General features: G+C 38.5%; 112 protein-coding genes and 1 pseudogene. 49 read left to right on the forward strand and 64 right to left on the reverse strand.

Annotation, left to right across the window (positions count from 1 at the left end; genetic code table 11):
- Positions 1 to 216 precede the first annotated feature (216 nt).
- The 6 genes from Q8M41_RS11220 to Q8M41_RS11245 form a co-directional block, all read right to left on the reverse strand.
- On the reverse strand, positions 217 to 2,637 hold the full coding sequence (locus tag Q8M41_RS11220; RefSeq protein WP_305365368.1) for a hypothetical protein: 2,421 nt from the start codon (positions 2,635 to 2,637) through the stop codon (positions 217 to 219).
- A gap of 25 nt (positions 2,638 to 2,662) precedes the next feature.
- Positions 2,663 to 3,808, reverse strand: coding sequence for a DUF4249 domain-containing protein (locus Q8M41_RS11225; protein ID WP_305365369.1), 1,146 nt, complete (start codon positions 3,806 to 3,808; stop codon positions 2,663 to 2,665).
- A gap of 1 nt (position 3,809) precedes the next feature.
- Complete coding sequence (locus Q8M41_RS11230) at positions 3,810 to 6,593, reverse strand: carboxypeptidase-like regulatory domain-containing protein (RefSeq protein WP_305365370.1); 2,784 nt, start codon at positions 6,591 to 6,593, stop codon at positions 3,810 to 3,812.
- Positions 6,590 to 7,330, reverse strand: coding sequence for a hypothetical protein (locus Q8M41_RS11235; protein ID WP_305365371.1), 741 nt, complete (start codon positions 7,328 to 7,330; stop codon positions 6,590 to 6,592). Before Q8M41_RS11235 ends, Q8M41_RS11230 begins: the two co-directional genes overlap by 4 nt.
- Positions 7,331 to 7,452: 122 nt before the next feature.
- Complete coding sequence (locus tag Q8M41_RS11240; protein WP_305365372.1) at positions 7,453 to 8,160, reverse strand: lysoplasmalogenase; 708 nt, start codon at positions 8,158 to 8,160, stop codon at positions 7,453 to 7,455.
- Position 8,161: 1 nt separating this feature from the next.
- Positions 8,162 to 9,367, reverse strand: coding sequence for a sterol desaturase family protein (locus tag Q8M41_RS11245; RefSeq protein ID WP_305365373.1), 1,206 nt, complete (start codon positions 9,365 to 9,367; stop codon positions 8,162 to 8,164).
- Between the two features lie 169 nt (positions 9,368 to 9,536).
- On the opposite strand from Q8M41_RS11245, the gene Q8M41_RS11250 reads away from it, so the two are divergent.
- Complete coding sequence (locus Q8M41_RS11250) at positions 9,537 to 10,220, forward strand: FKBP-type peptidyl-prolyl cis-trans isomerase (protein WP_305365374.1); 684 nt, start codon at positions 9,537 to 9,539, stop codon at positions 10,218 to 10,220.
- A gap of 249 nt (positions 10,221 to 10,469) precedes the next feature.
- Here the strand turns inward: Q8M41_RS11250 and Q8M41_RS11255 are convergent, their stop codons facing one another.
- From Q8M41_RS11255 to Q8M41_RS11265, 3 genes are read right to left on the reverse strand one after another with little or no spacing between them, the layout of a single operon-like run.
- Complete coding sequence (locus Q8M41_RS11255) at positions 10,470 to 11,621, reverse strand: S9 family peptidase (protein ID WP_305365375.1); 1,152 nt, start codon at positions 11,619 to 11,621, stop codon at positions 10,470 to 10,472.
- Positions 11,622 to 12,740 (reverse strand): dienelactone hydrolase family protein, encoded by a 1,119-nt coding sequence (locus Q8M41_RS11260; RefSeq protein WP_305365376.1) that lies wholly within the window; start codon positions 12,738 to 12,740, stop codon positions 11,622 to 11,624.
- A gap of 56 nt (positions 12,741 to 12,796) precedes the next feature.
- Positions 12,797 to 13,567, reverse strand: a complete 771-nt coding sequence (locus Q8M41_RS11265) for a queuosine precursor transporter (protein ID WP_305365377.1) — start codon at positions 13,565 to 13,567, stop codon at positions 12,797 to 12,799.
- 99 nt (positions 13,568 to 13,666) lie between these two features.
- On the opposite strand from Q8M41_RS11265, the gene Q8M41_RS11270 reads away from it, so the two are divergent.
- From Q8M41_RS11270 to Q8M41_RS11280, 3 genes are read left to right on the forward strand one after another with little or no spacing between them, the layout of a single operon-like run.
- Positions 13,667 to 14,809, forward strand: coding sequence for a methionine aminotransferase (locus Q8M41_RS11270; RefSeq protein ID WP_305365378.1), 1,143 nt, complete (start codon positions 13,667 to 13,669; stop codon positions 14,807 to 14,809).
- A gap of 40 nt (positions 14,810 to 14,849) precedes the next feature.
- Positions 14,850 to 15,632 carry an amidohydrolase gene (locus Q8M41_RS11275; protein WP_305365379.1) on the forward strand — a complete coding sequence of 261 codons (783 nt, stop codon included), beginning with the start codon at positions 14,850 to 14,852 and terminating at the stop codon, positions 15,630 to 15,632.
- 43 nt (positions 15,633 to 15,675) lie between these two features.
- The gene (locus tag Q8M41_RS11280; protein WP_305365380.1) at positions 15,676 to 15,972 is read left to right on the forward strand and encodes a GNAT family N-acetyltransferase; all 297 of its coding nucleotides are present in this window, start codon (positions 15,676 to 15,678) and stop codon (positions 15,970 to 15,972) included.
- Between the two features lie 12 nt (positions 15,973 to 15,984).
- Here Q8M41_RS11280 and Q8M41_RS11285 read toward each other — a convergent pair whose 3' ends face one another.
- Positions 15,985 to 16,866 carry a polyphosphate kinase 2 family protein gene (locus Q8M41_RS11285; protein WP_305365381.1) on the reverse strand — a complete coding sequence of 294 codons (882 nt, stop codon included), beginning with the start codon at positions 16,864 to 16,866 and terminating at the stop codon, positions 15,985 to 15,987.
- Between the two features lie 118 nt (positions 16,867 to 16,984).
- Here Q8M41_RS11285 and Q8M41_RS11290 point away from each other — a divergent pair, with 118 nt between their 5' ends.
- The 3 genes from Q8M41_RS11290 (at position 16,985) to msrB (ending at position 23,281) form a co-directional block, all read left to right on the forward strand.
- A complete protein-coding gene (locus Q8M41_RS11290; RefSeq protein ID WP_305365382.1) occupies positions 16,985 to 19,453 on the forward strand; it encodes a transglycosylase domain-containing protein in 2,469 nt (822 codons plus the stop codon).
- 90 nt (positions 19,454 to 19,543) lie between these two features.
- On the forward strand, positions 19,544 to 22,666 hold the full coding sequence (locus Q8M41_RS11295; RefSeq protein ID WP_305365383.1) for a basic secretory protein-like protein: 3,123 nt from the start codon (positions 19,544 to 19,546) through the stop codon (positions 22,664 to 22,666).
- A gap of 129 nt (positions 22,667 to 22,795) precedes the next feature.
- Positions 22,796 to 23,281: a peptide-methionine (R)-S-oxide reductase MsrB gene (gene msrB / locus Q8M41_RS11300; RefSeq protein ID WP_370870484.1), complete on the forward strand. Its 486-nt coding sequence runs from the start codon at positions 22,796 to 22,798 to the stop codon at positions 23,279 to 23,281.
- Here msrB and Q8M41_RS11305 read toward each other — a convergent pair whose 3' ends face one another.
- The gene (locus tag Q8M41_RS11305; RefSeq protein WP_305365385.1) at positions 23,282 to 23,632 is read right to left on the reverse strand and encodes a GIY-YIG nuclease family protein; all 351 of its coding nucleotides are present in this window, start codon (positions 23,630 to 23,632) and stop codon (positions 23,282 to 23,284) included.
- A gap of 118 nt (positions 23,633 to 23,750) precedes the next feature.
- On the opposite strand from Q8M41_RS11305, the gene Q8M41_RS11310 reads away from it, so the two are divergent.
- From Q8M41_RS11310 to bioD, 4 genes are all read left to right on the forward strand, one after another.
- Positions 23,751 to 24,527, forward strand: a complete 777-nt coding sequence (locus Q8M41_RS11310) for an XRE family transcriptional regulator (RefSeq protein ID WP_305365386.1) — start codon at positions 23,751 to 23,753, stop codon at positions 24,525 to 24,527.
- A gap of 73 nt (positions 24,528 to 24,600) precedes the next feature.
- Complete coding sequence (locus tag Q8M41_RS11315) at positions 24,601 to 25,044, forward strand: hypothetical protein (protein ID WP_305365387.1); 444 nt, start codon at positions 24,601 to 24,603, stop codon at positions 25,042 to 25,044.
- Between the two features lie 71 nt (positions 25,045 to 25,115).
- Complete coding sequence (locus Q8M41_RS11320) at positions 25,116 to 26,237, forward strand: 8-amino-7-oxononanoate synthase (protein ID WP_305365388.1); 1,122 nt, start codon at positions 25,116 to 25,118, stop codon at positions 26,235 to 26,237.
- The gene (gene bioD, locus Q8M41_RS11325; protein ID WP_305365389.1) at positions 26,234 to 26,845 is read left to right on the forward strand and encodes a dethiobiotin synthase; all 612 of its coding nucleotides are present in this window, start codon (positions 26,234 to 26,236) and stop codon (positions 26,843 to 26,845) included. Before Q8M41_RS11320 ends, bioD begins: the two co-directional genes overlap by 4 nt.
- 94 nt (positions 26,846 to 26,939) lie before the next feature.
- Here the strand turns inward: bioD and Q8M41_RS11330 are convergent, their stop codons facing one another.
- Both Q8M41_RS11330 and Q8M41_RS11335 read right to left on the reverse strand, forming a co-directional pair.
- Positions 26,940 to 28,340, reverse strand: a complete 1,401-nt coding sequence (locus Q8M41_RS11330; RefSeq protein WP_305365390.1) for a RagB/SusD family nutrient uptake outer membrane protein — start codon at positions 28,338 to 28,340, stop codon at positions 26,940 to 26,942.
- Positions 28,341 to 28,351: 11 nt separating this feature from the next.
- Positions 28,352 to 31,330, reverse strand: coding sequence for a TonB-dependent receptor (locus tag Q8M41_RS11335; protein ID WP_305365391.1), 2,979 nt, complete (start codon positions 31,328 to 31,330; stop codon positions 28,352 to 28,354).
- A gap of 390 nt (positions 31,331 to 31,720) precedes the next feature.
- On the opposite strand from Q8M41_RS11335, the gene Q8M41_RS11340 reads away from it, so the two are divergent.
- Positions 31,721 to 32,617 (forward strand): 3-hydroxybutyryl-CoA dehydrogenase, encoded by an 897-nt coding sequence (locus Q8M41_RS11340; protein ID WP_370870485.1) that lies wholly within the window; start codon positions 31,721 to 31,723, stop codon positions 32,615 to 32,617.
- A gap of 217 nt (positions 32,618 to 32,834) precedes the next feature.
- On the opposite strand, the gene argS is transcribed toward Q8M41_RS11340, so the two are convergent.
- Both argS and rocF read right to left on the reverse strand, forming a co-directional pair.
- Positions 32,835 to 34,613, reverse strand: coding sequence for an arginine--tRNA ligase (gene argS, locus Q8M41_RS11345; protein WP_305365393.1), 1,779 nt, complete (start codon positions 34,611 to 34,613; stop codon positions 32,835 to 32,837).
- A gap of 26 nt (positions 34,614 to 34,639) precedes the next feature.
- Entirely contained in the window at positions 34,640 to 35,587 is a 948-nt protein-coding gene (gene rocF / locus Q8M41_RS11350) for an arginase (protein WP_305365394.1), read from the reverse strand.
- Between the two features lie 109 nt (positions 35,588 to 35,696).
- On the opposite strand from rocF, the gene Q8M41_RS11355 reads away from it, so the two are divergent.
- Both Q8M41_RS11355 and Q8M41_RS11360 read left to right on the forward strand, forming a co-directional pair.
- Complete coding sequence (locus tag Q8M41_RS11355) at positions 35,697 to 37,079, forward strand: arginine decarboxylase (protein WP_305365395.1); 1,383 nt, start codon at positions 35,697 to 35,699, stop codon at positions 37,077 to 37,079.
- Between the two features lie 114 nt (positions 37,080 to 37,193).
- The gene (locus tag Q8M41_RS11360; RefSeq protein WP_305365396.1) at positions 37,194 to 37,730 is read left to right on the forward strand and encodes a DUF695 domain-containing protein; all 537 of its coding nucleotides are present in this window, start codon (positions 37,194 to 37,196) and stop codon (positions 37,728 to 37,730) included.
- Here the strand turns inward: Q8M41_RS11360 and Q8M41_RS11365 are convergent.
- The 4 genes from Q8M41_RS11365 to gatB all read right to left on the reverse strand — a co-directional run bounded on the left by Q8M41_RS11365 (position 37,727) and on the right by gatB (position 41,880).
- Positions 37,727 to 38,446 (reverse strand): RluA family pseudouridine synthase, encoded by a 720-nt coding sequence (locus Q8M41_RS11365; RefSeq protein ID WP_305365397.1) that lies wholly within the window; start codon positions 38,444 to 38,446, stop codon positions 37,727 to 37,729. The two genes, Q8M41_RS11360 and Q8M41_RS11365, sit on opposite strands and share 4 nt — an antisense overlap.
- Before the next feature lie 71 nt (positions 38,447 to 38,517).
- A complete protein-coding gene (locus Q8M41_RS11370; protein WP_305365398.1) occupies positions 38,518 to 39,207 on the reverse strand; it encodes a response regulator transcription factor in 690 nt (229 codons plus the stop codon).
- A gap of 103 nt (positions 39,208 to 39,310) precedes the next feature.
- The gene (locus Q8M41_RS11375; protein ID WP_305365399.1) at positions 39,311 to 40,411 is read right to left on the reverse strand and encodes a TlpA disulfide reductase family protein; all 1,101 of its coding nucleotides are present in this window, start codon (positions 40,409 to 40,411) and stop codon (positions 39,311 to 39,313) included.
- Positions 40,408 to 41,880, reverse strand: coding sequence for an Asp-tRNA(Asn)/Glu-tRNA(Gln) amidotransferase subunit GatB (gene gatB / locus Q8M41_RS11380; RefSeq protein ID WP_305365400.1), 1,473 nt, complete (start codon positions 41,878 to 41,880; stop codon positions 40,408 to 40,410). The genes Q8M41_RS11375 and gatB overlap by 4 nt, the downstream gene beginning before the upstream one ends.
- Before the next feature lie 194 nt (positions 41,881 to 42,074).
- Between gatB and Q8M41_RS11385 the strand changes: the two genes are divergently transcribed.
- Positions 42,075 to 42,539 carry a hypothetical protein gene (locus tag Q8M41_RS11385; protein ID WP_305365401.1) on the forward strand — a complete coding sequence of 155 codons (465 nt, stop codon included), beginning with the start codon at positions 42,075 to 42,077 and terminating at the stop codon, positions 42,537 to 42,539.
- 67 nt (positions 42,540 to 42,606) lie between these two features.
- On the opposite strand, the gene alaS is transcribed toward Q8M41_RS11385, so the two are convergent.
- The gene (alaS, locus tag Q8M41_RS11390) at positions 42,607 to 45,264 is read right to left on the reverse strand and encodes an alanine--tRNA ligase (protein ID WP_305365402.1); all 2,658 of its coding nucleotides are present in this window, start codon (positions 45,262 to 45,264) and stop codon (positions 42,607 to 42,609) included.
- Between the two features lie 174 nt (positions 45,265 to 45,438).
- Here alaS and Q8M41_RS11395 point away from each other — a divergent pair, with 174 nt between their 5' ends.
- The gene (locus tag Q8M41_RS11395) at positions 45,439 to 45,774 is read left to right on the forward strand and encodes a MerR family transcriptional regulator (RefSeq protein WP_305365403.1); all 336 of its coding nucleotides are present in this window, start codon (positions 45,439 to 45,441) and stop codon (positions 45,772 to 45,774) included.
- Between the two features lie 35 nt (positions 45,775 to 45,809).
- Positions 45,810 to 46,676, forward strand: coding sequence for a diacylglycerol kinase family protein (locus Q8M41_RS11400; RefSeq protein ID WP_305365404.1), 867 nt, complete (start codon positions 45,810 to 45,812; stop codon positions 46,674 to 46,676).
- Here the strand turns inward: Q8M41_RS11400 and Q8M41_RS11405 are convergent.
- Genes Q8M41_RS11405 through Q8M41_RS11425 form a run of 5 tightly spaced genes read right to left on the reverse strand, consistent with a single transcriptional unit; the run spans position 46,673 to position 53,509 of the window.
- Positions 46,673 to 47,728: a metallophosphoesterase gene (locus Q8M41_RS11405; protein WP_305365405.1), complete on the reverse strand. Its 1,056-nt coding sequence runs from the start codon at positions 47,726 to 47,728 to the stop codon at positions 46,673 to 46,675. The genes Q8M41_RS11400 and Q8M41_RS11405 overlap by 4 nt on opposite strands.
- A gap of 23 nt (positions 47,729 to 47,751) precedes the next feature.
- Positions 47,752 to 48,525 (reverse strand): enoyl-CoA hydratase/isomerase family protein, encoded by a 774-nt coding sequence (locus Q8M41_RS11410; RefSeq protein WP_305365406.1) that lies wholly within the window; start codon positions 48,523 to 48,525, stop codon positions 47,752 to 47,754.
- A gap of 55 nt (positions 48,526 to 48,580) precedes the next feature.
- Positions 48,581 to 50,677 carry a ComEC/Rec2 family competence protein gene (locus Q8M41_RS11415; RefSeq protein WP_305365407.1) on the reverse strand — a complete coding sequence of 699 codons (2,097 nt, stop codon included), beginning with the start codon at positions 50,675 to 50,677 and terminating at the stop codon, positions 48,581 to 48,583.
- A gap of 2 nt (positions 50,678 to 50,679) precedes the next feature.
- The gene (locus tag Q8M41_RS11420) at positions 50,680 to 52,725 is read right to left on the reverse strand and encodes a helix-hairpin-helix domain-containing protein (protein ID WP_305365408.1); all 2,046 of its coding nucleotides are present in this window, start codon (positions 52,723 to 52,725) and stop codon (positions 50,680 to 50,682) included.
- Positions 52,715 to 53,509 (reverse strand): hypothetical protein, encoded by a 795-nt coding sequence (locus tag Q8M41_RS11425; protein ID WP_305365409.1) that lies wholly within the window; start codon positions 53,507 to 53,509, stop codon positions 52,715 to 52,717. Before Q8M41_RS11425 ends, Q8M41_RS11420 begins: the two co-directional genes overlap by 11 nt.
- Before the next feature lie 108 nt (positions 53,510 to 53,617).
- Between Q8M41_RS11425 and Q8M41_RS11430 the strand changes: the two genes are divergently transcribed.
- A complete protein-coding gene (locus Q8M41_RS11430) occupies positions 53,618 to 54,283 on the forward strand; it encodes a hypothetical protein (RefSeq protein WP_305365410.1) in 666 nt (221 codons plus the stop codon).
- Positions 54,284 to 54,356: 73 nt separating this feature from the next.
- Positions 54,357 to 56,219, forward strand: coding sequence for an LTA synthase family protein (locus Q8M41_RS11435; RefSeq protein ID WP_305365411.1), 1,863 nt, complete (start codon positions 54,357 to 54,359; stop codon positions 56,217 to 56,219).
- A 4-nt stretch (positions 56,220 to 56,223) separates the two neighbouring features.
- Here Q8M41_RS11435 and bioA read toward each other — a convergent pair whose 3' ends face one another.
- Genes bioA through Q8M41_RS11450 form a run of 3 tightly spaced genes read right to left on the reverse strand, consistent with a single transcriptional unit; the run spans position 56,224 to position 58,908 of the window.
- On the reverse strand, positions 56,224 to 57,498 hold the full coding sequence (gene bioA / locus Q8M41_RS11440; RefSeq protein WP_305365412.1) for an adenosylmethionine--8-amino-7-oxononanoate transaminase: 1,275 nt from the start codon (positions 57,496 to 57,498) through the stop codon (positions 56,224 to 56,226).
- Positions 57,480 to 57,932, reverse strand: coding sequence for an NUDIX domain-containing protein (locus Q8M41_RS11445; RefSeq protein ID WP_305365413.1), 453 nt, complete (start codon positions 57,930 to 57,932; stop codon positions 57,480 to 57,482). Before Q8M41_RS11445 ends, bioA begins: the two co-directional genes overlap by 19 nt.
- Positions 57,925 to 58,908, reverse strand: coding sequence for a cation diffusion facilitator family transporter (locus tag Q8M41_RS11450; protein WP_305365414.1), 984 nt, complete (start codon positions 58,906 to 58,908; stop codon positions 57,925 to 57,927). Before Q8M41_RS11450 ends, Q8M41_RS11445 begins: the two co-directional genes overlap by 8 nt.
- Before the next feature lie 126 nt (positions 58,909 to 59,034).
- Between Q8M41_RS11450 and Q8M41_RS11455 the strand changes: the two genes are divergently transcribed.
- Together Q8M41_RS11455 and Q8M41_RS11460 are read left to right on the forward strand one after the other, a co-directional pair.
- Complete coding sequence (locus Q8M41_RS11455) at positions 59,035 to 60,231, forward strand: pyridoxal phosphate-dependent aminotransferase (RefSeq protein WP_305365415.1); 1,197 nt, start codon at positions 59,035 to 59,037, stop codon at positions 60,229 to 60,231.
- Between the two features lie 53 nt (positions 60,232 to 60,284).
- Positions 60,285 to 61,259: a bifunctional heptose 7-phosphate kinase/heptose 1-phosphate adenyltransferase gene (locus tag Q8M41_RS11460; protein ID WP_305365416.1), complete on the forward strand. Its 975-nt coding sequence runs from the start codon at positions 60,285 to 60,287 to the stop codon at positions 61,257 to 61,259.
- 161 nt (positions 61,260 to 61,420) lie between these two features.
- Here the strand turns inward: Q8M41_RS11460 and Q8M41_RS11465 are convergent, their stop codons facing one another.
- The gene (locus Q8M41_RS11465) at positions 61,421 to 62,668 is read right to left on the reverse strand and encodes an ABC transporter permease (RefSeq protein ID WP_305365417.1); all 1,248 of its coding nucleotides are present in this window, start codon (positions 62,666 to 62,668) and stop codon (positions 61,421 to 61,423) included.
- A gap of 152 nt (positions 62,669 to 62,820) precedes the next feature.
- Here Q8M41_RS11465 and queA point away from each other — a divergent pair, with 152 nt between their 5' ends.
- Both queA and Q8M41_RS11475 read left to right on the forward strand, forming a co-directional pair.
- Positions 62,821 to 63,870, forward strand: coding sequence for a tRNA preQ1(34) S-adenosylmethionine ribosyltransferase-isomerase QueA (gene queA, locus Q8M41_RS11470; protein WP_305365418.1), 1,050 nt, complete (start codon positions 62,821 to 62,823; stop codon positions 63,868 to 63,870).
- Positions 63,871 to 63,950: 80 nt separating this feature from the next.
- Positions 63,951 to 64,622: a 2-C-methyl-D-erythritol 4-phosphate cytidylyltransferase gene (locus Q8M41_RS11475; RefSeq protein ID WP_305365419.1), complete on the forward strand. Its 672-nt coding sequence runs from the start codon at positions 63,951 to 63,953 to the stop codon at positions 64,620 to 64,622.
- A 44-nt stretch (positions 64,623 to 64,666) separates the two neighbouring features.
- Here the strand turns inward: Q8M41_RS11475 and Q8M41_RS11480 are convergent, their stop codons facing one another.
- The 6 genes from Q8M41_RS11480 to Q8M41_RS11505 all read right to left on the reverse strand — a co-directional run bounded on the left by Q8M41_RS11480 (position 64,667) and on the right by Q8M41_RS11505 (position 67,860).
- Entirely contained in the window at positions 64,667 to 64,822 is a 156-nt protein-coding gene (locus Q8M41_RS11480; protein ID WP_305365420.1) for a lmo0937 family membrane protein, read from the reverse strand.
- Positions 64,823 to 64,955: 133 nt separating this feature from the next.
- On the reverse strand, positions 64,956 to 65,177 hold the full coding sequence (locus Q8M41_RS11485; RefSeq protein WP_002996718.1) for a DUF2795 domain-containing protein: 222 nt from the start codon (positions 65,175 to 65,177) through the stop codon (positions 64,956 to 64,958).
- A gap of 83 nt (positions 65,178 to 65,260) precedes the next feature.
- The gene (locus Q8M41_RS11490) at positions 65,261 to 65,809 is read right to left on the reverse strand and encodes a cob(I)yrinic acid a,c-diamide adenosyltransferase (protein ID WP_305365421.1); all 549 of its coding nucleotides are present in this window, start codon (positions 65,807 to 65,809) and stop codon (positions 65,261 to 65,263) included.
- Positions 65,810 to 65,963: 154 nt separating this feature from the next.
- Entirely contained in the window at positions 65,964 to 66,725 is a 762-nt protein-coding gene (locus Q8M41_RS11495; protein ID WP_305365422.1) for an ABC transporter ATP-binding protein, read from the reverse strand.
- Positions 66,726 to 66,777: 52 nt separating this feature from the next.
- Positions 66,778 to 67,071 (reverse strand): Asp-tRNA(Asn)/Glu-tRNA(Gln) amidotransferase subunit GatC, encoded by a 294-nt coding sequence (gene gatC, locus Q8M41_RS11500; RefSeq protein ID WP_305365423.1) that lies wholly within the window; start codon positions 67,069 to 67,071, stop codon positions 66,778 to 66,780.
- A 39-nt stretch (positions 67,072 to 67,110) separates the two neighbouring features.
- Entirely contained in the window at positions 67,111 to 67,860 is a 750-nt protein-coding gene (locus tag Q8M41_RS11505) for a 1-acyl-sn-glycerol-3-phosphate acyltransferase (protein ID WP_305365424.1), read from the reverse strand.
- Between the two features lie 98 nt (positions 67,861 to 67,958).
- On the opposite strand from Q8M41_RS11505, the gene trpS reads away from it, so the two are divergent.
- The 8 genes from trpS (at position 67,959) to Q8M41_RS11545 (ending at position 74,361) form a co-directional block, all read left to right on the forward strand.
- Positions 67,959 to 68,954, forward strand: a complete 996-nt coding sequence (trpS, locus tag Q8M41_RS11510) for a tryptophan--tRNA ligase (RefSeq protein WP_305365425.1) — start codon at positions 67,959 to 67,961, stop codon at positions 68,952 to 68,954.
- 78 nt (positions 68,955 to 69,032) lie between these two features.
- The gene (locus Q8M41_RS11515; RefSeq protein WP_305365426.1) at positions 69,033 to 69,647 is read left to right on the forward strand and encodes a deoxynucleoside kinase; all 615 of its coding nucleotides are present in this window, start codon (positions 69,033 to 69,035) and stop codon (positions 69,645 to 69,647) included.
- A 25-nt stretch (positions 69,648 to 69,672) separates the two neighbouring features.
- Complete coding sequence (kdsB, locus tag Q8M41_RS11520) at positions 69,673 to 70,413, forward strand: 3-deoxy-manno-octulosonate cytidylyltransferase (RefSeq protein ID WP_305365427.1); 741 nt, start codon at positions 69,673 to 69,675, stop codon at positions 70,411 to 70,413.
- A gap of 81 nt (positions 70,414 to 70,494) precedes the next feature.
- A complete protein-coding gene (locus tag Q8M41_RS11525; RefSeq protein WP_305365428.1) occupies positions 70,495 to 71,586 on the forward strand; it encodes a serine hydrolase in 1,092 nt (363 codons plus the stop codon).
- A 22-nt stretch (positions 71,587 to 71,608) separates the two neighbouring features.
- Positions 71,609 to 72,184 carry a pentapeptide repeat-containing protein gene (locus Q8M41_RS11530; protein WP_305365429.1) on the forward strand — a complete coding sequence of 192 codons (576 nt, stop codon included), beginning with the start codon at positions 71,609 to 71,611 and terminating at the stop codon, positions 72,182 to 72,184.
- Between the two features lie 95 nt (positions 72,185 to 72,279).
- The gene (gene epsC / locus Q8M41_RS11535) at positions 72,280 to 73,095 is read left to right on the forward strand and encodes a serine O-acetyltransferase EpsC (protein WP_305365430.1); all 816 of its coding nucleotides are present in this window, start codon (positions 72,280 to 72,282) and stop codon (positions 73,093 to 73,095) included.
- Positions 73,096 to 73,099: 4 nt separating this feature from the next.
- A complete protein-coding gene (cysM, locus tag Q8M41_RS11540) occupies positions 73,100 to 73,972 on the forward strand; it encodes a cysteine synthase CysM (protein WP_305365431.1) in 873 nt (290 codons plus the stop codon).
- Positions 73,973 to 73,989: 17 nt separating this feature from the next.
- A complete protein-coding gene (locus tag Q8M41_RS11545) occupies positions 73,990 to 74,361 on the forward strand; it encodes a VOC family protein (RefSeq protein WP_305365432.1) in 372 nt (123 codons plus the stop codon).
- A 27-nt stretch (positions 74,362 to 74,388) separates the two neighbouring features.
- Here the strand turns inward: Q8M41_RS11545 and Q8M41_RS11550 are convergent, their stop codons facing one another.
- Positions 74,389 to 75,411: a glycosyltransferase family protein gene (locus Q8M41_RS11550; RefSeq protein WP_305365433.1), complete on the reverse strand. Its 1,023-nt coding sequence runs from the start codon at positions 75,409 to 75,411 to the stop codon at positions 74,389 to 74,391.
- A gap of 190 nt (positions 75,412 to 75,601) precedes the next feature.
- Here Q8M41_RS11550 and Q8M41_RS11555 point away from each other — a divergent pair, with 190 nt between their 5' ends.
- Positions 75,602 to 75,883 (forward strand): pyrimidine/purine nucleoside phosphorylase, encoded by a 282-nt coding sequence (locus Q8M41_RS11555; protein ID WP_305365434.1) that lies wholly within the window; start codon positions 75,602 to 75,604, stop codon positions 75,881 to 75,883.
- A 94-nt stretch (positions 75,884 to 75,977) separates the two neighbouring features.
- Here Q8M41_RS11555 and Q8M41_RS11560 read toward each other — a convergent pair whose 3' ends face one another.
- The 6 genes and pseudogenes from Q8M41_RS11560 to Q8M41_RS18215 form a co-directional block, all read right to left on the reverse strand.
- The gene (locus Q8M41_RS11560; RefSeq protein ID WP_305365435.1) at positions 75,978 to 76,280 is read right to left on the reverse strand and encodes a hypothetical protein; all 303 of its coding nucleotides are present in this window, start codon (positions 76,278 to 76,280) and stop codon (positions 75,978 to 75,980) included.
- A gap of 169 nt (positions 76,281 to 76,449) precedes the next feature.
- On the reverse strand, positions 76,450 to 77,826 hold the full coding sequence (locus Q8M41_RS11565) for an exonuclease domain-containing protein (RefSeq protein ID WP_305365436.1): 1,377 nt from the start codon (positions 77,824 to 77,826) through the stop codon (positions 76,450 to 76,452).
- A gap of 94 nt (positions 77,827 to 77,920) precedes the next feature.
- Positions 77,921 to 78,130 carry a DUF3820 family protein gene (locus tag Q8M41_RS11570; RefSeq protein WP_305365437.1) on the reverse strand — a complete coding sequence of 70 codons (210 nt, stop codon included), beginning with the start codon at positions 78,128 to 78,130 and terminating at the stop codon, positions 77,921 to 77,923.
- Entirely contained in the window at positions 78,111 to 78,719 is a 609-nt protein-coding gene (locus tag Q8M41_RS18205) for an MFS transporter (RefSeq protein ID WP_370870486.1), read from the reverse strand. The genes Q8M41_RS11570 and Q8M41_RS18205 overlap by 20 nt, the downstream gene beginning before the upstream one ends.
- Positions 78,688 to 78,807, reverse strand: a complete 120-nt coding sequence (locus Q8M41_RS18210) for a CxxxxCH/CxxCH domain-containing protein (RefSeq protein ID WP_370870488.1) — start codon at positions 78,805 to 78,807, stop codon at positions 78,688 to 78,690. The genes Q8M41_RS18205 and Q8M41_RS18210 overlap by 32 nt, the downstream gene beginning before the upstream one ends.
- Positions 78,762 to 79,310, reverse strand: a pseudogene (locus Q8M41_RS18215) (MFS transporter); the annotation flags it as partial. The gene Q8M41_RS18210 and the pseudogene Q8M41_RS18215, both read right to left, overlap by 46 nt.
- A gap of 142 nt (positions 79,311 to 79,452) precedes the next feature.
- On the opposite strand from Q8M41_RS18215, the gene Q8M41_RS11580 reads away from it, so the two are divergent.
- Positions 79,453 to 80,727 carry a murein hydrolase activator EnvC gene (locus tag Q8M41_RS11580; protein ID WP_305365439.1) on the forward strand — a complete coding sequence of 425 codons (1,275 nt, stop codon included), beginning with the start codon at positions 79,453 to 79,455 and terminating at the stop codon, positions 80,725 to 80,727.
- A 163-nt stretch (positions 80,728 to 80,890) separates the two neighbouring features.
- The gene (locus Q8M41_RS11585) at positions 80,891 to 81,520 is read left to right on the forward strand and encodes a phosphatase PAP2-related protein (RefSeq protein WP_305365440.1); all 630 of its coding nucleotides are present in this window, start codon (positions 80,891 to 80,893) and stop codon (positions 81,518 to 81,520) included.
- A gap of 42 nt (positions 81,521 to 81,562) precedes the next feature.
- On the opposite strand, the gene Q8M41_RS11590 is transcribed toward Q8M41_RS11585, so the two are convergent.
- The 3 genes from Q8M41_RS11590 to Q8M41_RS11600 all read right to left on the reverse strand — a co-directional run bounded on the left by Q8M41_RS11590 (position 81,563) and on the right by Q8M41_RS11600 (position 85,238).
- Positions 81,563 to 82,444 carry an ethanolamine ammonia-lyase reactivating factor EutA gene (locus Q8M41_RS11590; RefSeq protein ID WP_305365441.1) on the reverse strand — a complete coding sequence of 294 codons (882 nt, stop codon included), beginning with the start codon at positions 82,442 to 82,444 and terminating at the stop codon, positions 81,563 to 81,565.
- Positions 82,445 to 82,448: 4 nt separating this feature from the next.
- The gene (gene ppk1 / locus Q8M41_RS11595; RefSeq protein WP_370870482.1) at positions 82,449 to 84,503 is read right to left on the reverse strand and encodes a polyphosphate kinase 1; all 2,055 of its coding nucleotides are present in this window, start codon (positions 84,501 to 84,503) and stop codon (positions 82,449 to 82,451) included.
- 108 nt (positions 84,504 to 84,611) lie between these two features.
- Positions 84,612 to 85,238: a hypothetical protein gene (locus Q8M41_RS11600; protein WP_305365443.1), complete on the reverse strand. Its 627-nt coding sequence runs from the start codon at positions 85,236 to 85,238 to the stop codon at positions 84,612 to 84,614.
- A gap of 83 nt (positions 85,239 to 85,321) precedes the next feature.
- On the opposite strand from Q8M41_RS11600, the gene Q8M41_RS11605 reads away from it, so the two are divergent.
- On the forward strand, positions 85,322 to 85,813 hold the full coding sequence (locus Q8M41_RS11605; protein WP_305365444.1) for a YajQ family cyclic di-GMP-binding protein: 492 nt from the start codon (positions 85,322 to 85,324) through the stop codon (positions 85,811 to 85,813).
- A 75-nt stretch (positions 85,814 to 85,888) separates the two neighbouring features.
- Here the strand turns inward: Q8M41_RS11605 and Q8M41_RS11610 are convergent, their stop codons facing one another.
- Both Q8M41_RS11610 and Q8M41_RS11615 read right to left on the reverse strand, forming a co-directional pair.
- Positions 85,889 to 87,199, reverse strand: coding sequence for a nicotinamide mononucleotide adenylyltransferase (locus tag Q8M41_RS11610; protein ID WP_305365445.1), 1,311 nt, complete (start codon positions 87,197 to 87,199; stop codon positions 85,889 to 85,891).
- Positions 87,200 to 87,294: 95 nt separating this feature from the next.
- Positions 87,295 to 87,744: an Hsp20/alpha crystallin family protein gene (locus Q8M41_RS11615; RefSeq protein WP_305365446.1), complete on the reverse strand. Its 450-nt coding sequence runs from the start codon at positions 87,742 to 87,744 to the stop codon at positions 87,295 to 87,297.
- A 50-nt stretch (positions 87,745 to 87,794) separates the two neighbouring features.
- On the opposite strand from Q8M41_RS11615, the gene Q8M41_RS11620 reads away from it, so the two are divergent.
- Complete coding sequence (locus Q8M41_RS11620; protein ID WP_305365447.1) at positions 87,795 to 88,313, forward strand: thioesterase family protein; 519 nt, start codon at positions 87,795 to 87,797, stop codon at positions 88,311 to 88,313.
- A gap of 26 nt (positions 88,314 to 88,339) precedes the next feature.
- Here Q8M41_RS11620 and Q8M41_RS11625 read toward each other — a convergent pair whose 3' ends face one another.
- Both Q8M41_RS11625 and folB read right to left on the reverse strand, forming a co-directional pair.
- Entirely contained in the window at positions 88,340 to 89,761 is a 1,422-nt protein-coding gene (locus Q8M41_RS11625) for an FAD-binding oxidoreductase (protein WP_305365448.1), read from the reverse strand.
- Positions 89,739 to 90,104: a dihydroneopterin aldolase gene (folB, locus tag Q8M41_RS11630; protein ID WP_305365449.1), complete on the reverse strand. Its 366-nt coding sequence runs from the start codon at positions 90,102 to 90,104 to the stop codon at positions 89,739 to 89,741. Before folB ends, Q8M41_RS11625 begins: the two co-directional genes overlap by 23 nt.
- Before the next feature lie 143 nt (positions 90,105 to 90,247).
- On the opposite strand from folB, the gene Q8M41_RS11635 reads away from it, so the two are divergent.
- From Q8M41_RS11635 to Q8M41_RS11650, 4 genes are all read left to right on the forward strand, one after another.
- Entirely contained in the window at positions 90,248 to 91,015 is a 768-nt protein-coding gene (locus Q8M41_RS11635) for a DUF1080 domain-containing protein (protein ID WP_305365450.1), read from the forward strand.
- Between the two features lie 173 nt (positions 91,016 to 91,188).
- A complete protein-coding gene (locus Q8M41_RS11640; protein WP_305365451.1) occupies positions 91,189 to 92,655 on the forward strand; it encodes a M48 family metalloprotease in 1,467 nt (488 codons plus the stop codon).
- A gap of 137 nt (positions 92,656 to 92,792) precedes the next feature.
- On the forward strand, positions 92,793 to 94,064 hold the full coding sequence (locus Q8M41_RS11645; protein WP_305365452.1) for a sensor histidine kinase KdpD: 1,272 nt from the start codon (positions 92,793 to 92,795) through the stop codon (positions 94,062 to 94,064).
- Between the two features lie 292 nt (positions 94,065 to 94,356).
- Positions 94,357 to 94,566, forward strand: a complete 210-nt coding sequence (locus Q8M41_RS11650; RefSeq protein WP_305365453.1) for a hypothetical protein — start codon at positions 94,357 to 94,359, stop codon at positions 94,564 to 94,566.
- Positions 94,567 to 94,611: 45 nt separating this feature from the next.
- Here the strand turns inward: Q8M41_RS11650 and Q8M41_RS11655 are convergent, their stop codons facing one another.
- Positions 94,612 to 94,797, reverse strand: a complete 186-nt coding sequence (locus Q8M41_RS11655) for a DUF551 domain-containing protein (protein ID WP_305365454.1) — start codon at positions 94,795 to 94,797, stop codon at positions 94,612 to 94,614.
- 182 nt (positions 94,798 to 94,979) lie between these two features.
- Here Q8M41_RS11655 and Q8M41_RS11660 point away from each other — a divergent pair, with 182 nt between their 5' ends.
- The gene (locus Q8M41_RS11660; RefSeq protein WP_305365455.1) at positions 94,980 to 95,399 is read left to right on the forward strand and encodes a hypothetical protein; all 420 of its coding nucleotides are present in this window, start codon (positions 94,980 to 94,982) and stop codon (positions 95,397 to 95,399) included.
- A gap of 116 nt (positions 95,400 to 95,515) precedes the next feature.
- Here the strand turns inward: Q8M41_RS11660 and Q8M41_RS11665 are convergent, their stop codons facing one another.
- Positions 95,516 to 95,848, reverse strand: coding sequence for a hypothetical protein (locus Q8M41_RS11665; RefSeq protein ID WP_305365456.1), 333 nt, complete (start codon positions 95,846 to 95,848; stop codon positions 95,516 to 95,518).
- A 187-nt stretch (positions 95,849 to 96,035) separates the two neighbouring features.
- Here Q8M41_RS11665 and Q8M41_RS11670 point away from each other — a divergent pair, with 187 nt between their 5' ends.
- On the forward strand, positions 96,036 to 97,256 hold the full coding sequence (locus tag Q8M41_RS11670; RefSeq protein WP_370870490.1) for an acyl-CoA dehydrogenase family protein: 1,221 nt from the start codon (positions 96,036 to 96,038) through the stop codon (positions 97,254 to 97,256).
- Between the two features lie 11 nt (positions 97,257 to 97,267).
- Here Q8M41_RS11670 and Q8M41_RS11675 read toward each other — a convergent pair whose 3' ends face one another.
- The 3 genes from Q8M41_RS11675 to Q8M41_RS11685 all read right to left on the reverse strand — a co-directional run bounded on the left by Q8M41_RS11675 (position 97,268) and on the right by Q8M41_RS11685 (position 101,020).
- Positions 97,268 to 98,401, reverse strand: coding sequence for a sialidase family protein (locus Q8M41_RS11675; RefSeq protein WP_305365457.1), 1,134 nt, complete (start codon positions 98,399 to 98,401; stop codon positions 97,268 to 97,270).
- A 123-nt stretch (positions 98,402 to 98,524) separates the two neighbouring features.
- Positions 98,525 to 99,676 (reverse strand): diaminopimelate decarboxylase, encoded by a 1,152-nt coding sequence (lysA, locus tag Q8M41_RS11680; protein ID WP_305365458.1) that lies wholly within the window; start codon positions 99,674 to 99,676, stop codon positions 98,525 to 98,527.
- A gap of 36 nt (positions 99,677 to 99,712) precedes the next feature.
- A complete protein-coding gene (locus Q8M41_RS11685; protein ID WP_305365459.1) occupies positions 99,713 to 101,020 on the reverse strand; it encodes an aspartate kinase in 1,308 nt (435 codons plus the stop codon).
- 166 nt (positions 101,021 to 101,186) lie between these two features.
- Here Q8M41_RS11685 and Q8M41_RS11690 point away from each other — a divergent pair, with 166 nt between their 5' ends.
- The 6 genes from Q8M41_RS11690 (at position 101,187) to nhaA (ending at position 107,636) form a co-directional block, all read left to right on the forward strand.
- Positions 101,187 to 102,923: a phospho-sugar mutase gene (locus Q8M41_RS11690; RefSeq protein WP_305365460.1), complete on the forward strand. Its 1,737-nt coding sequence runs from the start codon at positions 101,187 to 101,189 to the stop codon at positions 102,921 to 102,923.
- A 117-nt stretch (positions 102,924 to 103,040) separates the two neighbouring features.
- Positions 103,041 to 103,691, forward strand: a complete 651-nt coding sequence (locus Q8M41_RS11695) for an SCO family protein (RefSeq protein ID WP_305365461.1) — start codon at positions 103,041 to 103,043, stop codon at positions 103,689 to 103,691.
- Positions 103,692 to 103,722: 31 nt separating this feature from the next.
- Positions 103,723 to 104,106 carry a cytochrome c gene (locus Q8M41_RS11700; protein ID WP_305365462.1) on the forward strand — a complete coding sequence of 128 codons (384 nt, stop codon included), beginning with the start codon at positions 103,723 to 103,725 and terminating at the stop codon, positions 104,104 to 104,106.
- A gap of 78 nt (positions 104,107 to 104,184) precedes the next feature.
- Positions 104,185 to 105,633 carry an asparagine--tRNA ligase gene (asnS, locus tag Q8M41_RS11705; RefSeq protein WP_305365463.1) on the forward strand — a complete coding sequence of 483 codons (1,449 nt, stop codon included), beginning with the start codon at positions 104,185 to 104,187 and terminating at the stop codon, positions 105,631 to 105,633.
- A 76-nt stretch (positions 105,634 to 105,709) separates the two neighbouring features.
- Positions 105,710 to 106,330, forward strand: coding sequence for an L-threonylcarbamoyladenylate synthase (locus Q8M41_RS11710; RefSeq protein ID WP_305365464.1), 621 nt, complete (start codon positions 105,710 to 105,712; stop codon positions 106,328 to 106,330).
- Between the two features lie 94 nt (positions 106,331 to 106,424).
- A complete protein-coding gene (gene nhaA, locus Q8M41_RS11715; protein WP_305365465.1) occupies positions 106,425 to 107,636 on the forward strand; it encodes a Na+/H+ antiporter NhaA in 1,212 nt (403 codons plus the stop codon).
- On the opposite strand, the gene trpA is transcribed toward nhaA, so the two are convergent.
- From trpA to trpD, 4 genes are read right to left on the reverse strand one after another with little or no spacing between them, the layout of a single operon-like run.
- Entirely contained in the window at positions 107,617 to 108,387 is a 771-nt protein-coding gene (trpA, locus tag Q8M41_RS11720) for a tryptophan synthase subunit alpha (protein ID WP_305365466.1), read from the reverse strand. The two genes, nhaA and trpA, sit on opposite strands and share 20 nt — an antisense overlap.
- Before the next feature lie 59 nt (positions 108,388 to 108,446).
- Complete coding sequence (gene trpB, locus Q8M41_RS11725; protein ID WP_305365467.1) at positions 108,447 to 109,655, reverse strand: tryptophan synthase subunit beta; 1,209 nt, start codon at positions 109,653 to 109,655, stop codon at positions 108,447 to 108,449.
- Positions 109,656 to 109,674: 19 nt separating this feature from the next.
- The gene (locus Q8M41_RS11730; protein WP_305365468.1) at positions 109,675 to 110,331 is read right to left on the reverse strand and encodes a phosphoribosylanthranilate isomerase; all 657 of its coding nucleotides are present in this window, start codon (positions 110,329 to 110,331) and stop codon (positions 109,675 to 109,677) included.
- Entirely contained in the window at positions 110,328 to 111,314 is a 987-nt protein-coding gene (trpD, locus tag Q8M41_RS11735) for an anthranilate phosphoribosyltransferase (protein WP_305365469.1), read from the reverse strand. Before trpD ends, Q8M41_RS11730 begins: the two co-directional genes overlap by 4 nt.
- 278 nt (positions 111,315 to 111,592) lie before the next feature.
- Here trpD and Q8M41_RS11740 point away from each other — a divergent pair, with 278 nt between their 5' ends.
- Positions 111,593 to 112,480: a YitT family protein gene (locus Q8M41_RS11740; protein ID WP_305365470.1), complete on the forward strand. Its 888-nt coding sequence runs from the start codon at positions 111,593 to 111,595 to the stop codon at positions 112,478 to 112,480.
- Here the strand turns inward: Q8M41_RS11740 and Q8M41_RS11745 are convergent.
- The 6 genes from Q8M41_RS11745 to Q8M41_RS11770 all read right to left on the reverse strand — a co-directional run bounded on the left by Q8M41_RS11745 (position 112,477) and on the right by Q8M41_RS11770 (position 115,275).
- The gene (locus Q8M41_RS11745; RefSeq protein ID WP_305365471.1) at positions 112,477 to 112,842 is read right to left on the reverse strand and encodes an iron chaperone; all 366 of its coding nucleotides are present in this window, start codon (positions 112,840 to 112,842) and stop codon (positions 112,477 to 112,479) included. The two genes, Q8M41_RS11740 and Q8M41_RS11745, sit on opposite strands and share 4 nt — an antisense overlap.
- A 39-nt stretch (positions 112,843 to 112,881) precedes the next feature.
- Entirely contained in the window at positions 112,882 to 113,286 is a 405-nt protein-coding gene (locus tag Q8M41_RS11750) for a DUF1801 domain-containing protein (protein WP_305365472.1), read from the reverse strand.
- 11 nt (positions 113,287 to 113,297) lie between these two features.
- Entirely contained in the window at positions 113,298 to 113,759 is a 462-nt protein-coding gene (locus Q8M41_RS11755; RefSeq protein ID WP_305365473.1) for an SRPBCC family protein, read from the reverse strand.
- 60 nt (positions 113,760 to 113,819) lie between these two features.
- Positions 113,820 to 114,236 (reverse strand): c-type cytochrome, encoded by a 417-nt coding sequence (locus Q8M41_RS11760; protein ID WP_305365474.1) that lies wholly within the window; start codon positions 114,234 to 114,236, stop codon positions 113,820 to 113,822.
- A gap of 29 nt (positions 114,237 to 114,265) precedes the next feature.
- The gene (locus Q8M41_RS11765) at positions 114,266 to 114,691 is read right to left on the reverse strand and encodes a DUF1801 domain-containing protein (RefSeq protein ID WP_305365475.1); all 426 of its coding nucleotides are present in this window, start codon (positions 114,689 to 114,691) and stop codon (positions 114,266 to 114,268) included.
- Positions 114,692 to 114,768: 77 nt separating this feature from the next.
- Entirely contained in the window at positions 114,769 to 115,275 is a 507-nt protein-coding gene (locus tag Q8M41_RS11770) for a hypothetical protein (protein ID WP_305365476.1), read from the reverse strand.
- Positions 115,276 to 115,343: the final 68 nt, after the last annotated feature.

Here is a 115,343-nt window from a genome sequence, read left to right on the forward strand (position 1 = left end):
GGGGGAATTAAAGGGGGTGGAACCTCCCCGTAGCCCCTCCAAAGGGGCACAGCATAGCGCCTAAATCCCTACTTAATAATAAATTTTGATACTTTGACACCTGTTTAAAGATGTGTCCACACGATAGCTTCAGGGTCGGGAAATGGAATTTTATTGCGTTTCTATAAACATACGACCATCTTCTGGGTCGCTGATCTATTAATACATTATGTCAGCCTATTTCTTAACCTGTATGTTCAAACACGTAGAACCTGCTTTTCCCGAAGAACTAATTCCCTGAAGCATGATTGTATAATTATTCTCCTGATCAGAGGTATAGAAACTAATCGTTTTTTTACCGTCAGAATTGATCTTAATATCCGGCGACCAATACAATATATTTCTAAAATCAGGCAGTCTGCTTTCAGCCTGCCCGGTAGTCTCATAAACCGGTGAATAAAACTCTCTTTTTAGTTGTAAACCATCAAAGTCGGTTATAGTAGCTCTGGTATCCAACTGAAAATCAGGCAAATTGCCTTTATAGGTCGTAAAATTCAAGATACCTTCAAAGTTCAGGGCACCAAGAAAATATTTTTGAGCTACAACATCCAGTGAACGAACTTTTTTAGGGTCGTATTTTATGATCTTATTACCTGAATCAAAAATTGGGACACCATCCAAAATGATCAGTGGCTTAACACTTTTAGGAATATTTACAAGATGAGGTCTGACCGTGACCCATACTGAAAAATCATCCTTCTGACGTGTTACCGGCACCTCTGCGACATACTCTCTCAACACTTCTTCCATCGTATTGAACCGCACAAAATTATCAAGCAGATAAGTCTTATCCGGTTTCAGGTAAAATGCACTGCTGTCAATCAATGCCGGATAAAATGTCCTCAATTTATTTGATGAGTAAACATTCTGAACCTGACTGCTCAGACTTTGGGTGAACAATTGATTTCTTAGTTCTTCATTAAGGATTAGTTCAGTCGGTTTTGTACTTGAATATTCTTTCGAAAATGGACTCAGAATTTCGATTTTATATGTCGAATCCTGTTGGGTATCCGTTTGGGCCACAAGTTCTGATGGACCATAAATATCTCGGGTATGAAAGCTAACCAGTCCGGAATTATTACTTCTTGCACCATAGAGATGCAGTTTTTTGCCGGGTAATGATAAATAGGCAAGAATATTATTTGCAGGCCCATTAATCTTGGTGTCAATAATCCTTGCATGAATAATGTGTCCGTCGATTTCAGGTATAAACCCAAACACCGGCTTATTCCCGGTAATCACATTTTGCCATACAAATCTTCTCCAGCCATGAGTCAACATCAGGTTATCAAGAGCTTCATCGACTACCGCATCCTTGTTTTTAAGATAATAGCCCGGTGATTCTATATTTCCTTTTAAATCTGATTTCAACCACAAATAATTGAAAATATCAGCATCTTCTGAACCACCAGCACTTGAAGCAAATACTGAAACAGAGGCATCAGCATCAATATCAAAGCCCTTTTCATCTTTTGAAATCAATTCAAGGCTTACTTTGTTTCGGGTTGAATAAGCCGACTTATCGGCCTTAATACCCAGATTTAATTGACTGTAGGGACGGATAAAATACAAACGTTCTGCAAGTGCTTTACCCGAAGTATTGAATAGTGTAAAATGTGATATTCCTTCAGAAAGCTTATTCTTTTCAATCAGAAACTCCGATCTACCCCCATTTAGAGTGATGCTTTCATTGAGTTTTTTATCCTGCCTGGTATGTACAAACAAAACAAGCTGCTGATTTGAGGCCCCTTCATTGGCATGTACTTTAACCTTGATCCGTTCTGCACCTTCATTTTCAAGCTGCAATACATAACCAGTTTTAGCGGATGGTAATTCCTTAACTATTGTTTTCGATCCCGGAATTTCAATGAGCGCTCTGTAGGTTTTACCATTTTCTGGAGTAAAAGAAAAAGACCCAATGCCAAATTTGAGGGGTTTAAAGCTAAGAACGCTGTTATTATTTTCATCTACAAGAGTGCCCCGAAAATCTATACCCTTACCCTGACTATCTATCGCACGAAATGCAAGCTTTGCAGGCAAAGACTCAACCATATTTCCGCCTTCGGGAAAGAACTGTACATCAAATTTCCGGTCTTCTTTCTCCGCTAATTGTTTCTCAGGTTTTGTCAGGGCATTGACAAGTGTGATATTCTTTTCAAAATAAAAGTCCGGGCTAAAATTTTTCATCCAGCTTGTATAGGCTCTAAACTGATAATTCCCGCTGGATAGTGATACCGGCAAATATAAAGATCCACTGCCTGAGCCCTTATCAATTGAAATTTTGGCTTGCAAAACAGGCTTTAGATTTTTATCCATGATCTCAACGTAGGCAACTTTACTGAAATCAAGCGATTTATTTGAAACTGTATTTACATTGTACAATTTAAACCAGAGTATCTCTCCAGCCAGATATAGCTCCCGGTCGGTATGAACATAAATTTTTTCCTGAAGGTTCTGCTCTGAGTACTGGAAAAACTGCTTAGCAATTGAATCCTGGTTAAAAGACTGTGAAAATGCATCAGAAAAACATGCAACTAGTAAAAGCATCCCCAATGTTCTGAAGAGTTTTTTCTTAACTGTTTTTACTGATTTTTGCATTATTTAAGCTGTTTATTTATTGAGATTACCAAAATGAAGGTTTAACATTACTTCCTCCTCTTGTACGACAATCAAGGCATATTGCTGTATTTCCATTATATGATTCTATTGTACCGGCAGCACTTACATTGTAAGTTGTAATCAGGTTCTGGCCGGTAACAAAGGCAGCATACAAACTATCTTTATGATTCCGAACCACTATTGCACTACACGTAAGATCAAAATTCCATGCAGGCACCTGATTATTGCTAATAAAAATCCGCTTTTCAACGATCTGAGAAATATTTATAAATCCTATTACCCTCTCATCCGGGTTGCTGATACACTTAATGTTACCAACGATGTCTGAAGGTTGATTGTCAAAGAGAGAACCCTGCTGTTCAGAATTCCTTTTCATTAATGTGAGATAATCGAAAGCCTCTTTACCTATAGCATATTGTTTGACCAGAATACTGTAACGAATACCCAATCTCTCAGAACGATTCGGAATCAAAGCCAGTTGAAAATCATCAACTACATCAGAACTTAATTTCGCAGTTGAGCTAATCAGAATATTAGTCGATGCTTCGTTCTTCCAGCAGGTAAAAATTTTAAGTGATTCAAGAGGATCTCTGCTCTGAACTCTGGCATCTTTGTAAACGTAATCAGAAAACTCAACCGAGTGCTGTTCCCAGGTTTCTAAATAATCCCATTGATAATATTTAGTATTGTTATTGCTGTCATGAGCATCAATATAAAGACCAACACCATCTCTCTCCCTTCTCCAGTTTAGACTATCAATTGCAGGGGTGGTACGCACCGACATAAGGTCCGAAAGATATTCCTTACCGGCAATTGTCTTAATTCTAAGACGATATTGCAGAGTCGCATTAAATGTAGTAGCTGGCAAGGTATAGACACCCGCAGCACTTTCAGTCAAAGCCAGGATGGAATTATTAAGCCCTTCAACCTGAACCTTGGCACCTTTTTCCATTTGTACTACACTCTTATCAGAAAGTTTAAGCGTACGACTTAACATTATATTTGTCAGACCTCCCTGATTGATAGTCCCTTCAATGACCAGCAGTGTTGCAGAGTCACTTATTGCATCATGCTCAAACGGCTTTTTACACGATAATGAAAACAGCAGAACTGAGATACACAGAATTAATTTTAAAGTCCTTGTCTTCATATTAAAATCTGATATTATAGTTTACAAATGGAATAGCAGATCCAAAAATGGAAAGCTGATACCCTTTGATGAGTCCCTTTTCAGACACAAAATAGGTTGAATAAGCATTGTCCCTGCCAGTCACATTATAGATTCCTAATGTCCATGAATTATGTGTTCGCTGATTTACCTTATGATTTCCATCGATATTTAATGAAAAGTCAGTCCTGAAATAATCGGGTGCACGTAGCGCATTTCGATCAGAATAATTCGCCCTCAATGATCCAGCATAAAAATATTTGCCGATTGGGACTGTAATTGGCCTTCCGGTACTGTAAGCCGTATTAAATGATGCACTAAATCTATGTGAGAAACGATAATTAGCCACAAGGCTAAAATCATGTGGCTTATCATAATTAGCAGGATAATACTTCCCTCCATTAATGATCTGCCCGGCATTTGGATCATCCATTTTCAACAAAGTTCGTGAATAAGTGTATCCCATCCAGCCATTTAACTTGCCGCTTAGTTTCTTAACCAGGAACTCTACTCCATACGCTTTCCCCTTGGTATTAATTACATCAGTCTCAATATGATGGTTCAAAATCAAATTAGCACCACTTTTATAATCCAGATAGTCCTTTAAGTTCTTGAAGTAACCTTCAATGGAAGTTTCAATAGTATTTTCTTTAAAGTTCTTGTAGAAGCCAAGGGAGGTCTGATCGCCGTACTGAGGTCTGATATTCGGATCACTCAGTTTCCAGATATCAGTCGGAGAAATAGCGGTAGTATTGGTCAGGAGATGAATGTATTGCCTTAAGGTATTATAACCTGCTTTCACTGAGAAATCTTCACTAAGCTGATACCGGGCAGACATACGAAGTTCGGGTCCATGGTAAGTTTTGGCCATTTCCCCCTTTTTATAAGAAGCAGTACCTATGACATTACTTTCCGATTTTGGAAGATTTGGAGCATACAAATTAACACTTTGAGGTCCCATGTAATTATACATAGAATAACGAATACCAAGATCCATTGATAAATTTGAACTCAGGTCAAAACGATCTCCTACATAAATAGCACTCTCAAAGGCCTGTTCAGGTGCTAATACATCTAACTTGACAAGTGATTGGGAGCCAAGAGGTTGAAATGTTCCGGGATTGAGATCATACCTGATTGTACTGATCCCAAAATCAATGGTATGCTTTGAACTGAGATAATAATTAAAGTCTGATTTAAAATTGGCCTGCCGGATATCAAAGGCCATTTTGTATGCATTGGTTGGATTAACAATGCTATTATTATTGTATTGATACCTGGTTAATCCTCCTACAAAAATCCCTGTTAATTTATTACTGAAAAGATGCTTCCATTTCATAGACAAATTCTGATTGCCGTATGCGAAGGTGGTATCACTACCCAGATTTGAATTATCATCACTCAGATATCCTGATAAATACAAATTGTTCTTGCTATTAATTGCATGGCTGATTCTCAAATTCAGATCTGAAAAAGAAGCCTTAGCATCTTTATATCCGGAGTTTTCAGGCAGCATTTTGAGCAGCCAGTTGGAGTAGGTTGTTCTTCCGCCAAGAATAAAAGAAGTCTTGTCTTTAATAATTGGACCTTCAATATTCAATCTGCCCGTCAAAAGTCCTATTCCTGCAGTTCCACTCAGTTTTTTGGTGTTACCATCCCTGCTGTTTACATCAAGAACAGAAGATAAACGTCCTCCATAGCGGGATGGAATACTGCTTTTATACAATTCCACATCTTTGATCACATCCGGATTAAATGCTGAAAAGAATCCAAAAAAATGAGACGGATTATAGATTGTTAAATCATCAAACAAGATCAAATTCTGATCAACCGCCCCTCCCCTGACATTAAATCCATTACTTGCCTCTCCAACTGATTTTACACCCGGAAGAGTCAGCATTACCTTGACAATATCCGCCTCCCCAAAGGCAACTGGAACCTGTTTAATGGAACTTATACTTAGCTTTTCAACTCCCATCTGTACATTCCTGACATTGGCAGATTTCTCTGCAGAAATAACGACTTCCCTTAACGAAAGTACCTGTGTCTGGATCTCAATATCCAGCTTGCCGTCAGAATAGATCATTAAATTACGTTTGGTATCCTGAATACCCAATGCTTTAATATTGAGAATATGAGGTCCACGCGGTATAACCAGTGTATAATAGCCAAACTGATTGGTATAGGTGCTGATTCGGGGGCTCTCAACGAAGACAGCAGCTCCAATTTCAGGGACACCGGTCTTTGCATCCCTTACATAACCCACCAATGTGACATTTCCGGGTCTGAGCTGGGCAGTCTTATTCCCTATCTGAATCTGTTTATTTTCAAGAGCGGGGGACAGATTTCCTTGTTCGACAGTACCCATAAGTTCTGCAATAAGTTCCGGTTCCTTTTGCATCTGCCAGCTTAAAGAGTCCTTTTCGTTTTCAAATATTCCATAGGGTAGACTGGCCAGAATCTCAACTCCTTTTGTTAGAAATACATTATTATTCGGATCAATAGTATAACTGAAACTGGTATTTCTGAATGCCAATCTAAGAATAGCGGAAACAGATTCATTTTTCGCACTTAGTGTTACTCGTACACTGTCGAACTCAATGGGATTATAGTAAAAATGATACTTAGCTTTTGATTCAATCTCTTTTACAAAGTCCTGAATGCTTACATCTTTAAAGTCAACGCTAATCGAAACCGGCTTAACCTGTGCGGCAACATGCGATAAAGTAATCAATAAACAGATAAAAAGAACACTTGCTTTCTTCATTTTACTTCTGTTAAAAGATCATAATACTTTACCATTCGAACAATTGCATTCTCAGGATCTTTCCTGAATTTGACATTGCTCTTTTTCAGAAACTCCTGAATTTCTTTCTGCTTGCTTCCCAGAACTTTCAAAACTGATCCTGAGCTTTCAACCGGGTAGTAAACCCCTCCCTTTTTTAGAAAAAAGTTATTTTTTTGCTTGAGAATTGTAATAAAATTTCCTTCAACTGACACCTCCTTTAAAGTGCCCTTAGAGCGATTCACAAGGACGTCAATTCCTCCATCATAGAAATGATCGTAAAATCCCGGAGGTATATTGAGATTATCCACCTTTATATGGATAAAATGATGATTATGAACAGAGAAAAAATCTATTTTCTCATTATGAAGACTAATTCCCGAAACCTGATCAATATAACGTACAACTAATTGATCTTTAATAATATCCAACCTCATTGGGACATTTTCATAAAGAACACCATCATAGTAAACAGAACCATAGCTAATGTCTGTCGATTCAAAAAACTGATGACCTGACTTTAATCTATATGGAAATCCAGTATATTCCGTTCCTCTGTAAATTCCGGACTGTTCACCTAAAGATTGAAAATAAACTGAAGCGGCGTTACGAACAATCAATTGTTCAGCACTAATCTCATTTTTTATCTGAGCGATAGAAAAATTTAGAAACAGAAACTGAAATACCACCAAGAATGTAAATCCAGTGCTTCTGAGCATATTTAAAAGAAACATTCGGTTAAAAAATTTTTCAATTGCGTTTTATGAATCCTGGTGGAATTAATTCACCGAATATAGATTAATTATTCAAAGCAATTAAATAGAAACGAATAACTAGCATTCTAAACTTTTTGTACAGTTTGAGGTTTCTCCACTACCTTACGCTCGATAGTGCCCATTGTAATCAGGAACTGAGCAATCATATAAGTCGACATTATGAGTATTCCGGCAAACGAATAGGGTTCTACAAACTTCTTAAAGGCAAGGGCAGAATCGGAGATTACAAAGAATACTGCTCCTAAACAGATCAATCTGAAACTCAATAGATTTACCCTTCTATAACGGTAAGCTGCGAGAATTGCCATGATAGAGATCACGAAAATATAGGCGAGTACAGGAATTTTGAAGTTATTCAGATAATCCCTGATCCATGAATAATAGCTCATGGAAAACACTCCCATCAGAAAGAGCATCAGATGTCCGTAAACTTTTGATTCCTGGGGATTATTCTTAAAGTCACGAAAAAATGCCGATGAGTATACAATGTGTGCCATTAAAAATGAGACTAAACCGTATAAAAACAGATAGACATCAGAACCTGTGTACAGAAGCAGGACATCCCCTATCAGTGAGAAAATAAGTCCGGCAAAAATAAGCCTGTTAAACCCGGCCTTCATATTGCTTTCCTTGTACAAATAGAAAGCAAGTGATAAACAAATCAATGGCTTGATTAAAATGCTGTATCCTTCAAAAAAAGCAGACTGAACCATCAGATTCAAAATCATGATCATCAAAAAGATAAGCGAGAAAGTTCTGTGTTGTTTAAACATTTTAATTCCGTTTAAGGCGAGTGAACCAGGCGAATGAAAGCAATGCTGAGATGGTGTTTATAATGATCAGATTTGAAAAAAAAATGCTTCCATAGAATGTTAAAGGAACCAAAGTCCAAAATATGATCCTGATATTTTCAAACCAACCAGACCAGTTTCTTTGCTCCATCAATACACCACAGGACGTAAGACTTAGAATTGACAGCAGACTACAGGACACCAACTGTAAAGTACTTAATTCTGAATTGATAAAAATAAGTAAGCTTGATAGGATCAGTGTGAAAAGAAATGTAATCAGAATATACATTTTGAATCTCTTATCATATTCTGGACTATATTTTACATAAGTTTTAATCTCAATTTCTTTGGGATATTGCAATCCACCCAGATAATCCGGGAACCAGCCGGGAGCATTGATAAAAATTTTAATCTTATCAATAAAACTTCGGGCATTTTTTGAGCTTGAATATAAATCTGCCCAATAGTGAAAATTTGCCCAAACCGGATTCCAACTGGCCAGAGGTTTGGTAATACCATAAACTACCTCCTCTTCCTCATTCTGAAAGGTTCCAAACATTCTATCCCATATAATTAAAGTACCCGCATGATTCTTATCAATATATTTTGGATTTGAACCATGATGAACCCTGTGATGGGAAGGGGTATTTAAAAACCATTCCAGCGAACCCATTCTGCCGATTGCCCGGGTATGTATCCAGAACTGATAAATGGTATTAAAAGCACTAACGGTGAGGAACATAATCGGTTCAAAACCGGCTAAGGCCAGCGGAAGGTAAAAAACCCAGGCAAAACCCGATTGGAACCATGATTGCCGTAGAGCGACCGTTAAATTATACTCTTCAGACTGATGGTGAACAATATGAGCTGCCCATAAGGCGTTTATCTGATGACTTTTGCGATGGAACCAGTAATAAAAAAAATCCACACCAAAAAAAAGCAATATCCAGGTCAATAAAGTATTGGGAAATGTATAGAATCTCCAATGCTCATAGATAAATATATAGCCAAAAAAAGTAATAGTTTTTAGAAATATCCCTACCAGTTGTGATCCAATACCCTGACTCAAATTCGAAAGTGAATCATTCAGGCGATAATAATCGAGCTTTTTGTACAGGGCATAGCCGAGCTCTACAGCGATCAGGATAAAAAATACGGGGATAGAAAGGGCGATATAGTCAACTTTCATTATCACAATTTAGTATTTAATCATGAAACAAAAAATTAGATAGAATATTGTTTATTTATCTTAAGGCTGTCTATATTAGCGGCCCGGTACTGATACGGATCTAAAAAAATAAAATCAAAATAGATGAACCCATACCGCAAAGCGGAATAAAAAACCTTAAAACACTCAAATGAAACGTTATATATTACTTGTCGCAGCGGCGGCTATTTCAACTTTTAGTTCAGCACAGACCAAACCAACTGCGGCTCCATTATTTAAGACACAACTGGATTCAGCGAGCTATGCCTTTGGGGCAAGCATTGCTAATGACCTGAAGCAAAGGGGCGTGAGCACTCTGAACTATACATTGGTTTCCAAAGCAATGAGCGATGTTTTTTCAGGTGGGAATGTCATTTTCAGCCCTGAAAAATCACAGGAAGTAATTTATGGTCTGCTTAATGTTCTTGAAAAAAAGAAATTTGAAGGATCCATAGCTGAGGCAGATAAATTTTTAAGTGATAATAAACAGAAAGCCGGAATTGTAACCCTTCCAAGCGGATTGCAATATGAAGTCCTGGCTCCCGGCACTGGTACCAAACCAGTTGCTACTGATGAAGTAACGGTACATTACAAAGGAACACTTACAAACGGAAAGCAATTTGATAGTTCATACGACCGGGGTGAACCAACTTCCTTTACACTAAACCAGGTAATTCCAGGCTGGACAGAAGGATTGCAACAAATGCCAATAGGTTCAAAATATCGTTTCTTTATTCCTTATGCACTTGCTTACGGTGAACGTGGTGCAGGCAAGGATATTCCACCTTACAGCACACTGATTTTTGAGGTAGAATTGATTAAGATCGGGAAGTAGTATTTTTAATTGAGAGTTGAGAATGGAAAGTGGAGAATGCTAAATAGTTATTCACTGTCCTGATTCCTGGTTCTTAGTTCAGTTATCAGTTGTCCGTTATCAGTTATCTGGGTGAACGGAAGTACTAAAAGATCTCATTATTTTGCTATCAGACTAATTACACATTAATCAATACATCTCAATTGAACCAGGATCAAATCTCAATACTCAATACTCAATACTCAATACTCAATACTCAATACTCAATACTCAATACTTCAAATAGTACTCCAAAAACCCATACGCCACTTCATTAGACTCAGGATTCGGGGTATGCTCGGGACGGTTTGTCATAGCAACACGATCCTTATAGCCCAGTAAATTATTCACTGCTACAGAATGATTCAATGGAATCCAGCGACTTGCAGGATCTTCAGAACCTCCCGAAACGAGAAATGGACGGGGAGCCATCAGCGCGTGCAATTCCTGAAGATTATAGCCTTCTGAAACAAGTTTTGGGTATAACCCTATTGCAGGATTTTCTTTGGTGATTAATCCTCTTTTTCGCCAGGGCTGCGGATGATATCCCAGATACCAGGGTTCCCAGTAATTGATCGATTCACGGGAATCTTCGAAAACTATACCCGGATCTGACCACACTGCACAGGCAAATTTCTCGTACAAACAGGAGGCGAACATTGCCCATTTCCCTCCGTAAGAATGACCCATAATACCGATCCGTTTTGAATCAACATTCTGAACCTTAGCCAGAACATTCCAGGCATTCGCAGCAGCATAAGCAAGCATAGATAATGGCTGGATGCTTGCATTTTGAATCCCCGGGTAATAAATTGAGTAGGTTTTCGAATTGGTGCTTTCTGTTGTGCCCAGAGAAAGTGTCACAAATCCCCTTTTGCAAAGCTGATAAGCAAAATCGCGATCCGGAAGATCAGGCCTTCCTAAACCTGCAGCAGTTTCAGGCTCATAATAAACAGTAATAACTGCCGGCTTTTTACCTTTGCCATCAGGAACCAAAAGGTAGCCATTCGTCTTTTGACCGGGGGCCCAACTAAATCTCACTTGATACTGGGTAAAGCCATCCTTTCTAATAGAATCCAGAAATTCCAGCTTCTGATCTGTTATGAGTGCAGGCCATTTGCCCATAAGTCCATTCCAGCGATCAAGAATCTCCACCCTTCTTTTCTTCCATTCTGCAGGATTTTTCACTTCCCTCCCATCATAAAATTTTAGTGGGGAACGATATGGTCCATATTGATTTTTAAACTGATCTGGTGCAGCGAAGTATGGCGCGATTTTCTTCCAGGCTGATTCCTTACTTACTATTTGTGCAGCACTGTTTTGATAGAGTAATGGAAGAAAAAACAGAACCAGAACAATTCGGATGGATAAAGTCTTCATCATCTATTTAAGATATTTTTCAAACCAGTCGAGCATTTCAATCTTCATATCATCAGTGAATACATGTCCGGTATTTGGATAAATGATGCTCTTAAACTTATCCTTCTCCTTGTAAAGTGAGTAAACGGTATCCAATTTTTTCTCCAGAGTTTTCATCCCGCTTAAGGGCGATCCTGCATCCCTGTCACCGGTAAGAGCCAGAAATGGTCTCGGAGCTATAAGTCCCATGACTGCTTCAGTATCAAAGTGTTGCAGCATGCCCGGGACAAAATAATAGATCCCATGCGCTTTTAGTTCCCTTTGTTCAATAAGTTCCTTGTAGCGGGTGAAGCAGGCGATTCCAACCACAACCTTTACTCTTTCATCAAGTGCTGCAAGCCACCATGCTCTGGTACTTCCCATACTCATCCCCTCTACACCTATCTTTTCTGAATCGATTTCAGGGCGGGTGTTCAGATAATCCAGAGCAATTTGTTCATCCCGGATTTGCATTCCCCATAAGGAGCGGCCAAACCACAAGTTGATTTTGAAAGTCGAAGTCTCCTGGTCAGCTCCTTTTGACTGAGTCTCAGGTGCCCCGGCCGGACCTGTCCCCTGACGTTCCCCATTAAAATAACTGTCAATGGCCATCACCGCATATCCTTTCGAAATCAATAAGGCCAATACATCCTGTGCAGTACCTGAATTCGACCCAAAAACATTGTCTTTACTGCTGCCATGTCCATGCATTCCCAATACTACCGGCACCTTCCCTTTAACATTCGTTGGAATAGCCAGGTATCCGGGAATCAGACCATCCACTTCATTATCAATCAGAAATTTTTCGAGTATATATCCGTTCATCTGCTTTCTGAAAACGGTTTTTACATTCAAATTCTTTGGACGGACAGGAATATCACCCAATAATCGCTGAAGGGTAGCAGCCACCTGAACCCGGTCATTTTTCCAGGCAGGCAATCCGGAAGGAAACTGAAAATCAGGATAATTCCATTTTTGATAATATTCAGAAACTCCATCCCACGCCCTTTGTTCTTTCCAGAGCTCTTCCTGTGCAGCAACAGGCTTAGATATCCCGAATAAAATCAGGAGTAATAGTGATAAACAAAGAAGTTTTGATTTCATTTGATATTCAATTTAGTTTGATAATTTCTTAGCAAAATTACAGTAAAAGTAAATCCTTATGCCTTTGCTGCCTCTGCAATAAGTTTTGCCGAAAGATCCTTTCCGAGGAATTTATCAATCAGTTTATGCACTCCATAAAGCAAAGGGGTCATCAGGATTGCAACTATAAATTTATATGTGTAATTGACCAATCCGATTGCTGCAACCATTTGCCAGCTCCAGTTATATTGTGGATTAAGATAAAAGGCTATGAAGATAACTACAAAGCTGTCGATCATTTGAGATACCAAAGTAGAACCGGTAGCCCTTAACCACAGTAACCGCTCGCCGGTAAGCTTTTTAATACGATGAAAAAGAATTACATCAGCCATTTGTCCGATCAGAAATGCGATGATGGAACCGGCAATGATCCACATCCCCTGTCCGAAAATCCCATTGAAAGCTGCATTCATATTAACATCTACCCCATCAACTTTTTGATTGACCCAAAAATCAGACGGAACCAGATTCATCGCAAAACCCACCACTAAAAAAGCATAGCTTATCAGAATTGCAGCCAGTATTGACAAAAAACGGACCTGCCTGACCCCAAAATACTCGTTAATGATATCCGTCATAATAAATATGAGCGGCCATGTTACTACTCCCGCCGACATATTAAAAGACAGATCAGGAACACCAAACATATCGATATTGAATTTCTCCATTCCCAGAGAACCCTCAACAGTAAATATTTTAACTCCGATAAACTCGGCGAGAATAGCGTTTGCAACGAGAAATGTGCCCAGAATGAGCAGAAGTCGACTTTCTTTGCTTTTATAAGTCATTTATGGCTTTCAATTTGAAATTAAAATAATAATTAAATCCCGGGAATTATAAAACATTCTAAATCAGAAAAATTAAAAATATCTAATTTAGGCTTTAATATGCACTTAAAATCTAAATTGCCTGATATAGGTACCACTATTTTCACAGTAATGTCTAAACTGGCTTCTGAGCACAAAGCCATTAATTTATCACAGGGATTTCCAGATTATGAATGTTCTCCTCAACTGGTAGAGCTGGTAAACCATTATATGAAATCGGGGTATAATCAATATGCCCCAATGGCCGGTATCTATTCATTGAGAGAGCGAATAGCTGAAAAGCAGGAGAAACTGCATCAGGCAAAATACAATCCGGAAACCGAAATAACCATCACTTCGGGTGGCACACAGGCCATTTTTACTTCTATAGCCTGCGTAATTCAACCTGGCGATGAGGCAATCATTTTCGAACCGGCTTATGATTCATATACACCTTCAGTTATTCTGTTTGGAGGGATAGTCAGATCTATAGAACTAAGTGCTCCCGATTACATCATCAACTGGCAGGAAGTAAGGCAAATGGTCAACGAAAAGACACGGATGATCATCATCAATACTCCTAATAATCCGACAGCAAAAACCCTGACTGAAGAGGATATGGCAGAACTGATCAGTATCACAAGAGATACTAATATTCTGATCATTAGTGATGAAGTATATGAGCATTTGGTTTATGATGGCAGGAAACACTTAAGTATTTCGCAATACCCCGAACTAATGGAAAGAAGTTTTATAACAGCCTCATTTGGGAAACTATTGCATACCACAGGATGGAAAGTGGGCTATTGTCTGGCGCCTGAGTGGTTAATGAAAGAATTTCGTAAAGTTCATCAGTTTGAAGTCTTCAGTGTTAACTCAGCAGTACAATATGCCATCTCCGCTCATTTGTTAGATGAACGTAATTATTTGGAAATCAGTGACTTTTTTCAGAACAAGAAAGATTTTTTTTATAACTTGATGAAAGAAACAAGGTTTGACCTGCTTCCATGTTACGGTTCATATTTTCAATCGGTACAGTATAGCAGGATAAGTGATGAAGGAGATACCGATCTGGCGAAAAGGATAATAAGGGAATTTGGTGTAGCCTCCATACCTTTTTCAGCATTCTATCGAAAAGGTACTGATCATAGGGTTTTACGCTTTTGCTTTGCCAAAAAGCACGAAACACTCGAAAAGGCCGTTATTAAGCTAGCTAAAATATAGCAGTAACCTTAATTAGGCATTAACGTATGAATATCACTGAATGAATACGCTAAAAATCACAACCTTCCAGGCTTACCTTTTCTGGGAGAACATTGAAAAAAACCTTCAAAACCTCGGGCTGAGACTTTCTTCAATTCGTGAAAAAACCGATCTTATTGTGCTGCCTGAAATGTTCAGCACCGGCTTTTCAATGAATCCTGAGCATCTTGCCGAAGAGATGGATGGTAAAACAATGAAGTGGATGCATCAGCAGGCAAAAAAGTTTGAATGCGTGTTAACCGGCAGCATCATTATTAAAGAGGATAAAAAATACTTTAATCGCTTGATCTGGATGCGCCCTGATGGCACTTATGAATATTATGACAAAAGGCACCTGTTTGGTTTAGGCGAGGAAGACAAACACTATTCCTCCGGAAGCAAAAAACTCTTTGTTGAATTACATGGATGGAAGATTTGTCCGATGATCTGTTATGATCTCCGCTTCCCTGTATGGCTGCGAAATATAGATGAAGAATATGATATGCTTTTGATTGTAGCTAACTGGCCTGAGCGTCGTTCTCTGCATTGGCGTACACTTATTCCGGCAAGAGCCATAGAGAATCAGGCATTTATCGTAGCTGTAAACCGGGTAGGACATGATGGCAATGAGATTTACCATTCCGGCGACTCCATGTGCATTGACCCTAATGGTAAAGTGATTTATTACAAACCCAATGATGAGGATCTTTACACTTTTTCAATAAACAAAGAAGATCTCACAACTGCCCGGGAATCATTTCCATTCCTGAAAGATGCAGACAAGTTTAAATTAGACATAAAATAAGCAATCCTGAATTATCAAAGAAAAATATCCATAAGCCCTAAAGATGGAAATAAAACATCGTGAGAATGCCCATAAAGGCTCATTTTACGTTGAAGAAAATAATACGGTGCTTGCAGAGCTAAGCTATAGCTTTGCAGGAGCAGATAAACTGATTCTGGATCAAACTAATGTTTCAGCTAAATTAAAAGCAAAGAACATTGGAAATAGCCTGGTTGAGGCTGCTGTTAATTACTCGAAAGCAAAAAATATTAGAATTGTACCGCTTTGTCCCTTTGCAAAAGATTTGATTGAGAATACTCCTGAATTTCGGGAAGTACTTATTAAAAAAGATCTTCAATAATTTTGGATTCTGTTATTTCTCTTCAATAAGACGTTTCCTGCATTCTTCGAGCCTGGCTTTTTCAGATTCTGAAAGTTCAGGTAATTGCATATTCATTGCTTTAAATGTATCTACAATGATCCTGCTGATTGCAATTCTTGTAAACCATTTTTTATCCGCAGGTATAACATACCATGGTGCGTGTTCTTCAGTGGTCGCCTTAATAGCCTCTTCATAAGCATTCATATACTGATCCCACTTTTCACGCTCATCAATATCGCCGGATGAAAATTTCCAGTTCTTCAGAGGTTCGTCAATCCGTTCAAGGAATCGCTTTTTTTGTTCCTCTTTTGAAACATTTAAAAAAAATTTTAAAATAACCGTGCCATTCCTGCTAATATGTTTTTCGAAGTTTCGGATACTCTCATACCGGCCTTTCCAGAATGCAGCATTAATATCTTTGACACTTTCAATTCCTGCTATCCCCTCATTCAGAACGTATTCCGGATGAACCTTACAAACCAGTACATTCTCGTAATGAGAGCGGTTGTGTATCCCAATCCTACCACGTTCAGGTAAAGCTTTGTTGTGGCGCCATATAAAATCATGATCAAGTTCTTCGGCACTGGGTTGTTTAAAACTATAAACCTGACACCCTTGTGGATTTAAGCCACTCATGGTATGTTCAATTGCACTATCCTTTCCTGCGGCATCCATCGCCTGAAAAATGATAAGCAGGGAATTTTTATTGAGCGCATACATTTCTTCCTGTAAATTGTCCATCTCATCCCTGAGTTCATTTAACAAATGAACGGCCTTCTCCTTTTTATAATCTCCTGAAAACCCAGGATCATGATCTTTCAGGCTAAAAGGTTTGCCTTTTGCAATTCTGAATTGGTTAATTAGAGCATCCATATAAAAATCTTTGCTAGCAATTTAAAACATTTTTTACCCCTTTAACGTTATTTTGGCAGTATTTCGAAATTCTTAGAAATTTACCTCATATTAATGATGATTTCCTCATATTTACCATATGTTCAGAAGAATTAAAAACAAGCCTCTTCGTTATTTTGCAATAGCTTTTTACTTTATTATCCTATTTTTTTGCGCCCTGGAACTTAACTTTTTGTGGCTGTTTGGCTATTCACCTTCAATAAAAGATATTAAAACTCCCAGTATAAATATTGTTTCAGAACTTTATACCGCCGATGGTAAACTGATTGGAAAATACTATAAAGAAAACCGCACACCGGTTGAATATGACAGCATTTCTCCTGCAGTGATTGATGCTTTAGTTGCGACTGAAGATGTACGATTTTATCAGCATAGTGGTATTGATGTTCGGTCTTTGATCTCAAGTTTGATATCTACCGCCACCGGCGACAGACGGGGAGCTAGTACCATTACTCAGCAGCTTGCAAAAAATCTTTACAGCACCCGAAACAGAAAATCTCAGGGGCTGATCAAATATATTCCACTGGTCAGGACAGTGATTTTTAAGTTAAAGGAATGGCTCACAGCATACAAACTTGAAAATTATTATTCCAAAAATGAGATTCTGACACTCTACCTCAATACAGTTCCTTTTGGGAACAATACATTCGGAATAAAGACTGCATCCAAGCGATATTTCAATAAAGGGGTAAACAGGCTTCAGGTTGAGGAAGCAGCACTCCTCGTTGGGATGCTGAAAGCAACCACTACTTATAACCCTATCCGGAATCCTGAAAAGGCACTGGAAAGAAGGAATACAGTGCTGAGTCAGATGGAGAAATATGAATATCTGAATGCATCAGAGTTTAAAAAGTACAGTCAACGGCCACTTAAACTAAACCCGGGAAGTCTGGATGAAGGTAGTGATGGTGGATCCTATCTAAGATCAGCAGTATCAAGATACCTTGAAAAATGGTGTGAGGATAATGGCTATGATCTGTATGGTGATGGTCTGAAAATATATACTACTATAGACTCCAGACTGCAGCGGTATGCAGAAGAAGCTGTAAACAGTCATATGAAGTTATTGCAAAGAAGATTCGAAGATGTTTGGGGGAATGAGAACCCCTGGCGAACTTCAGATGGAAAAGAAATTCTTGATTTTCCAGAAAAAGCAGCACAAAGACTCCCCTATTACGAATTCCTGAAGAAAAGATTCAACAATAACCCTGATTCGATAAATTATTATTTAAACAGGCCAAAAAGAATGAAGGTATTTAACTGGAGCGGAGAAAAAGAAGTACAATTCTCAACAATAGATTCCATAAAATATTATGCTAAAATCCTGAATACAGGCATGATGACCCTTGATCCTTTCAACGGACATATTAAAGTGTGGGTTGGTGGGATTAACAATAAGTATTTCAAATATGACCATGTAAATCAGGCCAAAAGGCAGGCAGGATCAACATTCAAACCCTTCGCATACCTGGCCGCACTCGAAGCCGGAATGAATCCCTGCGATAAATTTACTGATAAGGCGGTTAGGATTCCTTATACTATCAGAAAGGGAGAAACAGAGTACTGGGAACCCAAAAATGCAAATTATAGTTTCTCGGGCAGAGAGATGTCCTTACGCTGGGCAATGGGTAAGTCTGTCAATTCTATTACCGCTCAAATCACCGAAAAAGTTGGTGCTCAGAATGTAGTAAAATTTGCAAAAGCATGCGGAATCGAAAGTGATCTGAAGGCTGTTCCTTCGGTTAGCCTGGGTCCAAATGATGTCAGTGTTTTTGAAATGGTAAAAGCCTATGGCACTTTTCTGAATAAAGGGGTTAGAACAGAACCCATACTGGTAGAAAAAATTACAGATTCAGAAGGAAACCTGATAGAAGAGTTCAAGGCAGAACAAAAAAGAACCCTGACTGAAGAAATAGCATGGTTGATGATCTATATGCTCAGAGGAGGAATGGAAGAGCCTGAAGGGACCTCACAGGCACTTTGGGAATGGGATCTTTGGAAAAACAATAACCAGATAGGTGGTAAAACCGGAACATCCTCTGATTATGTTGATGGCTGGTACATGGGTGTTACCAAAGATCTGGTAACCGGAGTATGGGTTGGTTGTGATGAGCGGAGTGTACACTTTAAAACATCCCAGACAGGTGAAGGGTCAAGAACTGCCCTGCCAATCTTTGGAAAATTCATGGAAAAGGTTTATAAAGATGCTTCATTAGGGATAAAACCAGGGCCATTCCCTAAACCGGGAGTAGAAATTACAAGGGAGTATCAATGTGAAACCGTTTATAGCCGGCCGGACACAAGCGCAGTAGACTCAATATTGATTGATTCATTATATATTCCATCCGAATCTCCAGACACAGCAGAAACCCCGAATTTAACCATCCGGAATACCACAAGTCCTAAAGTTCAGGAGAACAGAGGTAATCAATCACAGGAAAACAAGCAGCCGGCAAACCCGAAAACAGAAACCCCGATTGATGTGCAAAAAACCCGAAAAGAGATCAGAGAAGAACGCAGACAGAATAAAGCAAAACAAAATAATTGAATTCTGATTTTCTGATCTGATATTTTGAAACTCTGGAAATCAAAATCATTAATTTTACGTAATTTAGAAAAAGTCCATTTCATTTATTGTATGAGAGAGCGTAGTATTTGCCGAAAAATGCCATCATTCTGGCTGATCATAATCTTATTTACAGCCATTTTTTTTAGTGCAGCCACTGATGTAAATGCACAATATTTTGGCCAGAATAAGGTCAGATATAAAAATCTGAAGTTTAAAGTTTATGAAACCCCTCACTTTGACCTGTATTACTATCTAAAAAATGATAGTCTGGTTCAGCGTTTTGCAAAAGAGGCTGAGGTTTGGTATGAACTGCATCAGCAGGTTTTCAGAGATACCTTTTTAAAGAAAAATCCATTCATTCTTTATTCAAACCATCCCGATTTTCAACAAACCACTGCATTAATGGGTGAAATTAGTGTTGGAACAGGTGGTGTTACCGAAGGAATGAAAAATAGGGTAATTATGCCTATTTCCCAATTAAATCATCAGACAAGACACGTTTTAGGTCACGAGCTTGTACACGCTTTTCAGTATCACTCCTTGATAGAAGGCGACTCAACCAACCTCGAGAACATTGGTAATTTACCTTTATGGATGGTAGAAGGTATGGCCGAATACCTTTCGGTAGGTAAGCAGGATGCATATACCTCCATGTGGATGCGGGATGCATACCTGAATAAGGATATCCCCTCTTTAAGAGATCTGACTACTTCTAATAAATACTTCCCATATCGTTACGGGCAGGCATTCTGGTCTTACATTGGCTCCACATACGGTGATACAGTCATTGTCCCATTCTTCAAAGAAACTGCAAAATATGGCTATGAAATGGCCATCCGAAGAACTTTTGGATATGATGAAAGAACATTATCCAGTCTCTGGAAAACAAGTGTAGAGAATACTTACAGACCATATCTTAAAGACACTGCCCAAACACCAATTGGGAAAAAGATAATTGATGATAAGAATGGTGGTGCAACCTATAACCTTGCCCCGGCAATATCACCTGATGGGAATTATGTTGCTTTCCTTTCGGAGCGTGACCTGCTCAGTATCGATCTCTTTCTTGCTGATGCCAAAACCGGAAAAATCCTTAAAAAGCTGTCCAGTAAGGCAAAAAGCGGACATATTGATGAATATAATTTTATAGAATCGGCAGGCGCGTGGTCGCCCGACAGTAAAAAGTTTGCATTCAGTGCATTCAGTGCCGGTGTAACCAAACTTCTGGTAGTGGATGTTTCAAGTGGCCGTGTTATTTCAACTGAAGGCATGGGTAGCGTCGAAGAGTTCAGTAACATTGCCTGGTCTCCAAATGGAAATGACGTTGCTTTTTCGGGTTTGAAAGAAGGCCAAAATGACCTTTACCAATTTAACCTTAATACAAAGTTACTGACGCAATTAACGAATGATAAATATTCTGAATATCATCCAAACTATTCAAGAGATGGTAAATCAATTGTATTTAGTAGTGACCGCACAACATTTGACAAATCAGCCATAGGTGTTGATATTACAATGAATTTGGCTGTAATTGATATTGTAAGCAAAACAATTAGCGATCTGAATGTTTTTGATGGAGCGAATAATCTGAATCCTCAATTTTCAGGCGATAATAAGAGTATCTTTTTCTTATCCAACCGAGATGGTTTCAGAAATCTGTACCGCTACTCAATTGAAGAAAAAACTGTTGAGCAATTAACAGATTATTTTACAGGTATCAGTGGAATTACCGAATACTCCCCTGCCCTGAGTGTTTCCAAAAATGATGATATTTTATACTCTTATTACAGAGCTCAGAAATATACTATCTATAATGCAAAAGTTGCCGATTTTAAAGCAAAGGAAGTAGGTGTTCAGGAATTAAACTTTGATGCAGCAGCTTTGCCTCCTGCAAAATCAGTTGGTGTAAATATTATCAATGCTAACCTGAATAATTTTGAGCGCTTTGAAAGGATACCAAAGGATTCGATCCGGACCATAGCCTATAAGCCTAAATTTAAACTGGATTACCTTTCAAGTAATGGAGTTGGAGCTTCTGTGGGAAGATTTGGAACCGGACTTGCCAGTGGTATCCAGGGTGTGTTCAGTGATATACTAGGCAGAAATCAGATCTTTGCAACAGCGGCAGTAAATGGCGAAATTTATGATTTTGGAGGACAGGTAGCTTACGTTAATCAGCAAAGCCGGATCAACTGGGGTGTTGTGGGTTCACACATTCCTTATGTTTCAGGGCAGGTATCCGCTGCAGTAGAAAATCTTCCGGGTGTAGGGCAAACCTATATTGAAAATTATGATATCATCCGCACCTTCGAAGATCAGTTTTCTGTATTTGCATCTTACCCATTTTCAAGAAACCACCGTTTTGAAGCCGGGAGCGGCATTTCCAGGTACAGTTACCGCATTGACAGGTATAGTAATTATTATGATTATGGAAGTGGTTATCCAATTGGTAATGACAGAAAAAAACTATCCAGGGATGATGCAGCAGCATTTTATGGTGTATTTTTTGACCCTTTTACCACAGTACAGTTAAATGCAGCCTTCGTAGGTGATAACTCCTTCTCCGGAATGACCGGTCCACTCGATGGTTTCCGATATAGATTTGGAATTGAAAATTACCAGGGCGACTATAAACTTAATGCAATAACTGCAGATGCAAGAAGATACGTAAGGTTAAAACCAATTACAGTAGCCGGTAGAATTTACACATACACCCGTATAGGCCGCGATGAAAACAGGCTTTATCAAATGTATGCAGGTTATGGCTATCTGATCCGGGGTTATGATGCTAATTCATTTTACAGGAACGGAACTGCATCCAATACCGGTCCCGGAGAATTTGATATTAATCAATTAGTTGGTTCACGTATTGCAGTAGCCAATTTTGAATTGCGACTTCCATTCACCGGGCCAGAGAAACTGGCAGCGATAGAATCAAAATTTTTATTTTCAGATCTGAACTTGTTCTTCGATATGGGACTTGCGTATGATAATGATTCAAAAGTTGCTTTCCGATCATCCCCACGGACTGTTAACGGGTATATGGAACGAATTCCGGCGATGAGTGCTGGTGTATCACTTAGAGTCAACGTATTTGGATACTTCATCTTAGAGCCTTATTATGCGATACCTTTCCAAAGGAAAGATGTTAAAACGGGAATATTCGGGCTGACATTCGCCCCCGGATGGTAAAAATTTAAAAGCGGCCTCTGGGGTCGCTTTTTTTATTTCAAGTAAAAACTATTTAAGATATAAACTCGTACTTAATCATATGCATAAGATGAACTCAGCTCATGTAAATCACTATCAAAAATAAAAATGATGAAATCACTATTAAGTATTGCGGTCCTGATATTGTTTGTAACAGTAACTAGCTGTGGACAAACAAATTCCAAAAGCACTAAGGCCTTAACATTTCTTGTACAAAAATCTGAAGCAGAATGGAGAAAAGTACTTAGCCCAATTGCCTTCGAGGTAATGGTAAAAAGGGGAACAGAACCTCCATTTCGTAATGCGTATAATGACAATCACCAGAAAGGCATCTATGTCAGCGCTGCAACCGGCGAACCATTATTCAGTTCGGAAGATAAATTCGAATCAGGAAGCGGTTGGCCGAGCTTTACAAAAGCCATTAAAGCAGGTGTTATAACCGTTGTTACAGATAACAGCCATGGAATGGTTCGCGATGAAGTAATCGAAACCAAAACCGGCCTTCACCTGGGTCATGTGTTTGATGATGGCCCAAAAGACAAGGGTGGAAAACGCTATTGCATGAACTCTGCAGCACTAAAGTTCATTAAAAAGTAATCAGGATAAATTTCTGACAGCAGTATTCATCGTTTGGATACCTGAAATCAGAATCTGCTCAAAATCCAATCCAATGGTCAGATCTATCCAATCCGGATTAACTGATCTAATCATTCTGTCTTTCTGTATACGCGTAAATTTGCTGATTAGTTTGAAACGTTCCATTGCAAGGGTTTCAGAATTTAATTCCTCAAAATAAACCAGCCTGGTTAATTGCTGTCCGGCATCAAAAAATAAATTTGGCATCTGCCTGTAAAAACTCATGGTCTTCATCAGGTCAGAACTCATCCCAACGTGGATACAACTGCGGTTACGGTCTGTAACTAAATAAACAAATTTTCTGGTCTTCATGGCTGGTTTAATTAGGATCGGCATATATTAAAATTTAAATTTTTAGTTCTGAAAATATTTACTAATTTTATGAGCATAAATTTACTAACAATTTTAGTATTTCCAAATTTATTTTAAAATGTCAAACATTTCTTCAAATCTGAAGTACCTCCGCAAGAAAAAAGGGCTTACACAGCAGCAATTTGCTGACACTCTGGAAATCAAACGCTCCCTTGTAGGAGCTTATGAAGAGGACCGGGCCGAACCTAAATATGAATTACTAAAAAAATTCGCGGAATTTTATGAACTTTCAATGGATGAACTCATCAATGATCGCATTGATGACCGTTGGAAACCTAAACCTAAAGCGGATCCCGCAAATATCAGAGTACTAAGTATTTCTGTAGACAGTCAGGACAGGGAAAATATCGAACTGGTTCCTGTAAAAGCAAGTGCGGGCTATTTAAATGGGTATGGAGACCCCGAATATATCAGTGAATTACCAAAATTCCATTTACCCATGTTCCGCCAGGGCACTTATCGTGCATTTGAAATCAAGGGTGATTCGATGCTTCCGCTTCAATCAGGTACGATTGTGGTTGGAGAATATCTAAGCAATTGGAATGATGTAAAACCTGGCGATACTTATGTAGTAATAAGCAAAAATGACGGCATAGTATATAAAAGAATAGGAAACAGGGTAAAAGAAAATAAGACATTAAAGCTTATTTCTGATAATCCGGTATATGAACCCTATTCCATTCAGGCAGATGAATTACTTGAAATATGGAAGGCGAAAGCCTTTATCAGTACCAACTTTCCTGAACCTGCGCCGGAGCCAACGCTTGAAACCCTGACCAACATGGTCACACAAATGCAGAAATCTATCTCAAACCTTGATAAAAACCGGAATTAACATAATTTAACATTTGCATTTTAAACTATCGCTCAATTAAATCATCTATCTGATTAAATAAACACATACAGATATGAAGAAGTTATTGATTATTACAGCCCTATTTGTCGGAGTTTTAACTACCGGCTTTGCTCAGGATAGCACACAAAGAAAGAGACCTGCAGGACCCGGTCCACATGGACAGCATTCTGCACAGCAAATGAAAACTCCTGAAGAGCGTGCAAAAATGAGTGCTGATGCAATGGAAAAAAGACTAAACCTCAGTCAGGAACAAAAGGATAAAGTTTATGCCCTGAATCTTGAACGTGCTCAGAAAATGGAAAAACTTCATAAATCTGAAATGGATCAGAGAAAATCTCAGATGGAAAAGCGCAAAGAAATCATGATGGAGTCTGAAAAGAAAATGAATAAGATTCTGAATGAGGAGCAACAAAAAGCGATGGAAGAAATGAAACAAAAATCTAAAGAAAGAATGAAGCAAAGGTCGGAACACAGACCGGGTATGAGAAAAGGTTGATAATTCCTTGATTCATTTCTAATAAAAGCGGCCCATTTCAGGCCGCTTTTATTATTTTTAACAAAAAAATTGTGAAAGACATCAATACTTTCATTTCAGAAAGTCTGCAGCAGCGTATAAAAAACCATTCGCTGCGCACTTTAAAACCTGAGAATTCGTTAATTGACTTTTGTTCTAACGATTACCTGGGGTTTTCGCGATCAGAAGAACTTAAAATGCTATTTGATGATGAATTAAAGAATTATCCTGAATATCGACTGGGTTCTGGCGGTTCAAGGTTACTGGCCGGTAATCATAGCTTTACTGAAAGTCTGGAGAACCAAATCGCCATTTTTCACGATTCAGAAAGCGCACTAATTTATAATTCAGGCTTCGATGCTAACATTGGTCTGTTCGCATCCCTTCCGCAGCGGGGTGATACCATTATTTCAGATGAATATATCCATGCATCTATAATCGATGGAATCAGATTAAGCCATGCATCCCGTTATATATTCAGACATAATGATCTTTCGAGTCTGGAACAAAAATTAAAACTGGCAAAAGGAAAAATATTTATTGTCGTTGAAAGTGCGTATTCAATGGATGGAGATGAAGCGCCGCTGAAGGAAATAACAAAACTTGCAAAGCAATATAATGCTGCACTCATTGTCGACGAGGCTCATGCCGTGGGGATATTCGGAGAATCCGGCAGAGGTATGGTACATGAACTGGGACTTTGTGAAGAGGTATTTGCAAGGATAATAACCTTTGGTAAAGCTTTGGGTACTCATGGTGCTGCTATCCTGGGCAGCAGCCAGCTAAGATCCTACCTCATAAATTTTTCAAGAGCATTCATTTATACTACAGCCGCACCCTTCCTGAACCACCTGGCTGTTAAGAGCGCATATTTGTACTTTAAAAGCAGGGATCATCAAACAGATATCCATCAGCGAATAAAACTATTCAAACAAAGTATAAAATCAGGGACCAAACTTCTGGATAGCAGATCAGCCATCCAAATTATTGTCATTCCCGGTAACGATAAGGCAAGGGAAGCCGCCCGGCTCATACAGCAGGGAGGATTTGATGTCAGAGCCATTTTGAGTCCGAGTGTTGCAGCAGGATCAGAACGCCTGCGGATCTGCCTGCACAACCATAATTTAACGACAGAGATCAAAAACCTTTGCGAACTTTTAAACCGAATACTTTGAGCACTCGTCCCATTTTTATAACAGGAATAGGCACAGGCGTTGGTAAAACCATCGTTTCAGCCATTCTGGTACAAAAACTACAAGCAGATTACTGGAAACCTATCCAATCAGGTGATCTGGATAACAGCGATACAGCCCATGTCAGAAGTCTGGTATCAAACAAAACAACAACATTGCACCCCGAGACATATCGGCTTACCCAACCCTTCTCTCCGCACAAATCAGCTGCATTAGATGGTATATACATTGATCCGGAAAAAATTGTATTGCCAGAAACAAGTAATCAGTTAATAATAGAAGGCGCTGGCGGATTAATGGTGCCTCTGAATCAGAATTTTTTAATGATTGACCTGATCAAAAAACTGGATGCAGAAGTTATTCTGGTATCTAAAAACTATTTGGGTAGTATCAATCATACCCTGATGTCGGCCGGGATTCTGAAAAGCAATGGTATTAAATTAAGCAGGCTTATATTTTCCGGGGCAAAGGATCGTGATTCTGAAACAATCATCAGCAAGCATTTGCAAATCGAAACTTTGCATATTCCCTATTTTGATGAACTGAATTCAGAAATAGTATCATCTTTCGCAGAAAAAATGGCCTGGTAAGTGAGTTTTTAACCCTAAGGGGGAACCACCCCATACAAAAAAAAGGTCCTGAGTAAAACTCAGAACCTTTTTTTTATATAATAAGCTCTAAAACTTAGAAACCAGGATTTGGTTGTAAGCTTTTGTTATTATCCAATTCACGCTGAGGGATAGGAAGAATAGTCTTCTGACCACCATAAGCAGCTAATGGATTATTTGCTCTAAGATTTTGCTTGTATCTAAGCATATCCATTCTTCTGAAACCTTCGAAAGCAAGTTCTTTTCTTCTTTCAAGAAGAATTGCATCAATTAAAGCAGCTTTGGTTAAAGGAACCTTATTGCCTAAACCTGCACGGTTCCTCAGGGAGTTCAAAATATTTATAGCTTCTGCATTAGGCAAAGCATTAGCCTGAGCCAATGCTTCAGCAAGGTTCAGATATACTTCAGTAATTCTGATAACAGGTGAGTTATCTGCATTGTTTACAGCATCAGGGAATTTAGATGTAAATGCACGGCTTACAGCATCTGCTGCAGTACCTGTACGCTTAAGTAGATAACGCTTATCTCCTGGCTCAGCTTCATAAGCTGCAATCAAATTAGCAGAAAAAGGAGCATCACCACGACCACCTAATGGTGCAGGAGAATAATATGATGCCCAGCCACCTGAACCAGTTCTTCCATTATCAGTAGGAGAATTCTGAATAGTGAACACATCTTCAGCGGTATTTTTATCATAAAAGGTATAATCAGTTGCTAAAGTGTAAGGACCTGTGATTGCAGCCCTTGCAGCTGTGATTGCATTTGCCCACTCTTCGCGGTATAGATATAACCTTGATAATAATGCATTAGCTGCACCTTTAGTTGCACGACCTCTGGTATCTACACCAGTTGCATAACTTGCAGGCAATGCTGCTGCTGCTTCGGTAAGATCCTTTTTAATCTGATCATGAACCTGATTAACAGTTGCTCTTGCTGGGTATGAAATTGTACCTGTAAAATCATCGACAACAAGAGGTACACCAAGATTAGTTCCTGTTGTTACCTGAAATGGTTGAGCGTACATGTTTACCAATTGTAAATACGCTAAAGCACGTAAAAACTTAGCTTCTCCAACAAATTGGTTTTTCTCAGCATCGGACAAACCTGAAACACTGGCAATATTGCCAATTACTTTATTAGCACGGGTAATAACCTGATAATGTACCTGCCAGATACCTGATACGTTACCATTGGTTGAAACTGTTGTGAAATCCCTTAACTCTTGTAGAGTTGGAAATGATCCCACAAATTCCACGTTATCTCCCATATACTCTTCAATCATTTGCGGCATAGAACCGTAAAATTCAAGAGTTTGAGCAGTACTGTATACACCTAATACGGCACTTCTTGCAGTAGAAGGATTACTGAAAATGGTTTCTTCAGTTAAATCCTGCTCTGGTGTCAGCGCTAATTTATTTTCACATGAACTCAGTGAAAATGCCAGTGCTGAAATTGCTATTATATATTTTATTTTCATTATTTCTTATATTAAAGTCCTAAGTTGATACCAAAAGTAAGGGATTTAGCTTGCGGCAATGCGAAGAATGATTCACCCATGATAAGATTGCTTGCTCCATTTGCTGAAACCTCAGGATCTGGTCCTCTGAAATCTTTGTTTTGAATTGTCCATAGATTTTGACCTAAGACATAAATCCTTGCAGAACGCAACACTTTAGTTTTGCCAAGAACAGACGATGGTAGATTGTAACCAAGTGTTACAGTTTTCAATCTTGCATAAGATCCATCTTGTAATTGACTAGTAGACAACTGATTAAAGGTGCCACGGGTCGGGCTATTCAATCTTGGTGCAAAAGCCTGATCTCCAGCTGTTTTCCAGTAGTTTAACAGGTCAGTACTTTTATTGAATGAAGGTGTTGCAACATTCTCAGTAAAACGTAAACCGTCAATTAAGACCTTATTGCCATAGGCAAAGTTAAAGAATGCACTAAGATCAAAATCCTTATAACGGAAGGTATTTGTGAAACCACCAACAAAATCAGGATCTGCATGACCTACTAATACTCTATCTGCAGCAACCGGAGTTGTAGTTGGAGTCCCGTCTTTTTTCAACCATTCAGCGTCACCGGTTGCAGGATTAATTCCTTTATATCTGATCAGGTAGAATGAGTTTCTTGATTCACCAACAATGGCTCTTTGAGCAGTAGATCCTGAAATGAAGTTTCTACCTTCCGGATCTTTGTTCTCAGGTAAAGACAATACAGTATTTTTGTTGAAACCAATATTGAAATTTGTTGTCCATGAGAAGTTTTCAGATTTAACATTTTGAGTACCTAAAGTAACCTCGAAACCTCTGTTTCTCATCTCACCAATATTCTGAGTTGCCGAAGCAAAACCGGTGGTAAATGGATAAGGAACACTAGCCAACAATCCTACTGTATTCTTATTATAGTAGTTTAACTGCAAATCAACAGCATTAAATAATCTGGCAGTAAGGCCGATATCCAGTTGTTCTGTTTCTTCCCATCCTAAGTTAGGATTGGCAACACGTGCAGGAGTAGATGCAGAAGCATCACTGTAAGCTGCACCAGCACCAAATGTACCCAGATAATCGAAGTAACCAATCTGATCATTTCCAGATATACCATAACTAGCAGTGAATTTCAGGAATTGTGCAATTTTGTTATCCTTGTTAAAGAAACTCTCATTTGATAAAATCCATCCCGCTGAAGCTGCATAGAAAATACCATATTTCTTGTTTGCTCCGAAACGTGAAGAACCATCTCTTCTTACTGTTCCTTCAAAAAGATATTTATCAGCATATGAATAACCAAGACGGGCAAACTGAGATTCTAATGCCCATTCTGCACCAGTTTCAGAAGCAGTAAGCGGAGTTGAAGCAGAACCAATATTTGGTAATGCATCACTTGCAAATCCTTGTCCTTCAAATAAACCATTCGTTAATCTCGAAGTTTCGAATGAATAACCTAATAATCCGCTAACAGAATGATTTTGACCTATGATTTTATTATAGTTCAGGGTGTTTTGAGTCAACCATTTATTATCTGAACGTCTTGAGATGTATCCGTAACCACCAGGTGTAAATACATCAACTTCACGATATTTCTCATCAAATAAGGCATTATCAATACCCCAGTCAGTTTTGAATGTTAAACCACTGATGATATCCACTTCAGCATAAGCATTACCTGTATTACGGGTTGAATTCAACTTGTTGAAACCTGTTGCTTCAAGACCAATTACGTTTTGAATAAACCCTGTATTTCTAAAATTTCCGTTTGCATCATACGGCATAACATATGGTAACTGCAAATAAGAAGAAGTTAAAGGAGCGTAAGTACTGTTTTCAGCACCAATACGGTCTGAATTAACTCTAGCTAAATTATAGTTTAAACCAACTCTAACTTTTTCACTGATGTTGTGATTGAAGTTGAAACGGCCTGATAAACGCTCAAGATCATTTCCTATGGTATAACCTGACTCGTCAGCAAATGTACCCCCAAGATAGAATCTCGTTTTGTCGTTTCCACCTGATGCGCTTGCATTAAAATTATTCATTTTTCCAGTTCTTAGCACTGCATCTGTCCAGTCAAAGCTGGTTGTAGGATAAGCAGGAACTGCAGTATTGTTTGCCTGAAGAAAATCTCTACGGAAGGTTCTCCACTGATCAGCATTCATGTACTTTAAGATATCAGTAGGTTCGGAAGTACCATTGAAGTAGTCGACATTAATCTTAGTTGCAGAATTATTTGCACCAGACTTAGTCTTGATCAAAATAACACCATTTGAGCCTCTTGAACCATAGATAGCTGCTGCAGATGCATCTTTAAGTACCGTCATACTCTCAATGTCATTTGCATTAATATTCAACAATGGATTCAAACCTGAACCACCACCTTGACCCTGTGTGTAGTTTCCGGTATTCAAAGGCACTCCATCAATTACATAAAGTGGCTGACCACCTGCTGTTAAAGAAGAACCACCACGGATTGTAATTTGTGAAGCAGATCCAAGTACACCTGATGAATTCACCATGTTTACACCGGCCGCCTGTCCTTGCAAAATTTGCTGAGGACTAATAATTGGAACGTTTTTGAATGATTCAGCACTTACAGATGAAGTTGACTGAGTACTCAAAGCACGACTCTGTGCACCATAACCAACCACAACAACTTCAGAAAGTAGTTTTGCATCGGTCACTAAACGTACGTCAACACGACTTCCGGAACCAACTGTGATTTCCTGTGAAACATAACCGATGTAGGTAAATGTCAACACGGAGGCATTAGCAGGAACATTTAAGGAATAATTCCCTTCAGCACCCGTAGTCGTACCCGCAGTGCCACCTTTAACACGTACGGAAACACCAGGCAGAGGGAGGCCGTCATCAGCTCCAACAACTCTACCAGAGATAGTCTTATTTTGTGCTATTGCGCTGGTAACAGCGAATAAGCCAAACAATAAGAAAGCTAGTAATTTTCTTTTCATTTTTAAAATGTTTAATTTGATAATTGGTTTTAATCCGCAGACACGGACTTCAGGGCGCAATAATAAGTGTTCTAACACAATATTCGTGTATTCTAACTGTAACTTTAGAGTAACAAAAATGTTGCGCAACAAAGAAATGCTAACTCTAAGACAATGACTTCCTAATTCAAGGAAGACTAATATTACACAATAAAGAAAAGCTTCATATCAATATTGTTTGAATAATTAGGTCCTTATCTTAGTAACAATGATTGTTACTAAATGAAAATATCTGCATACTATTTGCACTTGCTTTGATAAAACTTCTTTTCGGGCCGAAGAAAATAAGCGGAAAATCATTCCTAAATTTGAGCAGCAGCATAATAATCCTGAATATTTAAATTCTATATAATCAATATGCAAACAATTTCAGTTATCGGATCCGGGACTATGGGCAATGGCATCGCTCATATCTTTGCATTGTCAGGTTATCTTGTCCACCTGGTAGATATTTCAGAAGAAAGTCTAAAAAAGGGGATGGAAACCATCCATAAAAATCTGGATCGTCAGATTGCCAAAAACCTGATTACTGATGAACTGAAGCAAAAGACCATCAATAATATTAAAACTTTTACTGATCTGGGAGTAGCTGTTCATGACTCTGATCTGATCATTGAAGCTGCAATAGAAAATCAGGGGATTAAACTACAAATATTCAGAGACCTGGATCTCTACTGTAAACCTGAAGCTATTCTTGCATCAAATACCTCCTCCATATCTATTACTACAATAGCCTCTGCCACCAAAAGACCGGATAAAGTGATTGGTATGCACTTTATGAACCCCGTCCCCGTAATGAAACTGGTTGAAGTAATCAGAGGATACTCAACTTCAGATGAAGTTACCAAAAGTATAATGGAGCTTTCACTTAAACTCAATAAAATACCCGTTGAAGTAAATGATTATCCTGGATTCGTTGCAAACCGAATTCTAATGCCAATGATTAATGAGGCTATTTATACCTTGTACGAAGGTGTAGCCGGAGTTCATGAAATAGACACAGTTATGAAGCTTGGCATGGCACACTCGATGGGCCCTTTACAACTGGCTGATTTTATCGGCCTCGATGTTTGTCTCGCCATAATGAATGTTTTATATCAGGGTTTTGGAAACCCAAAATACTCTCCTTGTCCCCTGCTGGTCAAAATGGTTACAGCTGGTCAGTTAGGAGTTAAAACAGGAAATGGATTTTATGACTATTCAAAAGGATCGAAAGATCCGGAGGTTTCGGGTAAATTCAAAAGGTAAATTGGAAATTATGAGGTATGAAATCTGAGGTATGAGGTACGACTGAGGAATCTGTTTCAAAATAATATTCATTGTTAATTATCTTAAAGCTGTAGGCCGTTATAATCTTAACAGATTTCTCCACGCATCTCAATTATTGGAAATGGAATAATACTACCCGCGTGTTCGAAATGACGGTAATTCAATTCTCCATTCTCAACTCTGCATTCTCAATTATTTACATTCTTGCTGGCACTCGTATCCCCAGCAATGCCATTCCCTTGTTGATTGTAACTGCACATGCGGAGGCAAGATCAAGCCTGAAATTTCTGACACTTGTATCTTCTGCTTTGAGTATGCTTTCCTCATGATAGAACTTATTAAAAAGTTTAGCGAGCTCAAAAACATAATTTGCAATATGCGCCGGACTATACTCCATTGCAGCTGCAGAGATAACTCCAGGGTATTTACTAAGATTAACGATCAATTCCCTTTCCAGTATTGTCAGTTCCAGTGAATGATTACTTGAAATCCTGGTTTTATAATCTGCTTTTGCCAGTACAGAACGTATCCTTGCATGGGTATATTGAATAAATGGACCTGTATGCCCCTGAAAATCAATGGATTCATTCGGATCGAACAATAGCCTCTTTTTAGGTTCTACCTTCAGAAGGAAAAACTTAAGTGCACCCAAACCAATCATATTGTACAAATCGGCCTTCTCGGCTTCAGAAAATCCATCTACTTTGCCCAATTCTTCTGTACGTTCCTGCGCCGTCCGAATCATATCATCCATCAATTCATCAGCATCAACAACAGTGCCTTCTCTTGATTTCATTTTACCGGAAGGAAGATCTACCATCCCATAAGACAAATGATATAATCCCTTAGCCCATGGCTTTCCTAATTTCTGCAGAATTAAAAACAAAACTTTAAAGTGGTAATCCTGTTCATTTCCAACCACATAAATGGACTTGTCCACTTTAAAATCATCATATTTCAACTGCGCAGTTCCCAAATCCTGTGTAATATAAACCGAGGTTCCATTTGCGCGTAAAACCAGCTTCTGATCCAGTCCGTCTTCGGTAAGGTCTATCCAAACTGAACCATCTTCCTTTTCAAAGAAAACACCTTTATCAAGCCCTTCATCGATGATATCCTTACCGAGCAAATAGGTATCAGACTCATAATAATATTTTGCAAAATCAACCCCAAGCTGATTATAGGTTTGTTCGAAACCTGCATATACCCATGAATTCATCATGGACCATAATGCTATAACTGCAGGATCACCAGCTTCCCAATCCAGAAGCATTTCCTGAGCCTGTCTGATCACAGGAGCGTTCTTCTTTCCATTATCTTCAGTCTGACCTTCTTCCACAAGCTCCGCGACCTGCTTTTTGTATTCCTGATCAAAAATAACATAGTATTTACCCACCAAATGGTCACCTTTGAGTCCGCTGCTTTCGGGTGTCTCTCCATTACCAAATAACTGCCAGGCAAGCATTGATTTGCATATATGTATGCCTCGGTCATTAACCAGGTTTACCTTAATCACTTCATAACCATTAGCCGAAAGTATCTCCGCAACTGAATACCCCAATAAATTATTACGAACATGCCCCAAATGCAAGGGCTTATTGGTATTTGGAGAGGAATACTCAACCATTACCCGTTTTCCATTGGCTGGAAACTGGCCAAAACCCTCATTTAATACATTATTTAGTAATTGATCAATCCAGTAAGAGTCTGAAATGGAAAGATTCAGAAAACCCTTAATGACGTTAAATGCAGTCACTTCCTGAATATGCTCCTTAAGATATTCGCCAATTTCAGCTCCGGTTTGTTCAGGTGTTTTCTTTGAAAGTCTTGTAAAAGGAAAAGTTACCACAGTTACCTGGCCTTCAAACTCCTTCCTGGTTTCCTGAATAACGATGCTATCTATTCCAATCTCTGATTGATAAAGTACTGAAACAGCCTTTTGAATATGCTCTGCTATGGTATTTTCTATTGTCATCTGCTATGGGTATGCACCCTGTAAATTTAATCGTTAATTAAAGCATTTGTTGCCCGCAATAAAATCTCAAAAGCATTTTCAGCCATAAGATTCTCCCGGTCAAGTGTTGGATTTACCTCCACCATCTCAAATCCGCAAACTTTTTCACTACACATCAGTCGGGCAAGTAAATTGCCGGCTTCTCTTTCGGTAATACCATGAGGTACTGGTGTGCCGGTGCCCTTTGAAATAGCGGAATCCAGTGCATCCACATCAAATGAGACATAAATCAAGTCGCAATTTTGCAAATATTTCAGCGTATCCAGCGCAACCCTTTCCACTCCCCTCTTTCTAACCTCCGATGGCGGGAAATTCTTAATCTTATGTTTCTTCAGCAAATACTGTTCGGGCGACTCAGAATCACGCATGGCAATATAAACCAGGTCACTATACTTTATTTTAGGGGCAATATTAGCAACATTCTTTAACTGATACCAGTAATTTACAGTCTCCTGATCCGGCACATTGATCTTTGACTCAATATTATCCTCATCCAGAACTATTGCCAGTGGCATTCCATGCAGATTTCCTGATGGAGTGGTGTACGGCGAATGAATATCAGAATGAGCGTCAATCCAAATCACGCCAAGCCTGCTTTTTGGGAAGGCTTTACGGATACCTGAAATGGTCCCTGCAGAACAACTATGATCACCCGACAGTATAATTGGGAATTCTTTATTCTTCAGAGTCTTTGCAACTTCCTCAGCTATACGTTCAACCATTGTGAGTACACCAGATACTCTTTTAGCAAATTGATTACCGGCAGTTTCAAGCAAAAGATGATTCTCATTTGGTACTTCAACACTTTTGTACTTTTTGAAATATCTGCTGCCAAAGTCGAGCGCAGCTATTTTAATTGCATCAACTCCCAAACTTGAACCGCGCGTTCCTGCTCCGATTTCTGATTTAACCTCAATTATTCTTAGTTCACGCATGCCCCTTTACTCTTTGCTTTACAGATAAGAACACAGGCTTAATATTTTTAAGCTCCGTATTATGTTCTATGCTATATGCTTTTTATATCTTTGCCAAAATTATAAAAAAATGCAGAGTTACGCGGAGTTTCTTGATTTAAGCGTGGGGTTCCCTCAGGATGGTTTTGACATCATTGATGATGAACTTTATTTCCATGATCTGAACCTTATGGAAATGATTGAAACCTATGGTTCCCCTCTCCGGTTCACTTATTTACCAATAGTGAGTAAAAAGATCCAGCAGGCAAAACTATTGTTTCAGGCAGCCATCGTGAAGAATAACTACCGGGGTGGTTATAAATATTGTTATTGTACCAAAAGCTCTCACTTCAGACATATTGTTGAGGAAGCGCTACGAAATGACATCCACCTGGAAACATCTTCTGCCTTTGATATGCCTATGATCGATGCCCTCGAAAAGAAAGGTTCATTGAACAAGGATATTACAGTTATATGTAACGGGTTCAAAACTTTCCAGTACAAACAGTATATTATTGATATGCTGCACGATGGATTTAAAAACATTATCCCGGTACTGGATAATAAAGAGGAGTTCAATATCTATGATGATGAGTTGGATATTCCATGCAGCATTGGTATGCGTATTGCTGCAGAAGAACAGCCTGATTCACAGTTCTATACTTCCAGATTGGGAATCAGAATGGAAGATATTATTGAGTTTTACAATCATAAAATTGCCCTCAACCCAAATTTTAAGGTAAAGTTGCTTCATTTCTTTATCAATTCAGGAATATCGGATACCCCGTACTACTGGAATGAGCTTGAAAAATACACAATCCTTTACTGCAAGTTCAAAAAAATAAATCCTGATCTCGATACACTGGATATTGGTGGAGGAATGCCATTCAAAGATTCACTTGCGTTTGATTTCGACTATGAATACATGGTGAATGAGATTGTAAAACGAATCAAAGAGATTTGCGCAGAACATGATGTTGTAGAGCCTGATATCATCACTGAATTCGGTAAATATACCGTTGCGGAAGCATCTGGTATTCTGTATAAAGTACTGGGAAGAAAACAGCAAAATGATCGTGAAAAATGGCTGATGCTGGATGGTTCTTTCATTACCAATCTGCCTGATGTTTGGGCACTGAATCAGAAATATATCCTTGCCCCTGTAAATAACTGGGATTCTGAATATGAACGTGTGAATCTGGGAGGAATTACTTGCGATGGGCAGGATTATTACAGTCAGGAGGCCCATATGAATAACGTTTTCATGCCTAAGACCAGAAAAGTACAGTATCTGGGATTTTTTCACACAGGCGCCTACCAGGAAGTTCTGAGCGGTTATGGTGGTATACATCATTGCCTTCTACCTTCGCCTAAACATGTAATCATCCGCCGCAACCGGGATGAAACATTTAATTTTGAAGTGTTTGGCGAAGAACAAAACAGTAAACAGGTTTTAAAGATATTGGGTTACTGACCCGGCCCGGATCACCCCGGGCTGACAACAATCAAGTCTGGGCTGACAGGAATTAAGCTTTGTCACCCCGGACTCGATCCGGGGCGGGGCGGGGCCAAAGACATCCATTATATTATGCAAAAAATTTATTTCCTTCTTCTATGCCTGTTTCCACTGATGTCTTGTTCTCAAAACAAAACATCAACCACTCCTGTAGAAATAGACGAGAAGCTATTGCCTCAACAAAATTTCACGACCCTGAAGTTTGAGGCTGATGGAAAACCATGTATTGCCTTAATCAATAACCGTTATATCGGATACAAAGAAAAATTAAAATTTTCAATGTCACTTTTCGTCATGGTAAACACGATTGAAAAAAACAAGGATGGTCACCCGAATGAGAAAGAGACTGAAACTTTCAATACCCTTCAAACTGAGATCATTTCAGAACTAAGTAAGGTACTTGGTCCTTATTGTTATATCGGGACAACTACAATGCCGGGGTATCGTGATATTCTTCTGTACATTAACCCTGGAGACCGTGAAAAAGCAACTGATATTCTTAAAAAAATAAAGGAGAAAAATAGTCGTGTAGACACTATTTCCTTTGAAGAAGATACTGAATGGGAAGCTGTTGCCTCATTTTACGAAGCTATTTCTCTCAAAAATTAAGAGTCGAACTTATCCAGGAGTTTAATCAGGGTCGCGAAATCTTTAGGGTATGGTGCTTCGAACGTCATCTCCGTATTTTCATCAATTTTAAAGGTAATCTGACGTGCATGCAGCGCAAAGCGCTTCATGACAGGAAGCTCCTCCTGATCTTTACTCAGTCTGTAAGCCCGCTTTATTTCCGATAAATAGACCGGTTTCCCTCCATACATTTCATCACCTGCGATATTAGCCCTTTGTGAAGCAAGATGAATCCTGATCTGATGCATTCTGCCTGTAATCGGCCTGCATTCAACCAGGGTATAATGTTTATAATATTTTAGGGAATTAAAAATAGTTTCTGCGGGTTTTCCCTCCTGACGATTGATTGCAACGTTTTTAGCACCAAGGTTCAGAATAGGAAGATCCACATGTAATTCCTCAAATATATGGGTACCATTAATCAAAGCATGATACACTTTGCGTACTTTCCTGTGTTCAAATTGCATGGAAACAAAACGATAGCTCTCCGGATTTTTTGCGATGATGAGCACTCCTGATGTCTCCCTGTCTAAACGATGACAGATCTGAGCATCATCAGAATACTGCTTAGCCATTCTGAGCAGATTAATTTCGCCACCTTCCCTGTCGTCCAGAGAACTTAAAAAGGCTGGCTTATTAACAATGATCAGATTGTTATTCTCAAAAAGTATAAGATCTTCGAATTTGGGAAACTTCACGTATGCAGTATTAGACTGCAAAAATAAGATTTTAATTTTAGCAGAGCGAAGCTTTTAGCTTTAAGCTTAAACTACTTTAACTCAAACTTGTACCCTACTCCTTTTACGGTACTCACATACTTATCCCCAAGTTTTTCACGAAGCTTACGTATGTGGACATCAATGGTACGGTTGGTCACTACGACTGAATCCTCCCAGATATTTTTCAGAATCACCTCACGGGTAAAGACTTTCCCGGGTTTGGATGCAAGAAGGTATAATAATTCAAACTCCTTTTTGGCAAGTACAATCTTTTCACCTCTTTGAAACACCAGAAAAGCCTCACGGTCAATAACCAAATCACCTATTTCTAACTTATTTTCAATCTCTATGTCAGATTGCACATTTCTTCGTAAAATGGCATTGATGCGGCTTGTCAAAGCCCTTGGTTTAATTGGTTTTGCGATATAGTCATCAGCCCCAACATTAAACCCCGCAATCTCAGAATACTCTTCACTGCGCGCAGTCAGAAATACCATAAAGGTATTCTTGAAATCATTCATGGTTCTGAGAATACGACAGGCTTCGATACCATCCATTTTTGGCATCATTATATCCAGAATAATCAGATCTGGTAGTACTCTCTTCGCCTCAGCAACTCCTTCCTGACCGTTGGAAGCAGTAAATACCTGATAACCTTCTTTCTTGAGATTATACTCAATTAATTCCCGAATATCTGGTTCATCATCTACAATCAGGATTTTGTGCTTAGCAGTACTCATAGACAGATATTTTGATATAAAAGTAAACTCTCCATTACACTAAATCATTAAGCCTGTATTAAGAAATTGTAAATCTTTATTATAAATTGACAATTTCTTGTGATCAATTTAACACTTTCTGAAGGAAGTTCTGCAGTTCGGCGCCTCTTAAATTCTTTGCAACGATTTTTCCATTCGGATCCAGAATAAAAGAAGCAGGTATTCCTTCAACTTTATACTGAATGGTCACTTTGCCATCCCATCGCTTTAATTCTGATACATGCGACCAGTTTAAGCGATCATCCTTAATTGCTTTTAACCAGTCTGATTTATCCTCATCAAGGGAAACCCCAAGAACTGTAAAGCCTTTATCTTTAAATGTTTCATATTGCTTTACAATGTTTGGATTTTCCTCACGGCAGGGCGCACACCATGAAGCCCAGAAATCAAGCAGAACATACTTGCCTTTGAAATCTGACAACTTAACCAGCTTGCCTTCTGTATCGCTTAATTCAAATTCGGGTGCGATCTGACCAACAGAAACCGGTTTTAATCCTGCCATTTTATTGACAAAAGATTGAACCGCTTTATTCTTTGGAAAAACAGACCCGATTTCTTCAGCGTATGCAATTAGCTCAGCTTCGTATTTATTCTGATCGAGGGAGCTTGCTGCAAAAAAGCCGGCAAGATTATTTTTATTTTCCTGAGCGAACTTGAAAGTAGTCTCAGAGTACTTATCCATATTGGCTTGAAACTGCGGCATCAGTACATTATAGATTGAATCTTTTGCTGCAGGATTTGCCTCAGTCATGGCTGCATAATCATCCTGTATTTTTTTGTAAATCTTACTGAAATCATTTCCTATCTGATTAAACTCACGTATTTTCTCTGAATCTTCTGAACCTTTAATTTCATAGGCATTGGTAGTATCAGAATAATCTGTCTTAAAATTTAATTCATCGCCATTCTTTCCTACGACAAGGAAATTCTTTTCACCTACAACAAGAGTATAGAAATCAGGTTCCTCGGCAACCCGGCGGAACTTAAACTCATTGCTTTCATTCAAAAATGCTGAGTCGACAAGCTGATCAGTTTCATACAGCAATACTTTTTTAATTTCACCGGCATTTTCTACCTTCCCTGAAATACTCAACTCATCATTATTTTTGCAGGAAACCACAAAAACACTCGTTGCCAAAATGGCTAAGCCAAAAACTTTTCTCATGCTTTACTTTCTAATTTATCTATTACTAACTTACTGGCAATCTGCGGATTGATCTTGCCCTTAGTCTTTTTCATCAGGTCACCCATGAACAAACCAAGAACGCCTTTTTTGCCATTATGGTATTCTTTAATCTTATCCGGGTAATTACTAAGAACCTCTTCAATGAGCAAATTCAATTCATCGTCAGCAGTATCTATCAGTACCTGCAATGAAATAGCCATCTCTTCTGCAGATTTCCCGGGATTTTTAATCAACTCAGGAAAAACCTGATGAGCCGCAATTGAATAGTTAAGCTTGCCTTTATCAATCAGTCTGATAAGATCTGCAAGAACCTCAGGCTTGACCGGGAAGTCCTCAATATGCTTATGATTATCATGAAGATATGATCTCAAAGGCCCAATAACCCAGTTTGCTGCGGCCTTAAAGTGCTGGGTCTTCGAACTTAGTTCATCGAAATAGACCGCTATTTCTTTCTCGGATGAAAGTAAAATAGCATCATATTCAGAAAGGCCGAAAACGGAAGTATACCGTTCAATCTTTTTTGAAGGCAATTCGGGTAATTCGGCCAACAATTCATCAATATACTTCTGTTCGAGTACTAATGGCTGCAGATCAGGTTCTGGAAAATAACGATAATCATTGGCCATCTCCTTACTCCTCAGCGGACTTGTATTACCAGTCTCAGCATCAAAATTCAAAGTGTTCTGCTCAATATATTCACCTCTTTCTAAAAGCCCAGTCTGCCTTAAAAACTCATGATCAATAGCTCTTTGCAGGTTTCGAATAGAATTAAGATTTTTTACTTCACATCTGTTCCCATATGCTGAAGCTCCTCTCAGCCTTACCGATATATTAGCGTCGCAACGAATACTACCTTCCTCCATATTCCCATCGCAAATATTCAGGTATCTCACCAATTTTCGGATTTCGGACAAATATGCTGCTGCTTCATGTGCGGAGCGGATATCAGGTTCAGAAACTATTTCTATTAAGGGAACTCCTGCCCTGTTCAGGTCAATCAATGAATCAAATTCATCCTGATCATGCATACTTTTTCCGGCATCATCTTCCATGTGAATACGATGGATTCGAATGCGTCTTGCTGAATGATCGTCTGCTTTTACATCAATAAAACCCGAATGGCAAATTGGCTGACTATCCTGTGTGGTCTGAAAACCCTTGGGCAGGTCGGCATAAAAATAGTTTTTACGATCAAAATGCGTATTTAGATTGATACTACAATTAGTAGCCAGTCCCATTTTAATAGCATATTCGACTACTTTTTTATTTAGTTTGGGCAAAGTTCCGGGTAAACCAAGGCTTACAGGACTTATATGCTCATTAGGGCCGCCACCGAAGCCGGCTGAATCAGTAGAAAATATCTTACTCTCGGTTGATAACTGAACATGTACCTCAAGCCCAACTACAAGCTCATATTTATCAGTTAAACTGTCCGCTATTGTCGTCATTTAAACTTTAATGGTATCTAAATATCGCACAAAGATAAGCAATTGATTACAGTTGAGAGTGAACAATGAAACTGCATTTAAAAAAACCATAACACACATTGTGTTCATTATCAATTTTCAATTGTCAACTATCAATTAAACTAAAATGGCACGTTAATTGAACTTGAATCATATCTATTAATAACACAGAAAATATGAAAAGATTAATCATTGCTTTTTTAGCCGGATTTATTGCTTTTTCGGCAGCACCTGCTATGGCACAGATAAGTGTCAATGTGAATCTTGGAGCCCAGCCTGAATGGGGTCCTACCGGATACAATCGTGCAGATTATTACTACCTGCCCGATATTGAAACCTATTATTATGTCCCAAAACGTCAGTTTATTTATCGTGAAAATGATAAATGGCTTTTCATGTCTGCTTTACCATCCCGTTATCGCGGATATGACCTAAATAATGGCTATAAAGTGGTTATTAACTCCCCAAGACCTTATCAATACTTTAGTTCACACAAAGTGAAGTATGCAAAATACAAAGGCTATAACGGGAAACAATCAATTATCAGGAATAGTAATGATTCAAGATATTCCAAAGGCAATTCAGGCAAGTCCCATTCCAAAGGGAAAAATGGACATTCGGGTGGTAAAGGGAAACACTAATTAGAGTTGAGAATGGAGAATTGAGAGTGGAGAGTGCAGTTAACTCTCAATTTTCCACTCTCAACTATCAACTAACAAAAGTTTTTGCTTTCTCAAGTGCTTTTGCAAGCCCGGAACTATCCTTACCTCCTGCAGTGGCAAAGAACGGTTGTCCGCCACCACCACCCTGAATTTCTTTAGCTAATTCACGCACAATATTTCCTGCGTTCAGATTTCTTTCTTTAACAAGGTTTTCGGATACCATCACCGTCAGGCTTGGTTTTCCATCGATATCGCAAGCCAAAACCAGGAAGAGATCATTTACCAGATCCTTTACAGCATAAGCAAGACTTTTCACTGCATCGGTATTGGGCAAGTCAACCTGCTGGGCAATCAGATTAATACCATTGATCAGCAATGCATTTTTAACAAGTTCATGCTTCAATCCGGCAGAACGCTCAAGTATAGTTTTTTCAATTTCCTTTTTCAGACGATTGTTCTCTTCAAGTAATGACTCAACTGTTTTAAGAAGGTCATTTGGGTTCTTAAGCAGGTCTTTTAATCCCCTGATCTGTTCATTCTGAGCATTAATATAATTCTCAGCAGTCTCAGCCGTGATTGCTTCAATCCTTCTGACACCTGCTGCTACAGCACTTTCTGAAATAATCTTAAAATAGCCGATCTGTCCGCTTGATTTAACATGAGTCCCGCCACAAAGTTCTTTCGAAAAATGATCATCAAATGTGATCACACGGACATAATCTCCATATTTTTCACCAAAAAGAGCGGTTACGCCTGAATCAATTGCTTTCTGATAAGGTACATTCCGCTCCTCTTTCAATAGAATGTTCTCGCGGATTTTACGGTTCACAATACCTTCAACTTCTGATAGCTCCAGATCTGTAAGCTTGGAAAAATGTGCAAAATCGAATCTTAAATATTCTGAATTAACCAATGAACCTTTCTGATTCACATGATCACCCAAAATCTGCTTCAATGCTGCATGTAAAAGGTGAGTAACCGAATGATTGTTTTCTGTTGCTGTTCTCCTCTTATAATCAACTACCGCATAAAATGATCCCGAAAGATCATCAGGGATTTCGTCAAGAAAATGAACAATTAATCCGTTTTCCTTTTTGGTATCTGTTACCGGGTATTCAAACAGACGTGAATGGTCTTCAAGTTTCCCGGTATCGCCAACCTGTCCCCCGCTTTCAGCATAGAATGGGGTTCGGTTTAGCACCAACTGATACTGATCCTTTCCCTTGGCTGTAACCTTACGATATCTCAGAACTTTACATTCCGTTTCCAGTTCATCATAACCGATAAATTCAACCTCCTCATCTTCATTTATAATAACCCAGTCGCCGGTATCAATTGCTGTTGCGGCTCTTGAACGTGCTTTTTGTTTCTGAAGTTCTGCTTCAAAGCCTTCCATATCAACAGCCCATCCCTTTTCGCGGGCCATTAGTTCCGTCAGGTCGATAGGAAATCCAAAAGTATCATATAGTTCAAATGCAAATTCTCCATTGATGACCTGATCATTAGTTTCAAAGCGTTCAAAACGCTGAATTCCGGTCGCTAAAGTTCTTAGAAACGATACCTCTTCTTCCAGAACCACCTTCTGAACAAAATCCTGCTGCTTTTTAAGCTCAGGGAATATTCCGTCGAACTGATCTGCAAGAATTGGGACCAGTTTATTTAAAAATGGCTCCTTCAGATCAAGAAAGGTGTAGGCATATCTTACCGCTCTTCTGAGTATTCTTCTCACAACATAACCAGCCTTATTGTTGGATGGCAGGGTTCCATCGGCAATACAGAAACTGATCGCACGGACGTGATCAGACATTACACGCATCGCCACAGACGCACCCCAGCCTTCTCCACCCGGGACTGAATTTCCAACATAGGGCATGCGTGATTTTTCTGAAATAAATTGAATCATCGGCTGGAAAACATCGGTATCGTAATTGGATGTTTTATTCTGTATTACCCTTACCAAACGTTCAAGTCCCATTCCCGTATCCACATGCTGTCCGGGTAGTTTTTCAAGAGAACCATTCTTCAGGCGATTGAACTGCATGAAGACATTATTCCATATTTCTATAACCTGTGGATCATCCTGATTGACCAGTTTACTGCCATCAATTTTAAGACGTTCAGCATCAGGGCGCATATCCACATGAATCTCCGAACATGGCCCGCAGGGACCTGTTTCACCCATCTCCCAGAAATTATCCTTCTTATTTCCTAAAAGAATCCGGTCTTCAGAAACATACTGTTTCCATATCTCGTATGCTTCCTGATCTTTAGGAAGTCCTTCTTTCTCGTCACCTGCAAAAACACTGACGTAAAGCCGGTCCTTAGGTATTTTATATACTTCAGTTAAAAGTTCCCAACTCCAGGCAAGGGCCTCCTTTTTAAAATACCCGTCCTCCGGATTAGCAGGATCACCAAAACTCCAGTTGCCAAGCATCTCGAACATTGTATGGTGATAAGTATCTATTCCAACTTCTTCGAGGTCGTTATGCTTACCGGAAACGCGCAAACAACGTTGCGTATCGGCCACCCTGGGGTATTTTATCGCTGCCTGACCGAGGAACAGATCCTTGAACTGATTCATTCCGGCATTGGTAAACATCAATGTGGGGTCATTCTTTACAACAATAGGTGCTGATGGTACAATATGGTGTCCTTTGGCGGCAAAAAAATCTAAAAAGCCTTGTCTTATCTCTTTGGTGGTCATCCTGATTAGCTATTCTGCAAATATAATACAGATATGTGTTTTTTTGGGAGAGAATATGAAATAGCCTCAGGAGTACTACCTTCAGCATATTATGCGTTAACATTGTTCAAAGCTTTCAAATTTTTACTTGCTTCGGTTCAAAATTAGTAGTTTTACAAAAGCAAAATCATTGGTATGCCATACAAGGAGCGCGACATTACTAAATTATATTACAGCATGGGTGAGGTGACCCGTATGTTTGATGTAAACGCATCCCAGATTCGTTTTTATGAACGTGAATTTGAGATCCTCCAGCCCAAAAAGAACAAAAAAGGAAACCGCCTGTTCAGTGCCGATGATGTTGAGAACCTGAAGATAATTTTCAATCTGGTGAAAGAAAAAGGCTATACCCTGCAGGGTGCCAAAGATTATTTACGCAGCAATAAGGCTGAGGTAAAGGAGAACCAAAAGGTGATCGACTCTCTTGAGCGTCTGAAACAATTTCTGCTTGAGGTAAAAGAGCAGCTTTAGTTATGCCGGGGCAAAAAAAATCTGCAGTAAAGAGCTTGAGAATACTGTTTGTCATTAATCCCAAGTCCGGACATGGAGGGGAGAAAAATCTTAAAAATCTTATCTCTGATAGATCCAAATCTGAGGGATTTGATTATCAGCTCATTGTAATGAGCGGTGATGATACAGAACGTATTTCAGAAAAATTAAAACAATATAAACCTGACATTGTTGCTGCTGCTGGTGGTGATGGAACCATAAATTTAATGGCAGGAATACTTGCGAATACAGGGATTCCCCTCGCCATTATTCCACAGGGTTCTGCTAATGGTATGGCAAAGGAACTGCATATCCCCGCCAAAACCGAGAATGCCTTGGAAATCCTCATCAACGGAAAAACACAGGAGATTGATCTGATTAGAATTAATGAAAAGATCTGTATCCACCTGGCAGATGTAGGATTGAATGCAAGGGTAGTAAAGCGTTTTGAAAATGATGCGAAAAGAGGCCTCCTGACCTATGCCAAGCACCTTTTCGGAGAAATGTTTCTGCTTAAAAAATATGTTTTCAATATAACCTACGATGGTAATACAATCCGCAGAAAAGGTGTATCCATTACCTTCGCTAATGCTTCACAATATGGTACCGGAGCAGTAATCAACCCCAAAGGAATACTGGATGATGGCAAATTTGAACTCGTGATCATCAAGCCTTTTCCACGAATCAAGCTTTTATCGATCACCTGGAAAATGTTCATGAATAAATTACATACTTCTGATTATGTAGAGATCATCAGCTGTGATAAAGCTCATGTAATGAGCAGTAGAAAAACAACACTTCAGGTAGATGGAGAGGTTCTGGGCAAAGTAAAGGAAATATCTATCGAAAGTATGCATAAAGCACTTACTGTTATAGTACCTTAATCTATCTTATATTCATAGACCATTTTCCCTTTTTCAGCATTCGCATCAATTACCCAGGCTGAAATATAAACTGAACCTTCATTTTCAAACCTTAGTTTAAAAAATCCCTTTGCCTTCATTCCAAATTTCAGATTTTTTCCTGTCTGTAAAACGTATTTAAGCTTTGAGCCGGCACCACTAACAATAAAATGATTCTGGTCTTTGGAAATATGCTGCAGATTATGCTCATGTCCGGAGGCATAAATAATACCCGGATAACTTTTAAATATCTCGATGAGACGTTTTCGCAAATGCCTGTAACGGGGATGAGCTATATCCTCCTTTGCTCCAAAATATTTTCTGTAAATGGGTAACAATGAACCAAGAATAGGAAGGGGAAAATATGCTTTACGATGGTAAATAGTAAATGGAAATAAGTGATGTCTTAACTTATAGCGGCCACCATGAATGGCATAACTATAAACCGGTGCATGTCCGGCAATGATTATTCTCTTATCCTTGTTACTTTCAAGTATAGTTATCAGATGCTTAAAAAATTCCTCCTCTGATTCTACTCTACAGCCACACTCTTGCCCAATGGGTCTGAAACCAGGTTGCAGCCACCATTGTGTGTTAATCATTACAAGGGTAACATTCGGATTAACATTGATCTCTGTTGGTCCCGGGCACCCATTTGTAGGGTACATTACGTTTTTGTCAAAAAGCTTTTCGAGGTATTTTTCCTGTCTTAAAATATATTCATAACCACCTTCCCTGCCCTTGTTCCAATCGTGATTGCCTGAAATAAAGAGCACCTTACCATGATAATCCTTCAATGCTTCTTTGTGGGCGATTAATGCATTTTCAGCATCCTTCCTCAGAATAGCACCTTCCGGAGGCAGACCTTTAGGATAAATATTATCGCCTAAAAAGATAACAGCAGAATGCTGACATTTATCAAAGTGGGAACGCATGGTTTCCAATACAGGATCTGGCCCATGCCTGACTACATTTCCTGTATCACCAATCAAAAAAATCTCGTAAGTCTTCTTTTCCCTTCCTCCGGATTGCATAATTGATGATTTAATTTCGGATGTTACCAATTCAGCTTTTCCTTATTTAAAAAAGCCGAAATTCCTTTCTTGCAGTCAGAGGATGAACGGGTTTCTACGTTCATTTTTACAGCTAAATTCAAACTATCTTCCAATGAAAGATCCTGAACAGAATTAATAAGCGCTTTTCCAAGAGCTACAGAATTTGCTGAAACTGATTGAATAAGCTTGTGCGCGTAGGATTCTACAGCTCCGGCTATTTCTTCCTTCGGACAAATGAAATTGATCAAGCCATAATCAGAAGCAGTTTGAGCATCTATCAGCTCTCCGCTAAGGAGTAACTCTTTTGCTCTTCCTTCACCCAGTCTTCTGAGCAGAAAGCAGGTTACGAGGGCCGGAATAAAACCAATCCTGACTTCAGTATAACCAAATTTAGCTTCGGGCACTGAGAATATCAGATCACACACTGAAATCAATCCGCAGCCTCCGGCTATAGCATGCCCCTCAACCTGTGCGATTACTAATTTGGGAGAGCGGTAGATTAGTGAAAAGAGGTCTTTCAATAAATTGGTATCTTTTAAATTATCTTCCTCTGTATTGTTTTGCAAATGCTTCAGATAATCCAAATCAGCGCCAGCACTGAATACCTCTCCATTGGCCTTAAGTACGATTACCTTAACATCTTCATTATGAATAGCAGCTTTAAAGGCATTCGTTAGCGCAAATACCATATTAGGATTTAAAGCATTTCGCTTCTCAGGTCGGTTTATTGTAATACTAGCTATCCTTTCTGACGTATTATATTCCAGCAATTCCATTTTTGATTTCCAGTATTAATAATCGATCCTGATTAATCAAAATTAACCCAAATTACTATAGTTTGATAATATAAGCAGGCGATTTCTTTAAAACATAAGCAGAAACGTTCAGTTTCGCTGCTTCTGAGAGCCAGGACTTAATCTTATACTCTGAATTGGTCGGGTCTATCAAAACTTTCTTAAACTTAACAATAGCATTGATATCTGCTAACTTTTGAACCGGATTATGGCTCAAAACAAGGATATCAACCTTTAATCTTTCACCCGATTCCGGCAAACTGATTTTTCTGTCCCAACGAAGCACGCGGAACTTACCAAATTGCATAAAATTTGAATCTGACCAGTATGAATCGCCCCTTAATGTACTTTCAATATTGAGCAAAGTGATGTCAGAACCTCCCCGACTTTCCAACACCGGTTTAATGGAATAAGAAAAATTTCTGTCTGCGGAGTCAAAATCTGCAAGAACAATACATTTACTCCCCTTGGAATAAGCAATGGCAGAATTTTTTCGAAGACTGAAAAATATCAGATCTTCCCTTCTAAAATTTAGAATCCGATCCAGGGAAATGCTCATAAATAGAATCATGCTAAAAGTTATTGCTACCCATACAATGATTTTTTGCCTTGATTTTGACCAAAAAACCATCATTAGAATCAACGTGCAAAGTAGAAAAAGCTGAAATCCACTAAGCCAGATACCCGAAAGACTTGCAAAGGGAAGATTCTCTATCCTGAATAAAATATCATTTGTCAGATTGATTAATCCGCTCAAAAATTTCCCAAGGGGAATCAACAGGAAACTAAATGGAATGGCCAGAAGCAAAATTCCAGCATACATAATGATTGTTACAGGTAAAACAATAAGCAGATTACTGAGCAGAAAATAAAGCGGGAATTGATGGAAATAATATAAACTCAGCGGGAAAGTGGCTAACTGAGCAGCAAGAGAAAGGGCACAATAACTCCAGGCATAATCGATAAACTTATTCCTAAAATACAAGCTGTGGTAAAATTTTGGATGGAAATAAACAAGTCCGCAAACAGCAAGGTAGGAAAGCTGAAATCCGACATCCAAAAGATAATACGGATAATATAAAAGAAGGAAAAATGCAGAGATTGCGATCAAATTATAGGAGTTCTGATTTTTATTCAGCGCTTTCCCGATAAGCACAAAGCTGATCATTACTGCAGCCCGGCAAACCGGTGATGAAAAACCGCTAATCAGAGAATAAAACCAGATTGCTATAACAATTAACAGGATCCGCACTAAAATCAGAACTTTGTTCTTATCCATTGTCCTGAGCAAAAAAGATAATACCAGAAAAACGATACCCACATGCATGCCTGAAACAGAAAGGACATGCATTGTTCCAGTCTTTGAATAAGTCTCTATGACATCCTTATTCAGGTCTGCCCGGTACCCTAAAATTAGAGTTGAAGCCAACGCTGCCGCATCCTGATCAGGCAGATAAGTATTGTATTTATTGATCAGCTTCCTTCTTAATGACAAAGCAAATGATATAACAGGATTACCTGCAAAGCCTTTCAACACCCGAAATTGATTCCTTTTAACATAAGATTGAAAGTAAATCTGTCGGTTTTCCATAAATAACTTATAATCAAATTCTCCCGGATTGTACGGAGGTTCCAGAGCGTGGTAAACGGCAGGAATTAAAATAATTTCTCCATAATCAGGCACAAACTTTCCGATTGAATCTGCTTCCATTGAGATTAATATTTTTCCGCTGCTATGTTTAAGGCTTTGCTTATTAAATACGCCTATCACTTCCCCCTCAAAACGGAAATTACCAAAGGCTACTTTAGGTTCATTCTGAACCCGGACTAGTAATAGGTCTGCTTTTAAGAGGTTGAATCTAAGTGGGTCAAACCGCTCTGACTTATATACTGTAAGGCTAAAACAGAGAATATAAAGGAAAGCATGAATAATCAAACCGAAAATCCAGGCCCGTCTGAAAAGGGAGAAACGTTTATATCCCAATAGTAAGGACAGGAAAATACATAGGATAAAAAGACAGAACTCAACTCCCCATTCAATCAGGAAAGAATGTGCAAGAAATCTTCCGGAAATTATCCCCAGTATCATCGGAATTAGTAAACGAACAAATGGCACCTCTCCCTTGTAGAACATAATCAGAACTGAAAACGCAACTGTAATCTTATATCTGAACGTTTATTGCCATTAATCAGGTCCCCTCCAGTTCCAATCGTTTCCTGATTGGCATAACTTATCAAAGCATAGCGTAACCACAGGTCGGTTCCGCGTGATATGGAATATCTGCCATTGACATAAAACCTGACCCCTTTCCCCTGATAAGCCGGTACAGAATATGAATACAAAACATCATTTTCGTAAGAATAGATCCTTGTATTGAACCCTGAAGTCTCAAAAATTGCAAAGCGAATATTACCTGAAATTTTCGAACCCATAGGGTCGTAAATGATATCCTGGAAACTCAAAAAACCAAATTCAGGATTCAGATTACCCTTGCGATAACGAACAATTTCCGCACGGTTTCTGATAGAAAAATCATTGCTGATCTTATAGGTCATTTCGACCCTTAAATTCTGCTTATCTACAATGTCCAATCCTGGTCCGGAATCTTCAGTGTTCTCCTCCCTGATCTGTTGCCTGAATCTGCCAATAAGCTTAAACAGCTTTCCGGGTGTATAAGTGATTTGCCCAAAGAGTTCATAACCAGAAGAGGGACCATCAACCCGGAATTTCAACCATGGGAAGCTGAAAAAATCTGAATAGGTATAAAGTTCCCATTGCCGGTTAAACTTAATTGCAAGGCCTGAATAAAATCCACGTTCGTTAACAGCATTCGATGCTTCTGCCAGACCCTGATTAAAAAAAGAATGATAATTTTTTTCGTAGTTCCGATAGAGCAGTACCAAAGAGACAGGCGGAGCTAAGCTGCTTATGAGTCCATTTAAAATCGCAAAACCGGAATTCAGACTATGAGCTGCCTCTCCAAAAATATAGGAATTCTTAAATGTGTAACTATAATTCAGGCTTACATTGTGTAGGCTGGCACCCTTGAAATTATATTGCTGATAAAGCGACTTCCCTTCTGCAAACGGAATACTGAATTGGGTACGATAAGCAGTTATTCCTGCACTCAAATCCCCTGTAATATATTGAGCATTAGCACCATAAACGCGTTGCGAAAGAGCATTCTTATTAAGAATTTCGGTTTTGGTACGGTGCAAACCACTTACTTGCATGGAACTGACCTCCAGACTGGATTCTGCCATGCCGGCATCAATTCTCCTTCCTGAATAAAATGGAGTAAATGAAATTGCTTTTAACCTAAATGTTCCTGCAATCCCGCGCATAAATAAGGATTCATTTACTGAACTATAAGGTCTTAATCCAACATCCTGCTTCGCAATTGTACTTAGGTTTGCTCCTTTACCAAATCCTGCTCCGGCCCACATGCTCAATCCCTGACCAAACTGCAATGCATAATCACCGGCTATTACTTTTCTGATAATCCCATTTCCTCTATATGAAATATTTGCTGAATAAAAATCAAAACCTTTGCCTCCCTTGCTGAATGATAAAGGCTCTCCGGCATCTTTCTCCATATTAAGCGATGCAAACAATGCATTTGAATAGTTATACCGGTATCTGGTAAACATCCGCATTGCTGAACCTAAATAAGTTCCATCAGCAACCAAATTGGATGATGAAAAACCGGATTGTTTCTCTAAAACTTGTCCGAACCTAAACATGAGGTCATGTTCAGCTTTCATTATGAGCTTGTTAAAAGAAATAAATTTCAACTCTCCGGGTGGCAATACCACAATAAAATTCAAAAGCCAGCGAAGGGTCTGAGGGTCAAAGCCGGGTACACTTTGTAACTCCAGAACATCTATAAACAGACCATTTTCTTCCCTATGACTGAGTATGGACTTGACCTGAACTGGTGAAATAAAGAATAACTCCTGTAATTGATCTTTACTGGCAAGATTAATATTGAGAGGCGATCTCCTGTAATGATTCAAACGTTCCGCAATTTCTGAATAATCATGATCTTCAGAAAGTTCAGGAGCCATTGATTCCAGTATCTGTTCAATCAGAACATCATTCTGAACCTGCGAATAAGTAGTTATGCCGCGGGTTAAGCACAGCAAAAGCAACAGATAAATCGTTCTGTAGTCAGAATTCATAATTGAATGATAAATTTGGAGAATACCCAAGTCTGGGGTGTGATGATACAGCTGCATCCAGAGAAAACCTCCTGTATTTTAATCCAAAGCCCCCAGTCTGCTTAAATGGATTAGCACTTAATCCGCCACGTAAATAAAAGCGCTTAATAATTTGATACTCAATACCCATCTTGATATTCATCCCGAAATCAAGCATCTTATTTAAATCGCTTATAAACAATAACTTATCGCTTACCAGGTATGCAAGACCCACAGAAATTCCGGAAAGGATATGAGAGCCTGAAAGTTCATTAATCCTGCTCCTTCCAGGGTTATAGATATAACTTCCCAAACGGATCCTATCGTTCAGGCTATATTGCATACCCGCATCCACACTAATTGCATTTCCGGTACCATAAACAGGTATGCTGACCTGATGATATTTAAGTCCAAGTGAAATCGAAAGGTCAGCAGAAAAACTTCTGGAAAGGGCAATCCCTGTAGTTTGTTCCAGGTATTCAGTGATGCCATAGCGTTGAAAACTAAGCCCCAAAACATGTTTCTTAACAGGTAATCCCAAAACTGCACTTTGAGTACTTAGCTCAGGGTCCAAATAATGCTGTTCATATCCCAATGCAAATATTGCGCGTTCAATACTTGCAGCACCAGCACTATTTTGCTGTAATGACCATACATCCTGTAATGCCGTACCAGCTGAGCCCATTGCTTTAGATCGGGATCCCAGGTTGTTTTGAGCATGTAATGAATGTTGGAATAAAATACAGATCAGGCAGATGTATTTCATTTACATCAAATTAACAATAGAGGAAAGAAGCGGCAAATTGGATTATTAAACGGTCGATAGTAACAAAATCCGGAATTATTAGTCTCTTTGTCAAATCAATTATTAAGCATGAAAAGAATCATTTTAAATCTCGCTTTGTTACTCATTGGAACAAGCGTTTTCGCACAAAGCAATAAAATAGCTGAGGGCACTATTATTTACACAGTAGAATGGAAATTACCTGAGCAAATGCAAGCTATGGCCAGTAACTTCCCTACTGAAATTAAGGTATTCTTCAAAGGAGATTCATCCAGTTTAAAAACTGAATCTGCAATGTACAGTAGTACCAACATCATCAATTTTAGCAAGGAATATGAGCGCCTCCTGTTGAATATACCTATGATGGGGAAAAAGTTTTCGGTCATCTTTAGTCCGGCAGACCAGGAAAGAATGGCAGCCAATATGCCCGAATTAAGCGTAAAACCAGGTACTGAAACAAAAAAGATTGCAGGTTATACTGCTCAAAAACATGAAGTTAATGAGAAGAAAAGCAATCAAAACTCTGAAGCATGGTTTACAAAGGATGTTGAGATCACTCCCAATTCATTAAGCCGCTTTTATGGTAAGGAATACGGATTCCCCGTTGAATTCACTTCCTACATGAATGGCCTGAGCGTAAAAGCAGTAGTGAAAGAAATTGCAGCAGGTCCGGTGCCTGCGGGCTCTTTCAGTGCGACCAAAGATTACGAAGAGATTACTTTAGACCAGCTAATGCAAATGCAGGGAGGAAGATAAAACCCTTGTTTAGGTTAAATTAACGAAAAGTTTAAAGCTTTTTAACATTCGGCGTTTTTCATAACTTGCGCTGATGTTAAAAAGCTTTATTGTTTTTGGACGGTATTTTCTGTTCTGGATCATTTTCTTCTTCCTTGAGAGACTTATTTTTCTAATTTATTATTCAGAAAGAATTTCATATTTGGGGATTAGTGAAATCATAAGCACGTTCTGGCGTGCTTTGAGGCTTGATTTCTCTATGGCTGCCTATATTTCGGCAATCCCTGCCATTGTTTATATCACCTTACTTTTTCTGCCCTCTGTCAAATTCTCCAAAATAATAGCCAAAACCTATGTTGTGTTTTTTGTTATTGTATTTTCAACAATTGGAATCAGTAATCTAAATCTATACAGGGAATGGGGTTCCAAAATAAATTTCAGAGCTCTGGAAATGGCGATTAGTGCTCCAAAAGAAGCAATTGCATCAACGTCTTCTTCTCCGGTCATTCCTATGTTCAGCATCTTATTTGCTTACATGATTTTTTCTGTTTTTCTTAGTAATAAAGTCATTTGGTATCAAATTGCCGACCGTACTAAGTCTTTGGGGATCAGGCTGATTATAAGTTTTTTTCTTGCAAGCACATTATTCCTCGCAATCAGGGGGGGATGGCAGCTTTCACCAATTAACCAGAGTATGTCTTATTTTTCATCCGAACCTGTTTTAAATCATGCTGCAGTAAATACAGAATGGAATCTCATTCAGGACATTCTGAACAATAAATTTGGGAATGAGAATCCATATAATTACTATAATGAGAAAGACGCTAAGAAGATTGTTGCAGGCCTTTTCAGAAAACCCGCCGAACCAACACCTCAGGTATTAGATTCTGATCGTCCGAATATTGTATTCATCATACTTGAAAGTTTTACCGCAAGGTTGGTTGAAGATCTTGGTGGCGAAAAAGGTGTTAGTCCAAATTTTAAAAAGCTGGTTTCAGAAGGCATATTGTTTGAGAATATCTACGCTGCATCAGGGAGAACCGATAAGGGAGTGGTAGCAACATTAAGCGCATTCCCCTCTCAGGCTATCCGAAGCATCATGAAACAGAATGACAAACAAGAAAGGCTGCCGGCAATCTCTCAGGACCTGATCCAAAATGGTTATTCGAGCTCTTTTTATTATGGAGGAGAGAGTGAATTCTTTAATATGAAATCTTACATATTGAGTCATGGGTATCAAAAAATGGTGGATCAGCATTCATTTGACATAAAAGACATGAATTCAAAATGGGGCACTTACGATGATAAAGTTTTCTCAAAAAACATTGCTGACCTCGATTATGCTAAACAACCCTTTTTCTCAACAATTCTTACTTTAACCAACCACGAACCATTTGAACTACCTTCAGAACCTCATTTTAAGGGCGATGACGTGGATTCCAAATTCAGAAGCACGACATTTTATACTGATTCCTGTTTAGGCGCTTATCTTAATCAGGCAAAACAAAAAAGCTGGTATAAAAACACACTATTTGTTGCCATTGCCGACCATGGGCACCGTATTCCGGGTAATCTGATGGAATATAATCCGGAACGTTACCGCATTCCTCTTCTTTTTTTTGGGGAAGTGATTAAGCCGGAATTCAAAGGAACCAGGATCAATAAAATCGGAAACCAAACAGATCTTGCGGCAACTTTGCTTAATCAATTAAAAATTGACCCAAAACGCTTTGTTTGGAGCAAGGATCTGCTGAATCCGGGCACAGCTGAGTTCGCCTTTTTCAACTGGGATAATGGATTTGGATTTGCAAACAATGAGCAGATTATTTCATTTGATAATATTGGTAAGAGCATTATTCTGAGAAAAAGCCCATCAAACTCAAATGTGGATTCAATTCTGACGAGTAATGGGAAAGCATATATGCAGGAGGTCTACAGACAATATCTTGAATATTAGCAATTCAAAATCTCTCCAATGCCTCTTCAATTTTTAAATAAACATAGCTCAGTTGTTCTGTATTAATACAGTAAGGTGGCAACACATATACGATATTACCAAGTGGACGAAGAATAATACCCTGGTCCAGAAAAAAGTTATACAGATTATCCCTTAAATTGTTAAAATAAGAAGTTTCACCTGTACTCTCCCATTCCAATGCAAGAATAGTTCCAGTCTGCCGGATGTTTTTTAGCCTTGGATGATCCTTAATTTTATTCTGGAATTCATGATGGCTTTGAGTTATTCTAGCAATATTTTTTATTGTTTCCTTATCGAGCAACAAATCAAGGCTAGCTAATGCTGCTGAACAAGCAACCGGATTAGCGGTAAAAGAATGCCCGTGAAATAATGTCTTCAATTTATCATCTGAGAGAAAGGCATTGTATATATCTAAAGTACAAGTAGTTAATCCTAATGCCATGGTTCCACCAGTCAAACCTTTTGAAAAACACATCAGATCTGGTTGCTCAGAAAGATGATCAGAGGCAAACAACCTTCCAGTTCTGCCAAAACCAGTCATAACTTCATCGGCAATCGTTAAAATTCTATTTTTCTTGCAATGCGAAATTAGTTCATCCAGATATTTGGCATCATACATCTGCATTCCTCCTGCACCTTGTACAAGAGGTTCAAAAATAAAAGCTGAAAGATCAGCTGCAAGCGATGAAATATGATTTTTGAGATCTTCGATATTTCCGGCATCAGGTAGGTCAATAAATTCAACCTCAAATAATAATTTTTCGAAAGGCTGCGTGAACGCACTTCTTGCGCTAACTGCCATTGCACCGAATGTATCCCCATGATAAGAATTATTAAAGGCCAAAAATTTAATTCTTGAATCTCCTTTATTACTCCAATATTGAAGGCACATTTTCAGAGCAACTTCAACTGCAGTTGATCCATTATCTGAATAAAAGAACTTGGATTGACCTGAAGGAAGAATTTTAATCAGCCTTTCAGCGAGTTCAACTGCCCCGGGATGAGTAAATCCGGCAAAGATCACATGTTCGAGTTGCCTGAGTTGCTCTGCAACCTTTTCTGCGATGTACGGGTGTGAATGTCCATGAATATTAACCCACCAGGAAGAAATTGCATCAATGTATCTTTTTCCATCTTCTGCTATAAGATAAACACCCTCACCTCTTACAATCGGAATGGGACTTGCTGCATTTTGCATTTGGGTATAAGGATGCCAGATCAGCTCCCTGTCGCGTTCAGCTAAAGATTTTTCGGCCATTTTTTTTTTAATAAATCCACAACCCGCTGGTCAGTCTGAAAAGTAACATCATGAACAGCAATTTCATTCAGATCCTTCCATCTAAAAGCTTGTAAAATATTCCCTGCATCATCAAAATCATAAGGTAAATTTTTAAAATTAAGCTTTAAATCAGATTTAGGACTAACCAGGTAATAGACGCTTATAACCTGACTATCATTAAATGCCGATTGAATAAAAAAATCTGTGGTATAAAAATGTTCGATTACATCCACATCCACATTACACTCTTCAATAAATTCTCTCCTTAAAGCTTCTATAAGTCCTTCTCCATACTCCAGACCTCCGCCCGGAAACTTGCAGAACCTGAATCCATATTCTTCTTCATCACTTAACAATATCTGATTCTGATCATTGATCAGCAAACCATAAACACGAACATTAAAATTATACATCTTTGGTAAAATGTTTTTGATTTCTGGTTACATTTTCGGTTGTCCAAAGTATATCAACACGCTTTTCCTCTGTTCTCACTTCACATGCAGGCATCCTGCAATAATGGCAACATTCAGGCATACAGGGATCAGCATGTATGAAAAATTCCATATTGGAATTAGCTTTATGATTAACCAATTTATCTACTTCCGAAACTTCCTCATGAACCTTACTCAGGTTAAAATAATAAGGCAGAGTAATGTGACAGTCGATATGCAGATCAGGCCCATAGCGTTGGGTACGAAGATTATGCATATCGATCCATGATTCTTTACGGTGTTCATTAAGTATCGCGATGATCTCATCTGCAATATCAAAATCTGACTCATCCATTAAACCTGAAACAGATTTACGAACGAGCTTATATCCACTGTAAATAATGTAAAATCCAATCAGTATGGAAAGAATACTATCGAGATAAGTCAGGCCGGTAATATAAATCAAAATCAATCCTGCAACGATCCCAACACTAGTGTAAGCATCAGTTTGCAAATGTTTTCCGTCAGCATACAATGTCAATGAATTGAGTTTCTTGCTTTGAGCAATCAGGTAATAACCTAAGCCATAATTAATCATTCCTGCAGCGGCTATAATTAATGTTCCATCCATAAGATCGCTAATCTCATGAGGATAAAAAAGATTATAACCCGATTTGAAACTTATCAGGATTCCGGCAATTACAATTAAGCTGCCTTCAATAAATACAGAAAAGAACTCGACTTTTCCGTGCCCGTAAGGATGATTGGAATCACGGGGCTGAGAAGCCACATAAATGCTGTAAAATGCAAAAAGACCAGCCAGAATATTGACAATACTTTCGGCGGCATCAGTTAGAATTGAATTGGATGAAGTAATAAAATAAGCTGTAAACTTTGCAAGCATCAGTAAAACACCGATGACAAGGGATATTAAAATAACTTTTTTTTGAGTTTGCAAACCAGAGCCTATTTATGAGCAAATTTATATAATACAACAGAGCAATTGTTATTATTATCGAAATATAAGCTTCATTTATCTTTAATTTTTGCATTGGCTGGGCATGTTCATATATTTGCGTTAATTATGAGCACATTATCAAACCGAATCAACAACTTATCCGAGTCTGCCACGATTAAAATGGCGAAAATGGGCCGGGAATTAGCAGCAAAGGGAGTAGACGTAATCAGTCTGAGTTTAGGTGAAACTGACTTTTACACTCCGGACTTTGTTAAAGAAGCAGCCAAAGAGGCTATTGACAAGAACTTTTCTTACTACACTCCGGTTGCAGGCTATCCTGAACTGCGTAAGGAAATTGCAGCAAAACTTAAGCGTGAAAACAACCTGGACTATGATTTTGACCAGATAGTAGTATCAACAGGTGCCAAACAATCACTTGCTAATGCGATTCTTTGTGTAGTAAATCCAGGAGATGAAGTAATCATCCCTACACCTTACTGGGTATCGTATTCTGAGCTTGTAAAGCTGGCGGAAGGTGAATCTGTATTCATCAATACCTCGCTGGAGAGTGATTTCAAGATTACTCCTGGGGAACTTGAAGCAGTAATCACTCCAAAAACAAAATTATTCATGTTTTCTTCACCAAACAACCCTACAGGCAGCGTTTACACACGTGAGGAGCTTGCCGGTTTAGTGAAGGTTTTCGAAAAATATCCTAATATTTATATCATATCCGATGAGATCTATGAGCATATCAATTTCCTGAATGCGCATGAATCTATTGCACAATTCCCTTCAGTAAAAGACCGTGTAATCATAATCAACGGACTGTCAAAAGCATACGCAATGACGGGATGGAGAATCGGTTATTCAGTGAGCAACAAAGAGATTGCTGCTGCATGCGATAAACTTCAAAGCCAGATCACTTCCGGAACTTGTTCAATCACTCAAAAGGCAGGAATTGCAGCGTATTCTGGCGGACTTGATACGATCAATGAAATGAGAACTGTGTTCAAAGAACGTCGTGATCTTGTTTATGGTTTATTGAAAGATATCCCGGGTCTGAAGGTTAACCTGCCAGGAGGTGCATTTTACTTCTTCCCTGAAGTTAGCTCCTTCTTTGGAAAAACTACACCTGATGGCGAACTGATTAAAAATGCTGAAGATCTTTCACTTTACCTGTTAAATACAGGACACGTTGCTACAGTAAGTGGTGATTCTTTCGGAGATCCAAACTCAATCAGGCTTTCTTATGCAGCAGCTAACGACAAGCTTATTGAAGCAATGAAACGCATAAAAGCTGCTTTAGGCGCTTTAAAATAGTATTTTGCCCTTAACACCGGGCCAATCACCCGGTTTTACATTCCATACCCCCAATGACAGATATCTTCGAAAAATTCAACTCATTGAATATTATGATCATTGGAGACGTGATGATGGATAGCTATATCTGGGGCAAGGTTGAACGTGTCTCGCCTGAGGCACCTGTTCCGGTTGTAAAGGTAAGTAATAAAGAAAATCGATTGGGTGGAGCAGCTAACGTTGCTCTGAATGTTCAGTCACTTGGCGGCAAGCCATTCATTTGTGCAATTATTGGGGATGATAAAGATGGCGAAGAATTTTTGTCGCTCCTCAGGAATCAAAATCTTTCAGAGCAGGGGATATTGAAGATCAAGAATCGCCCTACTACAGTTAAAACCAGAATCATTGCACACAATCAGCAAATAGTTCGGGTAGATGTAGAAACTGACGAGAATATCTCTGAAGCAGAGACAGAAGTGATGATTGGAATGATCAAAAAAATTCTGGCAGAACAAAAAATTGATGCCATCATCTTCGAAGACTATGATAAGGGCCTGATTACTGAAAAATTAATCTCTGAAACAGCTGAACTTGCAGAACACCGGGGAATAATTACTGTTGTGGATCCTAAAAAACGAAATTTCCATTCTTATAAAGGTGTCCATCTGTTCAAACCCAATTTAAAAGAGTTAGAAGATGGCTTAAAGATGGTGATTGATTCCTCAAAACCCAACCAGGTTGAAAATGCAATCAGCAAATTAAAATCACAGCTTGGAGCGAGGGCAGTAATGCTCACCCTCTCAGAGAAAGGTGTTTTTATTAACTCAGATCTGGGGCAACGTCATGTTGCGGCACATAAACGTGATATTGCCGATGTATCCGGCGCAGGAGATACTGTAATTGCAACGGCAGCACTATGTCTTGCGGCCGGCCTGGATGAATTTAAAGCCTCTGAAATAGCCAACCTGGCGGGAGGACTCGTTTGCGAACATGTAGGCGTAGTTCCTATTGATAAAGCAAGATTACTTGAAGAAAGCAGGAAACTGTAATTTATGTTGTCAGTTAGCTGTTGTCAGTTATCGGGAACAACAAAATATCCTTAAACTAACTTTATGTCTGAAATCAGACGTCTGACCTCAGACATCAGACCTCAGACCTCAGACATCAGACCTCAGACATCAGACAACTGGTAACCGTTAACTCAAAAATCCTACTTACTCCTTATCGCTTCCACCGGATCAAGCCTTGAGGCATTGAATGCTGGTATAAACCCAGAGATTAATCCAATAGCTGTTGAAAGAACAATGGTTAAAATAACCTTACCAATATCTACTACAATAGTAAGATCAAAAAATGTTTTGGATACGAATGCCAGTATGAAGACAATAATCAGTCCGATAAAGCCCCCTATCAGACATAGAAGCACAGATTCTATCAGGAACTGAAGCATAATAAAATAATTCTTAGCTCCCAGTGACTTCTGAATTCCGATGATATTTGTACGCTCTTTTACAGAAACAAACATAATATTGGCAATTCCAAATCCTCCCACCAGAATTGAAAATCCTCCGATGAATGCTCCTGCGAAATCTATAATTCCGAAAAGCTGATCAAGCTGTGCGGTTAATATTGTGGTTTTATTAAGTGAAAAATCATCATCATCTGCCGGAGAAAGCCGGTGTATGGAACGCATTGTCCCTTTCAATTCACTTTCGAGCTCATTAACAGAAATATTTTCCCTGCCCTTGACTGTAATTTGTGGCCCGTAGCGTTCATCTTCAACTTTTATTACCCCTTTTGCGAAATTCAAAGGAATGAGAACGGTTTTATCGGCAGAAATACCCAGCATATCTTCACCCTCTTCCGTAAAAACCCCTATAATAGTCACTTTCCTTCCAAATACCGTTATAACCTTCCCTATTGGATCCTGATTGGGAAACAAGCCATCAGCTATCGAATAACCAATAATGGCGATAGGTCTTCCACTTTTTGATTCAGCATCCGTAAAATATCTTCCTGATTCAAAATCAAATTTCCAAACCTTATAATAATCATGAGATGCAGCAGAAATCTGTGCACCCTCAATACTATTGTTTTTATACTTAATGGTACGATTTCCAACACTGACCTCATATGAGATTCCTTCTGCATTCATTAAACGTTCAGTCAGCTTATCATAATCACGCAGGCTGGGCTGTGGACGACTGATGTACTTCCACCATGGAAAATCGGGGCCACCAACCCATGGCCATTTCTGAATATAGATCGTATTACTTCCCAATTTTTCGACGCTGCTCTGAATATTATTGCGAAGGGTATCAACCGCCGAAAAAACGCCAATAATAGTCATGATACCAATCGTTATTCCTAACAATGATAAGATTGTCCTGAGCTTATTCTGACGAAGTGCCTCATATGCAAACAGGAAGCTCTCCTTTAAAAGTTTGAGAAATATCATATACCAGTTTAGACCAAATTTAACTAAAAACGTTACAGCTCTGCTATGATTTAATCAGATAATAAAATATCAGGAGAAAATCTCCAAACTAGGCATTAAATTTGTAGTTTTATTTTGCTAAATTTGCGCCCTTAAATCCATTAAACATCATTATGAAATTATCTCAGTTCAAATTTGATTTACCTGATTCTTTAATCGCCCATAACCCTGTAGAAAATCGTGATGAAGCGCGTCTAATGGTCTTAGACAAGAAAACCGGAGCAATTGAACATAAAATATTCAAAGATATTTTAGGACATTTTGACGAGAAGGATGTGATGATCATAAACAATACTAAGGTATTTCCTGCTCGTTTATATGGAAATAAAGAAAAAACCGGTGCTACCATCGAAGTTTTTCTTCTTCGTGAATTAAATCGCGAATTACGCCTTTGGGATGTTTTGGTTGACCCTGCCCGTAAAATCAGAGTTGGAAATAAATTATATTTTGGGGATGATGATCTTCTCGTGGCTGAAGTCGTAGATAACACTACATCCCGCGGAAGAACAATCAGATTTTTATTCGATGGTACTGATGAAGAGTTTCGTAGAAATATTGAAATCCTGGGTGAAACACCCCTGCCAAAATATATCAAACGTAAGGCGACTGCAGAAGATAAAGAACGCTACCAGACTATTTTTGCAAAAAATGAAGGTGCTGTTGCAGCTCCAACTGCCGGTTTACATTTCAGTCGCGAACTGATGAAACGTCTTGAGCTTAAAGGAGTAGATTTTGCAGAAGTCACACTTCATGTCGGCTTAGGAACATTCAGATCTGTTGAAGTTGAAGATCTAACCAAGCATAAAATGGATTCTGAGCAATTCATCATCGCCCAAAAAGATGCTGATCTTGTTAACAAAGCGATATTCGAAAAACGTAAAGTATGTGCTGTTGGTACCACTTCAATGCGTGCCATAGAATCTGCAGTTTCGGCAGGAAGAGAATTGAAAGCTGCAAACGACTGGACCAGTAAGTTCATTTTCCCACCATATGATTTCAGTATTGCTAATTGCATGATTACTAACTTTCACACCCCTGAATCAACTTTATTGATGATGGTGGCTGCATTTGGAGGTTATGAGAACGTAATGAGGGCCTATGAAGTTGCTGTAAAAGAGAAATACCGCTTCTACAGCTATGGCGATGCGATGCTTATCATCTAAGGTTTTTCAAAAAAGCCTCTTGGTATAAAATTAGTTAAACACTGGTTTTTGGTTCTGAGGGGGTTTTCATATATTGAGCTGTGAAATACTTTGCAATCATTGTTGGTGGAGGTTCTGGTTCGAGAATGCTTTCGGAAATACCAAAACAGTTCATGCTGCTCAGAGGCCGTCCTGTTTTAATGCACACAATAGAAGCCTTCTATAAGTCTGACTACAATCCTGAAATTATTGTTGTGCTTAATGTCGATTTCCATCAATATTGGAAAAACCTCTGCGTAATGCATAATTTTTCCATTCCGCACCTACTAGTAAAGGGTGGGACACAACGCTTCGATTCTGTCAAAAACGGAATAAAATCAATAAAATCAAAAGCAATAATTGCCATTCATGATGCAGTAAGGCCACTCTTAAGCTGCCAGCTCATTGATCGTTCATTTCAGGAAGCTGAGTTATCAGGAAATGCTGTTGCCGCAATAAAAAGCAGAGACTCTGTTAGGCAGCAAATAGGAAAACATACGATTCCTCTCAACAGGGAAGAAATATATCTCATACAAACTCCACAAACCTTTAGTTCTGACATTCTTAAAAAAGCCTATAAACAGGAATTTGAAAATGAATTTACCGATGATGCCTCCGTTGCAGAACGTTCAGGAATAAAAATCAACCTGATTGAAGGGGAACACAGAAATTTCAAGATCACTTTCCCTGAAGATATCAGGTTAGCCGAGATCTATTTGAATCCAGGATTTTAAGTTGCGCCCATTCTTATCAGAACAGGCACAAGCTTAAAGACAGATTATATAGAGCCTCCTCTGATTACCCTAAGCAATATCGCAACAATTGCGATTACTAAAAGCACGTGTATAAGATTACCTCCTATTGGAGAGACAAAAGCGCCGAAAATCCAAAGGATGATCAAAATAACGGCAATCAGATAAAGTAAATTTCCCATAGTTTTAAGTTTTAGTGAATGATTCTAGATCAGTAACACTAAAACTGTACCATTATTCGAACATGAATTTATTAGGGGAAATAATACTGAAATGAAGCACAAAAAAAGAGCCCTGTAATTCAGGGCTCTTTTTTTAATATTCATCTTCATTAAAGAAGAAATCATCTTTAGTGGGATAATCCGGCCAAATCTCTTCAATATTTTCATAGGGTTCACCATCGTCTTCCAGAGCCTGAAGATTTTCTATAACCTCTACTGGAGCACCTGAACGAATCGCGTAATCAATAAGTTCGTCTTTCGTTGCCGGCCATGGTGCGTCTTCCAAATGAGACGCTAATTCTAATGTCCAATACATATTTCTTAGAATTTGATTTATACTAATTTTTGCAAAAATATAATAATTTAAATAAGAATATCAATTATTTTCTAACATGTTATTTATACACGTGGAAACCATTGATTTTCAGGTACATTGATGTCGAAACACAATTTCCTGGCAAGTACAAAAAGGTAATCACTTAGTCTGTTCAGATATATCACTACTTTATCGTCAACAAAACTTTCAGACTTCAGATGTACAATTATCCGCTCCGCCCTTCTGCATACGCATCTCGAAATATGGCAAAATGAAACTGCCTGACTTCCTCCTGGTAAAATAAAATGCTTAAGTTCTGGAAGTACGGCATTCATCGCATCGATCTCTTTCTCAAGCAAGCTAATATCTGATAAATGCAGATCAGGGATCTTCATCTTTGATTTCTCAGGATCAGAAGCAAGAGATGCACCTATTGTAAACAATCTGTCCTGAATTTCCTTCAATATGTCCTTATGAGCAGAATTAATATCATGATCCCTGATCATACCAATGTATGAGTTAAGTTCATCAACAGTGCCATAGCTCTCAATCCTCAGATCATATTTTGGAACACGGGTGCCACCAATCAATGAAGTTAGTCCCTCATCCCCTGTTTTCGTATAAATTTTCATTTGAATTCAATTATAATTGACGGGGCTAAGTTAAAGCACTATATAGTTACAAGAAAGCTATATTAAGAATTATTCTTGCAAGAACTTCCGAGGTATTAAACCGATTGAACACAATTCGGGATGTCTTAAAACTTATAACCTATAACTTACAAACCTACTGTATATTCTCAAAATCAGATCCTTTGTTCTGCATATCAGCCAGACGCGGAGACACCGATTTAACATTCGGGTTTAAATAATCATTCTCAATCAATCCATCGCGCATACGAACGATTCTGTGAGCATGCTGCGCAATATCCTCTTCGTGAGTTACCAGTATAATTGTATTTCCTTTGGAATGAATCTCTTCCAATAAGCCCATTATTTCGACAGATGTTTTAGTATCAAGATTACCTGTTGGCTCATCTGCCAGAATGATGGAAGGATTATTTACAAGTGCACGGGCAACTGCTACCCTCTGACGCTGCCCACCAGAAAGCTCATTTGGTTTATGATGAACCCTGTTACCCAAACCCACACTTTCCAAAGTCTTTTGAGCGCGATCTTCCCGCTGTGCACGACCTACTCCTGCGTAAACCAATGGCAGGGCGACATTTTCCAAGGAAGATGAACGGGGCAATAAATTAAAGGTTTGGAATACAAAACCAATCTCCTTATTTCTTATCTCGGCAAGTTCACTGTCACTCATCTCACTTACCTGATTGCCGTTTAATATATAGGTACCCTTGGTTGGAGTATCAAGACAACCCAGAATATTCATTAAAGTTGATTTACCAGACCCTGAAGGGCCCATCAGGGCAACAAATTCACCCTTTTCAATGGTTAGACTTACTGATTTCAGGGCATGAATAGTTTCCGCACCGATTACATATTTCCTGCCGATATCTAATAGTGTAATAAGAGGATCTTTGGCCATGTTTTTCTTCTTAGACTACCGGTATAAACCATTTGTTACAGCTTTGTTCAAATTAGGATTTATTAATCACTTTTGCTACCCTAAAGAATTTTCCATCCTGCTTTGGGGCATTTTTCAATGCTTGCTCCCTGCTGATCTCGTGTTTTACCAAATCTTCGCGGAGAACATTCACCTCATCACTCATATAAACCAGGGGATCAACCCCTTCGGTATCAACCTCGTTGAGTTTGTCCATGAATGTCAGAATTTTATTCATATCATCTAACAAACCCTGCTTTTCATCATCATGCACTTCAAGCCTTGCAAGATGAGCTACCTTATCAATCATTTCCAGGTCTACTTTCATTTCTTCTATTAAATTTTAATAAGATTGATAAAATCCATTTCATAAAGGTTTTACATTATCATGAATCATCAGAGAATCATTTATTATGTTATACACCCTGTCCTTCAAATCTTCGGCATCTGCCGCATTCATTTCCTTAGTCCCGATCGGAGCATGAACACAAATATCGCAAATACCCGGGGCACTTCCATGCTGTTTACCATCATCCCACATCAAATTCCAGCTATTTCGTATGGTAACGGGCAAAATCGATACTCCATTTTCAATAGCCAGTTTAAAAGGACCATTTTTGAAAGGCTGTAACACTGGAGGATAAGATTCACTGATCATTCCCTCCGGAAAAATCACCAGATGTTTCCCTTCCTTTAAGTTTTCGCCGGCCTTTTTAAATGCTCTGAATGCCGACATTTTACTGTCCCTGTTCAATGGAATATCAATAGTCCGGAAGTAAATCCCTGTAATAAAGTTCTTCAGCAGCTCTTCCTTACCCATAAACACATAATTCCGTTTGGCAAGAAGAATAATGGCTGTTATATCAAGATTTGAGGTATGATTAGCACAGATAATGTAATTTTTTGACCAGTCAATTTTTTCTTCAAATGTATACCGGAAGATAAAACCCGAAAATACTGAGCTGAGATAACTAAAATACCATCTCAATCTGTTCATTGCATGAAACTTCACCGGCTTGCGCGAAAAGAAGAATATTGCCGGATAAAGAGTAGAAAAGATCAGTGCAAGTGAAATCTGAAAATAATAAAGATGAATACTTTTAAATAGCCTTTTCATTCCCTCAAAAATAGAAAATTACATTGATGTTTTCAGATTAGACCTGGTTTTGAACCTGCTCAGCCTTAGTTCAGAAAAAATCCTTAATTTCGCGGCTTATGGAAACTGTTGTAAGTGGTATCCGCAGTACCGGTAAACTGCATTTAGGGAATTTCTATGGCGCTGTAAAGAACTTTGTTCAGATGCAGAATGAATATAATTGCTATTTTTTTATAGCTGATTATCATTCACTGACTACCCATCCTACGCCCGAAGATTTACATGGTAACGTAAAGCAGGTGCTGGTAGAGTACCTTGCTGCTGGAATTGACCCTGAAAAAGCAACTATTTATGTTCAATCAGATGTTCCTGAAATTGCAGAGTTATACCTTTATCTGAATATGAATGCCTATTTGGGCGAACTCGAAAGAAGCACCTCATTCAAAGATAAAGTTCGCGCTCATCCCGACAACGTTAATGCAGGATTACTGACCTACCCGGTACTTATGGCTGCAGATATTCTTATCCATAAAGCGACCAAGGTTCCTGTTGGAAAGGACCAGGAACAGCACCTGGAAATGTCAAGAACTTTCGGAAATCGTTTCAACAGATTATATAAAACAGAGTATTTCCCTGAACCTTTTGCATTTAATTTTACTGAGAAACTCGTTAAAGTTCCGGGTCTTGATGGCAAGGGAAAAATGGGTAAATCTGAAGGTGAAGGTAATGCTGTTTATTTATCCGATGAACCTGAAGTAATTCGTAAAAAAGTAATGCGAGCCGTTAGTGACGGGGGGCCAACCGAAGAAAATCAGCAAAAACCCGAGGCAATTCAAAACCTGTTCGACCTGATGAAAATCGTTTCATCTGCTGATACTTATGATCATTTTGATTCCCTATATAATCAGTGTGCAATACGCTACGGTGATTTTAAGAAGCAGCTTGCTGAGGATATGATTCTTTCTACAGCACCAATCCGTGAGAGAATCAATGAAATTGCCCGGGACGAGACCTATTTAAGGGAGGTTGCCCGGTTTGGAGCAATAAAAGCTCGCGAAAGTGCTTCTAAAACGATCAGAGAGGTGCGCCAGATCATTGGATTTAAAAGTTTCTAAATTTAGCTTGATTAAAAAAAACAATTTGTATTTTAAGACACGCTTTGCGGCCATCGCTTTGCACTTACCATAATTATCATGCACATAGCTATCGTTGGAAATATCGGAGCAGGTAAAACTACTCTGACAGAATTACTTGCCAAACATTTGAGTTATGAAGCGCAGTTCGAAGCTGTTGAGAATAACCCCTATCTGGAAGATTTTTATAGTGATATGAAACGCTGGAGTTTTAATCTCCAGATCTATTTTTTGAATAGTCGTTTCCAGCAAATCCTGGAACTTCAAACCGAAAACCGCAACATCATCCAGGATCGTACTATTTATGAGGATGCCTATATTTTTGCAGAGAACCTGCATGATATGGGTTTAATGACCTCACGGGATTATGAAAACTACCGCGCAATCTTTGATAATATCACCTCTTTCATAAAACCACCAGACCTGCTGATTTATCTGAGAGCGTCTGTACCTACTCTTGTCAATAATATTCAACGAAGAGGCAGGGAATATGAGGCAGGGATCAGGCTTGATTATCTCTCAAAACTAAATGAGAAATACAAAAAGTGGATCGACTCCTATACTCAGGGTAAATTACTGATTCTTGACAAGGATAAACTCGATTTCGCCAATAAGCCTGAGGATCTTGGCTTTGTTATTAACAGCATTGAGAGGGAAATAAACGGATTGTTTTAATTCGTAGCAAATAATATTTTGTCCAATGAGGATACTCGGAGTCATCCCTGCCCGTTACGAATCCAGCCGCTTTCCCGGAAAGCCATTGATCGATATTGCAGGTAAAAGTATGATAGAACGCGTCTATGGACAGTGTTTAAAATCATCTTCACTTAGCAAAGTAATTGTAGCCACCGATGATCAGCGCATCGCAGATCATGTAAGCTTATTCGGAGGAAATGTCGCAATGACCTCCAATAAGCATCAGAGCGGTACCGACCGCTGTGCTGAAGTAGCAAATAACTGCCCTGAATTTGATATCCTCATTAACATTCAGGGTGATGAGCCCATGATCGATCCAAATCAAATCGATCTTTTATGCAAATGCTTTGAAGATCCACAGACTTCTATTGCAACACTGGTTAAGAAAATCAGTACGAATGATGAGCTTTTTAATGAGAATACTCCCAAGGTTATCCTCAATAAAAACAAGGAGGCCATACTTTTTAGCAGAACTGCGATTCCATTTCTGAGAGGTAAAGCAAGAGAGACCTGGATAGAACATTATACCTTTTTCAAACACATTGGGGTTTACGGATTCAGAACTGAGACGTTAAAGAATCTCACTAAGCTACCCTTATCAGGCCTCGAAACTGCTGAGGCTCTGGAACAACTACGATGGATAGAAAACGGATACCGGATTCATGCGGCAATCACCAATCAGGAAAGCCAGGCTATAGATACTCCTGAAGACCTGGAAAAATTACTCAAATTGATCCAGCCCTGAAAATTTATCATCAAATTTTCACAGACATTCAGCCTTCTGAATTATTTATTTAAATTGTCAGAAGATATAATCAAGCTTAATATGAAATACCTGGCAGCCATCTGTTTCCTTATGATCAGTCATTCTGCATTTGCACAACTGGAAAAACGTCTGGATTCAGTAATCAATGACAGTATTCAGTCAGGGGAACCCGGAATAGCATTGTATATTGAAACCAACGGTAAGACAATTTATAATAAGGGTTTTGGTTTGGGGGATACTGATCGTAAAAAAAGTATTGATTCTAGAACCAATTTCAGGCTCGCTTCCGTTTCAAAACAATTTACTGCCATGTGCATGCTCCTGTTAGAAAAGGATCAGAAACTTTCATTAGATGACCCTATTTCCAAATTCTTTCCTGAATTACCTGTGGAATTAAGCCATAAAATTCTTTTGAGGCATTTAATAACCCATACATCCGGAATGCTTGATTATGAAGAACTTATGGACAATAGTAGCAGCAAACAGCTACTGGACATCGATGTATTAAACATCTTAAAAACGCAGCATAAAACCTATTTCAATCCGGGTACTGAATTCAGGTACAGCAATTCTGCTTATGCACTTTTGGCCCTGATCATAGAACGGGTATCAGGCCAATCCTTTCCTGAGTTCATGAAAAAAAGAATTTTCAAGCCCCTTAAAATGAAAAACTCTCTGGTTTATGAGTCTGAAGTAAAAATACCTAATCGTTCGATGGGTTTTGCCCGGGATAAAGACAAAAAGCTCTATGCAAATGATCAGAGTTCCACCAGCGCAATCAAAGGTGATGGCGGGGTGTATTGCTCATTAAGCGATTATAAAAAATGGACTCATGGAATTTGGAATAACAGCCTTGTCAATATGCCTTCTGTACTGTCTCGACTTAATGTTCCAATAAAAGAAGTAACGGGTAGTTTTTATGGTCCAGGCTGGTTTTACTTCGATAAAGGTATTCCTGCACTATTCCACTCCGGTAGCACCTGCGGTTTCAGCACTTATTCAATTAACATTCCTTCACAAAAAACATCCATTGTTTATTTTTCGAATATTGCAGGCAATTCTGAACCGTTTAAAAGAATACTTGAGGTATTGAATGCCGAAGGTGTCAGCAGTCCTGCTGAGGTCTTCAGTTTACACCAGTTAACACGTTAATGTGAAGACGAAAGCGTAAAAAATGAATTATATCGTTGATAAAACATTCGAAAGAGTCAAATTCAATGAGATACCCTTCGAACAGGGGGAGTATGAAAATTGTATATTCAGGCAATGCGACTTTACAAATATTAACCTCTCTGAGATAAAATTTACTGAGGTTGAATTTATCGGTTGTAATTTGAGTATGGTTAAACTGGAAAGGACTGCATTTCGGGATGTAATTTTTAAAGAATCTAAAATGTTAGGACTCCATTTTGAAAATTGCAATGAGTTTGGACTGGCATTTTCATTTGAAGATTGCCAACTCAGCCATTCTTCTTTTTACAGGACAAAGATCAAAAAAACGAATTTTAAAAACTCCAACCTTAAAGATGCAGATTTTACCGAATGTGATCTTACAGGCTCTGTTTTCCAAAATTGCGATTTGGCCGGAGTTACATTTGAGAACACTATTCTTGAAAAAGCAGATTTTCGGACTTCATTAAATTATTCCATTGATCCTGAAAACAACAGGATCAGAAAAGCGAAATTTTCAATATTGGAAATTTCAGGGCTTTTAGACAAATACGATATTGAAATTGATAGTAGTATTTAAGAATTTAAATGTGCTACGTTTTTTACAAATCGACAACATTCTTTTAGTTAAACTTGCATTATAAACCATCGAAGAATACTGGCTTTAAAATAAAGATGAACGAGGATTTTTTCAATCATATTTTCAAAAAACAACAAGATGCAGATGCCGTTCCTTCTAACAAGGAGATTTCAAGATGGGCACTGGAACTTTTCAGACTGCTCTATCCTGAACAATCCAAACGAGCGCTAAATTCAGTTAATGAATTAAAGCAGGAGTTTCAAAGGCTTGAGACTGAACTATGTCATATGATGGAAGCCACAAAAGCCTGTGTTCACTGTGATAATTCCAAGCTGGCTAAAGACTTTTTTGCACAGATACCTGAATTGTTCCGGGTGTTAAACACTGACATTAAAGCTATTTTTGATGGGGATCCGGCAGCCAAAAGCGAGTTTGAGGTAATCCGGGCATATCCTGGTTTTTATGCAATCTCCTTCTACAGACTGGCGCATGCTCTTTACAGTCTGGGTATACCATTATTACCTAGAATTTTCACTGAATATGCCCATTCAAAAACAGGAATTGATATTCATCCTGCAGCCCAGATCGGTGAGTACTTTCATATCGATCATGGAACAGGTATTGTTATTGGAGAGACCTGTAAAATTGGAAAACACGTGAAAATGTATCAGGGAGTAACCCTGGGTGCACTGAGTGTCGATAAAAGTATGGCCAATACGAAAAGACATCCAACAATTGAAGACCGGGTGGTAGTATACTCGGGTGCAACAATATTAGGAGGTGAAACCGTTATTGGCCATGGTAGTATAATTGGAGGGAATGTTTGGCTAACAAAAAGTATACCTCCCGATTCATCAGTTTACAACACTTCTGAGGTAGTCATATCCAGCGAAAAAAGCAAAAATAAATAATAAAATGGCAGGAATAATTGATCTGGTTGGAAATACGCCATTAGTTGAAATTAAAAAGCTGAATCCAAATCCCAAAGTTCAGATCTATGCGAAACTTGAGGGCAATAACCCGGGAGGAAGTGTTAAGGACCGTGCAGCACTCAACATGATCAGGAGTGCACTGGAGCGTGGAGATATCAGAAAAGGATCCCGCTTAATTGAAGCTACTAGCGGCAATACAGGCATAGCCCTGGCTATGATTGCACGCTTGTACGATCTTGAAATTGAGCTTGTTATGCCATCCAATTCGACCCGTGAGCGTACTTTAACCATGGAAGCCTTCGGAGCCCAGGTAACTTTGCTAGAAGGAATAGAATTATGCCGTGATTATGCCGAAGAAAAAGCAGCAAATGGTGAAAGCTTTTTACTTAATCAATTTGCAAATCCCGACAATTCCCTTGCTCATTATAAAACTACCGGGCCTGAGCTATGGAATGATACCGGACAAAAAATCACTCATTTTGTCAGTTCTATGGGTACAACCGGGACTATTATGGGTTGCTCAAGGTTTCTCAAAGAAAAAAATTCTGAAATACAGATCATAGGTTGCCAGCCTACTGAAGACTCGTCCATTCCCGGAATTCGCCGCTGGCCTGTTGAATACTTACCTAAAATTTTTGAGCCTGAACGTGTTGATCGTATCATGGATATTTCAGAAGCTGAGGCAACAGAAATGGCCAGAAAGCTTGCAAAAGTTGAAGGGATATTTGCAGGAATGAGCAGTGGCGGTGCTGCATCAGCGGCTATAAGGCTGGCCTCTGAACTCGATGAAGGCCTGATTGTCTTTATAGCCTGTGATCGTGGAGACAGATATCTCAGCAGTACACTTTTCGGTTAAAAATAAGCGCAAAATTTATGGCAAAGAAAAAAACAGGTAAGATTATGTGGCATGATCTTACAGTCGACGACGCGGTACAAATCAGCGATTTTTATCAGCAGGTTACTGGCTGGAAAAAAGAAGGATTGAGTATGGGGGAATATGATGATTTCTTAATCAAGAGTCCGGGAGATTCTGAAGTTGTTGCCGGTATCTGCCACGCTAGAGGAGTCAATAAGGATATTCCTGCACAATGGCTGATGTATATTATGGTAGAAAATTTGGATGAAAGTCTTGAGACCTGCAAAAAACTTGGAGGTAAAGTATTAGGTAATAAACGAAAAATGGGTGAGGGCTATTATTGTTTGATACAGGATCCTGCCGGCGCTTATGTAATGCTTAGCGAGTAATTTCTAAAATTCAGAATCCTAAATCGGTTAACCAGATTTACGGATATCCCTGATCACTGCAATACTACAATGTTTTTCAATGATCTGATCAATGATCTCCTGTGTTCTATCCGGATAATCTACCTCAATAATTCTTTTGGATTCTATCCAGTTATTGATGACTATATCAAACCGGTCGTTTAAATTTCTGATGACCGGTACTCCCATCTGACTTAAAGCCGCAGCATTTAATTGCTGCTCATATTGATTTTTCATCGGAACAACCAAAAGCTTCTTTTTCATGTATAATGCTTCTGCAGGTGTTTCAAAACCGGCACCACAAAGTATTCCCTCAGAACTTGCCATACTCCTTATAAAACGTTCATTATGAATGGGCTGAACAGAAACATTCTTAGTCCTGTAAGGCCGATGGTTATGCTTTGAGAACACATCCCAATTCACATTCTTGAACTTAGTAAGTGTAGCGATCAAACGAGGATCATCATAAGCCGGCAAATAGACGGTATAATGTCCCTGATTCTGAACTTCCTCATCTCTAACCTGTTTCCTGATTACCGGTGTGAATATATTTTCAGCATAAGCTTTGAAATGAAATCCATACTGAGCGGTATTGGGGGCATAATTTTTGAGAATAAGCTTTCCGACTACGTCGTTATTATCTGTTTTCGGCGCTTCATCAGCAAGTACTGCCGACTGATGACTTAAACCAATACAAGGAACATTCTTTTCATAGCATGCCCAGGCAGAGACAGGTTCAAAATCATTGATTACAAGATCATATTCTTCAACAGGAAGAGAGTTAATTTCTTTTACAAGTTTTCGGATATTTGATTTTATACATGTCTTCCAAATATCAACACCTCCCGACTTACCAAAAATAAAACTCAGCCCTCTCATTTTATAGCTAAGCTGATAAGGCAGAACAAGATCGCCCTGAATACCACTGACAAGAATATGAACCTCAGCATGCTTCATGAGACATGGAATTATATCCATCGCCCTGCTCAAATGCCCATTTCCTGTGCCCTGAATAGCATACAGTATTCTCATTTACCTTGATATTTACAGCTTCTAAATTGCAAAAAAACTATGAGAAAGCTGGTGTTTGCTTTCATATTGGAACGTATGATAATTGGCTTGAACATACCTCAATTATAAAGCATTGGTTTGTAGTTGATTTGATTTAAGGAAAGCATGAGACAATATATTTTTTTAAATTCGCAGGCAAACAATACATTTTATGATAACAGTAAGCGAATATTTTGAAGGTTCAGTAAAATCTCTTGGGTATCAGTCTCCCGAAGGAAAATCAACAATTGGTGTCATTGAAAGTGGTGAGTATGAATTCGGGACATCCATGCATGAAACCATGCTAATTATAGAAGGTGAACTGGAGGTTAAATTACCTGGAAATAACAACTGGGAAACTTTTCGAAAAGGAGATGCATTTGAAATTGATGCAAACCAATCTTTTAAAGTTCGTGCCTCGTCTCAAACCTCTTATTTGTGTAAATACAAATAGTTCGCTTTCAATTTTATTAAATAAAAAAAGCTGCCTTATTAAAGAGCAGCTTTTTCGTTTTTCATAGGTTTATAGAATCTCGATGAAGACCGGCTTATAAAATCAGGATCAAGATTAAAAGGATAATAATAATAGCACCAACAGAAAGATAAACACCACCGCTAGTTGCTTTAACTTCTTTCTTCATCTCAAGAAGTTCATTACGTAATGCTTTACGCTCTACACGACTTAGGTCAGATCTGTCCATGTTTTTGATTTCTTCAACTCTGCGGGTGATTTCAGCAACACGGGCAATCTGATTTTCTGTTAATGCAGGCTTTGACTTTACCTCATTTGCCATAACTGAACTTGATGCTAAAAGGATAGCAGTTAGTAAAAGGTAGATTTGCTTTTTCATTGTTTTTTGATTTAAGTTTCTTTAAGTTAATGATAAAAATTAAAAAATGCTCCCATTTTTAGACATTAACCTTAAGGCAATTATTATTCCATAAAGTTTATATACATTTTGAAGCAGATATAGATGACATTTGAAATTAAACTGTCCCAAATTCAGGAATCAGTGTAGTTTAATTCACATAAATATCTCTTACTTTATGCGGAAAACGGAGTGCTGCATTCAAAATCATATTTCGGATGTAGTCATTCTCAGGGTAAGGTGTTAAATGCTTTTTTACTAAACTGATATCAGCCTGAGCTAAATCAGAAGCAATATAACCCATCCCAAAAAACTGACCATTCTCTATCAATAAACAACTCTTTTCCTCAAATGTTCGGCCTACATCAATCAGCAAAAAGCCCGGAAGCACCGAACTCAGGCTATTTAACGCCACAATTACCCGTTCATTATATAAGTCAACCGATTCGAGCTGTTCGCAAGCTCCTTTGCAGGACTCCTCTCCTATTGGGATGCAGGGCTCATTATTACGCTGAACAAAGCAAAGCTTAGGACAGAGGTTAAATCCGGCAATCAGGCTTTTGATCAGATTATAACCTTCGGCGATACCATTGAAGGTATAGTGCGGTTTCGAGAATTTTTTCTTTCTGTCGATAACCAGACGCATATAACCATTCTGATCCTCAAATGAATACAAAGCATATGCATATTCAAATCGTTTCAAGGATCGATTATAAGCAGGCCACAGACGTTTGATCTCAACGGCTTCAAGAATCAATGACATGAGTTCGGTACCACATTCCTGAAAGGTTATGTGATGAATTTCCCTCAAAAAATCCTGCTTTTGCCTCCCCGGTTTATTATTTGCAAAATGACTTGCTACTCTTTTCCGGATATTCTTTGCCTTCCCCACATAAATAACTTTCGACTTTGAGTTATGAAAATAATAGATTCCGGGAACAGTTGGGAGTTTGTCCATATCTTCTTTTGGAAGATGAGGCGGGAGTGATTGTTCCCTTGATCGTTGATTCAGGGTTTTGCTGATATGTCCATCCTTATCCTGTTCAATCAGCATTGAAAAAAGCTTTGCAGTTGCCAGAGCATCACCCAATGCGCGATGTCTGTCCTGAATTTCTATTCCAACCTCCTTACATAATCTCCCCAGGCTATAAGACGCCAGTCCGGGAATGATTTTTCGGCTTAAACGCACTGTGCATAGCTTTTTTGTCTGCAAATTAAAGCCGGCAGCAGCAAGATGAAAATGAAGAAAAGAAAAATCGAAATTGACATTATGTGCTACGAACACTTTATCATGCAGAAGTTCATATATCTGATGGGCAATATCCTGAAATTTCGGAGCTTTACTAACCATTTCATCATCTATACCGGTAAACGCCTGAACATATATTGGAATAGGCTTTAACGGATTGATTAATGTTTTGAATTGCTTAATAACCTCCTGGCCATCATGTACCAATATTGCAACTTCAGTGATCCCATTGGCACTTGCATGCCCTCCGGTTGTTTCAATATCGACTATAGCATACATTCTTCAGAAGCTCTCAATTATTCAAAGATAATCAGATTTTAGAAATACTAACAATATTAGTATTTTTATTTAAATAAAAACAGGCCCTTTCTAATTATTTCCTGATGGGCTTAAGCAAATATTCAAGTCCGTTAAGCTTAATCTCATACATCGTCGCCAGAAGGACTCCAATCTTACCTTCAGGAAATCCCCTATTCTCATACCATACCAGATAATATTCCGGCAGGTCGCAAATAAGCCGGCCCTTATATTTACCATAAGGCATAGCAATACTAACCAGATCTTTAAGAATTTGAGGGTTCATCCTGCGGTTTAATCTGAGATTTTCTTTTATAAATAAGTTGCAGGTATAGATATGCAAAAAAGGTTGTGATTGCCGCTGCGTAGAAGATAGTAGGTATCATACTAACATCAGTAATGTATAAACTGCCGGCAAAAAAGGCTCCCAAACCAATACCTGCTTCCAGTGCGATGTACATTGTTGCAACGGCTTTACCGCGATGATCAGGATGGCTAAGATCAATAATCCAGGCGGTAAGTGCTGGTGATAACATCCCGGTTGCTATACCATAAACAGCAGAGCCAATCATCAGGCTCAGTGGAGTATCAGCAAGCCCAATCAAGACCAGAGATATCACAAGAATAATCAGCGATAACTTAATAATACGAACTCTGCCAATCCTGTCAGACATCTTTCCGGATACGAAACGTATTAACAGTGAAGAAACAGTAAAAACCATGAAGAAAAGACCCTTGTTTGAAATGCCAAGATGCCCTCCCCAATCTGATATAACGGTAAGAATAATTCCATAACTCAGGTATGAAAGAAAGGTAATGAAAGCTGCTACCAAAACCCTGACCTCAATAACTTCTGTACGGTTTATCTGCATCATAGAAAACCGGAACGGTTCTTTTTTCTCCAGGGTTTCCTGCATATTCATCAGAATGACAATAGATAGAAGTGCAAAAACAGAAGAGCAATAGAACATGGCATTTATTGAAACCATTTCAGTCAGCTCGCTGCCAATTGCCGGGCCAATTGCTAGTCCGGTACTAAAACATACTCCATGTATTCCCATAGCTTCTCCCCAACGGTTGCCAGGGACGATATCAGCAACATAGGCTGCCGTTGCAGTTGGCTTAAAACCCGTAGAAAAACCATGAAACAGCCTTAGCCATAGAAATCCGGCAACACTGGTCAATATCGGATACAATAAGCCACAAACAACACAAACAAAAGAACCAACCGCCATTACTGGAACACGGCCGATCTTATCTGTTAATTTTCCACTAAATGGTCTTGAAATCCCTGCAGAAAGTGTAAAGAGTGCAATAATATAACCCTTATATTCTGCACCTCCCAGCCCTGTAAGATAGGCTGGCATTTCCGGAATCAACATATTGAAACTGGCAGAAAACAGGAATGAGCTCAAGCATAAAAGTGCAAACTGAACATTATAGATTGGATGTTTTTTACCAGACATTGTTTAAGATAGTGCGGCAAAAGTAATAAGAATTTCAGCTAAAATCGTCGAAATAAAAAGAGAGCGATTAGAACAATAAATGATAAAAATGTCCGGATTTTCAGCTAATGTTAATAGTTTTGCCGGGTAAATTATTCCCTCTATGCGATTTCTGAAATTGGTTACCTTTTTAGTTTTGATGATCTCTTTGCAATCTGTCTTTGGGCAGAGCAGTTCAGCACTCAAAAAACGTAAGGAAGCCATTACCAGAGAGATAGAAGAATTAAAGAGAAGCCGTAATAAAATTGACAAAAACAAGAAGTTATCCCTTAACCAGATTAATCTGTTAAATACCCAGATCAGATTAAGAGAAGATAAGATCAGGACGATAAACACTGAAATTAAAATGCTGGACACGAAAATTATCAGCAATACTACTGAGGTAATTTCACTACAAACAAACCTGAACAAGCTGAAGTCGCAGTATTCAAAAATGATTGTTTTTGCATTCAAAAATCAGGGAGCCTACAATAAGTTGATGTTCATATTTGCTTCACATGATTTTAATCAGGCCTATATGCGACTGCGCTATATTCAGCAGGTAGGCACTTTCCGTAAAAGACAGGCAAAAGAGATTATTACAACTCAAATAAGATTGAAAAAACAAATCAATGAACTAGACCAGAACAAAAAGGAGAAAACCAATCTCTTAATAGACCAGATTGTCGAGAAGCAAACCTTAGGTAATGATAAGGAACAGCAGTCGAAAATATTAACAGGCTTAACTAAGAAACAAAAAGAGCTCCAGCAACAGCTTTCCAAAAAACAAAAGGAGGCAAATACATTAAACAAAGCAATTCAGGAGGCCATTCGTAAAGAGATCCTGGCAGCACAACGCAAAGAAGCAGAACGTCGAAGACTGGCCGCTGCGGCCGAAGCAGCCTCAAAAGCAAAAAATAATACCGATAAGCCCAAGCCTGCTAAACCTGTAGCGAGCGGATCATCTATTTTAGCTTCAAGTCCGGAGGACGCCAAACTCTCCTCATCTTTCCTGGGCAGCCGTGGACGGATGCAAAAGCCTGCACAGGGAATTATTACTCAGGGTTTCGGGCAACAAAAATTCAATAATGTAACCATTTTCAATCCGGGTATTAACATTAAAACTGCCCCCGGGGCTAATGTTTATGCTGTTTATGGAGGAAAAGTGAGTAAAGTGATTTATCTGGTCAATTCCTACACTATCATCATTCGTCATGGAGAGTATTTTTCTATTTATTCCAAGCTTAAGAATGTGAGTGTAGCTGCAGGCCAGGAAGTGACTGCCCGGCAAAGTATTGGTACAGTAGCAACAGATATAACAGAGGATCTAACAGAAATGCAATTCCAAATCTGGAAAGGTGGCACTCCGGTAAATCCATCCGGATGGATATCACAATAATAATCTAACAATTCTGTTATCTATTATTTATTCGATTGATTCATATTAATCAAGTCGAATATATAATTATCGTTAACTCGAAATTAAATAATCATTAATTTAATGTTGCTAAATAATGTATTAATCACGTACTTTTGCAAACTCTAAAAAAAATAAAAAATTCATGTCTGAACAAAGAGCTATTGTAAGTGTATGGAGAGATAACTGGCAATCATCTGATTACAGAAAAAAATGTATTACAGGGTTAATCCTCATCTCATTTATTCTGCTTTCCCTGCCCTTTTTTTATCAGGCTATAGAGCAAAGAAATGGGATTGATTTCAATGATTATTTATTACAATGGCTTCCCTCATACGACCTTTCTCTTTTTATTTTCATTACAATCTGGTCAATGACCATTTTAACATTCAGCCGTTTCAAGCAAGATCCTAACTTATTTTTAACCTTTCTATGGGGTTTTATCCTGATCAATCTATCGCGATTTGTCTCTATCGGTCTGATTCCACTTGATGCACCCAGAGATCTCATTCCTATTCATGACCCAATCAGCAACCAATTTTATGGGCCGAAATTTATTACCAAAGATCTGTTCTTCTCCGGTCACACCGCTGCGATGTTTTTGATGTTCTTATGTCTGAAGAAAAGAACAGATAAAATTCTTGCACTTACAGCTACCATTTTTATTGGGATAGCAGTACTCCTGCAACATGTCCACTACACAATGGATGTAATAATGGCACCAGTGATTACCTATTTTATTTGGGCTGGCTCCAAAAAAATTGTCGAATCATAATCTATTTCCTATTCTCCATTCCCTCTCTTTACCTTCTCCCCATCAATCTGGAAAATTCTTGTCAATCATTAACTGAATTAAGCCATCCACCAAACCTACCCTTGGTACAAATATTTGCTTTACTCCTCCCCATTTCATAACCGTAAGATAAATTTCGGAGGCAGGAATAATAACATCTGCCCTATCCTGATTCAATCCAAGAACATTAATGCGATCTTTAAGTGAAAAAGAATTAAGGTAAGAATACAATTCCCTAAGCTTTGTAAAAGTTAATGGAGAACCATCTTTTCCTTCAGCCATCTTAAAGAGCTTATTAATGTTCCCTCCAGTACCAATACCCGAAAGATTTTTATATGATTGTGCCACATTCTTCACCCAATCCTTCATTTCAGCCCAGGTTTCATCTTTATCCTGATTATCAAGTATCCTGATACCACCCAGGTTGAATGAACGGGAAGAGATCAATTCTCCGTTGCTAAAAACCGAAAGTTCAGTACTACCACCACCAACATCGATGTATAAATAATTCTTCTTACGGTCTAAACTTTGTTCAATATGGCTGGCATATATTATGTTAGCTTCCCTTTGTCCTTCGACAATTTCAAGGTCTAATCCTGCCTCAGCCTTAATTTTTGCTACAAGTGAAGAACCATTCCTTGCCTCGCGCATTGCAGATGTTGCGCAAGCCATATAATCACTAACCTTATAAACATCAATCAGATTACGAAATGCGACCATGGTCTTAATGAGCTCTTCGGTTTTATTTGGAGATATTAACTTATCCAGAAAAGCATCATCACCAAGCCTCAAAGGCACTCTGATTAGCGTATTCTTTTTAAAAGAAACAGTCTTGTTGTTTTGTATTACATCAGCAATTAACAGTCTGACAGCATTCGAACCGATATCTATGGCAGCGTATCTCAAGGTATTATTTTTTATATTTTAAATAGGTATATATGTCAGTCTGAGCACGACTATGAACCTTTGTTCCGGTCTTCCGATAACGATTATTGTTCAGCTCATTAATTTCTCTGGCCTTAGTATTATCCTTCAGCTGAATATTAATAATATCCAGAATTTCAGACCTTATCTCCGCATCCAGTATTGGGAAACCTACTTCTACCCGATGATCCAGATTTCTTGCCATCATATCGGCCGAAGAAAGATAAACATTTTGTCGCCCTGCATCTCCAAATATCCAAACCCGCGCATGCTCAAGATAACGATCTATTATACTAATCACTTCAATATTTTCACTAAATCCTGCAATTCCCGATACCAGACAACACATACCGCGAATGATTAGCTTAATTTTAACACCTGCATTACTGGCTTCATATAATTTCTCAATTATAGCAACATCAGTTAAACTATTCATTTTAAGTATTATACTGGCATTCTTACCCGCTTTTGCAGTTTTTATCTCTTTATTGATCAGGGTATTTATTTTTTGCCTGCTTTCAAGTGGAGAAACGATTAAATGCTTATAAGCACTGTAAAAAACCTGCTTCTGTAGTCCATCAAAAAATGTTACCAATTCGGCTGTAATTAAGGGATTAGCAGTAAATAAACTATGATCGCAATAAAGTTTTGCTGTCTTTTCATTATAATTCCCCGTAGCCAGATTTGCATAATATCTGTCTTTCCCCTTTTCTGTCCGTCTTATCAAACAAATTTTCGAATGAACTTTATAATCGGGCATTCCATAATTAACAACTACCCCCTCTTCCTCCAGCCTGTTTGTCCAATAAATATTAGCTTGCTCATCAAACCTTGCTTTAAGCTCCAGCATGCAGCTCACCTTTTTGCCATTCTTAGCAGCATTGATCAGAGCGTGTATAATCCTGGAATTTTCAGCCAGGCGATACAGTGTAATTTTAATCTCTCTAACCTTTGGATCAATAGCTGCTTCCCTGAGGAAATGTATAATATAATCGAAGGACTGATAGGGTAAATTAATAAGGTAATCCTTCCTGGAGATCTGTGCGAAGATACTACTTACAGTGGAAAGCTCATTTACCGGCAGGGGCACCAATTTAGGGTATTCCAATTCAGGTCTTCCTACATTCGGAAAGCCGATGAAATCCTTAAAATTATGGTAACGGTTGCCAGGAATAAGTCCATCGGCAGTTAAATCTAATTCAGCTACCAGATAAGTGAGCATATCCAGGGGCATGTCAGTATCATATAATAAGCGCATAGGCTTACCCTTTCCTCTTTTCAGAAGACTTTTGGAGAGTGCGTCAATGAATTTTTCACTAACATGTATATCAAGATCCAATTCAGCATCCCTGGTTAACTGAACAGAATAAGCCTCAATACTATCATATTCAAAAATGAAGAAAATATCATCAAGACAATATCTGACAATATCATCGATCAATGTAATGAATTTAAGATTATTCGTTTCCGGAAGTACAATAAAACGGCCTGAAACATCAGTTGGAATCTCAATCAGAGCAAATCTGCTTTTCTCTTTATTCTTTGTTTGAACCAGCCTTACAAAAAGATAGATTGCCCGATCCTTGAGTTCAGGAAATGGTTCATTTTTATTGATCATTACCGGTACAAGTGTTGATAGAATCTTTTCCCTGAAATATTCTCTCACAAATGAACCACGTGTAACATTCAACTGAGTTTCATTAATTAAAAAGATCCTTTCCCGTTCCAGTTCCTTTACTATGACATCTTCATATAAATGATTGAATTTTCGCTCTTGTCTGACAACAATATTTTTAATCTGGTTCAATATTTTCCGGGGACTAAAACCCAGTATTGCTTTTGACCTGGTATTCAGATTTGAAAGCCTGTTGAGCGTAGCAACCCTTACCCGGTAGAATTCATCAAGATTTGAGGAAAAAATGGCCAGAAAACGAATTCTTTCAACCAGCGGGACTGATTTATCAGCGGCCTCCTGCAGTACACGGTCGTTAAAGTATAACCAACTGACCTCACGATTTATTAAAGGAATATTCTTAGGCATTGGCATAAATAAACAATCCCGCACCTGTGGACGGGACTGTAAAATTCAAAAATTAATATTAACAAAACATTAATTTCACGTTAAGTGTGAAACGTGAATCGCATTCATCTATATTTTTTCAGTTGAAGGAGCACTTGAAGACCCTTCTGATTTGGCTGAAGCAACAGTTGACGGAACAGCTTTAGAAGCCGGCTTTCTGTTTCTGGAGGCTTTTGGCTTTGCTTTTACAGTTGCCTCTTTGCTTACAGCGGGCTTACCTGACACTGCTTTAGTGCCTGATGCTGCAGCTGTACTCTTTTGTATTCTTACTCTTGGTTTGCTTGCAGCCGACTTTGGTGAACCTGTACCAGAAGTTACAAGACTTGGAGCCTTCGCCTTTACTGCAGCCTTACTAACACGGGCAACAACCTTTTCGGCTTTCTTAACTGCAGAAACTACAGATTTACCTGCTGAAGCACCTGCCTTGCTGATACTTTTTGGTTTTATGCTTTTGGCCTTACTTTCCAGTTTATCTTCAACCGCATTCTTAACATCATTATACTTAGCTGCAAGCTTTTTAGCTAATGCTTTACTGGTTTTTTTAATCTCCTTGGAGAATTTTTCTGCATCATGTCCAAGACTCTTCATTGCTTCAAAGAACTTATCAGAAATAGTTGTTTCCAATTCCTTTTTAACAACACGTTTTGTTTTCTTTTTTACATCCTTTACAGATGTTTTTACTTTATTTGCTTTCATAATTATTCTTTTAGAGAAATGTAATCTTTAAATGCAATATTTAAAGATATTAACAAAATTCGATTAACCATAGTATAATAATTATGCCAACATTTGACATCGTAAGTAAGATCGACGGACAGACCCTCGATAATGCAATCAATACAGCAAAAAAAGAGATTTTAAACCGCTATGATTTTAACGATTCGAAAAGCAGCGTAGAACTCGATAAAAAGACAAACGAAATCACCATCATCACCGAAAATGATATGCGTTTGAAAGCTATCCAGGATGCGATTATATCCAGGATGGTAAAACATAACCTTGATCCGGGCAGCATGGACCTCGGAAAAGAACAATATGCATCAGGCAATATGCTTCGAAAAGAAATTAAAATTAAGGAAGGAATCGATAAGGAAGCAGCAAAAAAAATCGTTAAAAAAATAAAAGACAGCGGACTAAAAGTTCAGGCTTCTATTATGGACGATCAAGTTAGAGTTCAGGCTAAGAAAATAGATGATCTGCAAGCTGTAATTGCCCTTTGCCGCAGCGATGATTTTGGACAGCCGCTTCAGTATATTAATATGAGAAACTAAAATATAATTGAGAGTGGAGAATTGAGAGTTGAGAGTGATTTCATTTTCCACTCTCAATTCTCCACTCTCCACTAATTAAACCGTCTTCACATCTTTCTCATCATACTCATCAATATCCATGATGTAGCCATTCTGTATCAGAAATTCGAACAAATGTTTTGATTCTTTTGATACAGGCATATTGCGTGTGGTAATAATCTGTTTATTTTTCTTGTCAAGGTAAGGATAGGCATAGAGCCTTACGTTCTTACTGAATAAATCACTGATATAAGCTAAAAGTTCGTCTGTGTAATTTTCGCCGTAATTTTCGGAGTTAAATATATTTTTCAGGTTTGCAATATTGGTTGATATACCAACACTTTTGGGGCTGCATCGTGAAAGGTATTGTGCCAGTTTATGATTTCGCGCAAAGTCAGATACAATCACATAATTTCCTGTAGTACAAAGCTCTTCAGCACGTTTCGCAAATTTTTCAAGATCCTCATTACTTAGTTCCGATTTATCTTCAAGAAAATTGGTCATTAAAACCTCAATCATTACAATGATGTTCTTGTCATTTACCTTTTGTGTGTGCTTAAATTGCTCGACTGCTTTATTAAATAGATCGAAGTTTGGCGTAGATTTCTGACCAAATTTTGTGCGAAGGATCATCACATCCTTTTTATAGAGCACATCTTTAGATTGGCGTGCATGACCATTTTTATCAAAAATTGCTGCCCCTGAAAAGCCTTTGGCAATCAGATATAGGTTAACCAGCCGGTCGTTAGCATTCTTGAATTCAGGACCACTCAGACTGATGAGATCAATTTCTACAGAGCCTACTGCCAAATTATCAACCAGAGACTCGATCATTGACTGAACATCATCATGATAATAATATGCAGCATAAACGAGGTTTACTCCTAATATTCCCAATACATTCTGCTGCAGATTTGAATCACTGTCCAGAAGTCTGACATGAAAAATAATATCATTAGGCTCACCTCCCGGACTCAGTTGAAACCTGATACCCAGCCAACCATGTGGATCATTGGTTTTATTGAAATTTAGGGTTGTTACAGTATCTGCAAAAGCGAAAAAGGTTTTTCCGGCATATTTTGGCCCGCAGAGGCGTTCAGATAAAAGTCCGAACTCATGCTGGATCATTTTATCAAGCCTTGATTCAGAAACATAGCGGCCAGATTCCTCCTCCCCGTAAATGGAATTACTAAAGACCATATCATAAGCCGACATAGTCTTTGCAATCGTTCCTGAAGCAGCCCCGGCAGTGAAAAAATTTCTTGCGACTTCCTGACCTGCTCCTATCTCGGCAAAAGTTCCGTAAATAGATTCATCCAAATTGATCTTTAAGGCTTTTCGCTTATTCTCTAAAATTTCTCTCACCATGCGGCAAAATTACGATTTTGCAGCTTATGCCGCAATTTAAATAGAAAAGGCAGACGGTATTCCGCCTGCCTTTTAAAACGAGTGTTGGATCAGAATTAGCTAATTGCTATCTCTCTCGACAGAATCTTTGCTTCTTCTTTCTTTGCTACACTGATAAACAAAATACCATCTTTATATTCTGCAGTAATCTTAGCATGATCTGCAGTCTCAGGCAATGTAAATGTTCTCATAAAGGATGAATAGTTATACTCAATTCTGTTGTATTTCTTTGCTGCATCCGACTCTGTCTTCTCTTCCTTGCTTTCTGCCGATACAGTCAAGAGATTCTGCTCCAGATTGATTTTAAAATCTTCTTTCTTAAGCCCGGGTGCAGCTAATTCAATATGAAATTCATTTTCGTTTTCAGCGATATTAACAGCCGGATTACGATTTAAGGTACTTTTAGATAAAAAGGGATCGGCATTGAAAAACGATTCAAAAACATCGTTATAAACCGGTTTGAATACTTTGTTTGTGTTTCCGTTTGCAAATTTTACTAGTGCCATTTTGATATCCTCCTAAATTTTTAATTAGTTATTTCAAACTACTCGACAATGTGTATACCATTTTGCATATTGCACAAAAACAAGTCAAAATAAAAGACAAACTGGCAGAAAAATTTATTTTTTACAGACATAATGACAATATTCACATGAAAGGATATCATTTCAAGACTCAGATTCCCATTCGTTTTGCAGACATAGATGCTTTAGGCCATGTAAATAACGCTATATATCTTACTTATTTTGAGATAGCACGATCGGCTTACTGGGCTGAAATAATTGAATGGGACATGAAATTACTCGGAATCATAATCAGAAAATCAGTGGTTGATTATCTTAGACCAATAACACTTTCTGATATTGTATATGCTTATGTCAGAACTTCAAAAATTGGCAACAGTAGTTTTGAACTGGAATACGTTCTTGTAACAAACATTAATGGCACTGAAGAAATATGTACTACCGGGCAAACGCTCTGTGTCTCATTTGATTATGCACTTCAAAAACCTACCCAAATTCCGGCACAGCAGCGCATTAAGATGGAAAACAGTATGAAGTACAACTTTGAGTAATTAAGGTCAGATATCTGCTTGCAGGATTAGAATATTTTACCGGGATTCAGTATTCCCTTTGGATCAAAAACTGATTTAATACCACGCATCAGGTTAAGATGGACTGCCGAGTATTTTATATCCATGTACTCACGCTGCACTGACCCTATACCATGTTCCCCGGATATAGTACCACCAAGGGAGACGGTCAGCTCAAATATCTCTCGTATACCCTCTTTTAATTTTGTATTCCAATCCTCATCAGACATATTACCCTTAATGATATTGATGTGCACGTTTCCATCCCCGGCATGACCATAACAAATAGACTGAAAACCAAATCTTGCTCCTATTTCCTTTATTCCATAAATCAGTTTTGCTAATTCTGCCCTTGGCACCACTGTATCTTCCTCCTTATAAATTGAATTCGACTTTACAGATAATGGCATTGTACGCCTCAATCTCCATATAGACTCCTTTTGAGCCGCAGTATCTGCAAAAAGCACATCTGAACAGGAATTATTCTCAAGCACTTCGTTGATCTTTTCACAATCAGTCAAAAGTACATCCAAATCGTTCCCGTCGACCTCTATCATTAAAAATGCCTGTGCTTCATCTTTAAGGTCGAATTGAAAATGATCATACTCTATTACCCATTCAACCGCCCTCCGCTCCATAAACTCAAGCGTAGAGGGTGTTACTCCGGCTCGAAAAATCGCAGAAACTGCCTCGCAAGCCTGCTCATTACCTGGAAAAGATGCCAGCATAACCAGGTTTTGTGTAGGACGCGATATTAGTTTTAATACTATTTTGGTTATGATACCGAGTGTACCCTCAGAACCAATCATTAACTGCGTGAGGTTATAGCCCGAAGCATATTTGAGTGTATTAGCTCCTGTCCAGATTATTTCACCATCGGGAAGAACCACCTCAAGGTTCAATACATATTCTCTGATGGTTCCATATTTTACGACTCTTGGCCCTCCACTTCCATGGGCAATATTTCCACCAATAAAACAAGAGCCTTTACTGGAAGGATCTACCGGATATAACAATCCCCTTTCGGCGATGGCATTCATGAAAACTTCGGTAATTACCCCCGGTTCAAGAGTTGCCTGAAGATTACGCTCATCAATCTCAATGATCTTATCAAACCTCTCCATAGAGATCAAAAGTCCGCCCATTACTGGCAAGGCCCCGCCACTTAGTCCCGTACCGGCACCTCTGGGGGTAACTGGAATCATGTACTTATTACATAATTTAAGCAGCATTGAGATCTGCTCTTTACTATCCGGTCTGACAACTACTTCCGGATAGAAAATCAGATCTTCAGTCTCATCATGGGAATACTTCTCAAGTTTATCATGATCTGTAAAAACGTTCTCTGCTCCAGTAATTTCAGAGATTTCGATTAAAATATTCTCACTAATCTGGTTAAAAGACATATTATCTGCTGAACGAAAGTTCAATGGTTGAATTATTTATTTCGGCACTCATTGGGGGATGCATTTTGTGGATAGAAATACGAATCATCTGAACAGCGAGAAACTCATGCCTGATCCGCTCAAGTATGCTATGCGCTACAGTTTCTATTAACTTACGCGGAATTTTCATTTCTTCTGATGCGATTTGCAACAATCGTTCATAATTAACTGTATTCGCAATATCATCAGCACCTGAACCATACACCTCGAGTTCTGTATCAATATCGACAATAAATTCTGTCCCCAGGATCTGCTCTTCGGGATAAAATCCGTGATATGAAAAAAAACGAACTCCGTTCAAGCTTACCTTTTGTTTGATAATTCCCATTACACAAAAATAGATTAATTAAAATATACTCTATGGCGTAACTGGTCAATTAATTGTTCTCTGTTGAATAATTATTCCAATCAAAAAATAATATCTAATTTCATAATCCTCAAATTCATATCTTGTTTAAATATTATATTAAAATGAAAAGAATCACTTTAATCGCCGCTATCTTAACAATTCTGATAAACAGTAGCTCCGCTCAGCAGAATGCAAATCCAAAAGACACAGAAGCATGGTCACCTGTCCCGAAAATTGTTCAACCACAAAAAAATGCGTTATCAGCACCTGAAGATGCAATTATATTATTTGGAGGAAAGGATCTTAATCAATGGCAAACAGCTAAGGATCAATCTGAAGCAAAATGGACGGTAGCTAATGGACAATTCACCGTAAAAAAAGGAACAGGAAATATTCAGACCAAAAGATCATTTCTGAATTATCAAATGCACATTGAGTGGTATATACCCGAAAACATTACAGGCACCGGTCAGGCAAGAGGCAATAGTGGAATATTTCTGGCATCTACCGGCAAAGGAGATGAGGGTTACGAATTACAAGTCCTCGATTCGTATAATAACATTACTTACAGTAATGGTCAGGCTGGAAGTATTTATAAACAATTTATACCATTGGTAAACGCATCCAGAAAACCAGGAGAATGGCAATCATACGATATTGTTTGGACCGCACCGGTATTCAATGAAAATGGCACTTTGAAATCTGCCGCAAGGGTAAGTGTGTTGCATAATGGGATATTGATTCAAAACAACATTGAGCTCAAGGGAGAAACAGTGTATATTGGGCCACCTTTCTATAAAAAACACGGACCATTGCCTATCAAATTACAGGACCACGGAGATCCAAGTGAACCAATAAGCTTTCGTAATATTTGGATAAGAGAATTATAAAAACAACCTGTTCATAAATCAGGCCTTTTATAAAATTTGCAAAGAATCGAATTTGCTTAAAATTAATCACACAGATAAGCTGGGAGGCTATGATTGCCTTTATCCCTGGTCTCCATACTAGTTTGAATTATTTTGGCTTGAAAATTGAATGTTTGCATTCAAAAATAAAAGACATGAAAAATCAATTAATCCTGATCTGTTTAAGTGCATCGCTTCTTTTGGCAAGTTCATGTGCCGTTAACCCGGTTACAGGGAAAAAACAGATCGTTCTGATGTCAGAGAGTCAGGAAATTGCCATGGGCGCAGACGCTGATCCACAAATTGTTGCTCAATATGGACTTTATGAAAATAAAATACTTCAGGATTTCATCACTCAAAAAGGTAATGAAATGGCTGCGATATCCCACAGGCCAGATCTCAAATATGAGTTTAAGATTGTCGACTCAGAAATATTAAACGCATTTGCCGTACCAGGTGGGTATGTTTATTTCACAAGAGGCATCATGGCTCACTTCAACAATGAAGCTGAGTTTGCAGGTGTTTTAGGACATGAAATAGGACATATTACGGCAAGACATTCAGTTTCACAACAAAGCAAAGCCATTCTTGGTCAGGTTGGATTGATTGGCAGTATGATTCTTGTACCTCAGGTTGCAGAATTTGCCGAACCATTATCCCAGGGCTTAGGCCTGTTATTCCTGAAATTCGGCCGGGACGCTGAACGTCAATCAGACGAACTTGGAGTTGAGTATTCTTCAAAAATTGGCTATGATGCTAAGGAAATGGCCGGTTTTTTCAACACTCTCGAAAGACAGCGTGTAGGAACAGAGAGCGCAGAATTACCGGATTTTATGTCCACACACCCTAATCCCGGAGACAGAAATATTGCTGTTACTAAACTTTCTGAAGAATGGAAAAAGAAGTTAAGCCTCAGCAATCCTAAGGTAAGCAGAGAAAGCTATTTAAAAAAGATTGAAGGTTTAATCTACGGGGAAGATCCTAAACAAGGCTTCCTGGAGAACAACATTTTTTATCATCCAGAATTAAAGTTCCAGTTCAATACACCACAAGGCTGGAATTACCAAAACACTCCACAAAAGGTACAAATGGCACCCAAAGATGGGAAAGCACTCCTTATGATGACACTTGCACCCGGAAGCTCACTTCAGGAAGCAGCAAGCAATGTAGTACAGAAAAATAATCTTCAGGTTTTAGAATCAAATCAGATTACTGTCAATGGTTTGAACGCGATCTCTATGGTTGCAGATGTAAAAGCAGAACAACAACAACAGCAACAACAACAGCAGGCATCCTCAGTCAGAACTTTATCCTATCTCATTCAATACAATAAAAATATTTATCTGATACTTGGAGCTAGTTCAGTGAATGATTTTAATACTTATTCCCAGTATTTTCTTCAATCAATGAAAAATTTTAAAGAGTTAAAAGATGCTTCCAAACTGAATAAGCAGCCTGAAAGGATAAGAATCAAACCAGTTAAACAAAGTGGAACCCTTAAACAGGCACTTAACAGTTACAATATGCCAGAAAACAAACAGGAAGAAATTTCCTTATTGAATGGAATGCAACTCACAGACAGGGTATTGGCGGGATCTCTTATAAAAATTCTGGGGAAATAATATAAAGAGGTAAAAAGCCTGAAAATAAAATAGGCCTTTTACCTCTTTATTTATAGCTTGATATGGTTAAATTTGTATTGCGATCAATACGAACTTATTAGTCATTCTTTAATTCAATTTCCCTGAAATCATCCTTTATGAATAAATACTGGTACTATTTAACAGGGTTAAACCAGGAATTCTCGCTGGAATCAAGAATATTTCATTCCTTTTGTATAGTTGCCTTCTTTATTCTTACTCTTTGTGTTCCACTTAATCTGATCTTAGGTCTACCAATCTCGGCCTTACTTGCTGTGGTAGCATTAATAGCTCAAGCTTGTCTTTATTATCTATCAAGGTTTAAGTATAAAACACAAATCAGCCTTTGGTTATCCATATTCATTATCCATATTATTATAATAGTAAACTATTTCTTCAATTCCGGGATTCAGGGGCCTAGCTTTTTATTACTCGTTGCCATTTTCTTTCTGGTCATTTCACTCTCAAAACCAAAGGAATACTGGTTTTTCATCAGTCTGAATTTAGTTGTAGCCAGTGGTTTAGCCTTGTTTGAATATTTATACCCTGAATTAGTCGAAAAGTCTTACATGGGGCGTGGATTTCATTTCGGGGATATCATTTCTACTTATTTTATAAGTGTTTTGACCATTCTGATTGGTTTGCGCTATATAAAAAAGAATTACTACATAAGCCAGAATTTGCTGGAAACAAAAGCTGCTGATCTTGAACGTATAAATAGCACGAAAAATAAACTATTTACAATAGTTTCCCACGACCTTAGAGCCCCATTAGCTACAGTTAGAAGTTATTTAGAAATCCTGTCAAATTTAGATCCCGCGAAGGAGAACTGGCTGGAAATACAAAGTGACCTGATAGAGATGACCCAAAATACAGATAATATGCTCTCCAATATCCTGATGTGGTCTGCTTCTCAAATGGAAGGAATAAGCATTAATAAGAAACCGATTCTTCTTGCCGACACCCTAATTCCTGTAATCAGGGTATTTCAATCAATTGCAAATGCCAAGCAAATAGCTTTAAACTTTGAAATTGACCCTGGTCTTAAGGTATTGGCAGATGAGAATATGTTGCAACTTGTCATTCGAAATATCTTAAGCAATGCGATAAAATTTACCAATAACGGAGGAAATATTCAACTGACAGTAGAATCTGATTATCCAAACTATGTAATCAAAATAAGCGACAATGGTATAGGAATGACCGATCAGATTAAAGATTCCATATTCAGCTTGAAAGCAGAATCTTCTTTTGGTACAAAAAATGAAAAGGGTGTTGGTTTGGGTCTAAATTTAAGCAAGGAATTTACCGATATGCAGGGTGGCAGAATCTGGTTTGAAAGCGCTTCTGGCAAGGGAAGCACCTTCTATATTTCGATTCCAATAGCCTGATCATCAATTTTCTACAGTATTTAAATACTACCTTATTTTAATTAAGAAAATTCGACTTGTCCCTCAACAAACCTCAACCTTGATATAAACTTGCCATTTTACCGTTTTTTTTGTAAATTTGTAAAAAAGCACAAGCTATTCTTTTTCATGCCTGCTGGTCAATTCGACTGATCTTGGTTTCTTTCCTGTAATAAAAACAGAATAATCCTGATCCATTCCTTTGTTGAATTTTCAATGCCTCTCTGGCTGCATACATTTGAACCGGATAGTAATTATTAAATAATTTACAGACATGGCAAAATCCCAGGCAACCTTCATGAAGAAGCAGCTCGAAAAGAACAGGGCAAAGAAAAAAGAAGATAAAGAACAACGTAAGCAGGAACGCAAACAGAGTTCAAATGGCGGAAAGCTCGAAGATATGCTTGCCTATGTAGATGAGAATGGAGAACTTTCCTCTACTCCTCCTGAAAACAAACAAGCCCTAAGACCATCAAACCGATAGCTTGTTTCTAAGTCTGAACATACAACATTTAAACGATTAGGTAATTCAGGTTTGTGGGAAATCGGGCAATGTCATCCAATGAGTAAAATCTCCGATTGAAACCTTATCCTCGGCAACAATAAACTTATTATAAATTTCACTGTAATAACCGAAGTATATTTGTCCGCCATCAAATAACAAAACATCCACTGCCTGTTCAGGCAACTCATCTTTAACTAAAATCCATACCATACCCTAAAGATATAAACTATTGTCGAAATGGTTTTATACTAATTCAGGCTGAAAACAGCAAGGGTGAAGGTTACATATCACTGAAAAACAGCATATTAAGATCATTTTAAGGGAATTATAATTTTGCAGAAGTCAAACTTTAGAAGTAAATTTCTTTATAAAATCTTAAACCAACTCTCATTATGAACTCAAAAACATTTTTAATCGGTATTGCAGGAGGCATTATAGTCTTCCTGATGGGATTCTTAATCTATGGAATACTATTGATGGATTATTTTGGTGCGAACATGAGCTCCTACCCCGGACTCATAAAAGAACCCATGGAGATCTGGGCAATTGGAACAGGAAATATTATATGGGGGATTCTGCTGGCCTATTTTCTGAATACAGTGAAAATTGAATCAGGTATTCAGGGTGCTATCCATGGCGCATCATTGTTCTTCCTGTTTGGTCTGGGAGCTAATTTCGTTTTCTTCGGGCAGTACAATTTAATGCCCCTTTCACTGGCTTTTGTTGATGCACTTTGCATGGCTCTTTTAGGTGGAGTATCCGGGGCAGCAATTGGATGGCTGCTTGGCAGAAAATCAGAAAAAAGTAGCTGAAAAAAAGTAGAACAATAAAAAATCTTAGCTGAATAGGAATAAAAAATGGGGAATATCTTCCAGATATTCCCCATTAAAAAAGAGGAAAACAACATTTAGAATCTATTCTTTAATATTCAAATTTCGGGTGCAGTTTCTTCCGGATTTCCCCAAACGAACGGTGCTACAGGCACATTCGCATTTTCAGCTTTAATATTTTTCAATGATTCAGGAGCGGTTTCATGCGGACTCCCCCATACAAATGGTGCGACAGGCACATTCAGATTCTTAAATCCTTTAACTGACTTTATAGAATCAATTATATCATCAGGGCTACCCCATACAAATGGAGCGACAGAAACCATCGATTTAGGTAGGTCATTTGAGAAATCTGAGCTTTTAAAGCCTGCTTTTGTATTCAGAGAAAAAGTTATTAAAACTACTGTGCTAAGTGCGAATATTGTTTTCATGTTTTTGTTTTTTGTTTGATTGTTGACCAAATGTACCCTGCTAATCAAAGCCGGCATATACCTTTTTGGCAGGATACAGCAACAATTCGGTAAGTGCAGGAAAACTGTCGGTAAAAAACCTTCCGCTTAGATATCTGATTTACTACAAATGAGAATCGATTTATGTAGTTTTGAAAAAACCAATAATATGCAAAACCAGGATCCAGAAGCGAGAGATATTCACAGGTCATCTAAGAAAGATCTTTATGAAGCACCAGATTATTTTCTGGTCGATGATCTTTTGACTGAGGAACATAAACTCATACGTGATGCTGTAAGGGCTTGGGTTAAAAAAGAAGTTAGTCCAATCATTGAAGATTTTGCACAAAGAGCTGAATTTCCACGACACCTGATTCCCGGACTTGCCTCACTGGGTGCTTTTGGACCTACTATTCCGGTAAATTATGGTGGAGCTGGATTAGACTATATTTCTTATGGTTTGATTATGCAGGAGATTGAGCGAGGTGATTCAGGCATCCGTTCAACCGCATCGGTTCAGGGATCTTTGGTTATGTATCCGATACATGCCTATGGTTCGGAAGAGCAAAAAATGAAGTTTCTGCCTAAACTGGCATCCGGCGAATTTCTGGGATGTTTTGGATTGACAGAGCCGGATCATGGTTCAGATCCGGGAAGTATGATCACCAATATTAAAGACATGGGTGATCATTACCTTCTGAACGGATCAAAAATGTGGATCTCAAATTCTCCCTATGCCGACATAGCAGTAGTTTGGGCTAAAGATGAACAAGGTACTATCAGAGGATTGATCGTTGAAAAAGGCATGGAAGGCTTTTCTGCCCCGGAGATCCATGGCAAATGGAGCCTTAGAGCTTCAACTACCGGAGAACTGGTATTCAATAATGTTAAAATACCCAAAGAAAATATATTCCCGAACATAAGTGGGATCAAAGGTCCGCTGGGATGTTTAAACCAGGCGCGTTATGGAATAGCCTGGGGCGCCTTGGGTGCTGCTATGGATTGTTATGATACTGCTCTGTGTTATTCTAAAGAGCGAATACAATTTGGGAGGCCAATAGGCGGATTTCAGCTTCAGCAAAAGAAACTGGCTGAAATGATTACTGAGATTACTAAAGGTCAGCTATTGGTCTGGCGACTCGGAGTACTCAAAAATGAAGGCCGTGCAACACCTGCGCAGATATCTATGGCAAAAAGAAACAGTGTCGAAACAGCCATAAATATTGCACGTGAAGCAAGACAGATTCTGGGAGGTATGGGAATAACCGGTGAGTATCCGGTGATGCGCCACATGATGAATCTGGAATCAGTTGTAACCTATGAAGGCACCCACGACATTCACTTATTGATCACAGGAATGGATATTACAGGATTGAATGCATTTCAATAGGTATCCGGATTTTAGCGGTATATCCAATCCAGACTAAGCCTTCTGATATAGGAGTTTTGTAGCCCCAAACCAACTCCATACCCAAGCAATACATGTGATTTGGTAAAATGGATTGCTGTATAACAAAACATTCCATTGGGGTCTTCCTCTATATTTTTAATTTTTTGCCATGATTTTCCTTCATTTTTCGAAACAGCAACAGTTAAGGGGCTTCGTTTACTCTTAAAATAGCCCGGACCAGATGCGCCATTATTATTCCAGATCAGTAAGAGGTCACCTGTATTTGGTATTCTTTTTATTGAAGCAGGTGATATCGGCGAAGGGATTGCTGCAGGTTCTGCCATGGTCCATGTCAAGCCCTCATCGGCTGAAAAGCTTTGGTATTGTGTACCACCACTCGCTCTCATGTACACCATTAATTTTCCTCTTTTCAACTCAAGCAAACCTGGTTCCTGAGTAATAATGCTATCAGGAGTCAAAACGGAATCTCCTGAATGCCAACTTATACCATTATCATCAGAATAATAACATTGTATCGTCCCCTTATTCTTCCATGGTGTTTCTGGACTTTTATGCAATGATACCGGAACAAGGATACGACCCGATTTTAACTGCACAATCCGATCATTATTTACAACAAAATAGCCTTTCCTATCCTGAATAATTGCTTTTGGATCAGTCCATGTTTTACCCTCATCTTCTGAGAGTCTTAGCTGAGGAATACAATCACTTAAAGAATTCTTTCGGGCATATACGAGGGCAATCTTCCCATTTTTAAGACGAAGCAATGAAACAGACATCACATTCATATCCCCTTCTTTGTCAACAATGACCTGATCGTCTTTAGTCCAGCTGCTTCCCTCATCAGCAGAATAACGTCCAACCAATTGTGCTGGTGCATGATCGCTGCCCGAACCTCCGATAAAACGACTGTATACAAAAAGTATCCTGCCGTCTTGCAATTCAATAAAATCGCCTTCGCTGTTTCGTGGATTATCCTCAGATGAATGAATCTGATGAACCAGCATATTTCCTGAATTTTCATTTGGCTGCGCCATCAAAAATCCGGTACCAGCAAATCCCAAAAGAAAAAATAGAAAATATGATCTCAATAAGGCGATAGTATTATAAAATGATTTGCTCATTTTTCTTGAATTGGATAAAGATTTAAACACCAGATATTAATACCAGAACCTGATACGCAATAAAAAAGCCCATTTCAATAAAGATATGGGCTTTCTTTCAAAAATTAATAAAATGATATCACCTTAGGAGTAAATAGATTTTACCCGCTCTCTCAGGTTATATCCTGAAGCCATCACTTCACCGTATGCACCAGCTGTTCTTATTGCCATGAGATCTCCGCGCTTTGATTCAGGTAACTCAACTTCCTTACCAAAGCAGTCGGTACTTTCACAAATAGGGCCAACAACATCGTATGAAACTATGGGATTTGCAGAATCTGCAGTAATGTTTTCAATCTTATGATAAGCCTGATATAAGGCAGGTCGCATCAATTCAGTCATTCCGGCATCAAGAACCAGAAAATTCTTCTTCAATCCATTTTTCACATAAAGTATTCGGCTAATCAGGCTTCCGCACTGAGCAACAAGAGCTCTTCCAAGTTCAAAATGAACTTCCTGACCAGTCCTGCGCTCAAGGAATTTATCATAGATTTCAAAAAAACTTATAAAATCATTGACTGCATGCTCATCAGGATGATGATAATCTACTCCGAGTCCTCCGCCGACATTCAACACCTTAAGATCGAAACCGCGTTCCAGAAACCAAGTATTAAGCTCATTGACTTTCAGACACAGGCTTTTAAATACATCCAGATTCGTAATCTGAGATCCCACGTGAAAATGGATTCCAATCAGCTCAAGATTTGAACATCTTTTAAGTTCCTCAACACATGCAGGCAATTCCCATTGATTCACACCAAACTTATTCTCTTCCAGTCCGGTAGTGATGTACTGATGAGTATGGGCATCCACGTTTGGATTGATTCGTATCGCAACTCTGGCCTGCTTGCCTTGCTTTAAGGCAAGTTCATTGATTACTCCAAATTCCTGAACTGATTCAACATTGAAACAATAAATACTATTATTTAAAGCATCATTGATCTCCCTGTCTGACTTTCCAACACCTGCAAAAACAACCTTTCCGGGATCAAAACCGATTTCAATTGCCTTTTTAACCTCATTACCACTAACACAATCAGCACCGAAACCCGATTTTTGAATGGCTTTCAAGACCTGTTCATTAAAATTGGCCTTAAGTGCATAATGGACATGGAATGCAAACTTCTCAGAAGCCGCTTTGCAGGACATTAAAGTCTGATCCAATATATTCAGATCATAATAATAAAATGGCGTTTCTAAATTTTGGAAACGGGCAACGATATCCCTGCTAAACATATAAATTCTCTATTCCGCCTGGGGCGGATGCTAATTTTATTCAAATAAACGATTGTGTAATGACCTCAGTGCTTCAACCTTATCTCCATCATTAATCAGAAGGGAAATATTAAAATGGCTTCCACCGTAAGAGATCATACGGATTGGAATATGCTTCAGGGCTTCAAGCACCCGGGCTGCAAAGCCGTGCTTATCTGCACCAAAATCACCTACCACACAAACAATTGTTTGATTATAATCAACCTCAACCGTTCCGAAATTATTCAGCTCTTTTATTATTTCTGCAAGGTTACTAATATCATCAATAGTCACTGATACAGCTACTTCTGAAGTAGTGATCATATCAATTGGTGTTTTATAACGCTCGAAGATTTCAAATACCCTTCTCAAAAATCCATAGGCAAGAAGCATTCTGCTGGATTGAATTTTTATGGCTGTGATCCCATCTTTTGCAGCTATGGATTTAATTTTGCCACGTTCACTGTCATTGGTAATCAAAGTTCCGGCGGCTTTAGGTTCCATTGTATTCAATAAACGAACCGGAACTTTAAATTTTTGTGCCGGGAAAACACTTTGAGGATGCAGGATCTTAGCTCCGAAATAAGCAAGTTCAGCGGCCTCATCAAAAGATAGTCTTGCAATGGGTTTGGTACCCTTAACTATACGCGGATCGTTATTATGCATTCCATCGATATCTGTCCAGATTTGTACCTCCTCTGCACGAATAGCAGCACCAATCAATGAAGCAGTGTAATCACTACCCCCTCTTCGCAAATTATCTATCTCACCAAATGAATTACGGCAGATATAACCCTGTGTTATGAAAAGGTTGGTCTCCGGATCAAGTAATGGTTGAATATGTTCACTGATAAAATCAATTATCGGCTCATTGTCCTCGTCAATCTTCATAAATACCAATGCAGGGAGTAATTTTGATTTCACTCCTATCTCAGTCAAATAAAAATGATACAGGGTTGTTGAAATAAGTTCACCCTGTGCAAGAATGATCTTTTCTTCGATAGCTGTAAAATGTGCATTGGCAAATGAAGAAATCAGATTGAAATGATAATCAATCAGATTTTTTCCATTTTCTAATCCCTCATCCGAAGAAAATAGCTCTTTTATGAACAAATCATATTTAGCCTTAAGTATAGCTGTAAGTTCTGCTGCCTTTGATTTATCAGCAGCCAGATAAGCCTGTGATATCTCCAGCAGGCTGTTTGTGGTTCCTGATACTGCTGAAAGCACAACAATCTGTCTTTCTTCAGGGTTAATAATGTCTAATAATTTTTTGATCCTTTCCGGACTGCCGACTGATGTTCCTCCGAACTTTAGTACCTTCATTTAAGCTTGAATTTTAGATTGCAGCAAATGATTTTTATACTTGTGCAATGAGAGGCTAAAATTAGGAAAAAGCATCTTATTTTTTACAATGAACAGAATAAAATTTGGCAGCAAAAATTCTTAGGAAAAAGAAGACATTAATGCCTGATAATAAAATATAAAATTAATGAAAGAGCTAGAAATCTCTGTTTTAAGTAAGATTAACAATTGGCTTCGGGGAAGCTATGATGAAGCAACAAAGAAGGAAATCAGCGAACTGCTGGAATCCCAATCATTTACTGAGCTAACCGATTCGTTCTATAAGGATCTCGAATTTGGAACCGGTGGTCTTCGCGGTACTATGGGGCCTGGTTCTAACCGCATCAATAAGTACACCATAGGAACTGCAACCCAGGGATTATGCAATTACCTGATCAAGAAATATCCCGGTGAAAAGATCAGTGTTGCCATTGCCCACGACAGCAGAAACAAATCTGATTACTTCGCAAAAATTACTGCGGAGGTATTCTCAGCCAATGGAATACATGTTTATTTCTTCAGGGAACTTAGACCAACACCTGAACTTTCATTTGCTATCCGACACCTTGGATGCCGAAGCGGGGTAATGATCACTGCATCACATAACCCAAAAGAATATAATGGATATAAGGCCTATGGCTCAGACGGAGGACAATTTAAAACTCCTGATGATCAAATGGTTATGGATGAGGTTTCGGCCATAAGCGATATTAATGAAGTTAAGTTCGATAGAGTTGACAAAAGTATTGAGTACATCTCTGAGGAGATCGACGAGTTATATTTAAAAAAGATTACCGAGCTTTCTGTTTCTCCGGAAGCTATTCAAAGGCAACATGATCTCAAAATTGTCTTTTCACCTATTCATGGTACCGGTATTACCCTGGTTCCTGCTGCATTAAAGCGTTTCGGATTTACCAATGTGACTATTGTCGAAGCACAGGCAGTACCTGATGGAAATTTCCCTACCGTGATTTATCCAAATCCGGAAGAGAAGGAAGCATTATCTCTTTCAATTACCAAAGCTTCAGAAATTGATGCTGATCTGGTACTTGCCACCGACCCGGATGCCGACCGTGTGGGTATCGCGGTAAAGAATAATGAAGGTGAGTTCATTCTGCTGAATGGCAATCAAACCGGAAGCCTGCTGATCAACTATTTATTAAGTGCATGGGAGCAAAAGGGGAAACTCACAGGAAACGAATACATTGTGTCCACAATTGTGACGACCAAACTGATCGGAGATATCGCAGAATCAAAAAATGTTAGTTTCTATGAAACGCTAACCGGTTTCAAATGGATCGGAGCTTTGATAACAGAACTCCAGGGAAAGAAAACCTTCATTGCCGGTGGTGAGGAAAGTTATGGTTATCTGGTTGGCGAACTTGTCAGGGATAAAGACGCAGTTATTTCCTGCGCATTTATCGCAGAAATGGCTGCATATTATAAGGATCAGGGAAGTAGTCTATACCAGGCAATGCTTACAATGTACCAAACCTATGGCTTTTACAAAGAAAAACTGGTTTCAATCACAAAAAAGGGTAAAACAGGTGCCGAAGAAATAAAATCAATGATGGAACGATTCCGTTTCAATACACCTGTGAGCCTTGGAGGATCAAAAATAGTGTGCCTTAAAGATTATGAGCTTGGAAAAGAAACAGACCTGATGAGTGGAAGTTCCAAAAAGCTGGATCTGCCTAAATCAGATGTACTTCAATTCATCACAGCCGATGGATGCATCGTCTCAGCAAGACCGTCCGGCACAGAGCCAAAGATCAAATTTTATTGCAGTGTAAAAACTGCCCTTCCTGACATTAATGAATTTGGTATTAAGGACAAGCAGCTTAATGAAAAAATAGAACAAATTATGCATGACCTTGCAGTGTAAAATCAGATAAAAATTCAAAAGAAAAAACAAGTAATACTCTTAAATTGTATTGTATTACGTAAGGACTAATTTTCCTTTTTCAGGGCTTTCTACTCTTAAACAAAGTATATTTGCAGCATGAAAAAGCTTCTGTTTATTGCTCTTGGCACGCTGGTAATTCAGTCCTGCACAAATCAGTCGGATACTAAACTTCCCATTTTAGGAAACCGGGAGCCGGTAGAAAGAACCGTTGATGGTAAAACTGTAGTCGATACGATTTACCAAACGATTTCGCCTTTCAGTTATTTTAATCAGGACAGCATTTTGGTAACTGATAAAGATTTTGACGGCAAGATTTATGTTGCAGATTTCTTTTTCACATCCTGTAATACAATATGTCCGGTTATGCACCGGAATATGCTTGATGTCTACAAAAAATTCAAAGACAACCCCAAAGTTAAACTCCTCTCCCATTCCATCGATATCAAATACGATTTACCCTCCCGTTTAAAAACCTATGCTACCAAACTTGGTGTAGAAGGAAATCAATGGGAATTTGTTCATGGAAGCCGGGACTCAATATTCAACATCGCAGCTAAAAACTATTTAGTTTCTGCATTTGAAGATAGTTCTGACCCGCAGGGCCTGGTACATCAGGGTTGGTTTATTCTGGTTGACACTAAAAAACAGTTACGCGGTGCATACGATGGCACAAAAGCAGACCAGGTAAAACAATTGATGGAAGACATGGATAAATTGCTCAGGGAAGAAGCTGCTAATGAGAACTAGCTTAATCTATAGTTGTCTTCTTCTGTTCATCATGGCTATAATAATACAGTCATGTCAGAATGAAGACAGTATTACCTACAAACGCTATTATGTAAACGGCAAGGGGCTTTATGAAAAGAATTGCCAGAACTGTCATGGCACTGACGGGAAGGGATTAGGCACACTTTACCCACCACTTACAGACAGTACCTATTTGATTGCAAATAAGAAAAAACTAGCCTGCATCATCAGGAATGGCCAAAGTGAACAGATTACAATCAATAATGTTGCCTATCAGGGACAAATGCCCGGAAACAATACGCTGGCTGATATTGATATTGCCCAGATAATCGTTTATATCAGTAACTCGTTCGGAAACAAACAAGGTCATTACGATCAGGCTGAAGTCGCCAAAGAACTGGCAGCATGTAAATAAACAACATTCCTTATTGGCTTCATTCATTGGCTTGTGGTTAACAGAACGATTTGTATTTTTGCAATTCATTAAAAAAACATGGCTAAGCGAATAAAAATTAAAGATTTACTAAACAGTACTGATTCCGGACAAGAGGCAACTGTAATGGGCTGGGTTAAAACATTCAGAAACAACCAGTTCATTGCTATCAACGATGGATCAACGATCAAAAATATACAAGCTGTAGTAGATTTTAATTCCTTCGACGATAGTCTGTTAAAAAGGCTGACTACAGGCGCTGCGGTTTCACTGACCGGTGAAATTGTTGAATCTCTGGGTAAGGGACAACGCATCGAAATCAAGGTAAATACCCTCGAAATATTAGGTGACAGCGATGCTGAGAAGTTTCCATTGCAGCCTAAGAAACACAGTCTTGAGTTTTTAAGGGAAATCGCCCATTTGCGTTTCCGTACCAATACTTTCAACGCAGTATTCAAGGTTCGTCATGCACTGGCCTTTGCCGTTCATAAATTTTTTAACGATAAGGGCTTTTTGTACTTGCACACACCTATCATTACGGCTTCTGATGCAGAAGGTGCTGGTGAAATGTTCAGGGTTTCTACAATTGATCCTGATCATATTCCTCGTAATGAAGACGGCACAGTAAATTACAAGGAAGATTTCTTTGGCAAAGCAACAAACCTAACTGTTTCCGGACAGCTGGAAGGTGAACTCGCGGCTATGGCCTTTGGAGATATCTATACTTTTGGCCCTACATTCAGAGCTGAAAATTCAAATACAACACGTCATTTGGCAGAATTCTGGATGATAGAGCCTGAAATGGCTTTCTATGATCTGAATGACAACATGGATCTGGCTGAGGAATTGCTTAAATATGTCATTTCTTATGCATTAGAAAATTGTGCTGATGAATTGGAGTTCCTCAACAGCAGACTATCAGAAGAGGAAAAACTTAAGCCACAGGCAGACCGCTCAGAACTCGACCTGCTTTCCAAGCTGAAGTTCTGTCTTGAAAATAATTTTGAACGAATCACCTATACCGAAGCAATACAAATTCTCAGGAACTCAAAACCGAATCAAAAGAAGCAATTCAAATACCTGATCGATAGCTGGGGTGCTGATCTGCAGTCGGAACATGAACGTTTCCTTGTAGAAAAGCATTTCAAAAAGCCGGTGATCTTAACTGATTATCCTGCAGATATCAAGTCATTCTATATGAGGCTGAATGAACCTGATGCAGAGGGAAGAACCACAGTGAGAGCCATGGATATCCTGTTCCCGGGTATTGGAGAGATTGTAGGTGGCTCACAACGTGAAGAACGTCTTGAGAAACTGGAAAACAGAATGGAGGAAATGCACATACCTTCAGAGGAAATGTCCTGGTACCTTGACACTCGTCGTTTTGGTTCTGCACCGCATGCGGGATTTGGATTGGGTTTCGAACGTTTAGTACTTTTTGTTACCGGGATGACCAACATCAGGGATGTTATTCCTTTCCCAAGAACCCCAAAGAATGCGGAGTTTTAGACTCTTTTTTCAGTCCGAGTGGGGTTAGAACCCATTTATTCTGGTGTTTAATGGGTAAAAATCTGTATTTTTAGATATGCTGATAAAGATCTATCCTGAAAATCCCAATGAAAAAGTAATCCAGCAGGTGGTCGACGTCCTTATCAAAGGTGGAATAATCATTTATCCCACCGATACCGTCTACGGTATGGGCTGTGATATAAGCAATTCAAAAGCTATTGAAAAAATATGTAAAATCAGGGGTATTAAACCTGAAAAGGCGAATTTCTCATTCATCTGCTATGATCTAAGCCATATTTCAGATTTCACCAGACAAATTGATAATGAAACCTACAGGGTAATTAAAAAAGCACTCCCCGGACCATTCACCTTTATCTTTAATGCGAACAAAAATGTACCAAAATTATTAAGTTCAAATAAAAAGACTGTTGGTATCAGAGTCCCTGACAATACTATAGCAAGAACCATTGTAAAAATGCTTGGGAATCCAATTATCTCTACTTCGATACATGATGATGATGAGATCATGGAATATTCAACAGACCCTGAACTGATCCATGAAAAGTATGAAGATATTGTAGACCTGGTCATTGATGGAGGATATGGCGATAATGAGCCCTCTACAATAGTAGATTGCAGTGAAGGTGAGTTTGAAATTATAAGACAGGGAAAAGGGGATTTGGATCTGTATTTATAGTATCCCTATATAAGTGGGTATTTCTTAGGCTGACAAGGCCTCTTTTAATATCGGGAGTATCCTTTTCCATAATATTTAAGTATTTTGGAAACCTATGGCCAAGCAAATAAACTTAAAACCATTCAGAGATTTCTTCCTGTCCGAACAAATTGGCGGCATTATTCTACTTTTCTGCGTTATTATCTCCCTTTCTGTTGCAAATTCCAGTTTAGCTAATTCATTTGAGAATTTACTTGAGACGAATCTAGGGTTTAGTACTTCAAACATTCATTTGGAATATTCAATTTCACTTTGGATCAATGACGGACTGATGGCCATATTTTTTCTGCTCGTTGGCCTGGAAATCAAGCGTGAAATCATTGAAGGAGAATTATCAAATCCAAAAAAAGCTACAATGCCGATTATGGCTGCTATTGGCGGAATGCTTTTCCCGGCCGCTATCTATGCTTTTTTTAATACAGGAACCTTAACTGCAAATGGTTGGGGAATTCCAATGGCTACTGACATAGCTTTTGCCCTTGGTATCATTTCTCTACTAGGTAAACGTGTGCCTGCAAGTCTCAAAGTATTTCTGGCTGCTTTGGCAATTGCCGACGATCTTGGCGCAATCCTCGTAATTGCCCTGTTCTACACCAATGAACTTCATTGGATGCAACTTCTATACTCGGGCGGAATTCTTGCAATATTGATTATTATGAATCAATCTGGAGTGAAAAAACTGATCTTTTACATCATTCCCGGCATATTTTTATGGTATTTTGTACATCATTCTGGAATACATGCAACCATTGCCGGTGTTTTGCTTGCATTAACAATTCCCTCTAATCCTGTTAAGGATACCTCTCCTCTTGAAAAGCTTGAACATTTTATAGTCAGACCGGTAAACTTCCTCATTATGCCCATTTTCGCACTGGCAAATACGAATATCAGGTTTGAAGATAAAATGATTGATGGTCTTTATAGTCCGCTTGGATTGGGCATTCTACTTGGGCTTTTCGTAGGTAAACCAGTCGGCATTTTCATATTTTCCTGGCTTTCTGTTAAATCAGGACTCGGGAGCCTGCCTTCGGGAGCGAACTGGAAGCACATTATAGGTTTAGGATTTTTAGCAGGAATAGGATTTACAATGTCAATTTTTATTACTATGCTATCGCTTGATAATCACGAATTCCAGATTGAAGCAAAATTTTCAATTCTCGTGGCTTCTGTTCTCTCAGGTATCATAGGGTATATTTTTCTTAATGTACTACATAAGAAAAAAATAAAAGGTTCTGATTCCCGAATGATTAAGGTCGAATCGATCTGATAAATTCAGGAATTCTTTCCATCGCATTTTCTGTATCGAGAAACTTCACAAAAGCACTTCCAACAATTGCCCCACGGGTATACTCAGCAGCTTTATTAAAACTCTTCACATCAGAAATACCAAAGCCTATCATCGTAGGATTTTTAAGCTGCATATCCCTGATTCGTGAAAAGTAGGCATCTGCCTCGTTTGAAACTGTCAGATTTTTACCCGTAGTCGAAGATGAGGAAAGCAGGTAAATAAATCCATTACTGAGATGGTCAATCTTACGAATCCGTTCTTCTGAAGTCTGGGGTGTAACCAGAAATATATTACTCAGCTTGTTTTTAATAAAATTATCCTTGTACAGATTTTCATATTCATACATTGGAAGATCAGGCACGATCACCCCGTCCACTCCTACCTCTGAACAGGAATCACAAAAATTCGCAACGCCATATTGCAAAACCGGATTGACATAACCCATTAATAAGACCGGGATGGATACACGTTTACGCAGATCTTTAAGTTGCTGAAAAAGAACTTTCAGATTCATTCCATTCTGAAGAGCAATATGGGAACTGTGCTGAATAACCGGACCATCCGCCAGGGGATCGGAATATGGAAATCCAATTTCAATAAAATCTGCACCTGCTTTTTCTACTGCTTCAGTGATATCAAGGGTACTATTCAAATTGGGATACCCTGCAGTAAAGTATATTGATAAAAGTGCATCCTTTTTATCCTGAAATAATTTATTAAGTCTGTTCATGAGCATTCTTATATTGATATACCGGATTTTTCATCCGGCAGGGCATCAGGTATTTTAAATTATAAGTTAAAGTAATTCATGTAGGTATCCAGATCTTTATCTCCCCGACCTGATAAGCAGATCACAACAGATTCTTTACCTGTAAAAACCATCTTTTCTAAATGTGCGAGTGCATGAGCACTTTCAATCGCCGGAATTATTCCTTCGAGTTCAGCACAAAGTCTTCCGGCAATCATTGCCTCTTCATCAGTTGCACTAACATATTCCCCACGGTTTTCCTTAAATAAATGGGCATGCTGCGGACCAATACCCGGATAATCCAGTCCGGCAGAAATTGAATAAGGTTCAATAACCTGCCCGTCTTCTGTTTGCATTAATATAGAACGGCTACCATGTAATACCCCTTCCTTACCCAATGCAGTAGTTGCAGCAGACTCCCCACTATTCACTCCCAGGCCTGCAGCTTCAACTGCAATCAGTCTCACATCCTCATCATCCAGGAAATGGTAGAACATCCCCATAGCATTGCTGCCTCCACCTACACAAGCTATAACGATATCCGGATTTTCAGATCCTGTACGCTCCATAAGCTGAAGTTTAGTCTCTTCAGAAATGATGGATTGAAAACGGGAAACCATGTCGGGATAAGGGTGCGGACCTACCACAGATCCAATAATATAATGCGTATCCACAGGGTTATTGATCCAGTCGCGCATGGCTTCATTCGTAGCATCTTTCAGGGTCTTACTTCCTGAAGTTGCAGGAACAACTTTTGCACCCATCATCTTCATTCTGGCAACATTTGGTGCTTGCCGGGCTATATCAACCTCTCCCATATAAACCACGCATTCCAAACCCTTTAAAGCACAGACCGTCGCAGTTGCAACACCATGCTGACCAGCTCCGGTTTCAGCAATAATCCTCTTTTTACCAAGCCGTTCGGCAAGCAGAATCTGCCCGATCGTATTATTGATCTTATGTGCACCGGTATGGTTTAAATCTTCCCTTTTCAGATAGATTGTAGTTCCATACTTTGCAGATAAACGCTCAGCATGAAATAATGGCGAAGGTCTGCCAACATAATCCCTCAAAAGCATTTGGAATTCATCCTGAAAACCAGGCTCATATATGATGTCAAGATATCGCTTGCGAAGCTCTTCTACGTTAGGATAAAGCATTTCGGGTATATACGCTCCGCCAAAGTCACCAAAGTAACCTTCCTTGCTTACACCCCATTTTACCGAACTTTTTATAAATTCTCTGTTCATATGCTATAATTATTCCTTTTCAGGATATTTTACTCGCCCTGATCAATTGAAAGGCAGATCTTAAACTATCTATATTCTTTAAACCAGGCTCTGTTTCAAACCTGCTATTCAGATCCAGGGCATATATTTTTTTTGTTGCTAAATTAAATAAGCCGTCGATATTATCAGGACTTAAACCACCGCTTAGAAAAAATTGCTTTTCTCCATCATACTGATCCAAAATAGTCCAGTCGAATGCAATACCTGAGCCGCCATGTTCTGAAGTTTTGGTGTCAAATAAAAAGTAATCCACTACCTCATTATACGCTTCGAGGGTCGAAAAATCAAAGCCGGGATAAACTCCAAAAGCCTTGATCAATTCAATATGCTTGTCGGGCAGGACTTCATTAAGCTTTATTTTCAAACTTATGCAATATTCAGGTGACTCTGCTCCATGAAGTTGTACAGCACTTAAATCGAAATCGACTACCTTTTTAATAACATCTTCCTCGCGTTCATCGACAAAAACTCCGGTTAAACTAATCGAAGCAGGCAATGAAGCAAGTATATTTTTATCCGGATCTGCTACATAACGCTTCGATTTAGGATAAAAAATCAAACCCATATAATCAGGTTTTAACTCGGCAAGGCTAAGTATATTTTGCGGATCTCTCATTCCGCAAACCTTAATTTTCATGACAATAAGCTATTAAAACTTCTTAAAGCCATACCGCTGTTCAGGGACTCTTCAGCCTCATAAAAACAATCCGCAAAAGATTTTTCAGGTTTTATTGTGCGGATTGCTACTGCTGCATTGCAAAGAACAACATTGTTTTGCTCTGTACTACCTTCTCCATCAAGCACTGCTTTAAAAATTTCGGCTGATTCCTGAACAGTACTTCCACCACCAATTTTTGCAGGATCAATTTTTTCAAAACCCATATCGGAAATTGAATGAATATGTTCCCCTGCAGGAGAAAAGGTTTTAAAATCGCAGGTTAATGAGATTTCATCATAACCTTCCAATGCATGTACGATGGTATAGCCGGTTTTAGATTTCTGATAGAGATAGGAATACAAACGGGCAAGTTCCAGACTAAAAACTCCAACCATCTGATACTTTGGCCGCGCAGGATTTACCAATGGTCCAAGCATATTAAAAAAGGTTTTGACACCCAGTTCTTTGCGGATAGGCGCAACTGTTTTCATTGCGGCATGAAAAAGCGGAGCATGTAAAAAGCAAATTCCGGCTTCATCCAGACTCTTTTTCAGGTGATCAATATCATTCCTGAATTTATAACCCAGGTATTCCATCACATTGGAGGAACCACAACCTGAAGAGACTCCATAATTTCCATGTTTTGACACCTTATAACCCGCACCTGCAACCACAAAAGAAGCTAAGGTGGAAATATTAAAAGTATCCTTACCATCACCGCCTGTACCGCAGAGATCAATAAGCTCATACTCACTAAGGTCTGTTTTAAGGCATAAATCCAGCATTCCATCCCGAAATCCCTCAAGTTCTTCAACTGTAATACTGCGCATGCAATAGGCCGCCATAAATGCAGCCATTTGAGCGGCATTATACTTACCAAGGGTAATGTTTGTGAGTATTTCCTTCGACTCTTCACGACTGAAGGTTTTGTGTTCAAATAGGTGATTTAGTATCTTCTTCATAGATGTATTAAGTATTCATATTTGTCTTAGGCATTCAATTTTACTATTCTTATTTTAAATTTTTGCAAATCCAATCGAATTTCACAAAAAAAGGGTTGCCTTGTGGCAACCCTTAGTTAAATAATTCTTTTATATAGAAAATTACATACCTCTAGCGATTGCCAAATGTTCTTCCATTTGCCACCACCAGATCGTATATATTGTATTCTTGTTCATCTTCATAACAAAGATGAATAAACTTTTCCTTAGCACCAAAACTTTAAAGTATTTTTAACAATATGAAAGCAAACAGAAGATCGAGGAGATCATTACGTATTAAAATTTTTCTTGGCAAAGCAGCTCTCATTTTATTGGGAGTCGGACTCGCATCATTCGGATTAAAGAGCTTTCTGCTTCCAAATCATTTTATTGACGGGGGAATTACCGGTATTTCACTTTTAACCTATCAGCTTACAGGAATACCGGTTTCTATCTGGATCATCGCTTTTAATGCTCCATTTATATTAATGGGTGCAAAACAGATCAGTAAAAACTTTGCAATCAAAACAACTATTGCGATATTTACTCTAGCTTCAGTCATCTATTTTATCCATTTTCCGGTAATTACCGATGATAAATTATTGATATCCATCTTTGGTGGCTTCTTTCTCGGATCTGGGATCGGGCTCGCTATCAGAGGAGGATGCGTGATTGATGGCACAGAGATCCTCGCCGTTTATATCAACAGGAAAAGTATTCTGAGTATGGGCGATATCATTTTGTTAATTAACGTTCTTATCTTCATTGTTGCCGCTTTCATTCTAAACATTGAAACAGCTTTATACTCCATCCTGACTTATCTTTCTGCATCCAAGACAGTTGATTTTATCATTCAGGGAATTGAAGAATACACCGGCGTAACCATAATTTCATCTAAAAGTGCTCAGATACGGGAGGCGATAACCAAAAAATTAGGTCGTGGTGTAACGATTTACAAAGGTGAAAGAGGCCTTGAACACTCACAGTTCAAAAATAAAAATATCGACATCATCTTTACGGTAGTAACAAGGCTGGAAGTCTCCAAGCTAAAGGAAGAAGTTGAGCTAATCGACCACAAAGCCTTTATTGTAATGAGTACCATCAGTGATACTAAAGGGGGTATTATCAAACCAAGACCACTGCATTAAGCTGAGCCCTTAATTATTGAGGCTTTTTCGAATTTATATGTAACAAGTCTGGCAATTAATTCTAATGGCAATGGTTTATTGTAAGTGAATTGCAATGCATCTTTTGTCCCCTTCCCTTTGTAAATTTCCATTTCATCCCTGAATTTTTCCATACCATACATGGGATACAGACCAATATGATTTTTATAAGCTGCAAACCAGACTGAAACAGAATTAAGTTTAAATACAGGCATTCCATAACTGATTGTTTCTTCGGCAAAAGGAACTGCATTTTTAATTGTTGTACGGATTTGTTCCAAAAGCACTTGTCTCTCTTTTGGAAAACCCGAGATGTATTCGTCAATGCTTTTTGGTTTATCCATTTCAAATGGAAAAATTAGTTTAACATGATCAATCCTGAATTATTTACTTGAATTAATCCAGTCATTTATAATATCAGAGAGTTCTGATCTGGAGTTTTCAATATCCTTCATACTTTTATAAGTAATAACTGCCCGGTCATTTTCTTTCCAGATTAATAATTTACTGGTACTTGTTATCAATTTATCTTTGGGTTGTTCCTGCTTCTTCGCTCCTCGGTGAAAAATCAACTGAACCTGCGCAGCAGGGGGCTGAATTCTCATTGTTATCCTGTCTTCACTCTCAAAAGAATAGTTGGGGCCATTCCATTTTATATTTTCAGTTAATTTATTATTTACTGATAAAATAATATTTCGCAGCAGTTTAATTTCACTTCTAAAGGGATGCTTTTGCTGATCTAAGAAAACGCTTACTTCATTATTAAGCTTGCCTGATGGTTTAGTCATAGCCCTAAATATTAAGAATTCATGCTTGTTAATTCGACTTCCAGCTTGTCGAAATTTTCTTCGTTTTTATCGACTACAAAGGGCTTTAACTTTCCACATTCTTCTGCTGAATTAAACAACATTTTAAAAACAATCTTCGTCTTATCATCAGATACTTGCTCAAATGTTGTGACAACCTGAAAATGTGGTTTTGAGAAGCGTTTCCAGGCAATAATCGAAGGTTTTTCTATTTTTATAAACTCACATTCATTCGGGTAATTTCCTTTCTCCGGACCGTGCATTATGAAACTCCATTTCCCGCCAACCCGAAAGTCAAATTCATTAAATGTATTTGTAAAACCTGCCGGTCCCCACCAGTTTTTCAAATGCTCTGGTTCAGACCATGCACGAAAAGCAAGCTCTCTTGAAAAATTGAAAATTCTTGAACTTACAATTTCGCAATCGGGTGTTGTTTTAATGATTTCTGTTGTCATTGTTTATCCTAAAATGATTTTTCTTCAATAGCTTCATGCGGAAACACATGGATTCCTTAATTATTTCTTCATCGACATGATATAACTAACCATAATTCTTGCCTCTTCAATTGAAAGTTTAGGATGAGGAGTCATAATTGGATAGCCCCAGCTTCTGCTTCCACCCATAATTACTTTTTGAGCAAGCATCTCAATATAAACTTTTTTTACAGGATATCTTTTGGCTATATCATTAAAAGCCGGCCCCACCGATCTTTCTTTAAGTTTATGACAAGTATAACAATCTGAATAAGCGATCAGTACTTTACCCTTTTCAGCAACTTCGGCTGGGATGCTATCGTTTATACCTGGAATTGCTCTGATATAATCAATCGATTTTCTTACGCTTTTTTGTTCCGGTTTATTATTACAGCAAAGAAGAAAGCATGATGCAAATAATATGCAATTGACAAAAAGTATGTTTTTCTTTCTAAACATATTAGCGTGTCATTCCGAAGTTTGTCATATCAAGTGTGCATCTCAATCCTATACCGTATTGCAGCTTCAAGTATATCAATATTTATATCTTTTAGAGTTTTGAACTTAATACAATAGCCAGTCACACTAGCTTTTCCAAGCCTATTTCCAAAAATTTTGGCTAAATATGTCTTATCTGTAATACCAAGAATATAGACAGAGATACCGGTTTTATTTGCACTCAAACCAATTTGATAAAATTCTCTGCTTGTTCCATCAGTATACTTTATGGTGTAATATCCATATCCTATATTGGGGTTAGCGGTAGTTTTACCTTCACTATTTTTACCATCGCTGAACCATAATTTACCATCCGGTAATACCTGAAGTATTAACTCGTGTATGGTTTGCATCTCAGTTCGTTTTGGTTCGGACTGGCTGGCAATATACTTTTCGATGTGTTCTTGTACGTTCATTTAAAGATTAACCTGGGTTTATTTGTTTTACCCTTTCAATTCCACACAAATTTTTGTCAAAGGGATTGTAGCACCCCCTACTTATAAAATTCTGAAATTAAAAAAGTGTTGTATAATATATTCTTACTGTTATGCTCATTAAAATGGAGACAGTACACAGTAAGCATATTTCCCTTTTTAACTTCTTTTTTCAGTGCTTCAAGAATTTGTGGTTGAACTGGCATCCATGTTTCTTCCTGTCCTATTTTAAATAACACTTCGTTCTCAATCATCCCATCCAGTCGGGAAGCATTTCCAGTAAATAATTTGTATACATTTTTCATTGAAGTTATAACTTCCTGACTTGTAGCTCTGGTTTTACCCAGATAAACCGCTTTAAATCTATAATTATCAAGTCTTGAGTAATAGCGAGGGATGGCAGGATTTTTTTCTACACTGTCTGCGTACAATTTTTCTTGTTTCAAAATCGAAACAATATCTACTTCGGGATAGTTCTTATTCCAATTATCCCAATATTCCTGATCGCTCTGCGCATATACAGAGCTTGTTATAAACAAAAACAAAATGTAGAATGATTTGTTCATGCTGTTGTCATTTTAGGATTTTCTTATAAAGGTGCTAATGGTTTAGGTATTGGCGATATTGGGCCATT

It is taken from the genome of Daejeonella sp., from assembly GCF_030684675.1.
Lineage (GTDB): Bacteria > Bacteroidota > Bacteroidia > Sphingobacteriales > Sphingobacteriaceae > Daejeonella.

Bases quoted from the DNA above. Each gene is read 5' to 3' on its own strand.
- Q8M41_RS11710 (WP_305365464.1), top strand. From the start codon at position 105,710: ATGCTGATAAAGATCTATCCTGAAAATCCCAATGAAAAAGTAATCCAG.
- Q8M41_RS11660 (WP_305365455.1), top strand. From the start codon at position 94,980: ATGAACTCAAAAACATTTTTAATCGGTATTGCAGGAGGCATTATAGTC.
- ppk1 (WP_370870482.1), bottom strand. From the start codon at position 84,503: ATGCCTAAGAATATTCCTTTAATAAATCGTGAGGTCAGTTGGTTATAC.
- epsC (WP_305365430.1), top strand. From the start codon at position 72,280: ATGAACGAGGATTTTTTCAATCATATTTTCAAAAAACAACAAGATGCA.
- Q8M41_RS11425 (WP_305365409.1), bottom strand. From the start codon at position 53,509: ATGAAATACATCTGCCTGATCTGTATTTTATTCCAACATTCATTACAT.
- Q8M41_RS11420 (WP_305365408.1), bottom strand. From the start codon at position 52,725: ATGAATTCTGACTACAGAACGATTTATCTGTTGCTTTTGCTGTGCTTA.
- Q8M41_RS11650 (WP_305365453.1), top strand. From the start codon at position 94,357: ATGGCAAAATCCCAGGCAACCTTCATGAAGAAGCAGCTCGAAAAGAAC.
- Q8M41_RS11610 (WP_305365445.1), bottom strand. From the start codon at position 87,199: ATGGTGAGAGAAATTTTAGAGAATAAGCGAAAAGCCTTAAAGATCAAT.
- msrB (WP_370870484.1), top strand. From the start codon at position 22,796: ATGAAATCACTATTAAGTATTGCGGTCCTGATATTGTTTGTAACAGTA.
- bioA (WP_305365412.1), bottom strand. From the start codon at position 57,498: ATGGCCGAAAAATCTTTAGCTGAACGCGACAGGGAGCTGATCTGGCAT.
- Q8M41_RS11605 (WP_305365444.1), top strand. From the start codon at position 85,322: ATGCCAACATTTGACATCGTAAGTAAGATCGACGGACAGACCCTCGAT.
- Q8M41_RS11410 (WP_305365406.1), bottom strand. From the start codon at position 48,525: ATGGAATTGCTGGAATATAATACGTCAGAAAGGATAGCTAGTATTACA.
- Q8M41_RS11335 (WP_305365391.1), bottom strand. From the start codon at position 31,330: ATGAAAAGAAAATTACTAGCTTTCTTATTGTTTGGCTTATTCGCTGTT.
- Q8M41_RS11640 (WP_305365451.1), top strand. From the start codon at position 91,189: ATGAAAAATCAATTAATCCTGATCTGTTTAAGTGCATCGCTTCTTTTG.
- Q8M41_RS11385 (WP_305365401.1), top strand. From the start codon at position 42,075: ATGAAAAGATTAATCATTGCTTTTTTAGCCGGATTTATTGCTTTTTCG.
- Q8M41_RS11460 (WP_305365416.1), top strand. From the start codon at position 60,285: ATGACAGATATCTTCGAAAAATTCAACTCATTGAATATTATGATCATT.
- Q8M41_RS11260 (WP_305365376.1), bottom strand. From the start codon at position 12,740: ATGAAATCAAAACTTCTTTGTTTATCACTATTACTCCTGATTTTATTC.
- Q8M41_RS11675 (WP_305365457.1), bottom strand. From the start codon at position 98,401: ATGAGCAAATCATTTTATAATACTATCGCCTTATTGAGATCATATTTT.
- Q8M41_RS11360 (WP_305365396.1), top strand. From the start codon at position 37,194: ATGCAAAAAATTTATTTCCTTCTTCTATGCCTGTTTCCACTGATGTCT.
- Q8M41_RS11695 (WP_305365461.1), top strand. From the start codon at position 103,041: ATGAAAAAGCTTCTGTTTATTGCTCTTGGCACGCTGGTAATTCAGTCC.
- Q8M41_RS11615 (WP_305365446.1), bottom strand. From the start codon at position 87,744: ATGGCACTAGTAAAATTTGCAAACGGAAACACAAACAAAGTATTCAAA.
- Q8M41_RS11760 (WP_305365474.1), bottom strand. From the start codon at position 114,236: ATGTTTAGAAAGAAAAACATACTTTTTGTCAATTGCATATTATTTGCA.
- Q8M41_RS11310 (WP_305365386.1), top strand. From the start codon at position 23,751: ATGTCAAACATTTCTTCAAATCTGAAGTACCTCCGCAAGAAAAAAGGG.
- rocF (WP_305365394.1), bottom strand. From the start codon at position 35,587: ATGCGTGAACTAAGAATAATTGAGGTTAAATCAGAAATCGGAGCAGGA.
- Q8M41_RS11445 (WP_305365413.1), bottom strand. From the start codon at position 57,932: ATGTATAATTTTAATGTTCGTGTTTATGGTTTGCTGATCAATGATCAG.
- argS (WP_305365393.1), bottom strand. From the start codon at position 34,613: ATGACAATAGAAAATACCATAGCAGAGCATATTCAAAAGGCTGTTTCA.
- Q8M41_RS11730 (WP_305365468.1), bottom strand. From the start codon at position 110,331: ATGAAAATTAAGGTTTGCGGAATGAGAGATCCGCAAAATATACTTAGC.
- Q8M41_RS11285 (WP_305365381.1), bottom strand. From the start codon at position 16,866: ATGGATGCTCTAATTAACCAATTCAGAATTGCAAAAGGCAAACCTTTT.
- Q8M41_RS11585 (WP_305365440.1), top strand. From the start codon at position 80,891: ATGTCTGAACAAAGAGCTATTGTAAGTGTATGGAGAGATAACTGGCAA.
- Q8M41_RS11455 (WP_305365415.1), top strand. From the start codon at position 59,035: ATGAGCACATTATCAAACCGAATCAACAACTTATCCGAGTCTGCCACG.
- Q8M41_RS11255 (WP_305365375.1), bottom strand. From the start codon at position 11,621: ATGATGAAGACTTTATCCATCCGAATTGTTCTGGTTCTGTTTTTTCTT.
- lysA (WP_305365458.1), bottom strand. From the start codon at position 99,676: ATGTTTAGCAGGGATATCGTTGCCCGTTTCCAAAATTTAGAAACGCCA.
- folB (WP_305365449.1), bottom strand. From the start codon at position 90,104: ATGGGAATTATCAAACAAAAGGTAAGCTTGAACGGAGTTCGTTTTTTT.
- Q8M41_RS11600 (WP_305365443.1), bottom strand. From the start codon at position 85,238: ATGAAAGCAAATAAAGTAAAAACATCTGTAAAGGATGTAAAAAAGAAA.
- Q8M41_RS11435 (WP_305365411.1), top strand. From the start codon at position 54,357: ATGTTAAAAAGCTTTATTGTTTTTGGACGGTATTTTCTGTTCTGGATC.
- alaS (WP_305365402.1), bottom strand. From the start codon at position 45,264: ATGACCACCAAAGAGATAAGACAAGGCTTTTTAGATTTTTTTGCCGCC.
- Q8M41_RS11740 (WP_305365470.1), top strand. From the start codon at position 111,593: ATGAAAGCAAACAGAAGATCGAGGAGATCATTACGTATTAAAATTTTT.
- kdsB (WP_305365427.1), top strand. From the start codon at position 69,673: ATGAGGATACTCGGAGTCATCCCTGCCCGTTACGAATCCAGCCGCTTT.
- Q8M41_RS11315 (WP_305365387.1), top strand. From the start codon at position 24,601: ATGAAGAAGTTATTGATTATTACAGCCCTATTTGTCGGAGTTTTAACT.
- Q8M41_RS11225 (WP_305365369.1), bottom strand. From the start codon at position 3,808: ATGAAGACAAGGACTTTAAAATTAATTCTGTGTATCTCAGTTCTGCTG.
- Q8M41_RS11430 (WP_305365410.1), top strand. From the start codon at position 53,618: ATGAAAAGAATCATTTTAAATCTCGCTTTGTTACTCATTGGAACAAGC.
- Q8M41_RS11245 (WP_305365373.1), bottom strand. From the start codon at position 9,367: ATGAAAGTTGACTATATCGCCCTTTCTATCCCCGTATTTTTTATCCTG.
- Q8M41_RS11270 (WP_305365378.1), top strand. From the start codon at position 13,667: ATGCACTTAAAATCTAAATTGCCTGATATAGGTACCACTATTTTCACA.
- Q8M41_RS11555 (WP_305365434.1), top strand. From the start codon at position 75,602: ATGATAACAGTAAGCGAATATTTTGAAGGTTCAGTAAAATCTCTTGGG.
- Q8M41_RS11235 (WP_305365371.1), bottom strand. From the start codon at position 7,330: ATGCTCAGAAGCACTGGATTTACATTCTTGGTGGTATTTCAGTTTCTG.
- Q8M41_RS11305 (WP_305365385.1), bottom strand. From the start codon at position 23,632: ATGAAGACCAGAAAATTTGTTTATTTAGTTACAGACCGTAACCGCAGT.
- Q8M41_RS11275 (WP_305365379.1), top strand. From the start codon at position 14,850: ATGAATACGCTAAAAATCACAACCTTCCAGGCTTACCTTTTCTGGGAG.
- Q8M41_RS11690 (WP_305365460.1), top strand. From the start codon at position 101,187: ATGAAAGAGCTAGAAATCTCTGTTTTAAGTAAGATTAACAATTGGCTT.
- Q8M41_RS11570 (WP_305365437.1), bottom strand. From the start codon at position 78,130: ATGAACCCTCAAATTCTTAAAGATCTGGTTAGTATTGCTATGCCTTAT.
- Q8M41_RS11655 (WP_305365454.1), bottom strand. From the start codon at position 94,797: ATGGTATGGATTTTAGTTAAAGATGAGTTGCCTGAACAGGCAGTGGAT.
- Q8M41_RS11770 (WP_305365476.1), bottom strand. From the start codon at position 115,275: ATGAACAAATCATTCTACATTTTGTTTTTGTTTATAACAAGCTCTGTA.
- Q8M41_RS11545 (WP_305365432.1), top strand. From the start codon at position 73,990: ATGGCAAAGAAAAAAACAGGTAAGATTATGTGGCATGATCTTACAGTC.
- Q8M41_RS11230 (WP_305365370.1), bottom strand. From the start codon at position 6,593: ATGAAGAAAGCAAGTGTTCTTTTTATCTGTTTATTGATTACTTTATCG.
- Q8M41_RS11685 (WP_305365459.1), bottom strand. From the start codon at position 101,020: ATGAAGGTACTAAAGTTCGGAGGAACATCAGTCGGCAGTCCGGAAAGG.
- Q8M41_RS11560 (WP_305365435.1), bottom strand. From the start codon at position 76,280: ATGAAAAAGCAAATCTACCTTTTACTAACTGCTATCCTTTTAGCATCA.
- Q8M41_RS18205 (WP_370870486.1), bottom strand. From the start codon at position 78,719: ATGATGCAGATAAACCGTACAGAAGTTATTGAGGTCAGGGTTTTGGTA.
- nhaA (WP_305365465.1), top strand. From the start codon at position 106,425: ATGGCCAAGCAAATAAACTTAAAACCATTCAGAGATTTCTTCCTGTCC.
- gatB (WP_305365400.1), bottom strand. From the start codon at position 41,880: ATGACGACAATAGCGGACAGTTTAACTGATAAATATGAGCTTGTAGTT.
- Q8M41_RS11515 (WP_305365426.1), top strand. From the start codon at position 69,033: ATGCACATAGCTATCGTTGGAAATATCGGAGCAGGTAAAACTACTCTG.
- trpS (WP_305365425.1), top strand. From the start codon at position 67,959: ATGGAAACTGTTGTAAGTGGTATCCGCAGTACCGGTAAACTGCATTTA.
- Q8M41_RS11370 (WP_305365398.1), bottom strand. From the start codon at position 39,207: ATGAGTACTGCTAAGCACAAAATCCTGATTGTAGATGATGAACCAGAT.
- Q8M41_RS11700 (WP_305365462.1), top strand. From the start codon at position 103,723: ATGGCTATAATAATACAGTCATGTCAGAATGAAGACAGTATTACCTAC.
- Q8M41_RS11635 (WP_305365450.1), top strand. From the start codon at position 90,248: ATGAAAAGAATCACTTTAATCGCCGCTATCTTAACAATTCTGATAAAC.
- Q8M41_RS11670 (WP_370870490.1), top strand. From the start codon at position 96,036: ATGCAAAACCAGGATCCAGAAGCGAGAGATATTCACAGGTCATCTAAG.
- Q8M41_RS11265 (WP_305365377.1), bottom strand. From the start codon at position 13,567: ATGACTTATAAAAGCAAAGAAAGTCGACTTCTGCTCATTCTGGGCACA.
- Q8M41_RS11280 (WP_305365380.1), top strand. From the start codon at position 15,676: ATGGAAATAAAACATCGTGAGAATGCCCATAAAGGCTCATTTTACGTT.
- Q8M41_RS11395 (WP_305365403.1), top strand. From the start codon at position 45,439: ATGCCATACAAGGAGCGCGACATTACTAAATTATATTACAGCATGGGT.
- gatC (WP_305365423.1), bottom strand. From the start codon at position 67,071: ATGAAAGTAGACCTGGAAATGATTGATAAGGTAGCTCATCTTGCAAGG.
- Q8M41_RS11220 (WP_305365368.1), bottom strand. From the start codon at position 2,637: ATGCAAAAATCAGTAAAAACAGTTAAGAAAAAACTCTTCAGAACATTG.
- cysM (WP_305365431.1), top strand. From the start codon at position 73,100: ATGGCAGGAATAATTGATCTGGTTGGAAATACGCCATTAGTTGAAATT.
- Q8M41_RS11580 (WP_305365439.1), top strand. From the start codon at position 79,453: ATGCGATTTCTGAAATTGGTTACCTTTTTAGTTTTGATGATCTCTTTG.
- Q8M41_RS11490 (WP_305365421.1), bottom strand. From the start codon at position 65,809: ATGAAAATTTATACGAAAACAGGGGATGAGGGACTAACTTCATTGATT.
- Q8M41_RS11405 (WP_305365405.1), bottom strand. From the start codon at position 47,728: ATGCAATCCGGAGGAAGGGAAAAGAAGACTTACGAGATTTTTTTGATT.
- Q8M41_RS11530 (WP_305365429.1), top strand. From the start codon at position 71,609: ATGAATTATATCGTTGATAAAACATTCGAAAGAGTCAAATTCAATGAG.
- Q8M41_RS11525 (WP_305365428.1), top strand. From the start codon at position 70,495: ATGAAATACCTGGCAGCCATCTGTTTCCTTATGATCAGTCATTCTGCA.
- Q8M41_RS11765 (WP_305365475.1), bottom strand. From the start codon at position 114,691: ATGAACGTACAAGAACACATCGAAAAGTATATTGCCAGCCAGTCCGAA.
- Q8M41_RS11485 (WP_002996718.1), bottom strand. From the start codon at position 65,177: ATGTATTGGACATTAGAATTAGCGTCTCATTTGGAAGACGCACCATGG.
- Q8M41_RS11495 (WP_305365422.1), bottom strand. From the start codon at position 66,725: ATGGCCAAAGATCCTCTTATTACACTATTAGATATCGGCAGGAAATAT.
- Q8M41_RS11505 (WP_305365424.1), bottom strand. From the start codon at position 67,860: ATGAAAAGGCTATTTAAAAGTATTCATCTTTATTATTTTCAGATTTCA.
- Q8M41_RS11415 (WP_305365407.1), bottom strand. From the start codon at position 50,677: ATGTTCTACAAGGGAGAGGTGCCATTTGTTCGTTTACTAATTCCGATG.
- Q8M41_RS11290 (WP_305365382.1), top strand. From the start codon at position 16,985: ATGTTCAGAAGAATTAAAAACAAGCCTCTTCGTTATTTTGCAATAGCT.
- Q8M41_RS11295 (WP_305365383.1), top strand. From the start codon at position 19,544: ATGAGAGAGCGTAGTATTTGCCGAAAAATGCCATCATTCTGGCTGATC.
- asnS (WP_305365463.1), top strand. From the start codon at position 104,185: ATGGCTAAGCGAATAAAAATTAAAGATTTACTAAACAGTACTGATTCC.
- Q8M41_RS11565 (WP_305365436.1), bottom strand. From the start codon at position 77,826: ATGTATGCTATAGTCGATATTGAAACAACCGGAGGGCATGCAAGTGCC.
- Q8M41_RS11645 (WP_305365452.1), top strand. From the start codon at position 92,793: ATGAATAAATACTGGTACTATTTAACAGGGTTAAACCAGGAATTCTCG.
- Q8M41_RS11550 (WP_305365433.1), bottom strand. From the start codon at position 75,411: ATGAGAATACTGTATGCTATTCAGGGCACAGGAAATGGGCATTTGAGC.
- Q8M41_RS11250 (WP_305365374.1), top strand. From the start codon at position 9,537: ATGAAACGTTATATATTACTTGTCGCAGCGGCGGCTATTTCAACTTTT.
- trpA (WP_305365466.1), bottom strand. From the start codon at position 108,387: ATGAACAGACTTAATAAATTATTTCAGGATAAAAAGGATGCACTTTTA.
- Q8M41_RS11355 (WP_305365395.1), top strand. From the start codon at position 35,697: ATGCAGAGTTACGCGGAGTTTCTTGATTTAAGCGTGGGGTTCCCTCAG.
- Q8M41_RS11465 (WP_305365417.1), bottom strand. From the start codon at position 62,668: ATGATATTTCTCAAACTTTTAAAGGAGAGCTTCCTGTTTGCATATGAG.
- Q8M41_RS11665 (WP_305365456.1), bottom strand. From the start codon at position 95,848: ATGAAAACAATATTCGCACTTAGCACAGTAGTTTTAATAACTTTTTCT.
- Q8M41_RS11480 (WP_305365420.1), bottom strand. From the start codon at position 64,822: ATGGGAAATTTACTTTATCTGATTGCCGTTATTTTGATCATCCTTTGG.
- Q8M41_RS11330 (WP_305365390.1), bottom strand. From the start codon at position 28,340: ATGAAAATAAAATATATAATAGCAATTTCAGCACTGGCATTTTCACTG.
- Q8M41_RS11755 (WP_305365473.1), bottom strand. From the start codon at position 113,759: ATGACAACAGAAATCATTAAAACAACACCCGATTGCGAAATTGTAAGT.
- Q8M41_RS11745 (WP_305365471.1), bottom strand. From the start codon at position 112,842: ATGGATAAACCAAAAAGCATTGACGAATACATCTCGGGTTTTCCAAAA.
- Q8M41_RS11375 (WP_305365399.1), bottom strand. From the start codon at position 40,411: ATGAGAAAAGTTTTTGGCTTAGCCATTTTGGCAACGAGTGTTTTTGTG.
- Q8M41_RS11240 (WP_305365372.1), bottom strand. From the start codon at position 8,160: ATGTTTAAACAACACAGAACTTTCTCGCTTATCTTTTTGATGATCATG.
- trpD (WP_305365469.1), bottom strand. From the start codon at position 111,314: ATGAAGAAGATACTAAATCACCTATTTGAACACAAAACCTTCAGTCGT.
- Q8M41_RS11750 (WP_305365472.1), bottom strand. From the start codon at position 113,286: ATGACTAAACCATCAGGCAAGCTTAATAATGAAGTAAGCGTTTTCTTA.
- queA (WP_305365418.1), top strand. From the start codon at position 62,821: ATGAAATTATCTCAGTTCAAATTTGATTTACCTGATTCTTTAATCGCC.
- trpB (WP_305365467.1), bottom strand. From the start codon at position 109,655: ATGAACAGAGAATTTATAAAAAGTTCGGTAAAATGGGGTGTAAGCAAG.